The organism is Paraburkholderia metrosideri, assembly GCF_904848625.1.
In the GTDB taxonomy this organism is placed as follows: Bacteria; Pseudomonadota; Gammaproteobacteria; order Burkholderiales; family Burkholderiaceae; genus Paraburkholderia; species Paraburkholderia metrosideri.
Genome location: NZ_CAJHCP010000002.1, coordinates 516,055 through 630,600 on the forward strand (window position 1 = coordinate 516,055; position 114,546 = coordinate 630,600).

A 114,546-nucleotide genomic window follows, 5' to 3' on the forward strand; every position below is an offset into this window, starting at 1 on the left:
CGAGTCCGCCACTGGTGGGCCGTGCGATGCTCGACTTCCTCGCGCAATATCTGGACGCGGCGGTCGCCGCGCTATACGTCCGCGATAAACAGCATGGCACGCTGCGCCGCATTGCCGCGTTCGGCTTTAGCCGCGAAAGCGAACAGGCGGCCGCACGCAGCTTCGAGGACGGCGAAACGCTGGTCGGTCAGGCGGCCGCCGCGCGGCGCGCAATCGTGTTGCGCGACGTGCCGGCAAACTATGTGCAAGTGGTGTCCGCCACGGGCAAAAGCGCGCCGAAGAGCCTCCTCATCATGCCGATCGAAAACGACGGCCAGGTCAACGGCGTGGTCGAATTGGGCTTTATTCGCGACCTGACGCAGCGCGACCAGGAGTTCCTCGAACTGGTCGCGAACAGCATGGGCGATTTCGTCGAGGCGGCGTTGTATCGCGAGCGTCTGCAGGATGCGCTCGCCGAAACCCAGCAGTTGAATGAAGAGCTGCAGGTCCAGCAGGAAGAACTGCGCGTGTCCAACGAAGGACTGGAGGAGCGTGGCCGCGCGTTGATGGAGTCGCAAACGCGGCTCGAGGCGCAGCAGGCCGAACTCGAACAGACCAACGTGCAACTCGAGGAATACGCGCAGCGTCTGGAGCGTCAGAAGTCGGACCTGCTGCGCGCGCAGGACGATCTCGCGGCGAACGCGGCGCGGCTCGAACAGTCGAGCCGCTACAAGTCTGAATTCCTCGCCAACATGTCGCACGAATTGCGCACGCCGCTCAACAGCTCGCTGATCCTCGCGAAACTGCTGCAGCAAAACCGCACCGGCAATCTGAGCGAAGAGCAGGTGCGCTATGCGGAGACCATTCACGCGTCCAATAGCGACCTGCTGGTGCTGATCAATGACATTCTCGATCTGTCGAAGGTCGAGGCCGGTCAGGTCACGGTCGAACTCGAAACCGTGTCGGTCGATGCCACCTTGCAATCGCTCGAAGAAATGTTCAAGCCGCTAGCCGGCGCGAAGCATTTGCGCCTCGCGTTCGACCGCTTGCCGGGTACGCCGGACACCTTTGTCACCGACGGTCAACGTGTCACGCAGATTCTGCGCAACCTGCTGTCCAATGCGGTGAAGTTCACCGAGCATGGCGAGGTCGCACTGGCGGTAGCGCCGGCCGAAGACAATATGCTGCGTATCGACGTGCGCGATTCGGGCATCGGCATCGCAGCGGACAAACTGGACATGATCTTCGAGGCGTTCCAGCAGGCCGATGGGTCGACCAGCCGTCAATATGGCGGCAGTGGTTTGGGATTGTCGATTTCGCGTGAATTCTCACGTTTGCTGGGCGGCCGCATTACGGTCGCGAGCGAGGTGGGCAAGGGCAGCGTGTTTACGCTGTGGCTGCCGCAGGATGGGGAAGCGGCGTTGGCCGCAGCGGGTCAGGGCACCGCCGCGCCCGTGTCCGGTTCAGCGCAGGCGTTCGCGTCGGCCAGGCCGCTCGCGAGCGCGCCCGCCGCCTTCCAGGCGAGCGCAGAACCGCTGCTGACCCACACGCCATCGGCGAGCGTCCAGACTGCGGTGATCACACCTGCCAACGGCCTGACCGCCGGCAACGCGCCCGAGAGCAGCAGCGGCCCGATTGCCGACGACCGCAACAACCGCACGCGCGCCGGCCGCCTGATCGTGGCGGTCGAGGACGACCTCGCGTTCGCCGAAATCCTCCGCGATCTGACGCATGAACTCGACTTCGACTTCGTCCATGCAAGCGACGCGGCCAGCGGTCTCGCGCTGGTGCGCGACATGTACCCGGCCGCCGTGCTGCTCGATGTCGGCTTACCCGACCGTTCGGGCCTGACCGTGCTGGAGTGGCTGAAAAACGATCCGCTGACGCGTCATATCCCGATCCATATCGTCTCGGCGACCGACCACGCCGACAAGGCGCTCCACCTGGGCGCCATCGGCTACACGCTGAAGCCGACCGCGCGCAGCACGATGGAAGCGGCGATCCGCCGTCTCGAAGCGCGTCTGCAACAGCGCCTCAAACGTGTGCTGGTGATCGAGGACGACGGGCCGATGCGCGAAAGCATCCGCGCGTTGCTGCAAAGTGAAAACACCGAGATCGTGGCCGTGGCCACGCTGGCCGAAGCGCTCGAGTATCTGTCGAAATTCTCGTTCGACTGCGTGGTGACCGACCTCGCGCTGCCCGACGGCACCGGCTATGACCTGCTGGAGCGGCTCGCGTCGAATACCGCGCATGCATCGCTGCCCGTGATCGTCTACACCGGCCGCATGTTGTCCGACGACGAAGAACACCGCCTGCGCCGCTATTCGAAGTCGATCATCATCAAGGGCGCGAAGTCGCCCGAACGTCTGCTCGACGAAGTGACACTGTTCCTGCATAGCGTGGAGTCGTCGCTCGCGCCCGAGCAACAGCGCATGCTGCGCACGGTGCGGCAGCGCGACAATGCGTTCGAAGGACGCACGATCCTGCTGGCCGAAGACGACGTTCGCAATATCTTTGCGCTGTCGCATGTGCTGGAGCCGCTTGGCGCGAAGCTGCAGATTGCGCGCAACGGCCGCGAAGCGCTCGACGCGCTCGACAACGGCCCCGAAGTGCATCTGATCCTGATGGACATCATGATGCCGGAGATGGACGGCCTGACCGCGATGGGCGAGATCCGCCGCAATCCGCGCTTTGCGCATCTGCCGATCATTGCGCTGACCGCGAAAGCCATGGCGAACGACCGCACCCGTTGTCTCGAAGCCGGCGCGGACGACTACGTGTCCAAACCGATCGACGTGGACAAGCTGGTCGCGCTGTGCCGCGTATGGCTGCGTCAACGGTAAGCCGTCGTCAACCAACAGGAACAGGCAGCAGGAGCCCAATGAGTCAGTCCGAATTTGATGCGCCGCAACGTATGAGCGATTTCGACATCGAGTTGAAATTGCTGCTGGAGGCGATCTATCTCAAGTATCAGCACGACTTCCGGCACTACGCGATGTCGTCGCTGCGGCGCCGGCTGTCGCAGGCGCTGGAGGAGTTCGGCCTGAAGACGCTGTCGCAGTTGCAGGACCGCATCATGCGCCACGGCGACGAGTTCTCGCGGCTGTTCCAGTACCTCACGGTGCAGGTCAGCGACATGTTCCGCGATCCCGCGTATTTCCTCGCGCTGCGCGAACACGTGTTGCCGCGCCTGCGCACCTATCCGTCGATCAAGGTATGGGTGGCGGGGTGCAGCACGGGTGAAGAACTGTGGTCGCTGAAAATCCTGTTCGACGAGGAAGGGCTTACCGAGCGCACGCTGTTTTACGCAACCGACATCAACCCGGATGCGCTCGCGCGCGCCGAGTCCGGCATCTATGCGCTCGAGCGGATTCAGGGCTTCACGCAGAACTATCTCGCGGCTGGTGGCAAGCGGTCGTTGTCGGATTATTATCATGCTGCGTATGGCGGTGCGCGCTTTGCCGGCTCGCTGAAAGACCGCGTGGTGTTCGCCGATCACAGCCTGTCCACCGACGAAGTCTTTCTCGAAGCGCATCTGGTGTCGTGCCGCAACGTGCTGATCTATTTCGATCGCGGTCTGCAGGATCGCGCGTTGGGTCTGTTCGAAAATGCGCTGGTACGGCGAGGTTTTCTCGGCCTCGGCAGCAAGGAAAGTCTGCGTTTTTCGCGTCATTACGAAGCGTTCGACGAGTTCCGCCCGGGCGAACGCATTTATCAGAAGCGCTAGCACGATCATCATGGCTCGCTCAATGCTCAACCCGTCATCGGTGACATCGCAGCCGCGCGACGCTCAGTCGCGCGCGTACGATCTCGTGGTGATCGGCGGTTCAGCGGGTGGGATCGAGGTGCTGAACGTGCTGCTCGGCGCATTGCCTGCGCGGTTTGCACCGGCGGTGATGATCGTCACGCACCTGCCGCCCGATTCACCCAGCTACCTGGTGCAGGCCTTCGCGCATCGTTGCGCGCTGCCGGTGATGGAGCCCGATGCGGGCGAGCGCATCCTGCCGGGCCGCGTGCACATTGCGCCGCCGGGCTATCACATGCTGGTGGAAGTGGACCGCACCGTGGCGTTGTCGACCGATGCCGCCGTGCGTTTTTCGCGGCCTTCGATCGACGTGTTGTTCGAGTCGGCGGCAGCGGTGTATGGCGAGCGCCTGCTGGCGATCCTGCTGTCCGGCGCCAACGACGACGGCGCTCAGGGCCTCAGACGTGTGCGCGCACAAGGCGGCACTGCCTGGGTGCAGACGCCCGACAGCGCCAGTTCCCCCGAAATGCCGCGCGCCGCGATTGAACGCGGCGCGAGCGACTCGATTTTCAATCCCGAAACTATGGCCAGGCGGCTCGCTGCGTTGCCGGCCCCTCTCTGACCCGATGCCATGACGAATCCACCTGTGAACATCCTGATCGTCGACGACATCGTCCACAACATCACCGCGCTCGAAGCGTTGCTGGCGCGGCCGGACATTGCCGTGCTGGTGGCCGATTCGGGAACCGCTGCGCTCGACCTGCTGCTCAAGCACGAAGTGGCGCTGGCGATTCTCGACGTCAACATGCCCGGCATGAACGGCTTCGAACTGGCCGCGTTGATGCGCGGCAGCCCGCGCACGTCGCATGTGCCGATCATCTTTCTGACGGCGACCGCGCAGGACGCGTCGCGCACGTTTCGCGGTTATGAAGCGGGGGCGGTCGATTTTCTGTACAAGCCGTTCGACCCGCGCATTCTGCAATCGAAGGTCGATGTCTTCGTGCAGCTCGAACAGCAGAAGCGCCAGCTCGCCGCGCAACTCGTGACCACGCGTCAGATGCTCGAAGCCAACGAGATGCTGATGGCCGTGCTGAGCCACGATCTGCGCACGCCGCTCGGCGCCGTGCTGGCATCGGCGGAATATCTGATGCGCACGGCCGCCGACGAACAGTCGGTGACCGTGGCCGCGCGGGTCAAGAACAGTTCGCTGCGCATGGCGCGGATGGTCGATCAGTTGCTGAATCTGGCTCGGCTGCAAGGCGGCCGCCTGCCGTTGCAACCGCGCTCGATCGAACTGGCAACGCTATGCCGCTCGGTGATCGACGAATTCGCATCGCGCGAAAACGGCAAGCAGATCGTGTTTTCCAGCAGCGGCAACACCTCGGGCGCGTGGGATACCGACCTGGTGTGGCAAGCCGTGTCGAATCTGGTTAGCAACGCGCTGCGCCACGGCGCGCCGGGGGGCGATATCGGCGTCGAAGTCGATGGGGATTCGGTCGAATCAGTGCGCCTGAAAGTCTCCAATCGCGGCACGATTCCGTCCGAAGTGTTTCCGCATCTGTTCAAGGCGTTCGGACCGAACACCAACGGCGGGCGTCCGCGCGAAGGGCTCGGGCTGGGCCTGCATATCGTGCAGGAGATTGCGCGTATGCATGGCGGTAATGTCGGCGTCGAGTCCAACGATACGACGGGTACCGTATTCACGATCGAATTGCCGAGAATGGTGACGTTGCAACGTGGATCTTTCACGCGCAAGTAGCACGGTGAGCCGTCGTGGCGGCCACCGGTCTTCGCTGTGCTACGCTTGAAAGAATCCAATCACGCAGCGTGACCCGAATCCCATCATGCGTTCATGGCGCATTGCTCCCCCTGACCGCAGCGCCCAGATCAGCACCTCGCGTGCGACCGATCTCGTCATGTCCATCTCGCACGCCGATGCCGACGCGCTCGCGGCGAGCATGCTGAAAACCGTCGGCGATACGCTGCCCGTTTCGCAGTGCACCGTCTTCGCGTACGAATTCGACGCACGGCCGCGCACCGTGTCGGCGGCAGATCATCGCGGCGGCCGCTTCCTGCGCGATGTCGCCGAGCGTTACGCTACCCACTTTTATGCGCTGGATGGCAATCGCGCGATTATCGGCCGCTCGTCAGGTGCGCATTCCCGCGACGCGCTGGTGTTGCATCAGCAGCACAGCGCGGAGATTGAAAACGCTGCGTATCGCGCGGCCTGTTATGCACAGCCTAACGTGTCGGACCGGCTGTCGTTGCTCGTGCAACCCATGGACGGTGTCTGGCTGTCGATCAACTTCTATCGTGACAGCGCATACGGCAACTTTGCGGCTGGCGAGCTCGAACAGGTTGAAAGTGTCGCGCATCTGTTTGCGCATGCCGCGAAGAGCCACTACGCGCTGAATGGACAGCATCAACAGGGGCCGGCGATCGCGATGCTGGCGCGCGTCAGGCGCGCCTGTCCCGCACTGACGCCGCGTGAACTCGACGTGCTGCGCGGGGTACTCGAAGGCGCAAGCGCGGCAGAAATCGCGCTGCAAATGGGCGTCAAGCCGGCGAGCGTCGTCACGTATCAGAAGCGCGCTTATGCGCGGCTCGGGATTTCGAATCAGCGGCAGTTGTTCGCGCTGTGTTTGATGCCTGAGCGGTCGTGACGTGTGAAAGCGGAGCAGCGCTTTGATTGCGCTGCCGCGCGTCCGCCTGAGTTTCCCGGTCCCAACGCTGTAACCACGGTGCAATGAATTCGGCGAAACCGTCCGCAGGCGGCGACAGCGCGCGTTGTGTCGAGCGATAAACGCAGACTTCGCGAATGGTTTCGGGATCGACAATACGCTTCATCACCAGCCCGAACGTGCGCGCGAGAGGCGCGACATATGCCGGCGCGAGCGTGACGGCCAGTCCTTGCGACGCAAGGCCGAACGCAGTCGTGACGTTGTCGACGACATCCACCGGAATGATGCGGGCCTCCACCGGCAGATTGGCGAGCATTTGCCCAACCGCGCGCTCGTGGTCGCGGCCGGTGGCGACAATCGGCACGTCGCGCAGATGCTGCCATAGCACGCGGCGCCGCGTGCTCAACGGATGTGTCGGCGCGCACCACATCACCCATGGACTGGCGAACGCCGGCTCGCAGCGCACGCGCGTGCCGCTTTGCCGGTCGGGGCCGATCGCGAGATCCACGTCGCCGCTTTCGACTCGCTCCACCAGTTGCTCGACCACCGTGTCGCAAATGCGTACGACTACCTTCGGCTTGTCGCGCGCGTATTCGGCGATCGCCGCTGGCAACGCGGTCGCCGCCAGCACGAGCGGCGCGCCCACCCGCACGATACCGGCGGCACGGTTGCGGATATCGTCGGCGGATTGCGCAGCGGCACGCACATGACGCAACACCGATTCCGCCGACGACAGAAAATCCTGCCCCGCGCTCGACAGATTCACGCGCCGCGTGGTCCGGTCGAACAGCCGGAAGCCGAGTTCCGTTTCGAGTTCGGCCAGCAACTGACTGACCGCCGACGAGGTCAGCCCGAGCCGCTCCGCCGCCGCGCCGATGCTATGCAGATCGACGATGGCGAGGAAGGCTTCGAACTGGCGGAGGGTGACGCGAGTCAGGGGCATCGGGCGATTCTAAAGAAAAACTTACGAATCGTGAAAAATCGATTGATTGTGGGCAGCAGGGCAATGACCGACACTCGTTCAAATCGACGCACACAGCCAAACGCGCTTAGACTTCCACGTTGTGTTGTGCTCTGCGAGCGGGCTCACCGCCGGCTTACGATCAGATCACAGCAAAACCGCTGCGTGACCGCTTCGGCCCGAGGCCGCATTCAAGGACTTGTCATGTTCGACCACATTCCCGTGTACCCAGGCGACCCGATTCTGAGCCTGAACGAAGACTTTCAACTGGACCCCCGGCCCAACAAGGTCAATCTGAGCATCGGCATCTATTTCGACGACGCCGGCAAGCTGCCCGTCATCAACGCCGTGCGCCGTGCGGAGACCGCGCTGCTCGATTCGATCGGCCCGCGTTCGTATCTGCCAATGGCCGGCTTGCCGCTCTATCGCGACACCGCGCAGGCGCTGGTGTTCGGCGAACATAGCGACGCCCGAGCCGCGGGCCGCATCGCCACGCTGCAAACGCTGGGCGGTTCGGGCGCGCTCAAAGTCGGCGCGGACTTCCTGAAGCGCTATTTCCCCGGCTCGCAGATGTGGATCAGCGATCCGAGTTGGGAGAACCATCGCGTCGTATTCGAAGGCGCGGGGCTGACGGTCAATACCTATCCGTACTACGACGAGACAACCGGCGGCCTGCGTTTCGCCGACATGATCGACACGATCGGCCGCTTGCCGGAGAAGGGCGTCGTGCTGCTTCATGCGTGCTGCCACAACCCGACCGGCGTCGACCTGAGTCCGGCGCAGTGGGCGGAACTGGTGCCCGTATTGCAGCGCCGCAAGCTGATCGCGTTCGTCGACATGGCCTACCAGGGTTTCGGCGCGGGTCTCGAAGAAGACGCAGCCTGTGTCCGTTTGCTGGCCGACGCAGGCGTGCCGATGATCGTCGCGAATTCGTTCTCGAAGAATTTCTCGCTCTATGGCGAACGCTGCGGCGCGCTGAGCGTGGTGTGCAAAAGCGCGGAAGAGGCGGGCCGCGTGCTGGGGCAGTTAATGTCGGCGGTACGCGCAAACTACAGCAATCCGCCTACCCATGGCGCACGGCTCGTGGCCAACGTGCTTGCCGATCCGACGCTGCGCGCGTCATGGGAAGCCGAACTCGCTACCATGCGCGAGCGGATCCTCGCGATGCGCGGCACGATCCACGCGGGACTCGCAGGCCGGGTCGATGAAGTGATGCGCGAGCGTTACGTCGCACAGCGCGGCATGTTCACTTACACCGGCTTGAGTGAAGCGCAGGTCGAGCGTTTGCGGAGCGAATACGCGGTGTACGTGCTGCGCTCGGGGCGTATGTGTGTGGCCGGCCTGAATGCGCGTAACGCCGGTTATGTGGCGTCGTCGATAGCGTCGGTGGTGTCGGGCGCATAGACGCACCTTCCCCGGCTGGCAAAGCGATAAACATGGAGACGTGATGAGCACCCTCGAAACGAAACCGGCAAGCCCGCCCACGCACCACGCAATGCATCCGGACGAATGGCACGCGCGCGTGCAACTGGCCGCGTGCTATCGGATCTTCGACATGCTCGGCTGGACCGAGATGATCTATAACCACATCACGTTGCGGGTTCCGCAAAGCGTGAGCGGTAGCGAGCGGCAGTTCCTGATCAATCCGTTCGGGCTGCACTACAGCGAGGTAACGGCGAGCAATCTCGTGAAGATCGACGCGCAGGGAAGTGTGCTCGATGACTCGCCGTATCCGGTGAATCCGGCGGGCTTCGTCGTGCATGCGGCGATTCATGAAGGCTTGCCTGACGCGCATTGCGTGATGCACACGCACACCACGGCGGGCGTGGCGGTCGCGTGTCTGGACGAGGGGTTGCAGCAGACCAACTTCTATAGCGCGCAATTGCATGACCGTATCGCGTATCACGATTTCGAGGGCATCACGGTGCATGCGGAAGAAGGGCCGCGCCTGCTCGAACATATCGGCAACAAACAGGCGGTGATCTTGCGCAATCATGGTCTGCTTGCGTGGGGTCACACGTTGCCGCAAACTTTCGCGGTGCTGTGGACGCTCAACCGCGCGTGCGAAATCCAGCTGGCGACGTTCTCAATGGGCCGCGCGCGGCCGGTGCCGGAACAGGTGGCGATTCGCTGTTCACGCGACGCGTTGCAATTCGATCCGCGTCACGGCGCAGGGCAGGATGTGTTCGACGCGCTGGTGCGGCGCGTGGATCGCGTCGACGCGAGCTACAAGGACTGACGGCGAACAGCGTGAGCGAGACAACCAGGGTAAGGATCGAACGATGAAAGTGGTTATTTATGGCGCGGGCGCGATTGGCGCCTGGATAGGTGTCAGGCTCGCGCAGGCCGGTCATCACGTGGGTGTGGTAGCGAGAGGCGCGACACTCAGCGCGTTGCGACGTGATGGGTTGCGTCTGATCGACGGCGATGTCACGCATGCGGTCAACGTCGAAGCCAGTGAAAACCCGGCGGATCTGGGCGTACAGGATCTCGTCGTGGTTGCGGTCAAAGGACCGGCGATGGCGTCGGTGGCCGCGCAGATCGCGCCGCTGCTCGGTCCGAACACCACCGTGCTGACGGCGATGAACGGCGTGCCGTGGTGGTTCTGTGAAGGGCTTGGGCCGGATTTTGCGGGCCAGAGGCTGAAGTCGATCGATCCCGATGGCGCGATTGCCGCCGCGATTCCCGGTGCGCAGACGGTGGGCTGCGTGGTGCATGCAAGCTGTCTGGTCGAAGCACCCGGCGTGATACGGCATCACCAGGGCAACGGGCTGATTATCGGCGAGGCGTCGGGTCAGCCGAGCGAACGCGTCGAGGCGCTGGCGGCGGCGCTCGTGGCGGCGGGCTTCAACGCATCGAGGTCCGCGCAGATTCAGCGCGATGTCTGGTACAAGCTGTGGGGCAACATGACGATGAACCCGATCAGCGCCATCACCGGTGCGACCACCGACCGGATTCTCAGCGATGAACTGGTGCGCGGTTTTGTCACGAGCATCATGCTGGAGGCCAAAGAGATTGGTGCGCGCTTCGGTATCCCCATCGATCAGAAGCCAGAGGATCGTCACGAAGTCACGCTCAAACTCGGCGCGATGAAAACGTCAATGCTGCAGGACGTGCAAGCAGGTAAAGCGGTCGAACTCGATGCACTAGTCGGTGCGGTTCGCGAACTGGGGCAACTGACGCAAGTACCGACGCCGTTTACGGATGCGCTACTGGGTCTCGCGCGTTTGCATGCGCGGACGTTGGGGTTGTACCCGGCGTAGTGTTGAGCAGCCTTGCAGAAGATCACGAAGCCGCCGTGCAATCGCTGCACGGCGGCTTTTTTCGTTTTATGCACCTATGCGCTTATCGCCGCGACTTCCTTCGACGCGGGCAGCTTCGCCGCTTCAATCAACGACAACGCGCGCTGCGGGTCGTCGAGTTCGGTCATGCAAAGTAGCGCAAGACGGGCGAGATAGAGCGGCGTTTGCGCTTCGCCTTCGCGGGTGAGCGTTTTGCACAACGTCGTATAGACAAGATCGAGATCGCTATCGGTCATGATGTGGGGGCCTTTGTGTATCGTCCGTCATTAGATCTTCAGCGTTGTGGTCAGCGCGCGCAGTATCGTTTGCACATTGCCGTTGCGTGAACGAGCAAGTACGTGACCATCGGGCCGGATCAGATAGACCGTGCCGGGCGTTGCGTCGAACATGTCGTGTAAGCGGCCGGTTTGATCGATTGCATGCAGGCCGGTGGCGTTCGGTGTGTCGCGCTGTGTTCCTGTTGTTTCCTTGGTTCCTTTCGTCAGCGTCACGGTGCGGAACGGCACGCGCTGGTCTGCCAGTGTGCGTTCCAATTGCTGCCATACGTCGTCTTGCGCGGCATCGTCGTGAGAGCCGAAGCGCAACGCGGTAAAGCACGGGCCAAGCAGATCCGTGAGATGAATCGCGACATGCGCGCCGTCATCGGCCCGCTTGAGCAGCCGGCATTCCGGCAGCACCGTGCCCGGCTGCGGGCCACCACTGAATGTGTCTTCTGCGCGTGCATTGAGCGGCGATTCGGCATACGCGATGGCATGCGTTTGCCGCGGATTGATCAGCGGACGCACGGCGGCGTGCTGCCCGGCAAGTCCCAGCACGGCAGTGCGCATCAGATCGAATGCAAACGACGGCGGCGCCATGAACTCCGTGCTCTTCATCCCATAGCTCAGATTTTCACGCGCGGCGAACACGCGCTCGTCGCTATAACTGTCGAGCAGACCGGGCGACGCCGTGCCATTCACCACGCAGCCGAGTTTCCAGCCGAGATTGTCCGCGTCGTCGATACCGGAATTCGCGCCGCGCACGCCGAAGATCGGCACCAGGTGCGCGGCATCGCCCGCGAACAGCACCTGGCCGTGCCGATAGCGTTCGAGCGTCAACGCGTTGGCCTTGTAGACGGTGATCCAGATCGGCGACCATGCGCCGGTTTCGCCCATCGAGTCGAGCACGCTTTGCACGCGCGGCATGACGTTTTCCGGCTTGACAGCGGCGTCGGGGTCTTCGTCGTCGCGAAGCTGGTAGTCGATGCGCCACACGTTGTCCGGTTGCTTGTGAACGAGCACGGTCGAGCCCGGATTGGACGGCGGATCGAAATACGCGAGACGTTCGGTGGCGCGCGCACTGTCCAGTTCGATATCGACGATCACGTAACGGCCTTCGTACGTCGCGCCGGTCAGCTTGAGACCGAGCGCGTCGCGAATCGTGCTGCGTCCGCCGTCGCACGCGACGACCCAGTCGGCGTGCAGGGTCCAGTGGCTGTCCCCGGTCTGTAACGCGAGGCGGGCACCGCCTTCAGGCTTTTGCTCGATGCCTGTCACACGCGTTTGCCAGCAGATATCGATCAGGTCGGCGTGCTGTTCCACCGCGTCGAGTAGCAACTGCTCGATCTGGTATTGCGCGATGTTGATCATCGGCGGCAGCGATTGCTCGTCGTCCTGGTGCATCGCGAAGCGGAACACTTCGGTGTCGCGGTAGAAACTGCGGCCGCCGGTCCACGGCAGGCCTTTTTGCAGGAAGCCGTCGACCACGCCGAGCCGTTTGAATATCTCCAGACTGCGCCGCGAAATGCAGATTGCGCGGCTACCGGTGCAGACGCTGTCGTCGGCTTCGATCAGCACCGAGGGTACGCGCTGGCGGGCCAGCGCGAGCGCGAGCGTCAGACCGACCGGGCCGCCGCCAACAATCGCGACAGGGCGCCTGACAGGATCGTGTCCGTCGACTAGCGGCGGCACCTCGCCGGCATAGTGCCGAGGTGCGAAGGGATAAGGCTTGAAGGGGCGGCTCACCAGTGTCTCCGATGGTTGCTGTGTTCCAAAGCTGAAGATTGCGCGCCGGGGCCGTTTGGCTCTTTCATTGCGGGGCGAATCGTTGGTGAAAGTATGAAGGAGGGGGCGGGACGCTTTGTCCTCATTTTGGGTACAAGCGCAAACGCGTGTGAAACCCGAACCCGCGAACGATAGGCAAAAAAAGCACGCAAAAAAGCCGCGAAGCACCTACCCGCTCGCGGCTTTTCAACATCCTTTAAAGAGCGAAGAAAACGCCCGGCCTCGGCGCTCTAATCCCCACCCGCTGCATGGACCGGCTGACGCCCATGCTGCACGCTCGCCGCCACCTGGCATTCTTCGATCATCGCGCGAAAGCTCGGCGCCGCATGCGACGCGCCGGTCGCGCCCAAGCCGGTGCTGCCTTCAGTCGCACCGCCAACGCCGACCACCAGGGTCGCGAGCGGCCGCCATTCGCGCGTGCGCCGCAGCATGTTGCGCAGATACGGCGGCGATTCAGGCGCGTCGAGCGAGACGATGCAGATAATCGGCGCGTCCTTGAAACTCGGTTCGTCAGCGCGTGCGCTCCGGTAGCCCGAATGCGTGGCCATCATCGGCGTGAGGCCGTGGCGGCCGAGCAATTGCACCGCGATGGCGGTCGTCACTTCGTCGAACGCGCCGCGTCCGGGCACGCACAGCACCGACGTCTTCTCGACTCCCTGGTGTTCGCGCAAACGCGCCGCAATATGGCTATCGTGTTGCTCCGACAGATCGGCCGACGCCGACGCCAGCAGCGCACCGGCGGTATCCACCGGCTCCGTGAGCGTCAACCGGTCAGGCAGGCCGTCGGCGATTTCGAGGTTCTCGACGATATCGACCAGCGCATCGTTGACGCGCTGCAACTGGTCGGGCATCAGCACGCCGCGCATCGCGTCGTTGCGGGCCAGCTTGAGACCTTCGAGCGCGACGTTGTCGTAGTAATCGATCAGCGACATCTCGCGCAACAGCCGCTCGGCCTGCACGATTGCCTCATGCGGGTCGTCTGCCAGCAGGCGTTGATAGAAGTTCTGCGCGGGTGTTAGCGCGGGCTGATCGCCGAGCAGCACCGTGAGAAAGTTCAGCCGGTCGGCATAACGGCCCAGCGTGACGACACACAGCGTCAGCGGCGTGGATAGCACGAGGCCGATCGGCCCCCACAGCCAGCTCCAGAAGATCGCCGCGACGACCACCGCCAGCGGCGACAGTCCCGAGCGATGTCCGTACAGAAGCGGCTCGGCGATCTGCCCGGCGACCACATCGACGACGATGAACAGGATCAGCGTATACACCGCCATGGTCCATTGCGGCTGGATGGCGGCGGCGAGAAAGACCGCGAGAATCGCGGCGATCCAGATGCCGATATACGGCACGAAACGCAGCAGCGCGGCAATCACGCCGAACAGCAGCGCGCCCGGCACGCCGATGATCGCAAGTCCAATCGCAATGATCCCGCCGGCACTCAGATTCACACCGAGTTGCGCGACGAAATAGCGTGAGAGCCGCACAGCGGCGTCGTTGATCGCGGTGGTGGTGCGGTGCAGGTCGCGTGAACCAAACAGACTGATCAGCCGGTCGCGTAGATCCTCGCGTTGCAGAAGAATGAAGATCGTCACGACGAGCACGATGAAGGTGGTCTCGATCGGCGCGATAGCCGGCGACAGCGCACGCTGCGCAAGCTGCAACGGCGTGGGCGCGGGCTCGTGGACTTCGACCGGTTGCGGCACGGCCGGCGCATTACGCGCGGCACGGCCCGTGGGGCGCGGCGGATTGGGCTTGGACGGCGCCACACGTTGCAAGGTGGCGGCCGCGCGGCTCATCAGCGAATCCGCGCGGCCCACGGTCTTTTCCTGAACCGTTTCGATCTTCTGTTCGATCGCCACCTGATACTGCGGCAGGTCGCCCGCCAGTTGCACCAGCTGCGCGCCGATCAGCGCGCCGACCGCGAGCAACGACGCCAGCGCGAACAGCACCGCAATGAAAATGGACGGCAGTTGGCCCATATGAAAGCGCCGCAGCATCTGCACGAGCGGCGCGAGCAGGAAGCTCAGCATCACCGACAGCGTGATCGGAATCAGCACCTCGCGCGCGAAGTAAAGCCCGCACACCACCACCACGCCGGTGATGACCGACGCGAGACCATGCAGGCTGGGGGTGCCCGGCGGGTAGACGCGGTTCGGCCGCCCCTGTGGCGGCGGTAACGATATTTTCATGAACACACTTTCCGAATGAGGAGCGCTGTCGTTCTTTATGCAAACCGCGCACGGATGCAATGGTGTCGTCCGGGCAAGAGCGCCTCAGCAAAACCTATGCCCGAATTGTAGGCGCTTTGGCGCACGCAAGCCCGATGCTTCAGCTGATCGACCCTCGCGTCGCGGCCCAATGTGCAATCAGGCGATGTGCAACCGCAACAGCTCGAACAGTTGCGAGCTTGCATACAGCAGCAAACCGATAAATCCGCCGACGATCGTCCCGTTGATCCGGATGTATTGCAGATCCTTACCAACGTTCAACTCGATCTGCCGTGACATCTCGCGCGAGTCCCAGTTCTTGACCGTATCACTGATATGACGGGTAAGGAATTGGGCAAAGTCCGGCGCCATCGTGCGCGCCGCGTCTTCGAGATGGTCGTTCAGCGATTGACGCAGCGCTGCGTCGTGCGAGAGTTCGCGGCCGACCCATTGGCCCATCGCCATCACACGCGCGTGCAGCGCCGAATCGGCGCTTTGCAGATCGCGCTTGAGCCAGGCGCGCAATTCGCCCCACATATCCTTCACGTACGCGCTGAACGCTTCGCCTTCCACGAGATAGCGCTTCAGTTCCTCGCCCTGTTGCAGGAAGACCGGATCGGTCTTGAGCCTGACGATGAGTGTCTGCGCAGCCTCGTCGAATCTTTGCCGAAGCTGATGGGTCGGGTTTTCGCTGATCTGTTCGAGCATCCGGTTCACCGCATTGGCGATGGCCTCCGCGCCTTTTTCGCCGAGCCACGCGGACGGCAGGATCTTCTCCATCTTCGGGTATTCGCTTTTCACCCAGTCGACGATACGTTCGGCGATGAACTCGCGCGCCGGTGCTTCACGCAGCAGCGCCACGACCTGTTCGATGCCCGCGTCGAGTAACGCCTGATGGCGGCCGTCGCGTGTCAGCGTGTCGAGAATCGCGCCCATCGATTGCGACAGATCCACCTTGCCCAGCACATCGCGCAACGCGTCCTTGATGAACACCTGAATGCGCACGTCGTCAGTCAGTTCGAGAATGCCGCCGGTCAGTTTGACGACATAGTCGCCCAGACGTGCCGTGTTGGCCGGCTCGGTCAGCCAACGGGTGATGCTTTGCGCCGGATCGTGCTTCTGGATCAGGCCAACCAGCGACGGCACGTCGAGAAACTTGTCCTGCACGAACACCGCGAGGTTATCGGCGATCTTGTGCTTGTTCTTCGGAATGATCGCGGTGTGGGCGGCGACGATCGGGATCGGCACGCGGCGGAACAGCGCCGCCACCGCGAACCAGTCGGCTAGCGCGCCGACCATGGCTGCTTCGGCGACTGCCTTGATGCCGTCCACCCAGAAGCCGCGCGGCATGAACGCGGTCACGACGAAAATGCATGCGGCGGCGAGCAACAGCAGCAATGGTGTGCGCTTGGCCTTCTTCAGTTCGAGTGTCTTGTTCATCGGCGGCGGGTTGTGTCGAGTGAAATGACGCTGTTCGTTCGGCGCGCGTGCAGAAAACGCGAGTGTAGCGCCGGTCGTGACGCAGCGTGCCGGGCGCCGGGACTATCTTTGCCGCGCGGGCACGGTAACATCTGCGGTTAGACTGCGAGGCCCGCTGCGGCGCGCAGTTCCCGACACGCATGAAGCGACGACGCAATTGAACAGAATGGAGGCACAGTGATCAGGTTCCTGCACACCGCAGACTGGCAGATCGGCACGCAATTCGGCCAGTTCGAGCCGGATGAAGCGGCCCATCTCGCGCAGGCGCGCTTCGACACCGTGCGCCGTATCGCCGAAGAAGCGGCGGCGCGCAAAGTCGACGCCGTGCTGGTCGCGGGCGACGTGTTCGATCTGCAAACGGTATCGGACACCGTGATCCGCCGTCTGTTCGGCGCGTTGCAGGCGTTTTCCGGGCCGTGGATCATGTTGCCGGGCAACCACGACGCGGCGCTCGTCGAAAGCGTCTGGACCCGCGCGCAGCGGCTCAATTGCGTGAGCCCGAATGTGCGGCTGGTGCTCGACGCGGGCGTGGTGTTGCTGGACGAGTGCCGCTGCGCGTTGCTGTGCGCGCCGCTCACGCAACGCATCACTTACGACGACACCACCGGTTTCTTCGACACTACCGACACCCCCGCTGGTTATCACCGCATCGGCCTGGCGCACGGCAGCGTGAGCGGGATTTTGCAGGAAGGTATCGATTCGTCGAATCCCATCGCGCCGACGCGTGCACTCAGCGCGCGTCTCGACTATCTCGCGCTGGGCGACTGGCATGGCCATTTTCGTGTCGACGAACGCACGTGGTATGCCGGCACGCATGAGCAGGATCGTTTCCGCGCGAACGATCCCGGCTTCATGCTCGATGTCACGCTGAGCGAGCCTGGCGCCGTGCCGCAGGTCGAAGCGGTGCGGGTCGGTCAATATCAGTGGCATCGGTGGGATGAAACGATCTCGGTGTCAACCGATGTGGACGCGCTTAAAGCACGCCTCGCCGCGTTGAGCGGGCACGACGTGCTGCGCCTGAACGTCACCGGCACCACCGCATTGGCCGATGCCGAAGCGATCCACGTCGCGGTGGAAGAGGCCCGTGCGCGGGTGCGGGCGCTGCGCGTCGATCTGAGCGGCTTGCAGGTGCTGCCCACCGCCGACGACCTCGCCGAACTCGGTGCGCAAAGCGGCTACCTCGCGAAAGTGGTGGCGCGTCTGCGCGGCCTGCAGGAAGACCCGCAGTCCGATCCGCAACAGGTCAAGCGCGCGGCCGAGGCATTGCTGCTTCTGGCGCGCTTTCAACGTGAATTGCCGCGCGCTTCGGCGTCCGCGTCCGCATCCGCATGAAGAGGTCTGCATGAAGCTGGAAAGTATCGCGATTCAGGAGTTCAAACAGTTCAGCGGACGGATTGTGATCGACGATCTGCAACCGGGGCTGAATCTTTTCACCGGCCCGAACGAAGCGGGCAAAAGCACGATTGCCGAAGCGGTGCGCGCGGTGTTTCTCGAACGCTACAAGGCCTCGCACCTGAAAGACCTGTTGCCTTGGGGCAAGGCGAGCGGGCAGCCGTCGGTCGAAGTGAATTTCAATCTGGACGGGACGGCATGCAGGCTGTCGAAGCAGTTCGTCACGCGTCAGCGTTGCGAGTTGAAGATCGGCCAGGCCGTGTTCGGCGAAGATGAAGCCGAAGACAAGCTCGCGGCACTGTTAGGCTTTTCGCGCGCGGCGCGGGGTCCGTTGAAGGCGGAAAACGCGGGCGTGCCGGGCTTGCTGTGGGTGCAGCAGGGCGGTACGCAGGAAGTGCGCGATTCGACCGGGCACGCGGCGCAATATCTGCGCGATGCGTTGTCGCAATTGTCCGGCAGCAGTGAAGCGGCGGGTGAAGATGCGTTGATCGCCGTCGTGCAGCGCGAGTTGCGGCAACTGCTGACGGCACGCACGCAAAAGGCGACCGGCCCGCTGGCCGAAGCTGAAACGACGCTGGCCGGATTGATCGAAGAGCGCAACGGGCTTGAGCAGCAGCGTCAACAGTTCGACGAAAACATTGCACGGCTCGCGTCGTTGCAAGAAGCCTTCGACGACACGCAACGCAAGCGCCCGTGGGAGCTTCACGAGCAGAAGGCCGTGCTGGCGCAACAACGCGCCGATGCGGCAGCGGAACTCGAGCGCAGTGTGCAGGGACTCGCGCAGTCGTTGCAGGTGAGCGAGGCCGAACTGGCGCTGTCGTTGCAACAGGAGCAGGGCGCGGCTGAACTGGAAGCGGCGGTTGCGCGTGAACGTCTGCAACTCGACGCGGCGCGGGGCGAGGTGGCCGCTGCGCAGACCGAACACGCACAAGCCGCGAACGGCGTGGCGCAATTCGAGCAGGCGTTTGCGGGCGCCAGTCGGGCGCTGGAACTGGCGAACGCAGCGGTGACAGCCGCCGACTTACGCAGCCAGATCGGTCTTTATCGCACCGAAAGCGAGCGCCTGGACGCATCGATCGCCGCAGCGGGTAAAGCGAATGACGCCGTTCTCGACGCGTCGCGTGACGCGGCAGCACTTGAACTCGACGACGTGAAACTGAAGCGGCTCATCACGCTCGATCGCGAGTTGACCGTGTTGCGGGCCCGCACCGAAGCAGCGATGACGCGTATCGAATACCGGTTGAACGGTGCGTTGACTGTTGACGGCGAACCGGTCACGGGCACCGGCGTGTTGCGTGTCGATGAAGAAAAACTGATCGTCCTCGGCGAACTCGGTGAGTTGCGCGTGATTCCGGGTGTGTCCGATCTGTCCGCGCAACTGTCCGAACTGGCATCGCTCGAAGCCGCGCATGCACAGTTATTGCAGGCGCTCGGCGTCGCGTCGGTGGGCGACGCGCAGGCGCGGCACGAACAGTGGAAAGCGCTGATCGCGCAGCAGAAGAGCCAGGCGAAGATTCTCGACGTGCACGCACCGCAAGGTATCGATGCGCTGCGTGCCGCGCATGCTTCGGCGGCGGCGCGGTGGCAGGCGTCGAATGAACGGCTGGCGGGTTTGCCCGATGTGTCCGCCGCGTTGCCGCTCGACGAAGCACGTCGCAACGCGGAGATTGCACGCGACGCGCTGGAGGCCGCCAGAAAAGTGCTGGCGCACGCGGCTGAGAAACGTTCGACCGGCATCGCCACCGCCGAATCGCTCGCCGCACAATTGCAGCGCAAGGAAGCGCAACTGAGCGACGAAACATATCGCAGCAATCGCACCAGATGGCAGACGAAAATCGTCGAGCAGCGCGTGCAGGTCGACGCATTGAGAAAGCAGCGCGAAGGACGTGAGCGTGAACTGGAGGCCGTGCGTCTCGACGATCCGGCGGCCGAAGCGACGCGCTATCGTGCATCGGCGGAACTCGCGCGCGGCGAGCAACACGAGCGGCAGGTTCGGATCGCGCAGTTGCGCAGTCAACTGGAGACGGTCGGCGCGTCAGGCCTTGGTGAACGTCTGGCAACGCTCGAGGCCAGGGTTGAACAGGCCACGCGTCGCAAGGACGAACTCGGTTTGCGCGCTGGCGCATTGAGTCTGCTGGATCAGGTGCTGGTCGATGAGCGCGACGCCGCCGTCGCGCAATTGCGCGCGCCGTTGACCGAGCGGCTCGGACATTATCTGAAGCGGATTTTCCCGCAATCGAGTCTTGTGCTCGGCGACGATCTGAGTCCGGCAACATTGGATCGCTACGGCCGCGCGGATACGCTCGACGCGTTGAGTTTCGGCACGCGCGAACAGCTGGGCATTCTGACGCGGCTGGCGTACGCCGATCTTTTGAAGGCATCGGGAAGGCCGACGTTGCTGATGCTCGATGATGCGGCCGTGCATACGGATGCCGCACGGCGCGACGCGATCAAGCGCGCGTTGATCGACGCGGCGACCCGGCACCAGATTCTGGTGTTCACGTGCCACCCCGAGTTGTGGGACGACCTCGGGGTCAGGCAGCGCGCAATCGACGATCTGAAGGTGGCGGCTTAAGCGCGGGTGAGCTGGGTGAGCTTGAGCCGGCCTGCGCCGACTCAAGCCGTTTCGCGCCGTTACCCGACTACCTGTACCAGCGTGGCGTGTACACCCATTCGGAACCGTCTTGCGTGCCTTTGCCGAACTTCCGTGTCGTCGACGATCCGACGATCACCATCGTCCGCATATCCACGTCGGACGAACGCAACTCGCCTAGTGTCAGCGTACGCAGCGTGCCGCCGGGTCTGCCGATGTCCCGGCCAAGCACGACCAGCGTGTCCGCCGAACGAACTTCGCGCACCAGGTCCAGCGCCTTGTCCAGTTGCCACGGACGCGCGCGCGAAATCGGGTTGTAGAACGCCATCACCAGATCGGCTTCGGCAGCGTGCCGCAGACGCTTTTCGATGATGCTCCACGGCTTCAGGTTGTCGGACAGCGACAGCATGCAGAAGTCGTGGCCGAGCGGTGCGCCGGCCTGAGCGGCGGCCGCCATGGCCGCCGACACACCCGGCACGATGTTCAGGTCGACGGCGGACCAGGCGGGGTGTTGTGACGCGTCGTCGTCCAGCGCTTCGAGCACCGCTGCGGCCATCGCGAACACGCCTGGATCGCCTGACGACACCATCACCACCGAGCGTCCTTCGCTCGCGAGTTCGAATGCGTGCCGCGCGCGCTGCATTTCCTCGCGATTGTCGGTGCCGTGGACCCGCTGGTCGGCGCGCAACGGGCCGGCCATTTTCACGTAGGTGTCGTAACCGAGGATGTCGGTGGCTTCGTTCAGCGCGGTGCGGGCGGCGGGGACCATCAGCTCGGCGCTGCCGGGGCCGAGACCGATCACGGTCAGCCGGCCGCGCGCGCGGCCAATCGTGTCGGGATCGATCGCCAGTGAAGCGAGGGCCAGTGCGACGCCTTTCTGTGGGTCGTCGTGCAGCGTGTCGTACGGCATGCGCAAAGCGGCATGCAGCAGGCTGGCGGGTGGTGCGCCGTCTTCAGCGCGCGTTTGTGTCAAGCGCAGCGGTACCTTGAGAATCGCGGCGGCTTCAGCGAGAGCGGCGTCCGACGTGTGCGCGGACGAAGCCAGCAACGCCGCGAGTGACAGCGGCGCGAGCCGGTGTGCAGCGAGCGATTCGCGGATGTGAGCCGCGATCTGGGTAGCCTTCGCAGATGGGCTTGACGCATCGGCACCCGCCGCTGCCGTCACCGCCGCCACCACACTGCGCGGGTGAATCACCAATTCATCTTCACGTCCATCCCAGACACACGGTGTGACGCGAATGGCGAGGCGGGCGGATTCCGAGCGCGGCAGTCGCGTATCGTCGAGCCATGGGGCATGCCCTTCGATGCGCGTGCTTTCTCCCGCCAGCAGATCCGACACGAAGCGCTTACCTTGCCCGATATCGGCGAGGGTATAGCCATCAGGCGGATTGAGCACGCAGGTGCCGAAGCGCAGTTCGCCGCTGGTCGTGATCGCGGGCGTGACCGCCAGCGCGGCAGCGATCTCGCGTGCCATCACGTTGACGCCAGCCAGTCCGCCGAGCAGCGGCACGACGGCGCTGCCATCTTCGGCGACGGCCAGCACCGGCGGCTCGACGCCCTTGTTCGACAGCATCGGTGCGAGGCAACGAATCACGATGCCTGCCGCGCACAACGCGATGATCGGCGTGCCGCGCGCGTACAGGTCGCACAGATGGGCGCCGAGTTCCGTATAGGCCACGTCCGCTTCGACGCGGCCTTGCAGCGCGTGGATCTGGCAGGCCGGGGCGGCCGGGTGTTCGGCGCCAGCGGCGCTGTTCTGGACATACACAGACTGAATTCGCCGCGCGGTGTCCAGCGCGCCCGCGCCGAGAATTACAATCGCGGGCGCTGTCGTCAGCCTTGCCATTTTTCCCCCGGCACGACGAGCAGCGAAAAGTACGGCGACGCCATTGGATCCACCTCGGCGAGCGGCACGATGCGTTGATTGCCCATCGTCGCGCGCTCGACGTAAAGCGCGCGTTTTTCCAGCCCGAGTTCGCAGAGCACGCGCCGCACCTTGTCGAAATTGCGGCCGAGTTTCATGACCACGGCGGCGTCGGCATCGGCGAGACGTCGACGTAATTCCTGTTCAGGCAGTACACCCGACAACACCGACAAGCTCTGATTGCGATACACCAGCGGCGCGCCGAGCACCGCTGCACCGCCGAGCATCGAACAGACGCCGGGCACGACTTCACTGTCGTAACGCGCCGCGAGCCGGTCATGCAGATACATATACGAGCCGTAGAAAAACGGATCGCCTTCGCAGATCACGGCAACATCGCGGCCCGCATCGAGATGCGCGGACACGATGCCCGCAGCGCTGTCGTAGAACTCGGCAATGATCGCTTCATACGACAGCGGCGGTTCGAGCGCTTCGGTCGTCACGGGATAAACCAGCGGCAGATGGTGCTGTGTGTCGTGCAAATGCGCTTCGATGATGCTGAACGCGTTGCCCTTTTTGCCCTTCGCGACGAAATACGCGACCACGGGGGCCGCTTTTAGCAAACGCAGCGCTTTTAGCGTGATGAGTTCCGGGTCGCCGGGGCCGACGCCGAGTCCGAGCAAACGTCCTTGCGCCGCCATTTATTCGACCTCCGTGGCCAGCGCATTGACGGCGGCGGCCGCCATCGCGCTGCCGCCGCGCCGGCCATTCACCACGACGTAGGGCACGCCGCGACTGTGCTGCGCGAGCGCCGCTTTCGATTCGGCCGCGCCGATAAAGCCCACCGGAAAGCCGAGGATCAACGCGGGCTTCGGCGCCCCGGCGTCGAGCATGTCGAGCAGATGAAACAGCGCGGTTGGCGCATTGCCGATCACGACGACGCTGCCCGCCAGATGCGGGCGCCACAATTCGAGCGCAGCCGCCGAGCGCGTGTTGCCGAGTTCGCTAGCCAGTGACGGAACGTCCGGATGGGTGAGCGTGCAGATCACTTCGTTCGCAGCGGGCAGGCGTGCGCGCGTGATGCCTTGCGCGACCATGCCGGCGTCGCACAGAATCGGCGCGCCTTGTGCGAGGGCGGTGCGTCCTGCTGTGCCGGCATCGGCGGAAAATTGCAGCGCGTCGATCACGTCGACCATCCCGCACGCGTGGATCACGCGGACGGCGAGTTTTTCGAGGTCGGCGGGAATGCGCGACAGGTCGGCCTCCGCGCGGATCGTCGCGAAGGACTGGCGATAGATCTCCTGACCGTCGCGTAGGTATTCAAGCATCTGTGTCACTCCGGGCCAGGCGGGCGAGGGTGCCGGCGGCCTGTTGGATCGTCAATTGGTGCGCGACGCAGTGGCCGAAACCCGGCTGGCTGTCGTCGCGTCGATAAAGGTCATACGTGCCGGGCGCCACCGCCAGCATCGTGTAGGGCGCGCAATGGGCGGCCGCGCATGAACGCAGGCAGCCGCTCAGGTGCACGTCGACGCCCGCGGGCAGGTGCGCGGCGAGTTGCAGCGCGTCGGCTTTGGTGTCGGCGAAACTTTTGGCGCAACCGCTCGATCCCGCGCATGCGATCAACCGCGTGATGGCTTGTGACGGGTCGCAGGCGAGCCCTGACGCGGTCAGTCCGGCCAGTACGGCGGGCACGGCATCAGACGCGATGTCGGGCAGCAGTACGCTCTGCCACGGTGTCACGTGCAACGTGCCGCTGTTGTGCCGACGCGCGAGCGCCGCGAGCGCGTGCAACGTGTCGGCATCGATACGTCCGAGCGCAGGTTGACCGCCTGCATGCCAGGTCCCTGGCGTGCGTTGAGCGTGTGCGCCGAGTCGGAGCGAGGCGTCGGCTTGCGTGTTGCGTTGCCAGCCGGATAGCGATGCGTCGCGCGACAGCGGAAAGTCGACGTAAGTCTGCGCGTGCTGCAGGACAGCGTCGACGGAATGGGTGGCGAGCAGGTGACGCATGCGGGTGGCGTCGGCGGCGGCCAGATCGATGAAAGTGTGCAGCAGCGCTCGAACGAGAGCGGGGACTTGTGAGGGCAGTACGGCGGCTAATGCGCCTGAACCGTTGCTGGCTTGCAGCGGGCGGGTCGCACGGTGACGCGCGGCTGCTGGCTGAAAAGCCGAAGCGTCAGGTGGACACCCCGCCAGCCCAAACACGAACCGCACACCCTCAGCATCTTGCGACGCCGCGAGCCACACGTCATGCGGATGATCGACCCTCGCCAACCGCTCACCGCCATCCAGCAGCAACGCGAATTTAGGCGACAGTGCCGCAAATCGCGCTTCGCGTTGCAGCAGCGTGAGAAGTTCAGCGCAGAGCGGCGTCGTATCGATCAACGCAGAAGGATCGCGTCCGGCAGCGGGGCTGATCATCACGTTGCGCACATCGTCGGCGGAGCTGGCGAGTGCGGCGTTTGCGGCGCTGGCGGCACTCGCCGCGCCTGTCGCGTCTCCGGCGGGGGCCGAAGACGAAAACGAAGCCGAAGCCGGAGTCGGAGTCGGAGCCGAAGACGAAAACGAAGCCGAAGACGGAGTTGAAGAAGAAGCCGGCCCAAGCCCCGCCTCGACCAGCGCCGCAATCAACGCCGCTTCGTGCCCGCTCTGCACACCGCGCACCTGTAGATTCGCGCGAATCGTCAATTCGATCACACCAGCCGCATACCGCGCGCTCGCGTCGGCAATCGCGTCAGCCTGCGCGGCGCTCAATTCACCGCCGGGCAACTTGATCCGGCAGATCCCGCCGTCGCGCGCGGCGACGATGCGCAGCAGCCCCGGACACGCCGAGGGCCGCAGCGTCGAGGCCACGTGAGGCAAAACGAGGGAGGACGAAGCTTGATTCAAGACGGACACCGGGTTGAGCGTCGCGCGAAGGCCCGAGCAGGCCGCGCGGCGGCTTGCTGCGGCATCGGTACACCCCGCCCGATGTTGGCTGGCACGAACAGGCTTGCCGGCAGGTCTCCTGGCTGGCAGCTCAAGGCCCAGATAAGGGTCCGCCGCGGCCTTCCCGGTCAACCCAGTGGCGCGCAGCGCAGGCGGACTCGCTGCATACAGTTGCGGGGGCAGCCACAGTGGCACTGTGTTCCCTCTTCGGCCCCGAAGGGCACCGGCGGCTGTATTATGCCTTTTTTCGGACAGCGCAACGAGGCTGGACGCTTTGACAGGCGCGGCACAGCGCATTATTTGAAGATACAGAATGAGGATGGATGCATGCCGGCATGGCTGACCGTGGTGGGCATTGGCGACGACGGCTTCGCCGGTTTGGGACGGCCCGCGCGGCGTGCTTTGCTGACGGCGTCGGTGGTGTATGGCGGCGAACGTCATCTGGCGATGCTGCCCGCACGCCTCGCCGCGCGCCGTGCCGCGTGGCCGCGTCCGTTCGATCTCGCGCCGCTGCTGGCCGAGCGCGATCGCGCGGTGTGCGTGCTGGCGAGCGGCGATCCGATGCTGTTCGGCGTCGGGGCGACGCTGGCGCGGCAGTTGCCGGAGGGCGAATTGCGGGTGCTGCCGGCACCGTCGTCGTTGTCGCTGGCGGCGGCGCGGTTGGGCTGGCCGTTGCAGGAGGTCGCGACGGTGTCGGTGGTGGGGCGTCCGCTGGCGACGTTGAACGCGCATCTGCACGACGGCGCGCGCGTGTTCGTGCTGAGCGCGGACGGGCGCACGCCTGCGGCGCTGGCGGCGTTGCTGGACACGCGCGGTTTCGGCGCGACCCGGATGATCGTGCTCGAACATCTGGGTGGCGACCAGGAGCGCCGGATCGACGGCCGTGCGGACCAGTGGCCCGCGGGCGAAGTCGCGGCGCTGAACCTGATCGCGCTCGAATGCCGTGCGGCCGAAGGTGCAGCGCGTCTGCCGCTGACCTGCGGCCTGCCCGACGACGCTTTCCGCCACGACGGACAGCTAACCAAACGCGATGTGCGCGCGATCACGCTCGCCCGTCTCGCGCCGAGCCCCGGCGAATTGCTGTGGGATGTGGGCGCGGGCAGCGGCTCGATCGGTATCGAATGGATGCGCGCGCATCCGGCTTGCCGGGCGATTGCGATTGAAGGGCATCCGGAACGGCAGCACTTCATCGAACATAATCGCGACGCGTTGGGCGTGCCGGGTTTGCAACTGGTCGCGGGCCGCGCGCCTGATGCGCTGCGCGGATTGCCGTCACCGGACGCAGTGTTTATCGGCGGCGGCGTGACGGGGCCGGGCGTGCTGGAGGCGTGCTGGGCAAGTCTGCGCAACGGCGGACGTCTGGTCGCGAACGCGGTGACATTGCAAGGCGAGGCGGTATTGATCGCATGGCGCGAGCGGCATGGCGGTACGCTCACCCGGATCGCGTTGGCCGACGCCCGGCCGCTCGGCGGTTTCGACACATGGCGTCAGGCGTTGCCGATTACGCTGCTGGACGTGACGAAAACGGCAGCAAGCGCACTGGCCGATGTGCGCAGCGCGCCCAACGTTTCCACCGACCATCCGTAATGCGCGAAGAAACACCCGACCACCCCGCACCGCTACGTAGCGGTTACACCACCGGCAGTTGCGCGACCGCGACGTCGCTGGCGGCGGCGCGTCTGCTGCTCGCGGGTGTCGTCAGTGAAAGCGCGGAAATCACGCTGCCGAAAGGCCAGCATGTACCGATGCCGCTGGTGTACTGCCGCCTGCTCGCCAACGGCGCCGACGGTGCCGAAGCCGGCACCGTCAAGGATGCCGGCGACGACCCCGACGTCACGCACGGTGCGATCGTTTTCGCGCGCGTGCGTCTGATCGCCGGACCCGGTGTGATGTTTCGCGCGGGACCCGGCGTGGGCACCGTGACGCGCGCAGGCCTGACGCTGCCGGTCGGCGAGCCCGCGATCAACCCGGTACCGCGAAAAATGATCACGCAGCATCTGACCGAACTCGCCGCCGAGCATGGGTATGGCGGCGGCTTCGAGGTGACGATCGGCGTCGAAGGCGGCGCCGAACTCGCACTGAAAACGATGAACCCGCGCCTGGGTATTGTCGGCGGACTGTCGATTCTCGGCACCACTGGCATCGTGCGGCCGTTCTCGTGTTCGGCGTATATCGCGTCGATTCACCAGGGCATCGACGTCGCGCGCGCGAATGGTTTTATGCATCTCGCGGCCTGCACGGGCAACGCCAGCGAAGACGCGATGCGCGCACATTATGGGCTGCCGGATATTGCGCTGATCGAAATGGGCGACTTCGTCGGTGCAGTGCTCAAGCATATGAAACGCGCACCGGTCGAGCAGCTGAGCATCTGCGGCGGGTTCGGCAAACTCAGCAAACTGGCGGCGGGCCACCTCGATCTGCATAGCCGGAATTCAAGCATCGATCTTGACCGGCTGGCGACATGGGCCGCCGAACACGGCGCCGACGACGCGTTGCAAAGCGCGATCCGCGCGGCCAATACGAGCCAGCAGGCGGTGGCGCTCGCGCGGGCGCAACAGGTGCCGCTCGGCGATATCGTTTGCCGGCATGCGCTCGCCGTCGCCCGCGATATCGTCCCGCCGCAAGTCAACGTCGAGATGTTCGCGATCGACCGTCAGGGCAATCTGATTGGAGTCGCGCAATGACGCCGGTGACGCGGGTTCTATTGCTTGGCGGCACGGGCGACGCGCTGAAAATCGCGCGACAACTCGGCCCCGCCAGCGTGTACAGTCTCGCGGGCCTGGGCAAGGTGCCTGAGGATTTACCGTGTGCAGTGCGGGTCGGTGGCTTCGGCGGCAGTGAAGGATTGGCGCGTTACATCGAAAGTGAACAGATTGGGCGGGTGATCGACGCAACGCACCCGTTCGCCGCGCAGATCAGCGCGAACGCGGTGCGCGCCTGCGCCGCTGCACAGGTGCCGTGCTGGGCGCTGCGGCGTCCGGCCTGGCAAGCGCAAACCGGCGACGACTGGCGGATGGTCGACGACTGGAATGCCGTGATCGCGGCGCTCGCGCCGTTTCGCCGGCCGCTGTTCACGCTGGGACGCGAACCGCTCGCGCATCTCGACGAGATTCCGCCGCATCAATTCTGGACGGTGCGCTGTCTCGAGTCGCATCAGGACCATCCGCGTGCGCGAATTCTGGCGACGCGTGGACCGTTCACGCTCGAAGGCGAGCGTGCGCTGTTCGCGTTGCAGGCGTTCGACGTGGTGGTCAGCAAAAACAGCGGCGGCAGCGCGACCGAAGCGAAACTCGACGTCGCGCGCGAGCGCGGTTTGCCGGTGATCATGTTGCGTCGCCCGGCGCTGCCGGACGCGGATCGCGCATTCGACAACGTGGCGGGTCTGCTGGAAGCGCTGCGTCAGGAATCCGCACTGGGCGCGTGAGTCACGTATGACTTTCACGGCTTCCACGGCTAAACGAAGGCCGGGGAAAACGAATTGCTGGAGTATTGAATGACGGTGTTTTTTATCGGCGCGGGTCCAGGCGACCCGGAACTGATCACGGTAAAAGGGCAGCGCCTCGTGCGCAGTTGTCCGGTGATCCTGTATGCGGGTTCGCTGGTGCCGGCTGCGGTGCTCGAAGGCCATACGGCCGCGCAGGTCGTCAATACCGCTGATCTCGACCTCGATCAGATCATTGCGCTACTCAAGGCCGCGCATGACAACGGGCAGCACGTGGCGCGCGTGCATTCCGGCGATCCGTCGCTGTACGGTGCGATCGGCGAACAGATTCGCCGTTTGCGCGAGCTGACCATTCCGTACGAGATCGTTCCCGGTGTGACCGCCACGGCCGCGTGCGCGGCGGCGCTCGGCTGCGAACTCACGCTGCCCGAGGTGTCGCAGACGTTGATCCTGACGCGTTACGCGAGCAAGACGTCGATGCCCGAAGGCGAGCAGCTCGGCGATCTCGCCGCCCATCGCGCGACGATGGCGATTCACCTCGGCGTGCGGCATCTCGCGCGTATCGTCGATGAACTGCGCCCGCACTACGGCGGCGCATGTCCGGTCGCGGTGATCTATCGCGCGAGCTGGCCCGACGAGGAGAAGATCACCGGCACGCTGGACGACATCGTCGGCAAGGTGCAATCCACTTCGATCGAAAGGACTGCGTTGATTCTGGTCGGAGACGTGCTGGCGGCCGAAGGTTTCGCGGATTCGACGTTGTACGCGAAGGGTGGGTGAATGGCGGTAGCAGAGGTTGGATTTGATCGGGGCTCAGAAGCGCAGGGCGACGACGCGCAGCTTACCTGCGTCACCGACCGGATGATTCGTGTCTACAAGGACTAACCATGTTGCGTCTATGGAGTGTGGTGCTGGCGACCGGGATCGGGTTGTCGACGATGGCTCTGGCCGATCCGGTCGACTGGCACGTAGGTGAAACGGTCCGGGCGTTTCATCCGGCCGTGGCGCGCAATTGGCGCGGTGCGCAGACGCAGGCGCTGGTGACCCGCATCTGGTATCCGGTGGATTCGAGTGTGCCCGAGGCGCCTCACGATATCGGTGCACCCGGTCAACCGATTCTTCACGGCCATCCGGCAGCGGATGGCGCACCGCTTTCGGGCGCGAACAAGCGTTACCCTTTGCTGGTGCTGTCGCACGGCACGGCTGGCAGCGCCGATAGTCTCGACTGGCTGGGCGCCGCGCTCGCCGCGCAGGGCTATATCGTCGCGGGCGTCAATCACCCGGGCAACAACGCGATGGAGCCGCGGACGCTGGACGGTTTCATGCTCTGGTGGGAGCGCGCAACGGATGCGAGCGAAGTGCTCGACGGCGTGCTCGCGGACCCGCAGTTCGGCCCGCATGTCGATCAGGCGCGGATCGGCGCGGTGGGTTTTTCTCTGGGCGGCTACACAGTGCTGGAGCTGGCGGGTGCGCGCACTAATCTGGCGGCGTTCGAGCAGTTCTGCACGTCAGCGGCTGCGGACGCTATCTGCCATCCGCCGGAAATGGCGAAGCTGGGCGAGGATGCCGGTGCAAAGGCGGTGACGCAGGACACGCTCTCGCCGGAGATGAAGGCGTCGCGGGCGCGTTCCGGCGAGTCGTATCGCGACCCGCGCGTCAAGGCGGTGTTTGCGATCGCGCCAGCGTTGGGCGAAGCGTTTGATCAAGATTCGTTCGATGCCGTCACGATCCCCATATCGCTAGTGGCGGGCGAAAACGATGTGACCGCGCCGGTGGACACCAACATCCATCGCATCGCGGGGTTGATGCCGAAGGCCGTCGTGACGATGGTGCCGGGCGCGTCGCACTACACGTTTCTCGACACCTGTCTGCCGGATGCGGTCGAGCGGCTGGCGATGATTTGCAAGGATCATCCCGGTGTCGATCGCGATGCGGTGCATGCGCGCACCGCCGCGCAGGCGATTGAGTTTTTCGCCGGAACCTTGCCCGCGACCCAGCCGTAGCCGCCGCAGCGCGGGTGGTCAATCTTCCAGCGGCGACAGCGCTTCGACCGGCATTTTCTTGCCGGGACCGATGCTGATCGCCGGCACGAATGTCAGCAACGCGACCACGAAAAGCCCGATCACAAAGATCGACACGAACGTCAGGTGCAACGATTGATGCAGCACCTGGCGGATCAGATCGCTGTCGCCGAGACTCGTCACCTGGTTCTGCAGCAGCGCCTTCAACTGGTCCGACGTGACCACCGCCGCGCCCGGCGAATGACTCAGACCGAAATTCAGCACCGCGCCGAACAGCGTCGCCCCCAGCGTGCTGCCGAGATTGCGCGAAAACAGATTCGACGCGGTCGCGCTGCCGCGCTCTTCCACTCTGACGATCTCCTGGATCAGCACCAGCGAACTGACGCTCGACGTGCCCATACCGAAGCCCATGATCAGCGAGCCGAACGCGGCGATCAGCGGCGAGCCGCCCGGCGACAGGAACAGCAGCAACACCGCGCCGAGCGGCACGAACGCGCTGCCGCCGATCAGAATGCGCCGCAGGCCGAGCCGATGGAATGACTTCGCCGCGAGTGTGGCGCCAGTGGGCCAGCCGACCATCATCATGGTCAGCGCGAGGCCGGCGACGACCGGCGAGCGATGCAACACGCCTTGCACGTACATTGGCAGGAAGGTGGTGGCGCCCATCAGGATCATGCCGGACAGCACCGTCGAGCTGTTGCACGCGGCAATCGGCCGGCGGCTCCATAACGCGAACGAGATCATCGGCTCGGCCGCGCGGCGCTCCTGCGTCACGAAGAACAGCAGGCAGACCAGGAACGCGGCGCCTGCGAGCGAGGCTTTCGTGAGGTCGTCGTCGCCGGCGTAGGTCAGCGCCATCATCAATGCGGCGATGGTGGCCATGAAGAGGGCGGCGCCGCCGAAATCGATCGACGGACGCGCGCGCCGCTCCGATTCGCGCAGGAAGACGATGAAGCCCGCCGCGGACGCGAGATCGATCGGCACGTTCATCCAGAAGATCCAGGCCCACGACATGTTATGAATGATGAAGCCGCCGACCATCGGCCCCACGACTGCTGAAATCGCCCACACGCTCGCGAGATAGCCTTGCACCTTGCCGCGCTCGTGAGCCGGGTAGAGATCGGCGACGACCGTCAGCGTGACCGGCTGGATAGCACCCGCGCCGACGCCCTGGATCAGGCGAAACGCGACCATGGCCGGCATCGACCACGCGAAGCCCGCGAGCACCGAGCCGATCAGGAAGATCGCGATGCCTGCGAGGATGACTGGCTTGCGCCCGTACAGGTCGGCGAGCTTGCCGAACACCACGGTCATCGCGGTCTGCGTGAGCAGGAACGACGAGAACACCCAACTGTAGAGATGCAGATCGCCGAGTTGGGCGACGATCTGCGGCATGGCGGTGGAGACGATGGTGGCTTCGATGGCGACCATGGCCATGGAGGCCATGACGGCCGCAATAACGGGGGCGCGCGACGATTGAGGGCTGCGGGACATGGGGCGGGGCGTTAGTATCGGTATGTTGGGCGCGTCGGACGGCTCGAACGGAGCGAGCCGGGACGCATCAGCGCGGCCGTGCGGTACGGCCGACATGGAGTATGCACCTTGCGGAGAATGCGCGCCTCGCGCCTGCCACTCTGGCTTGGCTGCCAGAGCCTGCACGGCGTGGCACAGGGCTTGCGCGTTCAAGGCTTCCTTTCGACACATGGAGGATCATTATGAGGATCGAATTCACCGGACGCCGCGAAGTGGTGGCAGCGGCGCGCGTCGCCTTCGAGGCCAATGTTGATGGGGCCGATGTGTGGTGCAGCGTGTCGCTGGATGCGCTGAACGACCATTTCGGCAACGATGGTCCATCGGCGCACAATCTGGTGGGGACGTTCGAGGCAAACCGCGCGCGGATTGAAAATGCTACGCGGCGGGTCCTTGAAAGAAACGGAGGGAAATCGGTGGAACTCGAGACCGGGGATTTCAACTGACGCCACAGCGCGTTTTGCGGCACTGTTTTGAGGGGTGTGCCGCCCGTCATCACGGGTCTGGCTACCACCTTCTAGCCGCCATCAATTGGCATGTCAGAAAATAGGGGATCTTCACGCAGGTCCGGTCGGCAATACAGTATGGCGGGATTCCATCCTGCCTGACCCGGACCTGCGGTATTTCGACGTAGATCGAGTCTTATTGGCGTCCTGTGCATCGTCGTACACTTCGCTCTTTTCGCGTTTTCCCCCTGCAAGCACGAGTACCGTGATCGTTTCATCTTCCACCCGGTAGATGAGCCGATAACCTTGGGCCCGGAGCTTGATCCTGTAGCAATCGTTCATCTTTCGCAGCGCATCATGCGGAACTCGTGGGTTCTCGAGCCGGTCCTCCAGCTTCTTCGCAAACCTTCTTTTCAGATCTGAATCAAGCTTTGCCCATTCCTTCGCTGCGCTTTCGACGAAGTCAAGGCTATAGGGCATGAATGTCCACCTTCACACGACGCTCGTTCTCCCGGGCTTTAACGACCTCGATCAGCCGCAGTTCGTCAAGCTCGTCGAGAATCTGCTCATACTGCTCGGGCGAGATGATGTAGGCCACGGGTTTGTTCCGGTTCAGCAACGCGACCGGTTGGCCTCCAGCGGCTTCAATCACGGCGTTGGGGTTGGCCTTCAGTTCGGAAATGCCGACCGACTGGCGCGCAAGGATGACTTCCATGATGGCTCCTTATAAGACCGCATAATAGACCTCATATTAGACCTGTTAAATAGTCTCCTCAATTGGCGGCGATTGGCGTTTACCGCTGATCGACCCGCTTGTGATGGCGCGAGTAAAGGGCAGGGTTTCGCTGCGTTTCGTGCGGTGTATAAACTCCTTGAACCCGGCCGTCACCCCTTGCTCGCGCACCCCGATACCTGACGTTTCCAAGTCATATATTCCTCGCCGCCACGCGCCACGTTCCACCGATTTCTCCAGATCCAACAACAATCCCTTCGACGCGCAGCCATTATTTTATGGAGAATCGGCGCCTATATTCCCTCCAGCGGTCCCGTTGAAAGTCATTCGAAGGCCACCTTCGAAGCGCCGCCAACCATTAATCACTGGAGCTTGTTTTCATCATGAAGTCGTTGATCAAGGGTGTTGTCATTGTCGCGTCGCTGGCTGCTTCGGCCACGGTTTTTGCTCAATCGAATACCCGCATTACCCGCGAGCAGGTGCGCGCGGAACTGGTTCAGCTCGAACAGGCCGGCTATCGCGTCGGTGACGGCGACCAGGCTCACTATCCCGCTGCGATTCAGGCTGCCGAGGCGCGCGTTGCCGCGCAACAGAACATCGGCACGAGCGCGTATGGCGGCAGCGCGGCAGGCTCGTCGGAAAGCGGCAGCGCCCACCCGGCGGTGTCTAAAGCCGACTGGAACGCCATGTACAGCCGTTGATGCGACGGTTTTTCATGCACCAAATACGTTGAATGCGGATGGGCAGGAAAGAGGTTCGTTGCGCGTCGTGGTGTTGCGCTTATGCGTGTCCAGTAGTCGGATTGGCTGCTTCCAGTCGTTAATCGCTGGCTGCTATCACGCGCATTAGCGCAACACTAACGCCCCGTTTCAAGATTCGAACCGGGTTGCAAAGCACTCTTCCAGAGTCGGATATATATCCGCTTCATCGACGTGATTAAAGTAGCACCGCACGCACGGTTTCCGGTGTGCGAGCGAGAGAGTTGGCCCCGGCTGGAAACAGCCGGGGTTTTTTCTTTCGACACGGCGAATCGGTGAGAATGCATGGCGGGGCGCCGATGACGCGATTTCGGGCTCGCGTCAGGCCAATGTAAATTGACTCGCGGCTACGGTATAGTCGCTCCAAACGGGAGCAGGCATGCCGTGGAATACCCTCGCATGCGCTGTGAACCCAGTCATTGAATGTCTGGAGAACATCGTGCAGGAAATCATCGAAGGTTTTATCCGTTTTCAACGCGAGGTCTTTCCGCAGCAGATCGCGTTGTTCAAACGCCTCTCGACGGCGCAAAGTCCCAGCACCCTTTTCGTGACCTGTTCCGACAGCCGCGTCGTGCCGGAATTGCTGACCCAGGTCGAGCCGGGCGCGCTGTTCGTGATCCGCAATGCGGGCAATATCGTGCCGTCTTATGGACCGGAGCCGGGCGGCGTGTCGGCCACCGTCGAATATGCGGTGTCGGTGCTGGGCGTGCACGATATCGTGATCTGCGGCCACTCCAACTGCGGCGCGATGACGGCGATCTCGACCTGCATGAATCTCGATCATCTGCCTGCGGTGGCGGGCTGGTTGCGTCACGCGGATGCAGCCAAGGCAATCAACGCTTCACGTACTTACCATTCGGATGCGGAACGTCTGGACGCGCTGGTCAAGGACAACGTGATCGCGCAGCTCGGTAATATCCGGACGCATCCGTCGGTGGCAGTGGGGTTGGCTAACAAGAAGCTCCAGTTGCATGGCTGGATCTTCAATATCGAAAGCGGTGTGATGCTCGCGCTCGATGGACAGACCGGCGAGTTCCTGCCGCTGGTGGATAACCCGGAAATCTACGCTGTCTAGGATGACGGGCGGTGGTGTCGCCGGTGTAGCCGTAGTTATTGTGCAAACGCCGCGCGGCAAACTTCTATTCGCGCTCAGCCTTGAAAACACCGGAACGCGAGACTGATTCGCGCTCCGGTCACGTCAGCCACCTTCGGAATGCCATGCTCATGCGTGAATTGCGACGCATAGCTCATCACCAGGCAACTTCCCGCTTGCAGTTCGATATGCATGGCACGGCCGCCGCCTTTGGGCCGGATCGACATGCGCCGGCTCGCGCCGAGCGAGACGATGGCAATGGGCTGGCCGGCGATCAGTTTGTCGGTTTTGTCGCTGTGCGCCGCGACGCTGTCGCTTCCGTCCCGATACAGGTTCAGTCCGACGCGATTGAACGGCGCGCCGATCAGCGGCCGAACTGTTTCGAACGCATGCTGTAACGACTCGGGGAGGTCGCCGGATTCGCGCGCGAACGTGGCCAGCAGGCGCGGGACCGCCACTTCGCGGTCATACATCATGCGTTGCTGACTGAGCCAGCCAATATGGTGAAGCGCGTGATCGAACCACCGTTGCGCGATGCCGGCGGGGATGGCTTCAGGCAGGTAGCGGATGCCGCCTTCTGCGTCAGAGACAAGCGACACCGGTTCTGCGGCAAAGAGGGCTTGCTGGGAGAACATGATCCGGACCTGTGAACAAAGTTTGCTCGCCCCTGAAGCGGATACGATGGTGGCGTCCGATCATTATACTGTGTTTTTATACAGTGGTTTGGGTTGGGATCGGGCCGGTTTGCCGTTTCGCGCAGTAAACGAACTCAGCCGGCAGTCGCTCTTCCGACCGCCGGCTGACTCAACTCACTGCGTCAGTCAGTTCGACGCCACCAGCGAATCCGACGGCACGATCTTCAGCACGCCCGGGTTATCCGCAGCCGGGTTCGACCACAGCAGGTGCATGCTGGCCGGGCCCGTGCCATGCACATATTCGACCTTGATCGACGCGCGTTGCTTCGCGGCCAGCCAGGTCTTGCCGCTCACCGTGCCTTGCGACGCGCTCTTCTTGTCGATGACCTTCACGCCGTTGATCCACAGTCGCGCCACGTTATCGCTATTGATCGAGAACGTGTATGTGCCATCCTGCGTCGCCTTGATCGCACCGGTCCAGCGCACGCCGTAACCGGTCGCGTTGACACCGGCTGACGCATCGGGTGAATCGGTGCCGCGCTCGGTGTTCAGGTCGAAATCGATCATCGGCGTAATCGACGTCTTCACGGGCGCGCTGTTGAAGGTCGGATCGTTGTAGTAACCGACCTGCAGCACCGGCAGTTTCACGCTGAAGCCGCCGGTCAACGCCTGGGTTTCAGACGTCTGCCACGGATGGCCGTCCGGATAGATCGTTCCCTGGAACGGGGTAGCCGGCTCGACGGTCGCGGGTGCGCTCGGCACCTGTCCCCAGTGGAAGCGGGTATTGGTGCGCCCAATCATCAATTCCCACACGATAAAGCCCGTCGACCCGCCGTAGTTTGCAACGATCCCCGGCATGGTCTGTCCGGCCGTACCCGTAAACCCGCGCTGCAGGGTTTCGGAGTTCAGCGCGCTGACATTGCTGCCGTTCGCCGGTCCCGTGTACGGGTTGCCGTACGGATGGAACGCGTAGAAGTCGGAGAAGTAGGTGCCTTCGTCTTCCTGCACCTGCGGTGCATTGATCGGCTGCGTGGCGCCCGCATTCAGGATCGCGATGCGCGCGTCGTTCATCAGCACCGCGCGCGTTTCCTGCAATGCGCCGTTGCCGCTGCAACCCGGTTCGTTCATCGTCTCCCAGAAAATAATGCGCGGATCGTTGCGGTGCGGTGCGACGAAATCGGTGATATAGCTTGCAAGACTCTGCTTGTACGTCACCGCGGAATTCGACGCGCTCGGCTGGAAATAAGCCTGCTCGACCGGCGTGCCCGGCGACTGCACCCACTGGCTGTTATGCACACCCCAGACCGGCGCCGGTTGCGGGCCGTATTGCGGCGTCGCGTTCCAGCAATCGTCATAGAAGATCGGCGAAACCTTGATGCCGTGGCGTGCGGCGATCTTCAGCAGGTTCTCGAACTTGCTCAGGAATGCCACGCGATCGTTGGCCCACACCAGGTAATGCAGATACACGGCAATCGTGTTCATGCCGTACGTCTGCGCGTAAGTCAATTCGCGATTGATGAGTTCGGGGTCGTAGTTATCCCAGAAGTCGATCGCGTTGACCGCGTTGGACGGCGTATAAACCGCGCCGACGACCTTCGAGAAATCGAAACTCGGCGACGTCACGGTCGGGTACGTCTGAATCTTGATGTTGCTGAACGTCGCACCGACACCGAAGCGCCGCAGCCCGAAGCTGCCCGACTGGAACGCGGCCGGCAGCGCGTTGGTCGCGTCGTTCACGCTGATGACGCGCTGCTGATCGACATCGACGGTAATCGCGGTGCCGATCGTCGTGACCTTCAGATGGTGCGTGCTGCCGCCGACAATCGTGCTGACCGGGTACGAGATGAAGTTCGTCCAGTTGTTGTTTTCCCGACCCACCACGACCGAATGCGTGCCCGTATCGAAGCCGATGAAATAACCGGTCAGGCTGTCGGGTCCGCCCGCTGTCGGGTTGGTCGTGCGGACGATAAAGCCCGCATTCGCCGCGCCGGTGCCGACTGGCGCGGTGACCGTCACGTCCGCCTCGTAAGACGCCGTGGCGTAGGTGGTAGCGAGCGCGACGGTTTTGTCGCCCGCGCCGGTGCCGTTGGTCGCCGGCGCGGGAATCGTGATGGACGAGGCGCTGGTACCGGGCGCCCAGCCTTGCGTCGAACCCGGCGCGAGGAAATTGGTGAAGTCGCCGAACGAGAGGGTGGTCGTCGACACCGGCGTGGGTGCAGCGGGCGGCGTGTAAGCCGCAAGGTCCAGCGTGGGGTCGGCGATCACGAGCGGCGGGGTCGTGGTTTTCATCCCCAGCGGAATCGTCTTCGCGGCTTTGAATTCGCTCTGCACATTGGCCGCGTCGGCGGCTGATGCAGCAGCGGCGGCCGACGCGGCAGAGGCTGCCGACGCATCGACCGAATTGACCTGCTTGTCTGCGGACGCGGACGGATTGGACGAACCATCATTGCCACCGCATGCACTGAGCATGGCGAGCGTGGCCAGCACAAAGTAATTGCGCACCTTCATCTCCAGATGTACCCGCTTAGTAGATGGTCATAATTATTATTAGATACGCATACAGTCAAAGAACATGCGCCTCTGCTGTAAGGTTGTGGAAATCGATATGAATAATATTATTAGTTCTGCGGACCTGTATCGGGACATACCCGCAATTGCAGGATGCGTGGCGGCGGGTTACTCGCGAGGGCAATCGGTATGCGCAAAATGCAGAATGGATCGACCGGTAACGCGTGGTCGATTGTTCAGAAGGTAGCGGGCATAATCCGCTTTCCAATTGCGCGATCGCGCAATCGCGCTTGCCGTGCAAGGTCACGCGCACCCACGTCGGCCCGCTGTCGCGTTGCGACGCGCGCTCCCAGGAAAACTCATGTCGCCTATCGTCGCTGTTCGTCACAACGCTGTGCCGCTGCGCAGCGTCGCGCTGATTCTTCTGTCGATGTTCTGTTTTGCGGTCGTCGACGCGCTGGCCAAATCCGTGGCGCTCATCTATCCGGCCAACGAAGTCACGTTCTTCCGCATGCTGTTCGGGCTGATTCCGGCGATTGCGATCTGCCTGCGCGGCAAGCCGCTCGCCACCCGCCTCAAACAGATGGACGTGCGCGGGCAGACGCTTCGCGCACTGACGCTGCTCGGCGCGTCCGCGTTGTTTTTCGCCGGTTTGCCGTATATGCCGCTCAGCGAAGCGGTGGCAATCGTCTATTCGGAGACGTTGCTCGTGATCGTACTGGCGCCGCTGCTGTTGAAGGAAACGCTGAAGCCGCGCGATGCGCTGGCGGCTGCGGTGGGTTTCATCGGCGTGCTTTTCGTGGTGCGCCCGGACGGATCGCATTCGAACTGGCTCGGTCCGGTTCTGCTGATATCGAGCGCGTTTTTCGGCTCGCTGTCGATCATCCAGATCAAACGGATTCGCGCTACCGACGATTCCGGCACCACGGTGCTGTACTTCACCGTGGTCGGCACGATCGTCACGGGCGTGTCGCTGTTTTTTGCGTGGCGCACGCCTTCCTTCGACGCGCTGGCGCTGATGGCGTTGCTCGGCGGATTCGCCACGGCCGGCCAGTTGCTGATGACGATGGCGTTCCGTCAGGCCGACGCGGGCGCGCTTGCGCCGTATAACTACACAAGCATCGTGTGGGCCGCGTTATTTGGCTATGTGGTGTGGGGCGAGACCATCGGGGCGATGTCGCTGCTGGGTATCGCACTGATTGTAGGCAGTTCGATTGTGGTCGCCGTGCGGCGCAAGCCGCAGGAGGGTCCGCATGTTTAGGCATGGGCTTTGCGTGATCAGCGGGACGTACCGGTTGCGTGACACTACGATGATTGATTCGTAGTTCCAGGCGTCCCTTTTAATTGTCGTAACGTAGCTGGCGTTTTCGGACAAGCAGTCTGCGCAATCCGACGTTTCGACCTCTGCGGGTGAAGAATGCAGGATGGAACGCATCCAGTTCGCTCACACTTTCGTACGTGAATTACCGGCCTGTAGGCGCGGCCGTGCAGCGGAATCGACCGATCCCTGCTAACCCTCTGATGAAATCGGAGCACGTTTGCGTCGTTTCAGACGTGCACGTCAACTATTGGAAGGGGGACACGTTTTGTATAGCGAACCCAGAAAGATAGTCTTCACAGGTCTTGTCGTTGGTGCAGTGGCTATTGGCGTTGGAGCCTACGTATCGCAGTCCGGCGAAGAATGGCTGCCGTCGGATGATCTCGGTGTCACGCATAGCGGAGGTCGAGGCGATGGGACGAACGGCAGCACGATGAGCGGCGCGGTCAAGTCCAGTCCGATCGACGGGCGGAGCGACTCCGCAGCGGCGCGAGCCAGCAGTCTGAAGGCGGCGCGCAATAGTTTGCTGCGCGACGATGTGGCGGCGGCACGCGCCCAGTTGAACGCAATCAACCCTGCGCATAGGGATGATCAGCAGGTCCTCGCACTGCAGAAAGAAATTCAGGCGCGCGTTGAGCAGGAGCAACGCGCGGCGGCGCAGGCGCAGGTGAGCAAGCTGCCTGAGCCGACTCAGAAGCTTGCGCCGAACCCGGCGCCGTCGGCAACCAGAGTCGCTCATTCGCGCGACACGCAACTCGCGTCTCGCGAGTATTCGAATCACGCGTCGGGTTACGCGAGGAACCGGCGCAACGCTGGGACGGTGGTGGCGAAGTCGGGGCCGGCTAGCGCGTCCGGTGCCACGGTTGCGGCGGTGGGGTCGGCGCCTATGGCGAGTCAGTCCGCGTATGTGCCGCCGGCCGCGACGGAAGCGCGCGCACCTGACGCACCCGTGACGGTGAATTCGTTGCCGTTGCTGCAACAACCTGCGACGGCTTCCGCGCAATCATCGACGCAACACACGGCCGCACTGCCGGCGCAAACCGTGCAATCAGCGGCACCGGCAGCGTCACCCCAGAGCGAGATAACCGCGCAAGCCGGATTGCCGCCGTCGGTTGGTCAAAGTTCGGTGCCCAGCGCGCCATTGCTCAAGTCGGATGGTCCGAAAACCCGTGCCCAGGTTCGCGCGGAAATCGTTCGCGCGCGCGAGGACGGCAGCCTTCCCGCGTTCGGCAATCCGGACCCGGCAGGCCCGGGTGGGGCGCCTAGTTTGACGATCGCGCCGCGTCCGTGACGCGGCCGGACCGTCGGCGCAGGGGGGGCGGATTCGCGATCACCTCGGCGCGTCCGGGTTTGCGTCTCTGGCGGTCGTTCGACAGTCCGTTATCGGACGCGCCATCGGACTGTCACCGGTCGCTTAGACGAACGTCAGCGCAACGACGCCGCGAGCCGCGCGAAGGTCGGCTCGTCGGTACGATCGAACGCGAGCGGCGTCACCGACACGCGCCCCGACGCCACCACCGCGGTCTCACTATCCGGGTCGTTCGCGCGCTTGCCGCGTTGAAAGCGCAGCCAGTGATAGGCGATGCCGCGCGGGTCCACTTGCGGCAGCACGTCGATATCTTCGACGAGACCCACACCTTGCCGCGTCGGCGTGAGCGGACCTGCGAGCGCTGCATCCACATCGGGAAAATTGATATTCAGGCAGGTCGGCGCCGCGTGCCCGACAGCCAGCAACTGACGGATCACGCCCGGCGCGAGCGCGCGGGCGGTATCCCAGCGCACGTTGTCGCGGTTGCTGAAGGTCTGGCTCAACGCGAACGACGGCAGCCCGAGCAGCAGCCCCGTCATCGCCGCGCCGACCGTGCCCGAAAACATCGTCTCGACGCCGAGATTGCCACCCCGGTTGATGCCGGAAAGAATCAGCGTGGGCGGCGTATCGCGCATCAGGTGACGCACACCCATCACGACGCAATCGCCCGGTGTGCCTGCCACGCCGAAGCGGCGTTCGCCCTGGCGGCTTACGCGCAGCGGTGCATGCAGGCTGATGGAGTGGGACGTTCCGCTTTGATCGTGTTCAGGTGCGACGACCCAGACCTCGTGCGCGATTTCAGCGGCGACGGCTTCGAGCACGGCGAGGCCGGGCGCGTCGATACCGTCGTCGTTCGTTAGCAGCACGCGCGGCACTTTGGATTCATAGGCGGACATCTCGGCAATCTCCTCTCGGTGGATAACGGAATGGAACAGGCATTATCCGGTGAATGGCGAGCGTGTGGCGTCAGGCGGGCAGGTGACGTAGTCGTTTCGGTTTTTTAACGTCGTACGGGCGCTTGATTGGTGAGTTTTAGATGTTACTAAATTGAGATTAGGTGACTGGGAAAATTCCAATAAGAGATATGAATTTTCTGAAGATCTGTTTTCTCCGGCTGGTGCGTGTATCAGATTGATTCTTATATTGATAATTTTCGGTTTGTGGCGAGGGCGGGGTGCAGGGATGTATTTTATCTCGGTATATATATTGCATATAAATCAATTACTTAATAATTTTACTCCATGCAAACCCAATAGCTTGTCTCGAATTAATTAATTCGACTTTCTTCGAATTTTGTGAAAATGTTTGAAATGTAAAAATTCGACAACGTCGCAAAATCACAACGTCATAAATAACTGAAAAAAAGTCCTTCATGTTGTGCGATATTCTCCGGCGCTCGATGGCATGTGCTATTCGATTCACGGAGATAAACCAATGAAAAAATTTGTACTATCGAGCCTCTCGCTCGCACTTATCAGTGCCGCTGGTGCCGCTCACGCACAAAGCTCGGTCACGCTGTATGGCCTGATCGACACCGGTCTGACCTTCAGCAATAACGCCGGCGGCGAGCGCAGCTACCAGCAGGCCAGCGGCGTAGTGAACGGCAGCCGTTGGGGCCTGCGCGGCTCGGAAGATCTGGGCAACGGCCTGAAGGCGATCTTCGTACTCGAGAACGGATTCGACCTGTCCACCGGCCGGTCGGGTCAGAACAACCGTATGTTCGGGCGCCAGGCATTCGTCGGCGTGTCGGGCGATCAGGTCGGCGCGGTCACGCTCGGCCGGCAGTACGACAGCGTGGTCGATTACCTCGGCCCGCTCGCGCTGAACGGCACGCAATACGGCGGTACGCTCGCGTCACATCCGTTCGATAACGACAACCTGAACAACTCGGTGCGCATCAACAACGCCGTCAAGTTCGCGAGCGCCGACTTTGGCGGCTTCAAGTTCGGCGGTCTGTATGGCTTCTCGAATGCGGCTGGCAGCTTTGCCGACAGCCGCGCCTACAGCGCAGGCGCGTCGTACACGTTCGGCGGCCTGACGGCAGCGGCTGCCTACCTGCAACTGAATGGCGGCGGCTCGGTGTCGAACCCGGCCGGCGCCGTTGCATCGGGCGATTCCACGTTCAACGCCGCGCGCCAGCGCACTTATGGCGGTGGCCTCAACTATGCGTTCGGCGGCGGGAATGTTGGCTTTGTGTTCACGCAAACGCAATTGAACAACGCAAGCTCGATCGGCTCGGCAGCATCGGGTATCGCCGACGGATTTGCGCTCAATGGCGAAAGCGCCCGTTTCACGAACTACGAAGTGAACGGCCGTTACTCGCTGACGCCGGCATGGACGGTGGCGGGCGCATACACGTTCACCGACGCACGTCTGAACGGCGCCAGCCCGAAGTACAACCAGTTCACGCTGCAAACAGACTATGCGTTGTCCAAGCGCACCGACGTGTATGCGGAAGCGGCCTATCAGCATGTTCATAACACGGGTAACTCGGGCATCACGGCCGATATCGTCGGCATGAGCGCTTCGTCGACTGATACGCAGGTGGTGGGTACGGTGGGTATCCGTCACCGCTTCTAAGCGGGCTCTTGAGGCGAGCAGTTCGAGTTGTGTGCGGCTTGGAAAGCTCGCCGTTAGCGATAGTGCCGTTCAGTCCAGAACTGAGCGGCATTTTTTTTGATGAGCCAGTTATCTGCGTGCTGCGCGCGCGGTGGCGTTCAGCGCGATTCCGACGCATCGGGTCGGCGATTTCAATTGCGATTGCTACGACATCAACTACAGGGGGCGGGCAAAAGGCCTGTTGCCGCAGATACCGGAAGTCTCGCTGACGCGGCAAGCGAACACAGGGCGCCGCGTCTGGACGGCTTGGCATAACGCGTCGCTGAGTGCCGCGGCGGAACTGGAAAAAAGGACACGCACGAAGGCGTAAGCCCGGCGCCAGAAATGAAAAAGACCCGCTAGCGCGAGCCTTGATTCGGGAGATTTTGACCATCCCCATAGAGGCCTCTATTAGCATAATCCGGCGAAGGTCAATTTTTGACAAAGCCACCCCATGCGCGTTGATTCACGATTATTGTTCAGACTTATCCGGTCGTGTGCTGAAGAGGATTGAAGATCAGGTGGTGATGGGGCCACGCTTTTGTTTACGCCGCCGCTAGCTTTGCCCGCAACGCGTAGTGGGCGATTTTTGCGTTGCAGAGCACTGGAAATCAGAAACGTCAAAGCCCCCACGAAACAACGTCCGGTCAAGCGGCAGACACATGCCGCTTTCATTGCATCACTTTTCCAGAAGGACGTATCGCAGATGAAGGACGCAGTAACAGGACGTGAAGCAGCTCGCCTTGGTGATACCACGGATCACGGTGGCAAGGTGATAGAGGCCGCCGACAATCTCTCGCACATGGGGATTCGAGTGGCACTCGACGGCCATCTGGTTGAGTGTCCGAAGTGCGGCGGCACGTATTCGATCATCGCGAGAGGCAGGCGCACGCATCGCGGCGTGCGTGTCGCGTATCTTGGCGATACCACCGCCTGCGGCGCGATCCTCATTGCCGCGTGAGGTGTCCATGACCTGGAATATGCAGACACGCAGCATGACGTTCAGCGGTCCCAGGCTTCCGCAGATTGTCGGCGTCATGCGGACGGGCGAGAAAATCAGCGAGCCGATGCTGACTGTGCGTAGCGTCAGAGGCCGTGAAGCGGTTGGCGAACTGTTCGAATACGTGATTCTCGCGGCGGTCGAAAATCCCGACTTCCTGCAAAACCCCGCCGACGCCGCGCAGATTGACCTTGAAGAAATCATTGGCACGAGGGGAACCGTTGCGATCCAGATAACGGGTATAGGCACGTATAAGGTGGGCCAGCAAGGCGCTACCGCGCGCGTCAACGTTGGAGCCGATACGCGCTATATCAGCGGCAACATTGCATCGGCAGAAATCCACTGTATGGAAGACCGCGCGGCGGTCTACCGGTTTGTACTGCGGCCCTTCGTTTGGCGTGCCACGCTGAACCGTGATTCCCGCATTCTCAGCGGTTCCGTTATTGACGTTTTGCATGAGGTCTTCGGGAAATACGTTGGCACCGTGGAGTGGCGTATCGCCGGGCCGGGCGGCGGCAAGGGCTACTATCCGCCGCGCGACATGATCCGGCAGGCGTGGGAGTCCGACTGGACCTTTGCGCATCGATTAATGGAGGAATGGGGGCTGGTGTACTGGTTCGAACACCGGGACGGCTTCCATTCGCTTGTTGTCTCCGACACCCTGGGCGGCCACCACCGTCACGGCGCGGCTTATGAAACGCTGCGTTATCACACGGGAAGCCGGATCGATGAGGAGCATATCGGCGAACTGTCAGTCAGCTACTCGGTCACGCCGGATACGGTCACGGTCAACGATCACGACTACATGGGGCCGCGCCTGCGCAACAGCCTGGTGCCGCTACGCGAGGAATACACGGGCGTGAACCGCCCAGCAGGCCGGAACATTGAAATCTACGCGACCGCCGAGTTCGCGCAGCCGCTCGCGCGCAAGACATTTTCCGATGCGAACGATGCGCGCGAGGAAGGCAGACACCTGGCGCGCGTCAAGCTTGAGGCCGAGCGTTGCAAAGCGTTGCGCGCGAAAGGCCGGGGCAACCTGCGGGGGCTTCAGCCGGGCCGCACCTTTGGCCTCACGGATTATCCACAGGACAAGGCAAACCGCGAATACATCGTACTTGCGTGCGACCTGGAGATTGCCGAAGTTGCCACATCTTCGGGCGCATGGCGCACCTACACGGTAAATACGGCGTTTGAGTTACAGCCTTCCAGCGTGCATTACCGGCTGGCTCAGGTGACTCCCCGTCCGCGCATCGATGGCCTTGAATTTGCCGTAATCGTGGCACCGCAGGATAACGAAATATGGATCGACAACCATAACCGGCTTTTAGTGCAATTCGACTGGGACCGCCAGGCGCGGTTCGATGGTGCAACGTCGATATGGGTGCGCGTGATATCGCAATGGCAGGGCGGTGAGATGGGTGTAGTCACGCCAGGTCGTGCCGGGCAGATGGTGATGGTCTCGCACGTTCACGGCGACCCGGACCGGCCCATTGTCGCCGGGTTCGTGGTGGACAAGTTCAATCCGCCGCCGTGGGCGTTGCCCGACAACATGGCTTTAAGCGGGATGCGCAGCAGGAGCCTGGACCACGGCTTTACGTCGAACCATCTGGCGCTGGACGATACGCCCGGCAAGCAGCAGGCGCAACTTGCGAGCGATCACGGCAAATCGAGTCTCACGGTCGGTTACAACACGCGTATCGATGGCAACAAGGGGCGGCAGGACGCCCGCGGCGAGGGCTTTGAGTTACGTACTGACCTGTGGGGTGTAGTGCGCGCGGCAAGGGGACTTCTTATTTCGAGTCATGGGCGAGAGAGTGCAGCGGGCAACGCCAAGGATATGGATGAAACGGTCGCTCGTCTTACGCAAGCGCGCGACTTGCACGAAACCCTAACCGGCTTCGCGCAGCAGCACGAAGCGCAGCAGGAAAGCAAAGATCAGAGCGACGTAACCCGAAACATCAAACAGCAGAATGAGGAACTGCGTGGCACGCCGTCCACCAGCCCGAGCAAATTTCGCGAGTTCACCGAGCCACATTTGACACTTGCGAGTCCTGCCGGCATTGAGACTACCACTGCGGGTAGCACGCATATCCAGAGCGATCAGGACCTTGCACTTACCACGGGTCGCCATGTCGCCATTGCGGCGGGTAAATCCTTGTACGCATCGGTGCTCGAATCCGTGGCCCTGTTTGTGCGCAATGCGGGAATGAAACTCATCGCGGCAGCGGGCAAGATTCACATAGAAGCGCAAACGGATAGCGTCGAGGTCATCGCGCGAAAAGCGCTCGAACTGATAAGCGCGTCTGACTGGATCAACCTGAAAGCAAATCAGGGCGTGCGTATCAACGGCGGCGGTTCGATACTGGAAATCAGCGCGGACGGCATCGTGGGATACACCAGCGGGAAGTACTTGATTCATGCGGCCGACCACGCGACTGCCGATCCAAAGCCCCGAGTGGGCCTGACGGCCCCCGTCCTTGTTCCCGATTCCTGTGTCTGCCCGAAGTGTCTGCATCTGGCGGCTGACCTTGGCATGGCGACCCTTACACGAACATGATTCACGAAGAAGTCAACCACCGTCTGCGTATGCACTCAACCCGCTATAACGGACTGCGTTTCCATGTGCTTGTCGATGGCATCCAGTATGAGCGTCACACGGGGCAACCCATGGTGGCGCGTTCCGGAGCGGTTGTATCCCTGTTCGCAGGAACAGACGACGAACCCATGGCCCGGGCCGGCCCGTGGCTGGTCGATCCATCACAAGCGCCGGAATTGACCGTCCAACTGGCGGCGATGGAGCCACAGCGTCCCGGCGTCATATGGCTGATTGTCTGGAATGAACTTGAAGCCCAGGCGGGGATGCTGCGCAAGATGATAAATGCGACCGGTCCAGACGGACGCCAGATCATGCTGCGATTCTGGGATCCGCGCGCGCTTGCGAACCTGCACCGCGCTCTTGGCGAGCGGGCATGGAATGATCATTTTCGCGGCGTGCTTGAGTGGAATTTCATTGAAAACGGAACTCGACTGAAGATCATCACCGATGCTTGAAATTAGCGAAAAAGAATGGGCGACGCTGCGCGTCGCTGACAACACAAATTATGTGGCGAGCGTTCGCGCGGATATCGTGCGTGAGTATCCGGTACTCGCCGACGATGCCACATTGTCGGATCGTCTGAATACGGCTTATGCAAAAGCCCGAGAACTCGGTTTCGTCCACGCTGGACCGATACACGATTTTCTTGAACTGGAAGCAAACGCACCAGGCTTCTATGACAAACCCGCTGTCAGCGCATTGCTCCATCAGAAGAACGTTTCCGCTGAGGGTGCATTCGAAATGATGCTGAACGTTATGCGCTGGCAGCGCCGACAAACCGGAGGAAAAAACTAATGGCTGGCTTTCTTGCACCTTTGCTTGAGCTTGCGGGCCTGCAAGTAGGAATAGGTAGCGGCGTGCGCGTACCAGGTCCCGTGCCCGTTCCAGTTCCGGGGGCGCCGTCATCGAGTGGCGCATCGGCCGACGAGATCGGTTCGGGCACGAGCGAACTTTCGAAGGACCGCTCGCGAGAGCGTGTTCATGAGCGCGACTGCAAATGTGCACCCGACAAGGGCGCACCGGTTATCCGCAACTGGAATATGTCCGCAATCTCGCGGGCGTATCAGGATTACGTCACGGGTGTTTATATCAACAGTACGGAGCCCATGCCGGCGGGGACGGAATGGTCCTTCGCCGGTCGGGACTTTGATGGGTTTCGATCTACGCTTTGCCAGCTGGAAGAAGCGAAGGCGAAGTACGATCAATTTTTTAAGCCGAACGGCACGCCCAAGCGTTTTTTTGACGCTTTCAGCTCTTCGAAGATCATTACCCAAGCCCGAGCGCACAATGTAATCGCCGCTGCGAACACCCCGGCAAAAATAAGATGGTTCTTTATGCAACCGAAGAGCTACCGCTATTTCTCAATGCAGTTTCGCACCAAGGCCCCGTTAGTGGCAACTGAATATAAACCTATGCTTCTGGATTAAAGGGTAGGCAATGAATTTCGAAGTTCTTTTTCATGTGAAAGAAAGGCAACTTCCTTCATTGGAGGCTCAATTTTATGATCTTTGGAAGTTTGCGAAAGAATTAGGAAATGTAGGCTTAGGTCTGGACAAATGGTACGCCGTCGCGCCCACCGAGAAAGAATCTCTTGCTCACAAGGCGTTTAATTCGGCCGGCCCAACAGGTGAGGCTATTAGGCTCGCGCATTCGAATAATCGAGGCGAACCGGACTTTCCGAGCGTGGGTGTTTGGAACGGCATAGAGGATAACGGCGGGGCAGTATTGAAAAGCTCGCTCATATTAAACGGAATATGCAGTGTTGAATTCAACTCGGACGGAATACTAGAACATCGCGGCTACAACGTCGTTGCCGATATGGTTGAACAGGCGATTAAGTTATGGCCCGCGACCTGTGTAAAAGTAGGGCCATTCAATTATTACCTTGACGAAATGCAGGTGTTCCCTGAACGTCCCGGCGTCGGCTGGATGCTCTACCTGCCGCATGAAATCGCGCATAACCAGGTGCCCGAAGCGCAGATGCTGCGATACGTAACCGATGTGAACGGGCACAAGGGCACCATCGTTATCAGTGAAATCGACGGGATTTTCGATGCGGATAACCCCGCTCATGTCCACACGGCGAACAAGATCGAAATACGCCTGGCGGATCGCGGCCTGTTGCCGAAGTACGCTGACCTTTGACAATACAGCGGCCCCGGTTCGGCGGTTTTTTATTCGAGCGTTTTCTGACAGTATATCCACCACATTTCCCGGCTACTCACTTTACGGGCCATACGTAGTAGAGCAATGGCCCGCGATAGCATTCAACGTACTGCCACACAACCGGAATTGAAATCGGTCGAACAGCACCATGCGCGGACAATTCGGCCTGCCGCACGCACCACTTATACGTGAGGCACGCCCCGGCGAAGTGTGTCCCGAGAGTGGCGAGTGGTTCGCGCCGCACCTGAACAACAAGAACCTCAGAATGACCGCAGGCGAAATCATGCAGGGACCGGAGCTTGGGCCAACGGGCGCCGTAATCTGGTATCTGAAACCGCGCCCGCAGACGCGAGGTGCTGATTGACTTTCGGCGCCGTGACGAAATCGGCCCCGCTTTAGCGGTAATGCTGTGCAGCTAACCATTGACCGGCATGACAGCCATTAGCAGCGCTCTCCTGTTTGCCCTGTTCCCGCGCAACGCACAGTACGTGCGACGCGCGTACCATGCCAATTGCCGCACGTGTAGGCGCTGGGCGGATTGCCGTCGTGATCAACTGCCCGCAAACACCACACGCCCACATGCCATTTCCTCCCCGCAATCCGGATCCCCCCGCCATGCAGATCGAACCGTTTCAGATTGCCATTCCCGACCACGACATCGACGACTTGCGTCAGCGTATTCGCGCGTCACGCTGGGCACCGGCCACGCCGTCTCCCGCATGGCAGCAGGGCGCGGACCCCGCATGGTTGCGTGAACTCGCCGACTATTGGGCCACCCATTTCGATTGGCGCGCGGCTGAGCGCAAGCTGAATCAGCAACCCCAATTCCTCGCCGATGTCGACGGCCAGCGTGTGCACTTCGTCCATCGACGTGGCAACGGACTGTCGCCTTATCCGCTGGTTGTCACGCATGGCTGGCCTGGCTCGTTCTTCGAGTTCCATCTGCTGCTCGATCAACTCTGCGACCCAGGTTCGTTCGGAGCCGATCCCGCCGATGCGTTCGATGTCGTCGTCCCCTCACTACCAGGTTTCGCTTTTTCGGCTGCGCCCGCGCAAGGCGGCACCTCGTCGTTTCAGGTAGCGGACCTGTGGGTCTCGCTGATGCGAGGCCTCGGCTACGAGCGGTTCGGCGCCCAGGGCGGCGATATTGGCGCGGGTGTGTCGGTCGCACTGGCGGCGCGGCATCCGCAAGCGGTTGAAGGCATTCATCTGAACTTCCTGCCTTCGTCGTATGAGCCCGCGATCGGCGCGGCGCAACAACCGCTCACCGCCGCGGAAGAAAATTTTCTGCGGGAGAAGGCCGAATGGGCTCTGCTGGAAGGCGGCTATGCGCATATGCATAGCACCAAGCCGCAAACCTTGGCCGCGTCGCTGAACGATTCGCCGATAGGACTGGCCGCGTGGATCGCCGAAAAGTTTCGCGCATGGAGCGATTGCGACGGCGAGATCGAACGGGTGTTTTCCAAAGACGATCTGCTGACCAACATCTCGCTCTACTGGCACACGCAAACCATTGGCACGTCGATGCAGATGTATTGGGAAAACCGCTTGCAGCCCATGCGTTTTGCGGGCGCGCCCCGTGTCGTGCCGCCCGTTGGTTTCGCGCATTTCCCGAAGGAGCTGAGTCATCCGCCGCGTAGCTGGATCGAGAGAACCTTCGATGTCGTTCAATGGACCGACATGCCGGGCGGCGGACACTTCGCCGCGATGGAAAAACCCGGCTTGCTCGCCACCGAGATTCGCCGGTTTTTCAGGCCGCTGCGTGCGCAGAAAAGTTAGCCGCGACCGGTGCCGGTTACTTCGACACGAGTTCGACAGCGCGTGCCGTCTCGGTTGGCAGAATCAGATGAGCGGGCGCTTCGCGGCCCTTGCGGCGCGCGATGACGTAATACAGCACGGCAGGTACGATCAATCCGACGATCCACGAGATGTCGGTACCGTCGAGCATATCGACCAGCGGACCCGTGTAGAACGCGCTGGAAATGAACGGTAACTGCACCAGCACGCCGATCATGTACACGAGGATGCCGGTTACGTTCCAGCGTCCATAGCGGCCGTCGGGATCGTAGAGTGCAGGCACGTCGTAGCGGTCGCGGGTGATGAAGTAATAGTCGACCAGGTTGATCGCGCTCCACGGCGTGAAGAACGCCAGCAGGAACAGGATGAACGACGAGAACTCTTTCAGGAACGCATGACGCCCGGCGAGTGCGAGCCACATTGCGATGCCCACCATCCCGAGAATGTACGCAAGCCGGCTGCGCGCGGACAGTTTCTGGTCGCCGCGAAAGCCGCTTATCACGGTCGCGATCGACATCACGCTGCCATACGCATTGAGTGTCGTGATGGTGATCTTGCCGAACGCGATCGCGAAGTAGAGCAGGGCGGCAATCGTGCCGGTCGCGCCAAGGCCCACGACGAACGACACCTCGTGCCCGGAGAACTGCTTGCCGGCAAGCGCGGCGGCGAAGACGCCGAAGACCATCGACACCTGCGCGCCGATCACCGCGCCCGCGGCGATCGCCCAGAAGGTTTTACGCGGCGACGTGCTGCGCGGCAGATAGCGCGAATAGTCAGCCACATAGGGACCGAAGGCGATCTGCCATGACGCGGAAAGCGACATGGCCAGCAGGAAACTGCTGACGGTGAAATGACGGTTCGCGAGCAATGCCGAAATGTCATGACCGATCAGCAACTGCGCGAACATGTAGACGAACGCGATGACGCCGATCACGCTGGCCACGCGTCCCACCAGATGAATCACGCGATAGCCGATCACGGTGAACACCACGATCACCGCAGTAAACGCGACGATGCCAACGGCATCGCTCACGTGCAGCAGTTGCGAGACCGCCTGTCCCGCGAGCACCGAGCCGCTCGCGGAGAAGCCGACGTACATCAGACACACGAGCACGATGGGGATCACCGCGCCGTACACGCCGAACTGCACGCGGCTCGAAATCATCTGCGGCAGGCCGAGTTGCGGACCTTGTGCGCCGTGCAGCGCCATGACGCCGCCGCCGATCAACTGGCCGAGCAGCAAGCCGACCAGCGACCAGAACACATCGCCGCCGAGCACCACCGCGAGCGCGCCGGTGACAATCGCGGTGATCTGCAGGTTGGCCGCGAGCCATAGCGTGAACTGGCTGAAGACGCTGCCGTGCCGTTCGGCGTCGGGAATGTAATCGATGGTGCGACGCTCGGCGATGACGCGCTGGCGCGTGCCGCCCTGGGATGCAGACATGAAAATCCTCTTGGCCCGGCGCACGGTGTCGGGCGCCGTCAGATCCAGATAAACGACCGGCGAACTACGCCAGTCTCCCGCGACCGGAGCCGTGCATACCGAGGCTCTCGATTCAATATGACTTTAAGTCAGCCAAAATGTCTATACAAGTTAACTTTTTTAGTTGTTTACCCGATGTCGCGCCGTCTTGGTCAGCCGATTATCTGCTTTCGAAGCTTACACTTACAGAGATTTGTGAGGTTCTCCGCCACCCGATAACAAACCAGGATGCGTAAAAAACCAACCATATTTGTCTAGACAAGATCGATTTGGCAGCCAGTCAATGTGTGGCCGATGATGTCACGATCACATGACTCATGCAGCCCCGCTCAATAATGCCCGGGCAACTATTGCGAGAAGCAACAGCACGCGACGTCGGCCAAAAAAACAATCAAAAGGGCCACGTTATGACTCGCTGAGTTTTGGCGGAAACGCAATAAAAGGACGTGAAACGATCATCCATACCTGATGCTGCGCGCCCGGATCATCCGACTCCATCGCCGCAGATCAGCGCATCCGCCAGTCGAGCGTGGCGCCATGAAGGCGCGTATCGCGCGGCGCTGACGATGCGCGTTACGCGGGCTTCTGATTACACCGCGAAGGACCGCTCGATCAACTGTTTGACCGTCACGGCAGCGCTGGAAAAGCGAACCGTCGCTCACGCGTGGTGAGGAGCAACGTGAATCTTTTTCCTTGCACTCTGGTATATGTCGACGTCGACGCGAATCCGGGGCCTAATTCGACCAACCGCGATCCGTTGTCTTATGTGAGTCAGGCGGTCTGCCTGAATAACAGCTTGCGGCAATTGGGCATGCCGACGTTGACCATCATGACCAACGCTCCGGCCCTGGTCGCACAGCGGCTCGCGAAGATGCTGCCGCAGAACCGCCCGGCGGTCGCGACGCTTACCGCGACGATCGAATTGCCGAAGAACACGCCTTTCTACGCCGCCCATTTCAAACTCGACCTGATGGACCAGATGGCGGGCAGCCTGCCCGTCGACAGCATGCTGCTTCTACTCGATGCCGACATGGTCGCGCTGCTGCCACTCGACAGCGAGTTGATCGAGCGATGTGCCGAAGCGGGTCTCGGTGTATTCGATATTTCCGACCAGGTTTTCCCCGCGTATGGCAGCGAGCGCGTGGTCGCGGATCTGGAGATCGTCGCAGACCGGCGGCTCAGGAATCCACGTTGGTATGGTGGCGAGTTTCTACTCGCCACGCCGGATTCGTTGCGGACCCTGGTGCCGCGCGCGCGAGCGAGTTACGCGCGCTATCTCAGCGAGAGCGAACGGCTGAAACATCATGGCGACGAGGCATTTATTTCAGCCGCGCTCAATTCGCTTGCCGACGAAGGGCAGGTGCTGATCGAGGTCGGCGCTTATCAGGCGGTCGGCCGTCATTGGGCGGGCAACAACTATCGCGACTTGCGGTGGTTCCGCTGCTGTTCGTTTGTCCACTTGCCGGGCAGCAAGGCGCTGCTGGAAAAAGAGGCGCGTTTCGTCGAATTTGTGCCGGACCGCTTCTGGCGACATATGCGCGTCGCCCATCTGCGCGGGCGTATGCGTCATGCGGCGAAACGGATTGTCCGGATGTTGAGCGGCGCGCGCCTCGCCATGCTTTCCGCCCACGCGTTGCGCGGTTTGAAGGGTTAGACAGGGTTGCAATGCGCGCGGCATGCTTCGCGCTCTTGCCGATGCATTCAGCCACCTCGTTGGGTCGGCCGGCTAATCGCGTTGCAACGTGGCGCAAAGAATTTTTTTGTCGAATGGCACCGGCGATATGTCGGGGCACACAATGATCGGCACACCATTCGACACGAGGCCGACAGCATGACTGCACCCATCAGGCTGGTTCTGTTCGATATGGAAGGCGTTCTCTCGCACTACGACCGCACCGCACGGGTCGAGCATCTGGCCGCGACCTCGGGACAGACCGAAGACACCGTCCGTTACGCGATCTGGGGTTCGGGCCTCGAAGCACGCGCCGACGCTGGCCAGATCAGCGACGACGACTATCTGAGCGAACTGGGCGCGCTACTGAACTACCCGATCAATCGCACTGAATGGCTGGCCGCGCGTCACGCGTCGATCACGCCGAACGAACCGGTGCTCGCGCTAGCCAGCCAAGTCGCCGAGCGTGGGGAGATCGCGGTGCTGACCAATAACTGCCGCCTGTTCACCGACCACGTCGACTATCTGAATCCGCCCGTGGCACGCTTGTTCGGCTCGCGTGTTTATTCGTCGGCGTCGTTCGGCGCGGCGAAGCCGGCGGCGCAAACTTATCTTGGCTGCGTCGAACAGATCGGCGTGCCGGCAGCCGAAACACTTTTTATCGACGATACCGAGGCCAATGTGACCGGAGCGATCAACGCAGGTCTGCGCGGGCACAGGTTTATCGACGCTGCGGGGCTGGCAGAAGCACTGTGGCGGCACGCCTTGCTGTAGTCCAAAAAGGCTTGACCTCGCTGGTTGAGCGCCATATAGTTCACCACATGGTGAAGTCTCCAGTCAGTCAACTCGATCGTACCTTTTCCGCCCTCGTGGACCCTACGCGGCGGGCTATCCTTGCGCGGCTCGAGCGCGAGCCGGGCCTGTCGGTGACGGAAATCGCGCGGCCGCTGCCGCTCAAGCTGCCTGCGGTCATGAAGCATCTCGACGTGCTGGACGACGCCGGTCTGATCGCGCGAACCAAGAGCGGCCGAACCGTGTCGGTCGAACTGGTCGCCGGGCCGATGGAAGAAGCGCTGGCATGGTTGAAACGCTATGAGCGCTTCTGGTCCGCGAGTCTTGACCGGCTTGCCGATTTTGTCGAAAAGGAACCGGAGTGATCATGGAGCAACCCAGCCTGACTATCGTGCGACGCTTCAAGGCGTCTCCGGCCAGAGTCTACGCAGCGTGGACGCAACCGGAATTGATCGCGCGGTGGTGGGGTCCAGATGGCGGCCCGGTGCTTGACGCGGAAGCCGACCTGCGCGTAGGCGGTCGTTTTCGCGTGGTGCTCCAGACACTGGATGGCGAAATGCACGAGTGTCGTGGCGAATATCGTGAAGTCGAGGTGGACCGCAAGCTCGTGTTCACCTGGCACTGGGTCACGCTGCCTGAGCGGCGCTCGCTAGTGACGATCCGTTTTCGTCCGGTCGAAGAGGGCACCGAGATGAGTTTCACGCACGCGCAATTTTTCGATGAAGCGACTCGCGACGACCATCAGAAGGGTTGGGGCGGGGCATTCGAAAAGCTGGAAGGTCTGTTCGCCGAAACGGAAAGTGCCGGCGAGTAAAGCGTCATCCCTGCGTTTGAACAGGTCCACCCGTCCCCCGTCGATCGAGGTCCGTTATGAAACTTTACTATGCCGAAACTGTGTCGCCCCGCAAGGTATGCGTGGCTTCCAGATACTTAGGGTTGCCAATCGACTATGTGTTCGTCGATCTGCGCAAAGGCGAGCAGACCCGTGCGGATTATCTGGCGATCAATCCCAATGGCAAGGTGCCGTGTCTGGTCGACGGCGAGCGCAGTCTGTGGGAAGCGGATGCAATCCTCTGCCATCTCGCGCAGCGCGCGGAATCGGGCTTGTGGCCGCGCAACGCGCAACAGCAGATCGATGTGGTGCGCTGGATGAGCTGGAACAGTCAGCATTTTTCCCGACATGCAGGCTCGCTTTACTTCGAGCACATCATCAAACCATGGGTTGGAATGGGTGCGCCAGATCAGCCTAAGGTAGCCGAAGCGCAGGGGTTCTTTCGCAAGCATGCGAGCGTGCTCGATCAACATCTCGAGGGGCGCAAATGGTTGCTTGGCGATCAGATGTCGGTGGCCGATTTCTCTGTGGCGATCATGCTGCCGTACGCGAAAGACGCGGCGATGCCGGTCGGCGAGTTTGCGCAAATGCAGCGTTGGCACGATCAGTTGAATGCGCTCGACGCATGGCGCAATCCGTTTCCCGCGCGGCCTTCGAACGCTGCAATCAATGCGTGAGAGGCCGCTCATGTGCTGTGCAATCGTGGCACTCACGATGACGTTGCTAGCCAGCTGGAGAAGTGTGTCGAGCACGGTCGGCGCTCGTGTAGGGTGGTTGCGGCGGATGGCGATTGTGGTCATCGCGATGGCTACGGCCGCCGGCTCCGCGATAGCGGCGGACCAGTTCGCAGCGGGCGGGCGGGGTGGATCGCTTGCCAATATCACGCAATCCGGCAGCTTGCCGTTATGCGGGCATTTCTTCAGATAGGGGACTTGCTTCAATTGCTTTGCGTGACGCGTGACCCGTGACCGGTGCACTCTCCGACGCGCTGCATGGAATTGCCGTATCGTACAGAGTCACTGTACCTCTCGCGAATCGAGGGCACGTTATGGCATTTTTGTCGAAGAGCGCTACACCGCGTCTCACCCGGCGCCGCTTTCTACGCACAACAGGAAGCGCAGCTATTAGCTTGCCGGTCTCGCTCGCTTTACCTGCGTGGGCATCCGCGCAAGCTGAAGATCCGGCTTCTTCGCAATCGCAAGTTGAAACCTCCGCACCGCCTCGCATGCAGCGACGAGTGATCCCGTCGACCGGCGAACGCTTGCCCGTCGTCGGTTGCGGTACCTGGCGTACGTTCGATGTCGGCAACGATCCCAGCGCGCGGGCACAACTCGTCGAGGTGCTGCGGATTCTGTTCGAAGCAGGCGGCTCGGTGATCGATTCGTCGCCGATGTACGGTTCGTCGGAAGAAGTCGCCGGCGCATTGCTCACGCAACTCGACGCGCACAGCAAAGCCTTCATTGCCACCAAGGTCTGGACCGATGGACACGACGCAGGCATTGCCCAGATGGAACAATCATTTCGCCGCTTCCAGCAGTCGCGTATCGATCTGATGCAGGTTCACAATCTGCTCGACTGGCGCACGCAACTCGCCACCTTGCGCGAATGGAAAGCGCAGGGGCGTATCCGCTATATCGGCATAACGCACTACACGTCGAGCGCGTTCGATGAAGTCGCGGCCGTGATGCGCAGCGAAAAGCCCGACTTCGTGCAGATCAACTATGCGGCGGACGATCGCGCCGCCGAACAGCGGATCTTGCCGCTTGCCGCCGAACTTGGGATAGGCGTGGTGATCAATCAGCCCTTCGGCGGCGGCGGTTTGCTCGCGCGAGTCGGCAGAACGCCGCTGCCTGCATGGGCCGCGGAAATCGGCTGCACGAGTTGGGCACAGATCCTTCTGAAATTCGTGCTGGCGCAATCGGCGGTGACGGTCGTGATTCCCGGCACCGGACGTCCGCAGTATATGGCCGACAATGTGCGCGCCGGATCGGGTCCGCTACCCGATGCGGCGATACGTGCGCGAATCGTAGCGGCGGTGAACGGGTAGACGCGCTTTGCGTGGTTTCCGCGCGATGGGGTGACCTGCCCGCACGCTCACGCCGGTGATCCCGGCGCGAACCGGCTTGACGAAAGACGGCTCGGCTCGTGCACGGGAAGCCCATCCATGCCGCGGGACTGCCGGCACGATCTGCGGATCAACCCGCCGTCTTGCCACCATCGACGCTAACGATCTGACCTGTCACGAACGACGCCGCGTCCGACGCCAGAAACACCACTGCGCGAGCCACTTCGTCCGGCTTGCCGATACGGCCGAGCGGCACTTTCGCGGCGAGCGCAGCCTTGTTCTCCGGCGTCGCGGTGAAGCGGTCGAGCATGCCGGTGTCGGTCGGTCCTGGGGCCACGGCATTGACTCGCACGCCGCTGGATGCCACCTCCAGTGCCGCCGATTTGGTCATCCCTTCCACCGCGTGTTTGCTGCCTGCATACACGGAAGCGAACGCCGCGCCTTCATGGCCGTAGGTCGACGAAATGTTGACCACGCTGCCGCTCTTTTGCGCCGACATCACGCGCAATTCGTGTTTCATGCTGAGCAGCGTGCCGAGCACGTTGGTATCGAAGGTCGCGCGATAGCTTTCGGCGGTCTGGTTCGTGATCGCACCGGGCTGGCCTTCGGTGCCCGCATTGTTGACCGCGGCGTCGATGCGGCCAAAGCGGGCCACGGTCTGATCGACGAGATTCGCGACCTCTTCATCGCGGCGTACGTCGGCCTGAATGAAGTGGGCGTCCGCGCCGAGTTCGCGCAGTTCTTTTTCGAGTGTCCTGCCTTCGGCTTCGCGGCGTCCGGAGACGACGAGGCGTGCGCCGCTTTCCGCGAAAGCGAAGGCGGTAGCGCGACCGATGCCGGTGAGCGCGCCGGTAATCAGGATGACGGGATGGTTCATTTTCAACTCCTCGCGAGGTATGTGTCTACGGTATGGGCAAAGCAAACCGCAATAAAGGTGAGCGTCTGCGATCTGCTTTGATTTCGTTGCCTTGAGTGCACTGTAGGGGTTGCGTCGCGGGAATAAAAAGACTTTATAAGCGGGTGGGCATGCCTTCCAGGCATCCTCGCAAGGCACCCGGCCCGCTCCGGCCGACGCAGCCGACTGCCGTAACAAGCCAGACGGTCCCCACGTTGGCGGCAAGCCGATCGCGCGCAAAAACCCAGGAATAAAACCAGCAACACGACAGTCATGCCTCGTGAACCGAGTCGCAACGGGCGCCGGACTCATCCACAGCCGGGCCTGCGAGTCTTCATTCCGAGGTCAACATGTCGTCACATCATTCATTCGATCCGTCGCGCCGAGGCGCGCTGAAGTGCCTGGCGTTCGGTGGTCTGGGCACCGTGTTCGTTCTCGCCGGTGGGGTGCTTACACCGGTCGAGCTGGCGCTTGCGGCTGACACGGAGTCGTCGGCAGCAAGCACGGGCGTACCGCTCTTTCTTCAGATCAGCGACTCGCATATCGGCTTTAACAAGGAGGCCAACCCGGACGTGGCAGGCACGTTGAAGCAGACCATCGAGATCGTCAACGCGATGCCGGTCAAGCCTGCACTGACCATTCATACCGGCGATATCACGCACCTGTCCAAAGCATCCGAGTTCGATCTCGCGGCGCAATTGATGTCAGGTCTGAAGATCACCGAACTGCACACCGTGCCGGGCGAACATGACGTGACGGACGGCCCCGGCACCGAGTATTTCAAACGCTTTGGGCAGGCGTCCGACAACCGGGGCTATTACAGCTTCGATCATCAGGGTGTGCATTTTGTCGGTCTCGTCAACGTGATGCACTTCAAGCCGAACGGCCTGGGCGGTCTTGGTGACGAACAACTGGCGTGGCTTGAAAACGATCTCAAAGGGCGCTCGTCGAGCACGCCGATCGTCGTCTTTGCGCACATGCCGATGTGGACGATCTACGAGCCGTGGGGATGGGGCACCGGCGATGCGGGCCAGGCGATGAGCTATCTGAAGCGTTTCGGTTCGGTGACGGTACTGAACGGCCACATTCATCAGATCGTGTCGAAGGTGGAGGGCAACATCACGTTCCACACCGCGCGCTCCACTGCCTATCCGCAGCCGACTGCCGGCAATGGCAGCGGCCCTGGACCGCTCACCGTGGCCAGCGATCAGCTGCCGAAAATGCTCGGCGTAACCCGTATCAGCATCGCCGAGCATCCGCTGAAGGCGACGCTCGCCGATACGACGCTAGTTTGAAATTCGCACCATCCGTTAAAAATGGAGATCAGTCATGCCAACTAATTTCATCCGTCTTTCGAAAATCAGGCTGCTGGGCGGCGCAGCGTCCATCGTGATGTCGATCGCGGCGACCGTCGCATGTTCCATCGCGCATGCGGAAACGCCTGGCGCAGTCGTCATCAAGAACTTCATGTTTTCGCCGATGGCGCTCACGGTCAAAGCCGGGTCGACGGTGACCTGGAAGAATCTGGATGGCGAACCGCATACGGTTGTCAACGATGCCGGCATGTTCCGCTCCGCCGCGCTCGATCAGAACGATTCGTACCAGTTCAAATTCGACAAGCCGGGCGTCTACAAGGTGTTCTGCGGCATCCACCCGAACATGAAGGAAACGATCACCGTGCAGTGAACGTGGCGCGTCAGATCACGCGGGGGACTCATGCGTCCGCTCAGGCGGTATGCAGTTCGCTGAGACGGCATAAGAGAATGCCGTAGCCCGACAGATGGCCGAGGTACACGCTGGTGAATACATTGGTGACGGGAAGATCCTGGATCAGATGACTCAACTCTTCCATCTGCAACGGCGGCGCCGGCAGCGGTGGACGTTCCACCCGCAGGTCCGCCGTCTCGGCCAGTTGCCGGTGCGCCGCCACGAGCCTGGCGAGCCGCGCGAGGAAGGCTTCGCGCCATGGCGCATCGAGCGCGGCGAACTGGTCGTGGAAGGTGTCCATGGTTTCGAGGAAATTGACCAGCGAATCGAAGGTCTCCTGGTAGCACGCAAACAGCGGCCCCCGCACCCGGTTGCGCTTGAGGTGGGGCGATACCCATGCCTGCTCGATATCGGTCTTCAGCAGCGTATGCGCCTGCTTGAGATTGGTGCTGAGCACACGCAATCTGCCGGTGGCCGGTTTGATCTGCGCGCGTTCGAGCTCGCCCGCAGCGAGTTGCGCCAGCGTCCCGGTCGCCTCGTCGTTGCCGTCATTGACCAGCGTGTTGGCCCAGAAGCCGTGATCGGGCGGGAACACAACCTGCTGGATGATAAAGCCGAGCAACATGCCCAGCACGACACCGATCAGCCGCTGTTCGAGCAGTGACACGTGCTCGCCTGTGTAGAGCACGAGCGTCATCGGCACGGTAACGCTGGTCATCTGGAACACCGAGGGCCGCAAACCGACGATCGCGAAGATCACGAACGGCAGCAGCAGCGCGCCGAGCCAGAGATGCGGCGCGGTGGCCCAGATCAGCAGCGTGCCCAGCGGCATCGCCACGACATTGGACAACACCCGCTTGTGGAAATAGCTTCGAGCCGCCGAAATCGAGCTCCCCAGCGCGAGCGTCAGCATTGCCGATCCGGCGAGCGACACGGCGGCTTCGGGAAACCCGAGCAACGACGGAATGGCAAAACCGATCCACAGACCCAGCGCGAGCTTCGTGTATTTCGCCGGTTCGGAAAGAGAAAAGCGCGCAAGTGCGCGGCGAAACGGCGTGAGGGGTTTGTGGTGGTAGACGTTCGACATGGTTATAGGCAGACGCTGACTTCGGGGCCAGACGCGATTGCAGGCCGGCGTGGTGCTTCCGCCACGCGCGCACTAGTGCGGAAATCCTGAACAGTACAGGTTCCGCGGACGATTCGCGAGGGGCCACGGCGTTTAAAGCGGCGTGAGGGAGAGCGCGTGCGGGCGCGCGGCAAAGGTCGCGGTAGCGGACGGGCAGGCGCTGCGGCGGCAAATTTTGCTGCGTCCCATGGCAAAAGAGCCAGCCCCCGTCGGCTCTCAAAGCCTGTCGCGTTACGTCGCATTTTTTACCGGTTTTCGCCAATATCGACCGGCGTCGCGCCGGAGCGTTTAAAGCAGTGCAAAGTCCGTGTTGTCGGCAGTCAGTATGCGAGTTACATTCTTTTAGCAACGCTGCATCGACCGTGCGAATCGTGTGATGAAAGTCTGATGGGCCGTCAGACGGCTGTATTCCGGAGCGTATTGCGATGTTTAACGACAACCATTTGCCGCAATCCGAGGGGAACGGTGCTCACGCCGAACCGCCGGCCGAGGGTCCGCGTGACGCAAGCGCTTACGCGCCGCGCGTCAGTCGTCTGGCGTTATGTGTGACGGCGGCCAGCGCGCTCGCGTTGGGCGTGGTCGGAACCGTCGCCTATGGGGTGTGGTTCAACCACGATCAGCAAGCGTATGTCGAGGCCATCGCGAATGCGCGGCAGTCGCTCGGTATGCGGGCCGGCGTGAGCGGTTTGCCGGCCAGCCAGGTTGTTTCGGCTGAAGCGGCAACTTCCACCGTGCCTGGCAGCGCGTCAACGACCGACTCAGAGCGCGCGTCGTCCAATAGCGACCCGACTCAACAGGTCGAGCAACAGGAAGAGGGCAACAAGCAGGCAGTCTGGTCAGGGCAGGTTGCGCCAGCCTGGGCCACGGCCAATCCGCCAGCCGGTCTGGCGGTCGCCAGACTCGCTGCACCTGGCGCGACATCCGCTAGCCCGGCGACCTCCGGCGCACCCGCCTCAAACGCGGCTTCGCTTCATTCGAGCCGGCATGCTACCGGCTCATCGGATTCCACCGCGCCGCAGTCCGCTGCCAGCCGCAGCGTGAAAGACACGCGGGCTCAGCAGGAACGTCGCATCGCGGCGGCAAACGCACGGCAGAGTGCGCGACAGAATGCCCGCCATCCGCCTAATCTGTTCGCGCGAATGGGGCAATTCTTCCGGCGCGTCAGCTATCGGCAGCACGGTGGCGGAAACCAGCAACAACAAGATCTCTACTCCCATCCGTGAGCGCGCTCGCCCGTTCCGCAGCGCGAATCGCGTCACCGCCCCGGCGATGCGTTTCCGGCCCAGCCCCGCGACGGTAGCCGTCGCCTCGCTGTTGTGTCTGCTGGTCGGCCTCGTGTATCTGGCGATGCAGATCAGAACGGTCTTTTCCGATCAGTTGAAGCAGGAATATGCGGGCCTCGTTCTTGAAACGGTCGAACGTGCGGAAAGTGCGCGCGATCAGGTTCGTGTCTGGCAGCAACTCCCCGTCGATCATCCCGCTGACGCATCAGGCTACCGGACTGCGCGCGCGGAACTGGCGCGCCGTCTTGCGTCGCTGGACGCGCTGATGAATGCGAGTCCGTCCGCCGTACCGCAGGTCATGTCGTCCGCGTTGTCCGCCGACGCGAATCTCACCGACACGGATAACCTGCTCAGCAATGCATCGTCTTACTGGCGCGCGCAGCGCGACGCCAATAGCGCCGACGTGCGCGTGCGGACCATCCATATTGCACGCACGCTGATCGCGCTGGCGGCATTACTGTTCTGCATGCTGGTGACGGCGGTCGGCATGTACGCGAAACGCAACCGGCTGCTCGCCGGCCAATCGTTCGAATTCGAGCGTGCGTCGCTGCATGATCCGATGACCGGCTTGCCGAATCGCCGCAAGCTGCTGGCCGCACTCGAAGAGGCCGCCGCGACGCCGGCACACCAGGCGTCGATTCAAAAAATCGCGGTGCTGTATATCGATCTGGATGGGTTCAAGCAGGTCAACGATTCGCTCGGGCACCGGGCCGGCGACGAATTTCTGATCGCGGTGTCCGTGCGTTTTCGCGAGTCGGTCCGTAAGGCGGACGTGGTCGCGCGAATTGGCGGCGACGAATTCGCGGTGCTGATCCGCACGTTCTCGACCGAAGAGGAACTCGCCGACATTGCCCGCCGGCTAATTGCGTGCGTGGCTAACACCGATGCGCAGATGGGTATCGGTCATGTGCGCGCGAGCATTGGCATTGCGAGTTTTCCCGATCTGGTCGACGACTATCGCCGCCTCGTCGCTGCCGCCGACGACGCGATGTATCACGTCAAACGCAGCGGCAAGAATGGCTATGCATTCGTGACCGCAGCGGGGCGCTCCGCAGTGTCATGACGCAGAGGCCGAGGAGGCTGCCGAGGAGGGCGGCGTTGCCGCGCGACCGGCGCAGGCGTCGATGATCTGCTGACGCCGTTCGTCTTCGGCGCCTTTCCATTCGCGAATTTCGTCGCGCGTACGCAGACAGCCGATGCAGAAACCCGATGTGCCGTCGATTTTGCAGATGTCGATGCACGGTGATTGAATTGCCATGTTCAGATAATCGCTTCTGTGGGATGGACTTCGACAGCTACGTGCGAGAGTCCGTTGAATCGCTTGAAAACTTTTGAGTCGCGCATGATAACAGCGCCCGGCCTGACGCCGGCACATACGCGTTGCCGTGTTTCGTGTTAAAAAACCGAAGCTCGCCGACCTGACATGCAGTTAGCCGGAAGGGCACATGCAGGTCGCATTCACAGGCAACGGAAGGGGTCATGTTCAGATATTCGTCGACGCGCGCCGCTGGGCGCATAAGCGGGTTCGCGTGGGTCGTGACCGTCGCGGCAGCCATGTTGACCGCCTGCGCACCCATGCCCCCGGCTGCGGGCGACGCGCACACTGCGAGTCCACTTGCGGCGCAACCGTCGCAGAGCACGACGCACTCCGCCGATGGGCCGTTGCCGGTCCCCGTCAACCTCATTGCACTCACGCAGCCTGCGGGCCAGCGGCGCCTGATGTCGTCGGCGTACAACCAGTCGTACTGGCCGCTGTCGCAGTACTTCGAAACGCAGCGCAATGAAGCGTATTGTTCGGTGGCGACCTCGGTGATGGCGTTGAATGCGCTGGGCATTCGTCGCCCCGAGTCGAGCCTTTATCCGGACTTTCCGTTCTTCTCGCAGCAGGACTTCTTTCGCGCGATCGACCCGCAAGTCGCCAACGCCGCGAAGGTATCCAGAGAGGGCATGACGCTCGATCAACTCAGCGCGGCGCTGGGTACGTTCCCTGTCGATGTCAAAAAATTCCACGCAAGCGATCTGACGCTCGATCAATTCCGCAATCTGGTGCGTGACACGACCGCCCGTCATGACCGCTTTGCGTTGCTCAATTTCAGGCGCGTGGAGATTGGCGAAACCGGCGGTGGCCATTGGTCACCGCTTGCCGCTTACGACACCGCGAGCGACAGCGCGTTACTGCTCGATGTCGCGAGGTACAAGTATCCCGCCGTGTGGGTGCCGGTCGCGCAGCTGTATGCAGCGGCGCAAGCGGTCGATAGCGTAAGCGGATTGTCGCGAGGGCTGGTGATCGTCAGCAACGCTGCGAATTGATGTGACGGGTCCGGCCGACGACTCGTGAATGTCGTCGGCGTTCGTCGGCATTACGGTCAGTAGCGAAACGTCAGGCGCTTCGCGCCATCTCTCCCGCGCCAGGACCAAAGCTGTCCTCGGCACGACGCGTCCCACGCGTTCCCGTCGAAGCAGCCGCCTGCCGCGCACGAACCGGCGTCTTGCGAACACGTGCATCGCGCAGTGCCGGACGCGCATCGACCAGATCCGCATACAGCGCGAGATAGTTCGAGGTCGACGTATTCCAGCCCGAATCACGGCTCATTGCGTTGCGTTGCAACGCGTGCCACGCCGACGGTTGCGCGAATGCCGCCAGCGCGCGCCCGAGCGCATGCGTGACGTCGTCCGTCGTTTCGCCGTCGAACAGGAAGCCGGTCGCACAATCTTCGCCGCGGCCATCGGCGGTGGAATAGTCGAGGATCGTATCCGCCAGACCGCCCACCCGCGAGGCCACGGGAATCGTGCCATAGCGCATCGCATACAACTGCGTCAGTCCGCAGGGCTCGAAGCGGCTGCCATGCAGCAGAATATCGGCGCCGGCATGCAGCCTGTGCGCGCGGGTCTCGTCGTAACCAATCTGTACGCCAACGCGCCCCGGCCATGCCGCGGCCTGTTCGTGCAATGCGTGTTCGAGATGGCGTTCACCCTGACCCAGAATGGCGAATTGCAAACGCGGGTGCTGTTCAAGCAGCGAGGGCAGCGCACGCACGACGACGTCCGCGAGTTTCTGCTCCGTCAGACGGCTGCCGATCGCCACCAGCGGCGCGAACGGATCGCGCGTCAAGCCGAAGGCCTGCTGCAATTCCCGCTTGCAGGCCTGCTTGCCGGCGGTGTCGTCAACGGAAAAGGGGCGGGCGATGAATTCGTCGGTGGCCGGATTCCAGCTTGCCATATCAATGCCGTTGACAATGCCGGACAGCTTATCGGCCTGCGCCTGCAGCACACCCTCCATGCCATGGCCGAAGTGCGGCGTCAGGATCTCGCGCGAATAGCGCTCGCTGACGGTCGTCACCCGATCCGCGTGGACGATGCCGGCCTTCATCATGCTCAGCAGCCCGTAAAATTCGATGCTGCGCTCGTCGGACAGCGCGGGCGCCAGCAGTTCGGGCGGCACGCCGATCCAGCCGCCCATCGCCAGCGGATGGTTGCCCTGGAACGCGAGATTGTGAATCGTGAATACGCTTTTTGCGGCGACACCCGCCAGGCGCATGTACAGCGGCGTGAGGCCTGCATGCCAATCGTGCGCGTGCACGATGTCGGGGCGCTTCACGTTGCGCACGCCGCGCGCGATCCTGACAGCGGCCGCCGACAGCGATGCGAAGCGGGTGAGGTTGTCCAGATAATCACGCCCTTGCGGATCGCGATACAGGCCTTCACGGGCAAACAGGTGATCCATCTGCAATAGCAGCACGGGCACGCCGGTGTCGGGCATCAGCCCGCGCAGCAGCTTCGCATCGCCGCCGGGCAGGCCAGTCATGCGAGCCACGTGAGTGACGTCGACGGCGCTGTCGAGCGCGGACGGATAAGCGGGCATCAGGATCGAGACATCGACGCCGGCATCGCGCAAGGCGGCGGCATAGGCACTGACCATGTCGCCGAGGCCGCCGGATTTGGCGAGCGGCAAGGCTTCCGAAGCGACAAGAAGAACGTTGAGCGACAAAGTGGCCCCCAAGGACGGGATTTTTTTGCACTTGCACAGTGCGACGGATTCGCTAGCGCAAAGAAACAGCAAAGGGTGTGCCTGCATTAGAGTTTTTATTCTGGTGCACGGGGCGGGTTTGTGTTGCGGTGCGGCGCGCGGAAAAGCGGGCTTAAAACACCTGGTCGGACCCAGGCGTTTTTTCATTCGTGTGTAGATTTGACTGTGGAATGCGAGAGAGTTTTAGCTCGCCACGGAAAGCGGGGTGAACACGAGCCATGTGTCGATGCGCAACGCGGGTCGGTGCGCACCAAATGAAAAAGGGGCCGTCGCCTGAAGCGAACAGCCCCTTGGGGCGTCAGGTGACGCGCAACACAGTTAATGCACCGGTGCGTGCGTCTGCTCCACCGGATGCGGTTGCGTCACCGCGCTCACCACCACGAACACGATCACATTCACGGCCAACGCGAGAAAGCCGATATTGACGTCCTTCAACGTATCGGGCAGGAACGGCATGAGTTGCCCGACACTCAGTTTCATCGAGGTCGTGAGCGCCACGACTGCGACACCGGCGAGGATGCCGCAGAACGCGCCTTGTTTCGTCGCACGGTTATGCGGAAACAGGCTGCAGATCACAGCCGGGAAAAGCTGCGTGACGAAGCTGTAGCCCATCAGCAGCAACGCGACGATGGTTTCGCCGCCGTGCAGCGTGAAGCCGACTGCGACGAGCGCCACCACCGGCACCAGCAGCCGCGCGAGCAGTGCGACGCTGGCGTCGGTCGCGCTGCGGTTCACCATGCCGCGATAGACGTCGTTGGCGAGCAGCGTCGACGCGGAGGTCAGGATCATCGAGCCGGGCACCAGCGCGGTCAGAATGCCGGCGGCACCGATGACGCCGACGAACCACGGGTCGAACGTCTGCAACGACAGGCGGAACAGCGACAGGTCGATGTCGCCGCCCTTCAGCCCCGGCACCCGCAGCGTGGCCGCAAAGCCGACGAAGAACACGAACAGCAGGATCAACTGATACAGCGGCAGCACCATCGCGTTGCGGCGGAAAATGCGTTCGTCCTTCGCGGTGAAGATCGAGCCGAACGTATGCGGCCACATGAAGAAGCCGAGCGCCGTCAGCAGCACGGTGGACTGGAACCACATCACGCTCGAACCGCGTGCCGGGAAGGTCAGAAAGTCGGGGCGGGCGGTATTGATGGCGCGGAACATCTCGCCGATGCCGCCGTAATAGTGCATGGGCAGATAAATGCCGAGGAACAGCACGATTGCCAGAATCAGCAGATCCTTCACCACCGAATTCCACGCAGAACCGCGCACGCCGGAGACGATCACGTAGGCGGTCACCACACACGCGCCGATCCAGACGGCCGCCGTCGACGAAATCGCACCATACGAAGCGGTGGCGACGATAATGCCGAGCCCTTTCAGTTGCAGCACCAGGTACGGGATCAGCGCCGCCACGCCGACCAGCGCGACCAGCGTGCCCAGCGCGGGGCTTTCATATTTGCGCGTGAAGAAATGCGGCTGCGACACCAGCCGGTGCTGTTTCGCATAACGCCAGATGGGCGGCAGCATCCAGTACGACAGGATGTAGGCGAGCGTGCCGTAAGCGAGAATGTAATAGACCGGCGCGCCTTTGCCATAAGCGAAGCCACTGCCGCCGAGGAACGTGAAGGTCGTGTAGATTTCACCTGCCATCAGCAGGAACACGAACGCGGTGCCGAAGCTGCGGCCGCCCACGCTCCACTGTTCGAGGCTCATGTCGTGACCGCGCCTCGCGCGCACGCCGAGGTACAGCGCAAACAGGGTGACGGCCGCGATGATGACGAGTGCGCTCATGGTCGGACCTCCTCGGCGTCGACGGCAAGCTCGCGATTGGTCGGGTCCAGACGGTAGACGATCGCCATGATGACCGAACTCAGTACCACCCACATGACGATCCAGGCCAGCACGAACGGCATGCCGAGCACCAGCGGCTCGACGCGATTGACAAACGGGACGCCAAGCAGAATGCCGATGAAAGGCAGTGCGGCAAGGACACGAAGCAACATGGGGCAACTCCTCGAACCAGTGAGTCAGTCTTGTTGAAAGTGCGGCTTCGCTGAGCACTTTATTCCGGATACTTCGGTTCCGTAAAGTCAGCCAAAAAAGTGTAGGCTTTCTGAAAGTTGCAGGTGCATCTTTCTGCGCCGCGTTGTTGCACCGCAAGGCGGCGCGCGGGGCGCAGCGGGCCACAATGTGTACGTCGAGGTCCGGCTTTTTGCGACTTTGGCTGGCGCGGCGCGATATCATCTGGCCACGCAGCGCGAGCATTGCCCGGATTGCGTCAAGCGGTCTGGTTCATCAACATGGCGTGGCGTCCCGGGTGCATGGGCAGACCCAGCGAAACACCTGGACCGTCGCTCGACACGGAAAACGCATATGGTCGCAAGTCTGATCGCGGACATTCTGTTTGGCTTTACCGGGTTGATCAGCATCATCAACCCTATTGGCATCGCTTTCGTCTTCCTCGATCGAACTGCGTCGCTGACTACCGAGGAGCGCAGCGCGCTTGCCCGGCAAATCGCGATCAACGCAATGATCGTCTTGCTGGTGGCGTTTTTTATCGGCACGCCCATTCTGCATTTCTTCGGCATTTCAATGGAAGCACTGCGCATAGGCGGCGGGCTGGCGGTGGCGGTCGGCGGCTGGCAGATGCTGAACGCGCCCGATACGCAGCCCATCGATCAGTCGAACGTCAAGCGCGTCGATGCGGAAAGCGCGCGCTCCAAGGCGTTCTTCCCGTTCACCATTCCACTGACCACCGGGCCTGGGTCGATTGCCACTGCGGTGGCGCTGACGGCGAACCGCACACACAAGCTCTCGGAGTTCGTCACGTCGAGTATTGCATCGGTGGTGATCTCAATGCTGGTGGCGGTCTCGGTCTACCTGGTCTATAGCCGCGCGGCGGTTTTCGCCAAATACCTCGGCGTCGAAGGAACCAAGGTAGCGATGCGCGTATCCTCTTTTCTGCTGTTGTGTATCGGCGTGCAGATTATCCTGACCGGCGTGTCCGAATTCCTGATCCCCATCGCGACGATGCCACCGGCGCTCAAATAGCCGGCGCGGCACGCCCTCTCTATGCTCTATGTGAAAGTAAGTAAGGAGACGCATCATGTGCCGCTGGCTAGCTTATACCGGCAACCCGATTCAGCTCGAAACCGTGCTGTTCAATGCCAAACATTCGCTGATCGATCAGAGCCTGCATTCGCGGCTCGGCCATACCACCACGAACGGCGATGGGTTCGGCATCGGCTGGTACGGCCATCCGACCGACATTCCGTTCCGCTACCGCTGCATTCAGCCGGCCTGGAGCGACCGCAATCTGCGTGAAGCCGCGCGGGCGATCCGCGCGCCGCTGTTCGTCGCGCATATCCGTGCGGCAACCGATACACCGTCGCAGGAAACCAACTGTCATCCGTTCCGCCACGGGCGCTGGCTGTTTGCGCACAACGGGCTGGTGCGCAACTATCCCGCGGTGCGGCGCGATCTGATGGTCGCGATTAACCCCGATCTGTTCCCCTCCATTGAAGGGTCAACCGACTCCGAAGTACTGTTTCTTCTCGCGCTGACCTTTGGCCTGGAATTGGCGCCGGTCACCGCCCTCGAACGGATGGTGGCGTTCGTCGAGGAAACCGGGCGCAAGCATGGTGTAGACGAGCCGCTGAACATGACCGTGTGCGCGACCGACGGCGAACAGATCGTTGCCGTGCGTTATTCGAGCGAAGGGCAGTCGCGCTCGCTGTTTCATAGCACGTCGTTTCGTCATCTGAACGAGTTGTATCCTGACGATCCGCGCATTGTGGCGGCGGGCGAGAATGCGTTTCTGGTGCTGTCGGAGCCGCTCGCCGATTTGCCGGGCTTCTGGGAAGAGATTCCGGAATGCACGGTGGTGGTCGCGCGCGGCGGTGAAATCGAGCGATATCCGTTCAGGCCGCAAAGCGCTTAATGGGCATAACGGGCATGTGCAAAGTACCGCTATATCTTGTTGGAACTAACGAGTCAGCAGCATCGAACTCAATACCGAGAACACCGTGGACGGTAATTCGGCGAGGCGGCTGACCACTACGTTATGCGGATAGAAGTCCTCGACCGCATCGGTCAGCACGCCGATTCCGACCAGTTCGATGCCGCGTTTGCCGATTGCCGCCACGCGCTCGCGCAGGTCGTGGCGCAGGACTTGCGGATCGCCGTCGCCGGTGGAAGGGTAGCCGTCGGACAACACCATCAGGATGCGGCGCTCCGCCTGATGATCGGCGAGCCGCGTCGCGGCCCAGGCAAGTGCTTCCCCATCGGGATTCTCGTGACCGCAGTCGATCTGCGCGATCCCGCTCAGATCGGGCGCGCCGAAACGTTTATAGATTGTCAGATCGAGCCGCTCGACAAAGCGGTTATAGCGGCGTAGATCCGCGCCACCGGCAAGCTGGCGTTCATACAGTTGTTTCATCGGCGCCGATTCAACCGAACAGTAGCCGAGCACTTCGCAATCGAACGATAACTGGGTGAGTGCATCGCACAATGCGGTTGCGCACAGGCGTGCGAGTTCGATCTTGCGGCCGGCCATCGAACCACTGCGGTCGATCAGAAGCGTCACCGCAACATCGCGTCCCTTGGCGGCACGCTGCGTGCGAAACGGCGTGCGGTAACCCGGCGAGGTGACGAGCCGGGCCAGCGCGGTGCGGTCGATCTCGCCGCGTTCCTGCTCACGACGCCAGCGGATGCGCTCATCGGCGCTCAGCGCGCGTTCGAGTTTCTGTTTGAGCGGCGCGGTGTCCGCGCGGGCTTCGGCTCGCAACGCTCGCCATGTGGCGCTGTCGCCCTGGCCGGTGAGGTCCGTCACGACGTCGAATTCGGTAGCGAGCGGAATGGACAGCCGCGCGCGCGTGGAGCCCGTCGGGATCGAACCGGCTTCACCCGCGGAGGGCGACGACGGCGCTTGCGCGTCGGCAAGCGTCTGCCCCATGCCGACTGCGTTGTCCGCCTGCGCGCCGCCGCTGCGATCGGACGGCGGCGCGGCGGCACTGGCCTGATCGGGCAATGGGGTGTCGTCGTCGTTAAAGAGCGACAGCGACGCCGCCGTTTCGGTGTCGATATCTTCAACGGGATCGGCGGTGAAACTCATGCTATTCACGTTGCCCGCCGACAACGCCCGCACGCGTGCCACCAGCGCCCGCGCCGTCGCGATGCTCTGTGCGGTCGAGCGACTATTGCGTGCGTCACTCAGCAGATCCTGCGACGCCTGCAACGCGGCCAGCAGCGAATGGATCGCTTCGGTACGGCTCGGCGCTTCGTCCCACAGCGTGCGCTCGACCAGCCAGATCAGACGGTCACGCCAATGCAGCGTCGGCCAGCGCGCCTGCACGCGTTTCGCCGCATGCTCGCGCAGTCTGCCGATAAACCAGCGCGCGCCCGGATACTCGTCGAGCAGTTGCCCGCACACACGACGGTCGTCGATCACCTGTGCGAGGGTCGCCGCGATGCCCGAAGGGAGCGCGTCGAGTTCGGCAAGCGCCGCATGCCTGGCGCGCGCGACCAGCAGGTCCAGATAGCCGATCAGCACATCGCGTTCGACGCCGTCGGCCAGTTCGTTATCGGGAATCACAATACGGCCGGGTTCGACACGCGGGCCATCCGGACTGAATACGACGGTCACGCCGTATTGTCCCGTGAGTACGCGAGCGATCTTGCTGAGCGCCGATTCGAACGCGAAGCCTCGTGTGTCACGCGTGTCGCGTATGTTGCGCCTGTCGCGCCTGTCGCGTGCCTCGTGCGTGGCCGGCATCTTCGCAGTCACTCTGAGCCCGCAGGCGCAATGTGGTGGCGAATGATGCCGCGAATCAACGCCGCATCTTCGGGACTGACTTTGGCATAAATGGCGGGCCCGGCGGCACGTTCGGGGTCGCCGCTGCGCATCATCAATTCGGCCCAGTCGAGCAGACGGCGGGTCGAAAACGCGCTCGACAGATCCTCGCGGGCGAAGGCCGCGCGGCAGTCGGCGGCGATGGCGGCGAGCGTCGTGGCCAGCGGACGCGTCATATTCGGCGCTAGCGTTCGCAGCAACACGTCGGCTTCTTCGGCGGGCGTCAGATAGTCGAGCAGATACACACGCCAGCGGTCCAGAAACGCGTCGTTCATCAGATTGGCGCCCTGATAAAGATGCCGGAACTGGCTCATTGCACCCACCGCATTGGCCGTCGCGAAGAGCCTGAACGACGGATGCGGCGCCACGATCTCGTTGCCTTTCTCTTTCAGCACGAGGCGTCCATGCGGTTCGAGCACGGCAGTGAGCGCGGCGAGAATGGACGGTTCGGCGAAATCGATTTCATCGACGATCAGCCAGAGGCCTTCGCGCATCGCGGTAGGCAGTACGCCGTCGACCCATAACGTCTCCCCACCCTTGACGGTCCAGAAGCCGACAAAATCGCCGACCGTGGTCTGGCCGTTCATGTTCGAACGCAAGACACCGTGACGGGAGCGGGCCGCGACCTGTTCGATCAGACTGGTTTTGCCCGCACCGGTGTGCCCGATCAACATCACGCGGCGGTTCTCGACAATATCTTCGACGATGTCGTTAAAGCGCGGCGAGAACAGATACGCCGGATTGACGCGCGGCACGAGCGGGCCATCTTCGCCGCACGGCACATCGAGAAAGCCGATTCGTACTATTCCGTGATGAGCTTCGGTCTGCTTCTGCTCATGCTTCCGCTTCGCCGCTGAAGCCTGCGCCGCGACCCGCTGCAACTCTGGCATGAATGCGATGCGACCCGCTGCTGCGTCCGGTTCGCTTTCAAGATTGTCAGCGTCGATGGCGAAACCTTCGCGACGCCATTTCTTCAACTTCGCGCGCAGATTTTCCGCATCGACCACGAGATCGATATCAACCGATCCACGTCCGCTGGCGGTGTCGATACCGTGCTCAAGGCGATAGTTTTCCGGGCGGTCCGCCACCGTCACGCGCCACCATTCCGCGCCATTCTCTGTCGCCCGTTGATAAAGGCCAAGGTTCTCGTCTTCGGTCAATTCGGGCGCGGTCATGGCAGCAACGTGAGTCGTCAAAAGAGTGAGTGGCATGCAACGGCAATTCGATTTGGCTGATGCCAAATGACCGACTATCTTATCTTCAGTAGCATCCCTTCTTCTCCAGCATGTCTGTCGAGGCACGCGGATTGCGTCCCGCCGTTTCGTTGTCGAGCGTACTGCCCGCAAAAGTTTATTGCGCCAAACGGATAGGTTATCAAACATGTATCCCCTATAGTTCGACCGCCTGGCGTGTGTAGTTTTACAACATTGCGACTGCGAACGGGATGGCAATACGGCTCCGGGCTGGACGGATACAAGGTCAATTCCGGCATGAATCAGGCGTCATTCAATACGAAAATTCAGCATGTGTTCGACTCGTCGACGGTGTTGGCGCGGCCGGTTTCGATGCGTTCCGCCAGCCTTCGGTTTGCAGTCTGCGGCATGAATTCGTGTTGAGCGCGTCAGGTAGTCTGGTTTCATCAGCAGTCTGCTTTGCCTCACATTGCGACAGAAAAACTCCCGGCAAAACAATGCGACTATCTAAAAAATTAATGGCAACCCTGGCGGTGGCGAGTCCTTTGGCCTATGGTCAAACCAGCGTGAGCTTATATGGCCGGCTGGACGCAGGCGTGGAATACCTGAATCACATCAACGATGGTGCAGGCGGCAGTGCAAGCCGCTGGAGCGCGGAAGGCGGCGACTGGGGCACCAGTATGCTGGGCCTCAAAGGCAATGAAGATCTCGGCGGCGGTCTCAATGCAATCTTCAACCTCGAAACCGGTTTGCAGGTGATGAACGGCACCACCAGCGGCGGACGGCTCTGGTCACGGCGTGCCTTCGTCGGCTTGAAGAGCGAGCAATGGGGCACGTTGCAGGCTGGCCGTAATCTTTTTATCGACAGCGACGGTGTGTGGGAATTCGACCCGTTCGTGCAGCAGGCTTTCTCGTCGGCGTCGCTCGTACGGGGACGCAACTGGCAGCAAACCAGCAATAACGTTGAATACAAAAGCCCGGTGTTCTGGGGCTTCGACGTGCAGGGGCAGTACTCTTTCGGCAACCAGCCGGGATCGTTCAATAGCGGTGCGCCAGGCGAGTTCGGCCGTTCAAACGGCATCATGCTGAGCTATCACTCGCCGCTGTTCGACGCGCGCGGCATCTACGACGAACTGCGCGACAGCAATGGCCGCTTCAGCAATATCTTCCAGGCATCGCGCGAATACTTCGTCGCGGGGAAGGCGCATTTCGACTCGTGGATTATCCAGGGCGCTTATACGCATTACTCGGCGCCCGACTCGCCGGCGGGTGTCGCCGATACCGCCGATCACTACTGGCTCGGCGCCACCTATAACTTCCCGCAACGCTGGGCAGTGACGGCGGGCGGCTACTACATTCACGTCGGCGAAGGCGAAGGCGACGTCGCGCACGATCCGGCCGGCCACGCGATGATGTACGTGCTCGGCACCACCTACAACATCACCAAGCGCACGTTCCTGTATGGCACGGTCGGTTACGTGCGCAATGGCAGCAATTCGAATTTCTCGCTCGAAGCATCGCCGCGCGATTCGACGAGCAATACGAGTCCGCTGGTTGGCGAATCGCAAACCGGCGCGTATGTCGGGATGTTGCATCAGTTCTGACGCATCGTGGCGCGCGGTACGGCTGGCAGCTGACGCCGCTAAACAGCGCAACACAGTAAAGCGGGCAGTGCAGGCCAGCAGCAACAACAGGATCACAAGTCATGCGTCGTTGCTGCTGTATTGCCTGTCTTCTCTACCCGCAGCAAGCATTGAAAAACGCCTCACAAGGGAATAAAAAAATTGACTCCACAAGACTCTCACGGCGAGTCCCCACTGGGGATGTCGTCAGGGACGCTCGCCACGACCGGTGAAGCGTCGTCCATCAGCCGCCGCCGCTGGCTGCAGGGCGCACTCGCACTGAGCGTGGCTGGCCTGACCGGCTCGCTCACGCTCAGAGCGCTCGCCGACGATGCGTCCGCGCCGCCGCTCGACGCGTTCATGACCTTGTCGCAATCGCTGACCGCGAAGAGCGGTCTCGATCGCGACGTCGGCACGCGCCTGCTGGCCGCCTTGCAGAAGTCCACGCCCGATCTTGCGCAGCAGTTGCCGAAGCTCGCCAGCGCGCTGGCCGCTGGTTCGACCGATGATGCGCAGCAGGCGCTGCTGTTGAAGATCATGGAAGCCTGGTATCTCGGCACGGTCGACAACGCCGTGATCACCTACGAACAGGCGCTGATGTACACCGTGGTCTCCGACACGCTCGTGATCCGCTCGTATTGCGCCAATCAGCCCGGCTACTGGGCCCAGAAACCCGTCGAGAGGCAAGACTAAATGGCCGACGCACAAAAAACCGAACAGGCCGATATCGTCGTAGTCGGATCGGGCGTCGCCGGTGCGATCGTCGCGCATCAGATGGCGCTTGCGGGCAAGTCCGTGATCCTGCTCGAAGCCGGGCCGCGTATGCCGCGCTGGGAAACAGTGGAGCGCTTTCGCAACCAGTTCGACAAGTCGGACAACTCCGCGCCGTATCCGTCCACTGCGTGGGCGCCGCATCCCGAATACGGTCCGGCCAATAACTATCTGATCCTGAAGGGCGAGCACAAATTCAACTCGCAGTACATTCGCGCAGTGGGCGGCACGACGTGGCACTGGGCGGCCTCCGCGTGGCGCTTCATGCCGAACGACTTCAAGATGAAGACCGTCTACGGCGTGGGCCGCGACTGGCCGATGGAGTATGAAGAACTCGAGGCGTACTATCAGCGCGCCGAAGAAGAGCTGGGCGTGTGGGGGCCGTCCGACGAACAGCTCGGTTCGCCGCGCAGCCAGCCTTATCCGATGGCGCCGCTGCCGCTTTCGTACAACGAGCAGGTGATCAAAAGCAAGCTCAACGCGTACGATTCGCACTTCAACGTCGTGACCGAGCCGGTCGCGCGCAACAGCCGTCCGTACGATGGCCGCCCGACCTGTTGCGGGAATAACAACTGCATGCCGATCTGCCCGATCGGTGCGATGTACAACGGCATCGTGCACGTCGAAAAAGCCGAAGCAGCGGGCGCAAAACTGATCGAAAACGCGGTCGTGTTCAAGCTCGAAGTCGGTCCTGACAAACGCATTACCGCTGCGTTGTACAAGGACCCGCAAGGCAACGAGCATCGCGTGGAAGCCAGGTACTTCGTGCTGGCCGCGAACGGCATCGAGACGCCGAAGATCATGCTGATGTCGACCAGTGCCGACTTCCCGCACGGCGTGGGCAATAGCTCCGACATGGTGGGCCGCAATCTGATGGATCACCCCGGCACCGGCGTCACGTTCTATGCGGACGAAAAACTGTGGCCTGGCCGTGGCCCACAGGAAATGACGTCATTGATCGGCTTTCGCGACGGCCCGTTCCGCGCGACGGAAGCCGCTAAAAAGATTCACCTGTCGAACATGTCGCGCATCGATACGGAAACGGCGAAGATTTTCAAGCAGGGCAAGCTGATCAAGCCAGCCGATCTGGACGCGCAGATTCGCGACCGCTCCGCGCGTTTCGTCGAGTTCGACTGCTTCCACGAGATTCTGCCGCAACCGGTCAACCGCATCGTGCCCAGCACGACGGAGAAAGACGCGATCGGTATTCCGCGTCCGGAGATCACTTATCAGATCGACGACTACGTGAAGCGGGGAGCCGTGCATACCCGCGAGGTCTATGCAACCGCAGCGCAGGTTCTCGGCGGCACCGAAATCGAGTATCAGGACGAATTCGCGCCGAACAATCACATCACCGGCGCGACGATCATGGGCAGCGATCCGCGCGACTCGGTGGTCGACAAGCATTGCCGTACGTTCGATCACCCGAACCTGTTCATCTCCAGCAGCGCAACCATGCCGACCGTGGGCACCGTCAACGTGACGCTGACCATCGCCGCGCTCGCGCTTCGTATGGCCGACCAGTTGAAGAAGGAGGTCTGACCATGCTGAAGATGAAGAAAACTCTCTATGGCGTGCTGGCCGCTGCGTTGGCGCTGCCTTCTTTGGCGCACGCGGATGCTTCTGTCAGCAGCAACGACACCGCATTGATCAAACGCGGCGAATACCTCGCCACAGCCGGTGACTGTATGGCCTGTCATACAGTCGCTGGAGGACGGCCATTTGCCGGTGGTTTGCCGCTGAAGGTGCCGATGCTCGGCACGATCTATTCGAGCAACATCACGCCGGATCCGCAAACGGGGATCGGCACATGGACGCTCGAAGAGTTCGATCGCGCGCTTCGTAAAGGCGTGTCGAAGGACGGCCACAATCTGTATCCGGCGATGCCGTACGTGTCGTACGCGAAGATCAGCGACGACGACGTGCGGGCACTATTCGCGTATTTCCGTTACGGCGTGGCGCCCGTGAAAGAGGCCACGCGTCAAAGCGATATTCCATGGCCGCTGAACATGCGCTGGCCGCTGAAAGCATGGAACGCGGTGTTCCTGAAGAGCGGGCCGTATCAGGACAAGTCGGGCCAGAGCGTGGAATGGAATCGCGGTGCGTATCTCGTGCAAGGTCTCGCGCATTGCAGCACGTGCCACACGCCGCGCGGCTTCGCGATGCAGGAGGTCGCGCTCGACGAAACCGGCGGCGGCTTCCTGAGCGGCTCGGTGCTGGCGGGCTGGGAAGGTTACAACATCACTTCGTCGGCGAATAGCGGGATCGGTACGTGGACCCCCGAGCAACTCAAGCAGTATCTGCAAACCGGCCACGTGCAAGGTCTGGGTGGCGCGGCGGGACCCATGGGCGAGGCGGTCGAGCATAGCTTCTCGAAGATGACCGACGCCGACGTTGCCGCGATCACCACCTACGTGCACACGGTGCCTGCGGTGGAAGACGGCAGCAAGCAGCCGCGCGGCTCGTGGGGCAAGCCGGCGACAGACGTGACGCGCCTGCGTGGCGTGGCGATGAGCGAGGGCACGATCGACCCTGCGCGGCTGTTCCTCGGCAATTGCGCGAGTTGTCACCAGGCACCCGGCAAGGGCACGCCGGATGGCTACTATCCGCCGCTGATGCACAACACGACAGTGGGCGCATCGAATCCGAATAACCTGATGCAGGTGATCTTGCATGGGGTGCATCGGACAACCTCGAATAGCGATGTCGGCATGCCGGGCTTTGCTGTGCAATTGAGCAATGACCAGATCGCTGCGCTGACGAATTACGTGACGACGCAGTTCGGCAATCCCGCGTCCTCGCGGGTGAGTGCGCAGGACGTCGCGAAGTTGCGGTGAAGTCGAGGTGATTTGACTGGAGCGGTCAGGGAGCGATATTCCTGACCGCTTTTTTTCTGCTTCTGACGGTTTAGCCCCGTTCGCCTCAGGGAGAACGCTGAGGCCGCAGCCGGATTCAATCTCGTCATTCTCCCGCCAGCATTACCACTGGGGGTTCCGCAACACGGCAGCGCAAAGCCGCCAGATCGCCCTGATTCAACCTCCATCCCCCGGTTTTCGTCCGCGAAACGCTAGCGCTGCGCGTGGAACGCGTATTGCTCGATTCCGTTAAACGCGTGATGTCATTGCCGACGCACGCGTCGCAGGATCACATCGAACACAGCGCATTGGCGTACTAACCAGTGCGGGAAAAGAGAACAGGGAAAGGGAACATGGCGCGACATAAGTCCGACGTTGCTGACGATGACTTCGAAATTTACGCCAGCTACCACGGCACAGGCGATGGCCGTTACGTGGGTGGGCTGAAAGTCATCAGAAAAGCGGACAGGAGGATTCTCTTTCCGTTTGACGGCGCACCCGAGATCGGCCCGTATGCGACGGCGGACGAGGCCCGGCGCGCGGCGGTCGATTATGGCCGCGAGATTATCGCGGCCGATCGCGCTTCGCCAGAGAAGTGACAGACGAAAAACCCGCGCGGCGTGCTTCACACGTCGCGCGACCTTGCTTCATTCACCTCGTCGATTCAAGTCAATCGACATCGCACCTTGCGTAACGACGCCTCTTTCCAGTCAGGGCATCCCGCCTAACGAAGGCGAAATCGTGCTGCCCCGGCCCGGATCGTCGGGATGTTCGTCGGGCACAGTTGGTTTCGCCGACAGCGGCGGATGGCTTCGATAGCAGCTATCGATCGATGTATCGACCAGGCAGCGCTGGAATGAATCGGCATCGTCTTTTTTGGCGAAGGTGTACAGGGTCCGCTCGACCTGCACTTCCGTATCGGATACGCGAATCGTGGTCATTGTCATGGCGCTCTCCTTTTTACAAAAAAATGGTCCAAACCGTGAGCCATGAGTCCGCAACGGCCGTGCCCAGTGCGCCTCAACGCTGGCTCCCCGCTGAAAAGTGCGCAATCTGGCAGAGAGGGACCGGATGTTGCTGCATCGATAAAGTGATGATTAACAGGAGAGCGTCATGCAGGACGACACACCGCGCAAAAATCTCGACGCGCAAAACGTTTCGGATGAAGTCAAGGCGCGTAACAAGCCCAGCGGAACGCATTACGTTGAACCCAGCCCGCTCGGTATCGAACCGGTCGAGCAAACCGGCGTCGACAAGGCAACCAATCCGCCGCGTTCGAGTGAGCACCCGGTGCATAGCGCCGAAGTGCCGCTTGGCACGGGCGAGCACGCCGAGCCGCCGGGAGGCGGCGGCCGCGAATCGCAACGCAAGGACTGACGGCGTGCGAATGGCGTGCGAGCGCAGCGGGCGCGCTTTATGCAGCCCCGGGTTTATGCAGTGAACTACGCCATGAAGAAGTTAGCGCAGCAAAGGAACAGGAGCCAGATATGTACAACGATTCGAAACACGGATTCGAAGCGGCTCAGACCCAGTACGAAGTATTTATGTTGCCACCGCATGACTGGGTGCCCAATAACCGTAAATTGCCGGTAGCGATTTATCGACGGGCACTTGAGCCCGATTCCGGTGATCTCGCGGCTGCTTTTGAACTGTTGTTCGAGCAGAACCAGTGGCCTCCGCAATGGCGCGACGGCATTTTCGACTACCACCATTTTCACGCCAGCGCGCACGAAGTGCTGGGCGTCACGGACGGTTCCGCGCAAGTGATCGTTGGTGGTCCGGGCGGTCGGGTGGTCACGATCAATGCGGGTGACGTGTTGCTGCTGCCTGCCGGAACTGGCCATTGCCTGCAGTCGTTCGCGCGGCATTTTCAGGTGGTGGCGGGATATCCGGAAGGACAGCAGTGGGATATCCGCCGCGAAGCGCTGACCCCCGAAGAACAGGCGCTCATGGAAGCTTTGCCGTTTCCCCCGACAGATCCCGTCGATGGCGATCGTGGCCCGGTTGTCGAACATTGGCTGAAGGCAGTTTGAACCTGAGGCTGGAGGCAGCTTGCACCGGCGCCCGGTATCCGCGCCGGTTTTTCTGTTTAGGCCAGCCATATTTTGCCCATGAACATCGGCACTTTCGCAAGCTTCATGAAAGTTTGACCGTCAATCCCGACCCGCGCGACGCATTCCGCGATGCCAGATGTAAAGCGCAGTGCAGGTTTGCGCGCATCGGCGCATCATCGGTGAAGTCTCGCTGTGGTCTCTCATGCGTTGTTGCACGTCAACACGGTTTGCCGGGTTTGCTCACGCCGCTGCTTAGCCCAACATCACGCACTGCGATGGCGTGCGAGGCGCCGCATTCCCGGCCATTCTCCCAACCGCCGAACAAGGAGTGTTTCCATGCAAAACGATCCCGCCCTCGATCAGCTGTGCATCAATACGATTCGCACGCTGTCGATGGACGCTGTGCAAAAGGCCAATTCCGGACACCCTGGTACGCCAATGGCCCTGGCACCGGTCGCCTATCATCTGTGGCAGAACCATTTGCGCTACGACCCGGACGAGCCGTTGTGGCCGAACCGTGATCGCTTCGTGTTGTCAGTCGGACATGCTTCGATGCTGCTTTATTCGCTGCTGCATCTGGCGAACGTCAAAGCCGTCGATGAGCATAGCAAGCCGACCGGCGGCCCCGCCGTATCGCTCGACGATATAGAACATTTCCGCCAGATCGGTAGCAAGACACCGGGCCACCCGGAATACCGGATGACCACCGGCGTCGAAACCACGACTGGCCCGCTCGGCCAGGGGTTAGGTAATAGCGTCGGCATGGCGATGGCGGCGCGCTGGTATGAAAGCCATTTCAATCAGCCCGATACTGCGTTGTTCGACTATCGCGTGTATGCGCTGTGTGGCGACGGCGACATGATGGAAGGTATCTCGCACGAAGCAGCGTCGCTGGCCGGCCATCTGAAACTGTCGAACCTGATCTGGATTTACGACAGTAACCGCGTGACGATTGAAGGCCACACCGACCTTGCGTATAGCGACGACGTGGAAACGCGCTTTCGCGGCTACCACTGGCACACGTTGCATGTCGACGACGCGAACGACGCCGCCGCGCTGGAAAAAGCCTTTGTCGAAGCGAAAAGCGTCACCGACAAGCCGACGCTGATCGTCGTCCATAGCATTATTGGCTGGGGCGCCCCGCATAAACAGGATACGTCGGGTGCGCATGGCGAACCCCTCGGCGTGGAAGAAGTGGCACTGGCGAAGAAATTCTACGGCTGGCCCGAAGACAAATTCTTCTACGTGCCGGACGGGGTGCATGAACGCTTCGCGCAAGGCATCGGCGCACGAGGCAAAGCGGCGCGCGCTGAATGGCAGTCGAAGCTCGACGCGTACAGCAAGCAACACCCGGAACTCGCACGCGAATTCGAGCAGATCGAAGCGCACGAATTGCCTGAGGGATGGGACAGCGACATTCCGACATTCGACGCGGACCCGAAGGGCGTCGCGTCACGCGAGTCGTCGGGCAAGGTGCTCAATGCGATTGCCGCGCGTGTTCCATGGATGATCGGCGGTGCAGCGGATCTGTCGCCGTCGACGAAAACCAATCTGAAATTCGAAGGCGCTGGCAGTTTTGAAGCAGATAACTATGGCGGCCGCAATCTGCATTTCGGGATTCGCGAACACGTGATGGGCGCAGCAGTGAACGGACTTGCATTGTCGAATCTGCGGCCTTACGGTTCGACGTTCCTGATTTTCAGCGACTATATGAAGCCGCCAATCCGCTTGTCGGCGATCATGGAGGTGCCTGCCATTTACGTGTTCACGCACGATTCGATCGGTGTCGGTGAAGATGGTCCGACCCATCAGCCGATCGAACAATTGGCGTCGCTGCGCGGCGTGCCGGGTCTGACCGTGTTGCGTCCGGGCGATGCCAACGAAGTCGCCGAAGCATGGCGAGTGGCGATGTCGCAACCGCAACGGCCCTCGTGCATCGTCGTGTCGCGCCAGGCTTTGCCGACCCTCGACCGCAGCCGCTATGCCGCGGCTAGCGGCGTGCAGAAGGGCGCCTATGTGCTCGCCGACGCAGCGGACGGCAAGAAGCCGCAAGTGATCCTGATGGCCACCGGCAGCGAACTGTCGGTCTGTGTCGACGTATACGAGAAGCTCAAAGGCGAGGGCATTGCAGCGCGAGTCGTGTCGATGCCGTCATGGGATATCTTCGAGCGTCAGGACGACGCCTATCAGGACTCGGTGCTGCCGCCCGACGTCAATGCGCGCGTCGCCGTGGAACAGGCCGCTACGCTTGGCTGGGACCGCTACGTGGGGAGGCACGGCGCGCAGGTGGTGATGCATACGTTCGGTGCGTCCGCGCCGCTGCCCGAGTTGAAGAAGAAATTCGGTTTCACGCCGGAGCATATCTATGAAGCGGCGAAGGAGCAGATCGCGCGCGTTAAGTCGCAGGCGAACGGCGGTTCGGAGTGATGTCAGGTTAAGCGCCTGAATTAAGGCGTGATGTGAAAACCCGGCGGCTTGAGCTTTCGAAAGCCGCCGGGTTCTGGTCTCACTTCAATTGGCTGGAATCGTCACCACCGGCGCTTTGCTACTAGTATCGGCTTCCCCTAGCGCCATCAGATTCTGCACGACGGTGAACGCATATTTCGAATCGAAGTCGTTGCGCTCCACCCAATACATCGACGACCCGTAAGCAATCGATACATATGCATTGTCCGGCGCGGTTTTTCCCGAATGCACGATGATCGTCGGCCGGGTTTCTCCGCCGATCAAACCAACCGTCGGCTTAGTCGAACCGTCGGCGATGCGTTCCACGGGCACCTGCACCTGCGCGCCGAGGTCGGTCAGAATGCCGAGCACCGAGCGCGTCACCATCGGAATCTTGTCGCCCTTTCGGGAGGTCGACGAAGGCCCATAAACCAGCTCGTAGGTCCGCGTATTCGACGACAGACGCAGCAGCTTGCGCACTTGCGCGAGGTCGGCGGCCGTTTGCGACGACTCGCCGCTGGTGGTCGCGCCCATCACCAGAAAGACGCCCATCGGGGCGTTCTTACCGTCGCCCTGACGTGACTCGACGTTTAATTCACCAGCCAGTTGCAGTCGTCGCAATGCCTGCAGTAATTCGAAGAAGCCTGGCGCTCCGGCGCTGTTCTCGCCGCCGAGCGCATTGCCGTTCTGCAACCCGCCAACCGATTGCGCGGTGATCCGCAACAGCAGATCGATCGGAATACCGCCTTCGGCAAGCGGCAACACGAGCGACGGCGCGAGCGGCCGGATATACGCAGAGGCGAACGCCTCGCCGGTGGTCGGCGTGAACGTGAAGGTCGGATGATTCGAGTAAGACACGCTGCCGGTCGCGGTCGCGTAATTCGGCATGCTGCCGGAGCCAGCGTTGGCTGTTGCTCCGGCAGTCGTGTCGAATGTGTAGGCGGCGATGATGTTGCTGACGGTCAGGAACGCCGGTGCATCGCCGTAGCGCAGTCCGATCACGGCGGCGAGAATTTCACGTTTCTTCGCGTCGCCCAATGCCCGTGCGTAGTCGACCTGGTCGGCCTTGAGCCGGGCCGGACCGATATGCACGCATGCGGAAGTGACGCACGCCGCGCACAGCGCCGCGGCAACAGAAGCTGTTCTGATCATGGCAACGATGAAAGCGGACGGTAATCCGCTGATGAATGGGCCCGCAACGGCGGTAGCAGGGCGCATTCCCGCGCGGCTCGCGCGGCTCGTCGAGGTCTTCTTTCTGCTTATGAATAGGGCTTTGCGCGTGGCGCGCTGCGTTTTGAGCGCCACGCAGGATTTGCCGTTGCATTGCAAGATTTGCACGAGAGGCGGCACTCGTCGCGCCGGTCCGGAAGATCGGCAATCAGGCGGGCAGGTTCGAAACGTCGCCTACGTCGTCGAGCGTGCTGCGATAGGCACGCGATTGCATTTCAGCGAGCCGGCTCAAGGTCCTCGACAGATCATGCGCGCCTTCCAGGCCGTTGAGCGCGGCCGCGATTGGCTGATCGGACGCAATGAACAGCGCGCGTTTGCGGTCGTAGAGGATATCGATCAACCAGATCAAACGTTGTAACGCATGCGGCTTCGTCAACCATTCAGCTCGAAGGTTATCGACGATCAACCCATGCCATTGCTCGGCGAGATCCAGATAGTCGAGGTGCGAACGGCTCGCCATGCACAGCGTATCGAAATCGGCCCACAGCATGGAGGAGCCTGCCGCTCGGGCGGTAAGCGGTCGTCCCGCCGCTGTTATCGTGACCGGCTCCACGCGCTGGTCACCTTCATGCAGCGCAAAAACCTGCAGCAGTGCGTCGTGGCTCGACGGATCGAGCGGCGAGAAAAAACGCGGTACCTGTGCCTGTTCGCCACCAAAGCGGTAATCGCGTGCACCATCGAAATGGATCACGGTGAAGCAGCGTTTGATCTGCGCGATGGTCGGCAGAAAACGTTCGTGAAACTCCGGGTCTGGCAGTAACGCGTCCGGCGCGTAGTTGGAAGTCAGCACGATGCGCGTGCGTTGACTGATCGCGGTATCGAGAAACCGGCCCATCAGAAACGCATCGGCGATATCGTGCACGTGGAACTCGTCGAAGCACAGCAACTCGATACCGTCGAGCCACTGGCGCGACACCGACCCCAGGCGGCCGTCGCCGCGCGGCTCATTCACGAGCCGCTGGTTCATCTCGCGCAGGAATTCGTGAAAGTGCAAACGCCGTTTGCGACAGGTTGCCAATCCGAACGCGGTATCGACGACAAGACTTTTGCCACGCCCCGGCAGTCCGTGACAATACACCCCTTGGTATGCGAGCGAGGCGCGGGACCTGGCGTGATGACGGGCACCCTCGGCGCCCACCAGCGTGACGAGCGCGTTGATGGCCTCACGCTGGCGAGGGTCGGGCGTGATGCCTCGCGCGGCCAGCGTGCTGGTGATCTGAGCTTCGTCAAACATGAGCGGCGAAGCCTGTGCGCGACGCGATAGCGCAGCGACTGGAAGCGGTGACGTTGAGCATGACGTGATGACTGGCGGATATCGCGCCATTTTAACAGCGGGCTGACAGGCTCAAACCCGCTGCCGGATCAGCACCTTCTGCAATTCGCGTGGATCGACCGGCTTGGTGAAATGATGATCGAAGCCCGCGGCCACCGCGGTCTCCTTGTCCTGCTGCTGCCCCCATCCGGTGACGGCGATCAGCAGCATCCCGGCGTCGCGATGATCGACACGGATGCGCCGCGCGACTTCATAACCGTTCAGCAACGGCAAGCCGATATCGAGAATCACCGCCTGTGGCGCAAATTCGCCGATCAAGGCCAACCCGGCGATGCCGTCGCCCGCCGTGCGCACTTCATGGCCTTCGAGTTCGAGCACCATCGCGAGGCTGTCGGCGGCGTCCGCATTGTCGTCGACGATCACAACGCGCAAACCGTTCGCGTGCGTCGACTCGGGCGCGGCGTTATCGACTGGTGCAGCGGCTGTGCGCGACACGGGCAGCCGAATCACGAATTCACTGCCGGTACCGGCACCGCCGCTGAATGCGGCCACCGTGCCGCCATGCAATTCCGCCAGTCCGCGCACCAGCGCGAGACCAATGCCGAGACCTCCCTGCGAGCGATCCAGCGCGGGGGCGAGTTGCGAGAACATTTCGAATACGCTGTCCAGGTGCTCGCGCGGAATGCCAATACCCGAATCGCGCACGACGATCACCGCTTCGTCACCTTCGCGCTCCGCTGCCAGAGAGATATTGCCGCCAGCCGGCGTGTACTTCGCTGCGTTATTCAACAGATTCAGGATCATCTGCGATAACCGCGTCGGGTCGGCGTCGAGATACAGCGGCTCACGCGGCAGCGTCACGCTCAGATGATGTGCCGAGGCCTGCACACTCGGCCGTGCAGCCTCCATGGCGGACTGCATTGCGCGTGCGAGTTCGAGCCGTTGCTTGCGCAACTCGAGCTTGCCCTGGGTGATGCGCGACACTTCCAGCAGATCGTCGACCAGGTGGGTCATGTGTTGCAGTTGCCGGTCGAACACATCGCGTGACCAGTTCAATTGCGGATCGGCGAATTCTTTCAGACGCAGAATCTCCAGCACGTTACGCATCGGCGCGAGCGGATTGCGCAGCTCGTGCGCCAGCGTGGCGAGGAATTCGTCTTTGCGTCGATCGGCCTTCGAGAGTTCGAGGTTGAGCCGCTGCAATTGCTGCTCGGCGCGCCGGCGTTCGGTAATGTCGCGATTCACGCAGACCGCGCCGTAGATATCGCCACGTGCATTCGCCAGCGGTTTGACGACAGTTTCGCAGACCCCACGCGAGCCGTTGCGCCGTACGAAGGTCAACTCGCTGCGCCAGGTGCCGTGCGTGGCGAGCGCGGCAAACGCTTCGCGGCGAACGCGCAGGGCGTCTTCCGGCGGATGAAAGATCGACACCGGCCGACCCAGAATTTCCCGCGTGCGGTAACCGAGCATGCGCTCGCCGCCAACGTTGAAGTCGGTGATATTGCCGCGCAGATCGGTGATCACGATCGCGTCGCTCAAGTGCTCGAAAATTGCCGCCTGGCGCAGCAGCACGGTCTGCGCTTCCTTGCGCTCGGTGATGTCGATACCGAGTCCGTAGATGGTGGACGGCTCGCCCTGACGGTCGTAGGTCGCGCGGCCCCGGCCTTCCATCCAGCACCAGTCGCCGCTGGCATGCATGAAGCGGAATTCGGCGACGTAGTCGTCGCCGCTCGCCACCGCATGATCGACCGCCTCGTTGAGCGCGATCAGATCGCCCGGATGAATCAGTTCGAAAAAGCCACCAGGTGTGGTCGTGAAGCGGCCTTCGGCGTAGCCCGCGAGCGCTTCGAGTTCGCGACTCCACCAGAATTTGCCTGACTTCGGCTCATGCGACCAGGCGCCCATTCGAGCGCCGCGCATGGCCAGACTGAGCACGTCGCGGCTTTCCTGCAGCTCTTTTTGCGCCAGTTGATGGGCGGCCACCGACGCCTCGGCGTTACGTCGCGCCAGCAGCAGTTCCTGCTCGTAGCGATGCCGGTCGGCGACGATCAGCACGGCGATTTCGACGTAAGTCTGGTCGCCGTGCCGGCGGCGTACCGCGTTGAGCAGCATCGGCACCATATGGCCGTCGCGATGGATCAGGTTCAGCTTGACCTCGGCCACCGACCCCTGCATCTGGAGAAGCGGCGCCCAGTGCGTCTGGTAGAAAACCTTGCCGCCCGCGCTGAGAAGATCCTGAATCAGCCTGGCGCCGACGAGTTCGTGGGCGCTGTAGCCAAGCCAGCCGCAGAGCGTGGCATTGACGCGCTCGATCCGGCCGTTGGCATCGGCCACGAGCAGGCCGCAGGCCGCGTGCTCGTACAGTGCGTCGGCAGATAGCGGAGAAGGGTCCGTGCTATGCATCGCGTGACAGGCTCATCGGCGCAAGAAAAGCGAACATCGCGGCCGAGCAGGCGTCCGGCGAGCTGAGGTGCGGGCAATGACCGATATTGTCGATCACGTGCAGTGTGCTGCCGGGCATCATCCGGTGCATGTACTCGCCGGCCGCGCGCGGCGCGATGATGTCGTCACTGCATTGCAGGATCAGCGTAGGCGTGGCGCTGCGCGCCAGTATCGCGCGATGGTCGGACAGAAAGGTCACGCGGGCGAATTGCCGGGCGATTTCCGGATCGGTGCGGCAAAAGCTGTTGGTGAGTTCGATGCCGAGTTCCGGTTGCTCCGGTGCACCCATGATGGCCGGCGCCATGTTGCTCGACCAGCCGAGGTAGTTACCTTCGAGCGTATGCAGCAGGTCGTCGATATCGTCGCGCGAGAAGCCGCCTATATAGTCGCCGTCGTTCACATAGCACGGCGACGGGCCCACCATCACATGAGCCGCGAACAGGTGGGGCGCCTTGAGACTCGCGATCAGCCCGATCATTGCGCTAACCGAATGACCGACGAATACCACCGGCTCGCCGCCCACCTCGCGGATGATCTCGATCAGATCGTCGGCATAGCCTTCGAGCGAATTGTATTTCTGGGTGTCGTAGGCGGACAGGTCAGACGAACCGCTGCCGACATGATCGAATAGCACCGTCCGGTAGTCGTCGTGAAACGACGGTATCAGGTAACGCCACATGCTCTGGTCGCAGCCGAAGCCATGTGCCAGCACCATCGTCCGTTTGCCGTTGCCGGAAACCCGCACGCTATTGCGCTGCGTGATACTCGTGATGCTCATCGTTGGATCCTGAGTTCTGCGCCTACAGGAATGTTACAGCAGGCGCGAACATAACCGTGAACTCGAGCCGGTACTCAACCGGTTTTAATCTCCGGTTGCGCCGCCTCAATGGGTTCATGCCCGAACCGTTCGTATTGCGAGATCACCTGTGCGCCGAATAGCAGCAAGGTGGCCAGCCATTCGAGGCTGAGCAGGATGACAATGGCCATCGTCAACGATCCATACACGACGCTGACTTGCGACAAGGTGGCGAAGTACCACACCAGCACATGCCGGGTGATCTCCCACAACACGGCGGCGACGATGCCGCCAAACAGCGCCCGTTTGATCGTCGGGCGACCGACCGGCATCACCAGATAGACCGACGTCAACACGAAAATCTCGCCAGCCAGCCCCAGCAGATAGAGCACGACGCGCGACAGTCCTTCCAATGAAACATGCAGACCGAATAACTCAAGGCCTTGGGCGCCAATGGTTTCGAGCGCATTCGACACGCACGTGACGATCAGCAGACCGACGCCGAGAAAGAGAATGTAGCAATACGGAAGCAGCGCCGACAGCACGAAGTGGCGTCGGCGAACCGCCACGCGATGCACGAAAATCAACGACATCGCATTCTCCAGCACGGTGAAGGCGAGCGAGCTGAAGAAGATCATGGTCAGCAGCAGCACCCAGCCGATTACCGCGCGATGATCGAGAAAATGAGTCAGTTCCTGCACCAGCGCGTTCGATTGTCCGGGCACGAGCCATCGCAGCAAATGCGCGAGCGCGGCGAGCAACACATGTTGCGGGACGACGCGAGACAACGCGATCACGATCAGAATCAACAGCGGCACGATAGACAGCAACGCGTAATAAGCGACCGCGCCGGCAAGCAGTAACCCCTGGTTGGCACGAAATGCCTTCAGCGTTTGCAGCAGAAACCGACCGGGATGTTTCGCGACATATAACGCGTGCTGATCGAGGATGATTTGCATGGAGCCTCGCGGAGCGAGTCGGGACTTGCCGGATGGCAGCCGTATCGACGCGCCTGTCTGCTTTATACCGCAAGCACGAACGCGGCCACATACAGCCTGAAGGATTTTGGGCGCTTTTCCTGTGGCAGCCGTGGCGGGAATGCTGTTTGCTTCGACTGGGCGTCAGCCTGGGGACGCTCGTGCGAACGTCCGTTCACTCCGGCTCAACCGTCGACAGGCGCCGTGCGGCCGACTTATGGAACTCGCCGATGGACCCATCGGAATACCCGTTGAACATCGAGCCGGACCAATCGGACCTCAGTGCGGACCTCGTCGTTGCGCGCGCCGAGGGGCTGTATTGCCCACCGGGCGACTTCTATATCGACCCATGGCGTCCGGTCGAGCGCGCCGTCATTACGCATGCTCATTCCGATCATGCACGGTTTGGGCATCAGCATTATCTTGCTTCGCAGGCAGGGGCGAACGTGCTGCTGTCGCGTCTGCCGGGCATAACGCTGCAAACGCTCGCATACGGCGAGCGGCTCGCGATCAATGACACGGTCGTCTCATTGCATCCCGCCGGGCACGTGCTGGGTTCGTCACAAATACGGATCGAACACCGGGGGCGCGTATGGGTGGCGTCGGGCGACTACAAACTCGATTCCGATCCGACTTGCGATCCGTTCGAACCCGTGCGCTGCGACACGTTTATCACCGAATCGACCTTCGGCCTGCCTATCTATCGATGGGACGCGCCGCAAGCCGTGTTCGACGGTATCGATTCATGGTGGCGTCACAACGCATCCGAAGGACGCGCGTCCGTGCTGTTCTGCTATTCGTTCGGCAAGGCGCAGCGGGTTCTGGCGAGCGTCGACGCGGCGATTGGACCGATTTTTTGCCACGGCGCCGTGGAACCGCTGAATCGCGCGTATCGGGAGGCGGGCGTGCGCTTGCCGCCGGTCGGTCTGGTCAGTGAAATCGCCGCGAAAGACAAGGCCGTCTTCAAACAGGCGCTGATCGTCGCGCCGCCCTCCGCGCAAGGCAGCGCGTGGCTCAAGCGCTTTGGCGACTATAGTGACGCCTTTGCATCGGGCTGGATGCGCCTTCGCGGCGCGCGGCGCAGGCGCGGTGTCGACCGGGGCTTCGTTCTGTCGGATCACGCGGACTGGCCCAGTCTGCAAAACGCGATTCAGGCGACGAATGCGCAACGCGTCATTGTCACCCATGGCTCGGTCGAACCGATGGTGCGATGGCTACGCGAACAGGGGCTGCAGGCGGGCGCTTTTGAAACGCAATACGGGGATGACACGGTTGAAGCCGATGCAGCAGGGGCCGACGAAACACCCATCCCGGCTCACACGTCAACTAGCGCGACGAGCGCCGACAGCCCTATAGCGAATAACTCATGAAGCGCTTCGCCGCCCTTTACACCGCGCTCGACGCCACCACGTCCACCCACGACAAACTGGAAGCGCTCACGAGTTACTTCGCGGTAGCCGAACCGGAAGACGCGGCGTGGGCGTCGTACTTCCTTGCGGGTGGCAAACCGCGTCAATCGGTGCCGACCCGCTTGCTGAGCGAAATCGCCTGTGAGCGGGCGGGTTTGCCACCGTGGCTATTCGAGGAGTCTTATCACGCGGTCGGCGATCTCGCGGAAACCATCGCCCATATCTTGCCGCCAGCGCAACGTAGTTCGGAGTTGGGCCTTACGCAATGGATCGAACAACGCGTGCTGACATTGCGTGGCGTCGCACCCGAAGAATTACGTACGCGTTTGCTCAGCTATTGGGACGAACTCGACTGGGGCGGCCGTTTCCTGCTGACAAAACTGATAGGCGGCGGCTTTCGGGTTGGCGTTGCGCGGCAACTCGTGGTGAGGGCGCTGGCGGAGGTGGCCGGCGTCGATCACAAGCGGATTGCGCAACGCATGGTGGGGTGGACCGATTCGCGACAGACGCCTAGTGCTGCGCGTTATTTGCGTTTGATTGCACCGGACCCTACCGCTGATGACACGCAAGCCGGCGCGCCAATCCATGACAGCGATATGGGCTTGCCGTATCCGTTCTTTCTTGCGCATCCGTTGCAGGCGGATCCGGCGACGCTTGGCGATCCGGCGCACTGGCAGATCGAATGGAAGTGGGACGGCATTCGCGCGCAACTCGTCAAGCGAGGGGGACGTGTATGGCTGTGGTCGCGCGGTGAAGATCTGATCACCGACCGTTTTCCCGAAGTGGCTGCGTTAGGCGAGGCATTGCCGGACGGCTACGTGATCGACGGAGAAATTCTCGCGTGGGAGCCTGGCGCGGCCACGCCGTTGCCGTTCGCGCGCTTGCAACCGCGCATTGCCCGTAAAACGCTGACGAAAAAAATTCTCGCCGATTCACCCGCCGCGCTACTCGCTTACGATCTGCTCGAAGCACGCGGTGACGATCTGCGGATGACGCCGCTCGCCGAACGCCGCGCGAAGCTGGATGAGTTGGCCGCCTCTCTCGACGGAACCTTGGCGCACGATCTGTTACGCGTGTCGCCATTGATTCACGCGTCCGATTGGCAGGCACTCGCGGCGCTGCGTGAAGAAAGCCGCACACGCGGGGTGGAAGGGCTGATGGTGAAGGAGCGCGAATCGATGTACGGGGTAGGCCGCACCAAAGCCTCGGGAACGTGGTGGAAATGGAAGATCGATCCTTATGCGATAGACGCCGTGCTTGTTTACGCACAGCGCGGTCATGGCCGGCGCGCGAGTCTCTATACGGATTTCACCTTTGCCGTGTGGGACGAAGCGAATGGGTTGCGTACGCTCGTGCCGTTTGCGAAAGCTTATTCGGGATTGACTGACGAAGAGATGCGGCAGGTCGATGCGATCGTGCGAAAAACGACGATCGAAAAGTTTGGTCCAGTGCGCAGTGTTACGCCTACCCTCGTGTTTGAAATCGGCTTCGAGGGGATTCAGTCAAGCCCGCGTCACAAGTCGGGCGTCGCGGTGCGTTTTCCGCGCATGCTGCGTTGGCGGACCGATAAACAGATTGACGATGCCGATACGCTCGCCATGTTAAAAGGCTTTATTGACGATCGTGCGGGATAACCCGCTGAGCGCAAACCCCTAAAGCGTTGCTGGTTTTAACGCGCGATTCCTCGCTTATCCTTCAGTATGGTTCTCGCCGATGTTGGCGGCTTAAGTTAGCCGTAAAGGTTTGCAAACCTTTTTTCGACTGACATCAATTAATGTGTATAGCCGAATAAATCAACACTAACGTCATGTGCCGGATGATGCACGGAGCATGGGCGACGTGCACGAGTGAAGTGCCTTTGATCATGGCTATGCACAAGCCATTCGCCAAAGGCGTCCGCCGGTCTACAGATCGATGCAACAGGATCTACGTTTCACCGTGACTCACGACGGCGACGTCAAGCCGTTGCAGTGGCGCTTTGGCTGCATGGGCAATCGAGTTGAAGCATGCGTGTGGCAACTAGTGAATGTGGTCTATGCAGTAGGAGCGAATCTTGCGCGCGTGTTCCGAGGTGCCCGTCAGCGGCGTCAGTAAATCCAGGGAGAAGATGGTGACGTTCGACGACAAAGTAGACAGTGCCGACGCCAGTGACGACGTCGTGGTGTGGCGGCCCATCAAGTATGCGATGGTCTCGCATCGTCGCGTGCTGGTGGTGGACGACTATCGTGAGGCCGCGGAAGCATTACAGATGCTGCTGACAGCCGACGGCTTCGAGTGCCGGGCACTCGAAGATCCACTGGCCGTGTGTGAACTCGCTTGCGAATGGCAGCCGTTTGCGGTGGTGCTGGACATCAAGATGCCAGGACTCGACGGGCTGGAACTCGCGCGCCGTTTGCGCGCTCATCCGGCGACATCGCACATGCTGCTGGTCGCGTGCACCGCATTTGCTTCGCGCGATGATCGGGTGCGGGCGAAAGCCGCGGGTTTTGACGCCCACTGCGCGAAGCCATTGACGCCCGAGCGTCTGTTGCGCGTGCTCGAATCGGCAGCCGCGGTTCATGTGGCCGGTCCACCTTGAAGCCGCTAGTCATCTGAAATGCCTGATGTTTATATCAGCGCTAGCTGTCGCGGTAAGCGTTCTAGTTTCGGGTTCATGGTTTTCTGGCGAAATACCTGGCGTGTGTGGCAATCGGCGCGGGTTACTTCTGCCAACTGTCTGTTGAAAGTCCATCGTTTCAATTTTCGTTCGCAGCGTATTCAGCGGTTGCATGGCGATATCACGTACTCGTCGTTAGCCATCTGGATTTAACATTTTGACGTCACGGGCGATTCGAACGGCGTTTGATTAATTAGGCATATTGACAATATTTTTGGCTTTCACTAATCGAACATTTAATCCCCCACTCGTCTTCGACTAACGCAGTTTCCACGCCTCCACGGGAAGCTCCGTTTTCTCTCCGCCACACATGGGCTGACACCCATCCTCCGCGCGTCAGGTCTAGAATTTGCTATCTCACCTCGCTGGCTGTTCTAAACATGCGCGCGAGCGCTTCTTGCATCCACAGGAATCTCTATGCCATCCCAGACCAACTACTCGACACGCATCGCGGAAGGCACGCCTTTTCCACTCGGTGCAACATGGAACGGAAACGGGGTGAACTTCGCGCTGTTTTCGGCGAACGCCACCAAGGTCGAACTGTGTCTGTTTGATGAATCCGGTCAGAAAGAACTCGAACGCATCGAGTTGCCCGAATATACCGACGAGGTCTGGCACGTGTTCGTGCCCAACCTCAAGCCCGGCGCGGTATACGGCTATCGCGTGCATGGCCCGTACGAGCCGGAAAACGGACATCGTTTTAATCCGAACAAACTGCTGCTCGATCCCTACGCGAAGGCGCACATCGGCGAACTGAAATGGGCGCCGGAAATATTCGGCTACACGCTCGACTCGGAAGAGGGCGACCTGTCATTCGACGAGCGCGATAGCGCGCCCTTTGTGCCCAAATGCAAGGTCGTCGATGCCAATTTCTCCTGGACTCACCCCGAACGCAATGCGTTGCCGTGGGATCGTGTGATCTTTTACGAAACCCATGTGCGCGGGTTTACGAAACGGCATCCCGGCGTGCCTGAGAATTTGCGCGGTACCTTCGCCGGACTTGGGCAACAGGTCGTTCTCGACTACATCAAGAACCTCGGCGTGACCTCAGTCGAATTGATGCCGGTCCAGACCTTCGTCAACGACAGTTATCTGCTCGATAAAGGCCTCACCAACTACTGGGGTTACAACACGATTGGTTTCTTCGCGGCGGACCCGCGCTTCTTCGCTTCGTCGACGGACTCCGTGGCCGAATTCAAGGAAATGGTGGACCGTTTCCATCAGGCCGATCTCGAAGTCATTCTCGACGTGGTCTACAACCACACGGCCGAAGGCAACGAACGTGGCCCCACGATCTCGTTCAAAGGGATCGACAACGCGTCTTACTATCGCCTGATGCCCGATGAAAAGCGCTACTACATCAACGACACCGGTACCGGCAACACGCTGAATCTGTCGCATCCGCGCGTGCTGCAAATGGTGACCGACAGCCTGCGCTACTGGGTGACGGAAATGAAGGTCGACGGCTTTCGTTTCGATCTCGCGACGATTCTGGGCCGCGAAACGCATGGCTTCGACGAAGGCGGCGGTTTTCTCGACAGTTGCCGCCAGGACCCGGTGCTCTCCAGCGTGCGGCTGATTGCCGAACCGTGGGACTGCGGCCCGGGCGGTTATCAGGTGGGCGGTTTTCCGCCGGGCTGGGCCGAATGGAATGACCGCTTCCGCGACACCGTGCGCGAATACTGGAAGGGCGACGAAGGCAAGGTCGCCGACTTTGCCACCCGGCTGACCGGTTCGGGCGACAAGTTCAATCATCGCGGACGGCGCCCGTGGGCCAGCGTGAATTTCATCGCTGCGCACGACGGCTTCACGCTGAACGATCTCGTGTCATACAACGACAAGCACAACGACGCCAACGGAGAAGACAACAAGGACGGCCACTCCGACAACAAGTCGTGGAACATGGGCGCCGAAGGTCCGACCGACGACGCGGATATCCGTCAGCAACGCGAGCGCCAGAAACGCAATCTTCTGGCCACGCTGCTGCTGTCACAAGGCACGCCGATGCTTCTCGCGGGCGACGAATTCGGCCGTACGCAGAAAGGCAATAACAACGCGTATTGCCAGGACAACGAGATTAGCTGGGTCGATTGGGAAGGCGTCGACGACGATGGCCGTGCGCTCACCGAGTTCGTCAGGAATCTGGCTACATTGCGCAGCCGTTTGCCGGTGTTGCGTCGCAGCCGCTTTCTCACCGGCGAATATAACGAGGCACTCGATGTAACGGATGCGCGCTGGCTTTCACCTGACGGCACCGATCTCTCGCAGGAACAATGGGACGATCCGTCGATGCGCTGCTTTGGCCTCGTGATCGACGGACGCGCGCAGGCCAGCGGAATTCGCCGCGTCGCGTCCGATGCCACGTTGTTGCTGGTGTTCAACGCGCATCACGATGTTGTCAATTTCACGCTGCCGGATATACCGGAGGGTGACAAGTGGACGTGCCTGCTCGACACCAATATGCCCGTGCGCGCCGAGTTGCCGCAATTCAGCGCGGGCGACGCGTATCAGGTGACGGGCCGTTCGCTGTTGCTGTTCGCGCTCGAAGCGCCGAGCCGCGCGACGCAGCGTGTGTTCGATCGACTGGAAGAGCAACTGACCACTGACGACAGCGAGCCGGCCGCCGCTTCCTGACGACCGCGGGCCAGAAATGGCATACGCGCGCAGGTGGCCACGTAGCGTCCAGCACGCGGTTCACCAGCGCGCCGATTTCCCCAGGTACAGGGCTTGCTCGATTGCCAATGACTGCGCGCCGCTTGCCAAGGCAACGTGGCGCGGAGCATGGCCAATTTCGGTCTTTGCCACGTCTTAACCAGGGTGATCAAATGGAACAGGAACAGGGCACACAAGAGGAACAGGTTCGCACGCGCGCCTACTACCTGTGGCAGCAGGCCACGGATCCTAAAGGCACCCCGGACGAGTACTGGGAGCAGGCTCGCGCTGAGATCGAGAAGGAAGCGCCGCCCGTAGAAAGTGGGCCGATTGCGGACGAGCCCGCGAAAGAGCCTTCCAAATAAGTAAAAAGCGCTGCGCAGCGACTGGCGACGCCGATGCCGTCACCGCGGAATCAGGTCCGCGACGCCATCGGCGTTTGCAATTCGAGCGAGCTTTCGCAGCCACCTAAACCACCTCGTGTCATTGCAACCGCATCCATCGAACCCATGAAGGACTCAACCGACCCACGCGCCGCGCGGCCTGCCGCGCGCATTCAGGCGCCACCCGCTGCGTTCGGCGTCGACGGGCTGGTGGCGCTGGGTGTCGGCGTCACGGCAGTGGCCTGCCTGTACTTCGCCAGCGCCGTTCTGATTCCGATCACGCTGGCCATTTTGCTGAGCTTTCTCGTTGCGCCGCTGGTCGACTCGCTGGCGCGACTCAGGCTCGGGCACGTTGCGTCGGTGTTCGCCGCCATGCTGATTTCGATGTCGGTGATTGGCTTACTCGGCGCGCTCATCGCCACGCAATTGACCGATCTCGCCGCCGGCATGCCGCGTTATCAGGTGACCATCGAACAAAAGATGGATACCGTCCACACTCTGACGATAGGCAGGTTGAACCGCTTTGCCAGCGCCGCCGGTCAGGCGTTGCAACGCGCGACGATCGAACCTGCGCCGCCGCCCGAAACCACGCAAAGCGCGACGTCGCCTGCCAGTTCGCGGCCCACGTCAGCCGTGCCCGTCGAAGTGCGCGAGCCGGTGCCCACGCCGTTCGAACTGGCGAGGCGGGTGTTGTCGCCGGCTATCAGCCCGCTAGAAACCGCGTTTATCGTGTTCGTCGTCATGATCGTGATCCTGTTGCAACGCGACGATTTGCGGGACCGTGCGATTCGACTGTTCGGCTCGCGCGATCTGCATCGCACGACGACTGTCATGGACGAAGCGGCCAGGCGTCTGAGCCGCTACTTCGTGTCGCAACTCGGGCTGAATGCAGGGGTGGGCCTCGTGATCGGCGCGGGACTGTTTCTGATCGGCGTGCCGAGTCCGATTCTATGGGGCATTCTTGCCGCGTTGCTGCGGCTCGTGCCTTACGTTGGCATCTGGATATCGGCGACGCTCGCCACCGCGCTGGCCGCCGCGGTGAGTCCCGGGTGGGCGATGGCGATCTGGTCGCTGACCTTGTTTGTCACCGTGGAGTTGCTGGTGGGGCAGGTGGTCGAGCCATTGCTATACGGACGCAGCACCGGGCTCTCGCCGTTTTCGGTCGTCGTTGCCGCGATTTTCTGGAGCTGGATCTGGGGGCCGATAGGCCTGATCCTGTCGACACCGCTCACACTGTGTCTGCTGGTGCTGGGGCGACATGTGCGCCGGCTGGAATTTCTCGACGTGTTGCTCGGCGATCAGCCCGCACTCACGCCTGTCGAAAATTTTTATCAAAGGGCGCTGGCGGGCGATCCGGATGAAGCGATCGAGCAGGCCGAAGGATTGTTGCGCGAGCGTTCGCTGTCCGCGTATTACGACGAAGTGGCGATCAAGGGATTGCAGCTTGCGACCATCGATGTGGTGCGCGGCAGCGTCACCACCGCGCAACTCGCGCGAATCGAGGCGACCACCAACGATCTGGTGGATGGCCTCGACAGTTATGACGATATCGAACCAGCACCGCCGGTGGTAGAGGAAAACTGGAGTGCGGTGGGGCCGTCGGCAGAGACACGGGACGAGACCTGCGATACGCGCGTGGTGGCGACTGTCGAGACTACGCAGCACAGCGCGGCGCATTACACGGCCGACGCCGCGCGTCCGTTGGCCAACTCGCGCGTATTGTGCATCCCCGGGCGCGGTCCGCTCGACGCCCTCGCGACGACCATCCTGTTGCAGTTGCTCGGCAAGCACGGCTTTGCCGCACGCTCGTTACCGCACGAAGCCGTGTCGCGTGCTTCGATCGACCGTCTCGAAGCGGACGATGTAGGGATTGTCTGCATTCTCTATTTACAGATCGACGGCATCCCTTCGCATTTGCGCTATCTGGTCAGGCGGATCCGCGCGCGGCTGCCGAAGGTGTCGATCGTGGTGGGGCTGTGGGTGCAGGAAGATACACAGAAGTGGAGCGCGGATCTGCAAAGCGCAATGGGCGCGGAGTGTTATGCCACGTCGCTGCGAGAGATCGTGGCGGCTTGCCGGCGGGTCGAGCAGGGGCCGCAGCAGGTTGAGCAGGAGACGCTAGTCGTGGTGGATGTCTAGCGGGCGTGTTCACTCCCGCCTTCGGTAGCGCCCACCTGGCTCATGCAGCGCGACTATCCGCCGCTCTGCTGCGCTGGCGCCATGGTTGAAGACGAAGCGTGCGTGTCGTCCTGCCAACCCCCACCCAACGCTTTATACAGAGAGACCAGATCGGTGCTCACCTGCATCGTGCCCTGCGCATATTGCTGACGCGCTTCAGCCAATTGCCGTTCCGCATCGAGCACATTGATAAAACTGGTAATGCCTTTGCGATAGCTGTCGCGTGCCAGGTCGAACGATGCCTGCTGCGCCGCTACGCTATCGCCGAGCGAATCGCGCCGCGTCTGATCCGTGCGATACACGACGAGAGCGTTATCCACATCGCGCAGCGCCATCAGTACCGTCTTACGATAATCGAGCGCCGCTTCGGCTTGCTGCGCCTTCGACATCTGCAAATTGGACACCAGTGCGCCGCCCTGGAAAATCGGCAGCGAGATACTCGGTCCAAACGAGTAGAACAGAGACGACCACCTGGAGAGATAGCTCGCACTGGTCGCGCGTGTTCCCACCTGGCCCGTCAGCGACACGTCGGGATAGAACTGCGCAACTGCGACGCCGACATTGGCCGTAGCCGCATGCAGACTGGCCTCCGCACGCCGGATGTCCGGACGGCGGCGCGCCAGGGTGGATGGCAAACCCACCGGCACGGTGGGCGGCACCGGCGGCACCGCAGCGGGTGTGCCGAGTTGCGCCTCCAGTGCGCCGGGCGGCTCGCCGACCAGATAAGCAAGACCGTTCAGCGCCTGCGCAATCTGTTGCTCATATTGCGGCAATTGCGCCTGCGTCTGCGCCAGTTGCGCGGTGGCACTCTTCACATCGAGTTCACTGGCAAGCCCGACCTTCGCCTGACTCTGTGTCAACTCGACGATCTCGCGTTGCTGGTCGACGAGACTGACGGCAATGTCGTGCAACGCCTGCGCGCCGCGTAGTTGCATGTACGTCTGTGCGACCTCGGCTTCGAGCGACAGCAGTGCGTCGTTACGGCTTTCAATTGCCTCGCTGGTTTGCGCATTGGCAGCTTCGACCGAGCGGCGTACGCGCCCGAACAGATCCAGTTCCCACGATGCATCGAAGCCGACTTGCCACAGGTTGATCGGCGCCGTCAGCTGATTCAGCACGTTGTTTGCGCCGTTTTGCAACGTGGCGCCTGCGCCTGGCGCGATCGCGTTGACGGGCGAATTCGGCGCGCCGAGTTGATTGACCTTGTCGTACACGCCGCCTGATTCAAGAAAGCCTTTTACGCCGAGCTGTTCACGCTGGTAGCTGCCGGTGGCACGCACGTCCGGCAATCCCTGCGCCGCGGCACTCTGAACCTGCGTACGCGCCTCGGCAATACGCAATACCGCTTCCTGCAGGTCCAGATTGCTGCGGGCGGCGCGCTCGATCAGCGCGTCGAGCGTAGGGTCGCTGAAGTTGCGCCACCAGTGCGGATCAGGATCGGTGTCGAGCGTGGGAACCGACGCCACGCTGGCCTCGGACGCGCCCGTGGCGCTCGCCGCTGTGCGCTGCGGATCATGCCATTGCGCCGGTACGTCGGCGTTCGGCGCATGGAAATCAGGACCGACCGTGCAACCGGCCAGCAGCAGGGCGAGCGTCACGGACGTCAGCCGGAAATTGAACCTCGCGCGCGTCATCTCAATGTCCTCCAGCGCCGCCGGCCGCCTTCGCCGGAGAAAAGAAGAACGTCATCGGAATGCAGAGCGCACAAAAAATGGCGAGGATCGCGAAGACGTCGATATAAGCGAGAATGGTCGATTGGGAAATGAACTCGTTGTACATGTGGCCAGTGGCAGTTTGGGTGGCCTGCGAAAACGGCACGCCGGTCATCTCGGCGATGGTCTGCGCGTTGCGTTGAATGGCGTCGTTGTAGTTCTGCGAAAACTGGGACATGTGACCGGACAAGTGAGCCATGCGAGCCTGGGAGCGCTCGCGGATCAGCGCGGTCGACAGCGAAATGCCGATCGACCCCGCCACGTTGCGAAACATCGTGAATAGCGCCGACGCGTCGTCGTTCAGGCGCGGCGGCACGGTCAGATAGGCGAGTGTCGTAATCGGCACGAACAGGAAACCGATGGCGAGCGATTGCGCGCTACGCATTTTCACCAGCGTTGCATAGTCGATGTTCGGCACGAGCCGGTGCGAATACATCAACGAGGCAGCGAGTAACGCAAAGCCGGTGGCGACCAGAAAGCGCGTCTGCACATAAGGCATCAGCTTGCTGATGATTGGAATTTCCAGCACGATCAACACAGCGCCCGGCGACAGCACGAGCCCAGCGAGCATCGCCGTATAACCGAGTTGCTGTTGGGCGAGTTGCGGCACCAGCACCGCACTGCCGTACAGAATCGTCGCGAATGCGCCGATCGTCGCACAGCCGAGCGCGAAGTTACGATCCTTCAGACAGCGCAGGTCGACCACCGGCTTCTTCGTATAAAGCAGCCAGACTATGGCGCCGGTAATCCCTGCCACCGCGAGCACCGCGAACGTGCGAATAAAGTTCGACGAGAACCAGTCCGCATCTTCGCCGCGATCGAGCATCACTTGCAGACAGCCAAGCCCGATCGCGATCAGCGTAATGCCGATGTAATCGACCGATACTTTCGAGTCGCCTTTCTTTTTCCACGGCGGATCTTCGACCAGTTGAAACACCGCGAGCGTGGTGATCACACCCACCGGTACGTTGAGTAGAAACACCCAGCGCCACGAGAAGTTATCGGTGATCCAGCCGCCAAGCGTGGGCCCCAGTACCGGCGCAACCACGATCGCCACCGCCGAAATCGAAAACGCGCGGCCGCGTTGTTCTGGCGGGAAGGTGTCGAGAATGATCGACTGCTGGTTCGGTTGAAGACCGCCGCCAAAAAAGCCCTGCAAAATACGGAAGACAATCAGTTGCCACAAGTCAGTGGCAATGCCGCAGAGAAACGAGCAGATTGTGAACGCGATAATGCAGACGAGAAAATAGCGTTTGCGGCCGAGTAGTCGTCCGAGAAAGCCGGAGATGGGCAGCACGATGCCATTGGCAACGAGATACGACGTCAGTGTCCACGTCGCTTCGTCATAACTGGCCGACATGGTGCCGGCAATATGCGGCAATGCGACGTTGACGATCGTCGTGTCGAGTACTTCCATGAATGCCGCAAGCGTCACGACAATCGCGATGAGCCACGGGTTAGCCGCCGGTTTCCAGTTCGATTGACTGCTGGCGGATGCGTCGGCTGAACTCATGCGCACCTCGCGTCAAAAGGGTGGCGCGAGGCGCGACAAGCTCTTGCGGCAACTCTGCGATAGCGGTTTATTGCGTAGTTTGCGCGCCTTGCGGAGGCTGGGTCGCGCCCGTTGCGCCGTTCGCTTTCTTCTCCGCATTCTGGACGTCCTGCGGATACTGCTGATCGGTCGCACTCGGCTGATATCCGTTCTGTTCGAGCTTCTTCAATTCCGCCTTCTTGGCACTGCGGGTGGTCGTACTGTTTTGCGAGGTCGCGGCAGGCTGCTGCGCCTGCACGAGATGCGCGCTCGCCACGGTCAGCACCGATGCAGCGACGACGCGGGCAAAGGTGCGACTGGCTTGACGTCCGAGGAACGGGTTCATGATGGGCTCCCTCAATGTGGCTTTCATGAAGCTCTTTCCAGCATGAAGCGTGCCTTGACGGGCGTTGAAGCTGAAGCGTGTGCAGTCGACGCCGCCACGCCGGCGAAAAAATCGTACGCGCAATGAGCGGCATCATTTCAGAAACACCTTTGGCGTCACCGACAAGCCGAGTGCGAGTGGATGATCGTGCGGCACGCCGTCGTCGATGACGATCTTCACCGGCACCCGCTGCACGATCTTCACGAAGTTGCCGGTGGCATTTTCAGCGGGAAACGCCGAGAAGCGCGAACCGGTGCCGAGCTGCACGCTATCGATGTGACCGTGCAAATGCAGTTGCGGAAACGCGTCGACGCCGACGGTGACCTTGTCTCCCGGACGCATCCGTTCAAGCTGGGACTCCTTGAAATTCGCCGTGACCCAGACCTCAGGCGTCACGATCGAGAAAAGCGCTACGCCCGCTTGCAGAAAGGTGCCCAGTTGCACATTGCGTCGTGTAATCCAGCCATCGGACGGCGAGCGCACTTCGCAATAAGACAGATTCAATTGCGCCTGCTCGAGTTGGGCTTCGGCTTGCTGAACCTGCTGACGGCGCTCTTCGACGGTTGCTTCAGTCTGACGGATCTGCTGCGGCACGAGGCTCGCGGTCTGTTGCTGCGCGCGCGCCTGCTCGACGCTGGCGCTGGCTGATTGCCGCTGCGCGTCGGCGGTATCGACGTTCTGTTGCGAGGTGGCACGCTGATCGACCGCATGCTGACGCACGTATTGCGCTTGCGCCTGGCGGAAATTCGCCTCAGCCGACGAGGTCTGCGCTTTAGCCTGACGGAACTGTGCCGGATATTGCACCCGCGCGATGTCGAGTTGGACTTCGGCCGCATGCAATTGCGCCTTTGCAAGGCCGACCTGCGCCTGCGCTTCGTCGACCTTCGCCTGATAGTCGCGCTTGTCGATGACGACCAGCAGATCGCCGCGGTGCACGTAGACGTTATCGTTGACGGCCAGATTCACCACATAGCCCGAGACTTTCGGCGCCATGGTGATTGCATTGCCGTCGGTGTACGCGTCGTCGGTGGTGATCTGGTTACGGGTGGCGAACCACCAGACAAACGCAACGATCGCCAGAATAATCACCACGATGGCAAGAATGATCAGCGGCTTTTTGCCGGGCTTCTTGCGTTTGCCTTCATCGCCGTCGTCGCCATTTTTGCCGTTGCTTTTCTTGTTGCCGTCATCGTCTTCGCTGTCATCGCGACGTTGGCCGTCGTCTTTTTTCTCAGCAGATTTTCCGTCGTGTGCAGCTTGATTTTCTTGCTTATCCTGCTCGTCGTGAGCGGAGCCGGTCTCGTCTGACATGGCGATGCGTCCCGTCGTTTCAGAGGGTTGATAAAAGCGGGGCTAAGAAAACCGCCCGTCGATGCGTCGACGCATCGGGGCGGTTCTGGTCCAATTGAGGTGATAACGCAGAACGCCGCTTGACTAGCGGTGACTCAGCGCGCATCCGGTTTGTCGGCGGATGGCTTGTGCTTCGAGGGGGCGTCCTCATTCGGCACAATCTTCGTGGCGCCGCCCGTGGAGGGCGGATCGCTGGCGGGAAAGCTGTCTTCGACCTCTTTGTCGATCTGCTTTTCGCTCTTGTCGGCGTGCGGGTGCTTTTCCTTATGTGTTGTCATAGCGACTTCTCCTTCCGATTCCTTCAGGTAACCCATCAAGCGCGCGATGTCACGATTAATGACGGTGCGCGATTCACAAGATGATCTCCAGCGCATGCGCGCGCGAAAGCCCACCACCCATCGCGTCGATCAAACGCGCGGTGTGTGCTTCGCGTTCGCAGGCCAGCACGGCGACCACGTTGCCGTCTTTCACATACAGCGCGACGAATTGCTGCTGTTCCAGTTCGCCGTCGACCACGATTTCGTCCCACTCGTTCGCATGGCCGAGATATTCGAAGCGCTTGCCGAAGTGATAAGTCCAGAAGTACGGCACACCCATGTAGTGATTTCGCGCACCGCACATGTTTTCCGCTGCGATTCGTGCATGTTGTTGCGCGACGCGCCAGTGTTCGACACGCAACGGTTCCTGGTTTTCGTGCAGCGAGAACACCGCGATATCGCCTGCCGCGTAGAGACCCGGCGCAGCCTGCATGCCCGCATTGACGATCACGCCGCCGTCCTTCTGCAACGGCAATCCTTCGACAAACCCGGTTGCAGGAGCAACGCCCGTGCCTAACAGCACGACGTCGGCGGCAATGTGTTCGCCGCCTTCGAGCATCACCTCGTGCACATTGCCTTCTTCGCCTTCGAGCGATGCCACCTTCGCGCCGAGATGAAACACCACACCATTGCGTTCATGCAACGCGCGGAACATCTGGCCCGCACGTTCGCCGAACTGCTTTTCAAACGGGATGGTCTCGGGGGAAATCACGCTGACCGGCGTGCCGCGCTTGCGCAGTGCAGACGCTGTTTCCAGACCGATAAAGCTGCTGCCGAGAATCGCCACCCGCACCTGTTGGGCGTTTTCGCCGAGCGCGTCGACTAGCGCGCCGGCATCGTCGAGATTGCGTAACACGTGTACGCCGCCTAGCTCCCGGCCGGGGAGGTGGGGGATCTTCGGCACGCTGCCGGTGGCGAGCAGGGCCGTGTCGTAAGTCAGCGTGCCGCCGGTGTCGAAATGCAGCGTCCGGGCGGGCACATCCAGGCGCACGACTTTGGTCACGATTCGCTCGACGTCATGCAATTCGAGCCAGCCGGCGGCGAGCAGCGGCGGTACATCTGCGGTCGCCATCTCCATTGACGGGACGAATTTGCTCAATGCAGTGCGATCGTAAGGTGCGTGCGGTTCGTCGCCGACCAGCGTGATGCGGCCGCCAAAGCCGCATTCACGCAACGCCGCGCACGCGGCCGCGCCAGCCGCTCCTGCGCCGATCACAACGTAATGGGGATTTCGTTCGATGGCCCGCTGCACCGGTTGACGCAATTTCTCCGGCGTGACCATCACGTCGTCGCCGCTCACGACGACCGGATAGCGCGCGAGCGCCACGAGTGCGGGCGGTTCGAGAACGTTGCCGGTGGCGACGTCGAAGGCCGCCTTGTGCCACGGACAAATAATCCGGCCATGACAGATTGCCCCTTTCTCCAGCGGGCCACCCGCATGCGGACAGTCGGCCGCGTACGCATGCACCGTGTCGCCGTCGCGGACCAGCAGGATCTGTTCGTCGCCCACAACGACGCGCTCAGCGCAATCCGGTCGCAATTGCGACAACTGCGCAACGCGTTGTGCATTCGTGGGCATGATCGGTTCCTCGCGAAGTGTGCGGGTCAGGATTGACGCAAAAGCCGTGCGGCGCTTGTGCGTCAGCAATCCCTATGCCCGGAAAAATCCTCATGAAAATGGGTGGTTTCCAGGCTGAACATACTTTGGAGAACCGCCGAAGTGCGGTAAATTCAGGGAAAAGGAAATAGCGCGCGAACACCGGCGCGGCAATCCGGTACCTGACATCCCACCAACAACTTTTCATGGAGATCGTGACCGTGCAGCGTGCGGAACGTGTCGCAGTCGATTTCCCCATGCCGTCGCGTAATTTCGCGGCGACGCGGCGCATGTTGTTGATCGTGCTTGCCGTTTCGATCGTGTTTCCGCTGGCCTGCCTCGCGGGCTATGGCTATTTCGATTACCAGCGTCGCATTGCTGATTCAAACGACATGATCGATCGGCTCGCGCGCGTCAGCGAAGAGCAGGCTGTCAAGGTGCTGGACCTGAATCAGCAGATGGCCTCGCGGGTCGTCGAGTTACTCGGCAATTCAGACGAGGCGCAGATTCGCGCACGCCAGCAGGAACTGCACGATCGCCTGCTGCAGATTGGCGGCGACTTTCCGCAGGTGTCGTCCATTTACGTGCTTGGCGCGACTGGCGACCTGCTCGTGTCGAGCCTCGCCTATCCCGCGCCGTCCATGTCGATCGAACAGCGCGAGGACTTCCGGGCGGCGAAAGCGATGCGGCCGCAGCCGTATTTCTCGCTGCCCATGTACGGCACGGTGTCGAAAAACCATGTATTCACTACCGCCACCGGTCGCTCGGGCGCCGACGGCCAGTTCCTCGGCGTGGTGGCGGTCGCGCTGCGCAACGAGTACTTCGCTCGGTTTTACGAAGAGCTGACCAACGGCGACTCTTCGCTGGCGCTCGCGCTATACCGGCAGGACGGCAATCTGCTGGTGCGCTATCCGCCATGGGCGAACGGCGCGAAGCCCACCACACAAAGTGCTTTCACGCAGGTCATGCGCGACCGGCAACTGTTCGGACATATCCGCCTGAAGTCGACCGTAGACGGCGTCGAGCGGCTGGTCGCGTTTCGCCGCGTAGGCGACTATCCGCTTTACGTCATGAGCGCTTATGCGATCTCGTCGATTGCCGCAGCGTGGCGGCAGCATTTCATCCTGATGGCCGCGCTCACGGCGGTGCCCTGCATCGCGATCTGGCTGCTGGTGTTCTATTCGCTGCGTCAACTGGAAGGCGAGCGCCGCGCGTGGGAGCGCTGGCAGGGCGAGGTGGCCATGCGGCTGTCGGCCGAAGCATCGAGCCGTCAGTTGCAACGAATGGGCGCACTCGGCAATCTGGTCGCCAACGTCGCGCACGACTTCAATAACCTGCTGATGGTGGTCTCGGCCAACACCGAACTCGCGCGGATCAAGAACTACAACAACCTCGAGAAAGAAGTCCTCGCGGTGGAACGCGCGACCGCTACCGCCGAATCGCTGACACGCCGGCTTTTGAGTGTGGCGCGCAAACAGCCGCTCAAACAGGAACAGGTCGAGCTCGCGCGCTGGCTGCCCGCCGCCGCGCCGCTAATCGACGCCGCGCTCGGCGACACCGTCGAACTGGCGTTGAACATGGTCGATAACGTGTGGCCGGTGCTGGCCGATCCAACCGACCTCGAATTCGCGATCATGAACCTCGCCGTCAACGCGCGCGATGCAATGCCGCGCGGCGGGCGCTTCGTGATTCGCTGCCAGAACAATCGTCTGGTGGGCAGCGACACCTTGTTGCCCGACGGCGAATACGTGCTGATTGCCTGCTCCGACGACGGCGAAGGGATGCCCGAGGCAGTCGCGCGGCGCGCGTTCGAGCCGTTGTTCACCACCAAGTTGCGCGGTTCCGGCACCGGCTTGGGTCTCGCCCAGGTGCTGTCGATGTGCGAGCAGGCTGGCGGTACGGCCAAGATCGACAGCGTGCCGGGCAGTGGCACGACGGTGCGGCTGTATTTGCCGCGTCACCGCGAGCGTACGGCCACCGCGAGTGCCGAGGCCACGCAGCAGTCGGTAGCCGGTCCGCTGGGCGTCGTTCTGCTGGTGGAAGACAACGAAGACGTCGCCGCTGGTGTGGCGGCCGTGCTGGAAACGTTCGGCTGCGAAGTGCGCCACGAACCGAGCGCCGATCAGGCGCTCGACGTACTGACCGGCGGCGCACGCTTCGAACTCGTGCTATCCGATATCCAGATGCCAGGCAAACTCAATGGCATCGACCTCGCGGAAAAAGTCCGCAGCGCGTGGCCGTCGCAGAAAATCGCCTTGATGACGGGCTACGCCGACGAACTCGACCGCGCGCGGCGCCTCGGCGTGGCGATTCTGGCAAAGCCGTTCAATATCGACGATCTGCACGCGCTGGTCGCTTGCGAACCGTAAAGTCCGTCAGCCATTACACGCCGAATGCTGTGCATCGCTCGCAAGCCTGCGTGTTTAAAACGTTTGACGCGTCGCGGCACATCCCTTGCTGAAACGATGGTGAGGCTTGCGATTCCGGCTGGACCAGCCGGCGCAACCCACACTTCTTTTCGCACAGGAGAATCGTCATGAAGCTCAGCAGAAAGATCACTCAGGCATTGCTCGTTTCGTCGTTGCTCGCGGCTTCGTCCGTCGCGATGGCACAAGGTGCAGGCGGGGGTGGCGGCGGCCCAGCCGGTAATGACCCGAGTGGCGGCACCAATGCGGGCACCACGCGCGAGGGCGGCGACATGCAGGCATCGGGCGCCAAAGCGCATTCGAGCAAGCATCATATGAAGGGGTCGAAGAAGACGACGAAGCCCATGAACGACACTACCAACACGCCCGGAGCCGACGCGAGCAGCGACACGAAGGGACATTGAACCGGAGGCCGTCATCGCCGCGCTGTTGCTGAAATGAGTCTGAACGTTTGACGGCCTATCGACAGGAATGGTGCTTGCTCGACCGAACGGTGTGCGTGGCCGTCCGGCGTGAAGTTTGAAAACCTCCGGTGGACTCATGCGTTCATCCATCAGGAGCTCTTCCCATGACACTCAGCGACACCATCAAAGGCATGGTCGGCCTGGACCCCACGGGCCATGCCGATCCCGACATGAAGGCGGTCCTCGACGCGCTCAAAAGTCTCAACCCGAAACCGATAGAAGATTGCACCGTCGACGAAGCAAGACGGCAGCCGACTCCTGCCGACGCGGTCAAAACGCTGATGAACAACCCCGCGTTCAGCGCGCGGCCGTCGCCGGAACTGGAAGCGGTGCGCACCGAAGATATCGTGATTCCGGGCGCACTTGGCAGTAATCCGGCGCGGGTCTACAGGCCGCAAGGTGAGGGGCCGTTTCCGCTAATTCTGTATTTTCATGGCGGCGGCTGGGTGATCGCCGATCTCGATACTTACGACGCCACGCCGCGGTCCATCGCTGCGCAGAGCAATGCGATCGTGGTGTCCGCGCATTACCGGCAGGCTCCCGAGCATCGCTTGCCGGCCGCGCACGACGACGCTTTCGCCGCGTGGCGCTGGCTGGTCGACAGTGCGGCGAGCCTGGGCGGCGACCCGCAGAAAATTGCAGTAATGGGCGAAAGCGCGGGCGGCAATCTGGCAATCAACGTGTCGATTCGTGCTCGAGACATGGGTAGAGAGGCGAACACACCGATGCCGATTCACCAGGCGCTGATCTACCCGGTGGCGAGCAACAACATCGTGTCGGTCTCCTACGAGGAGAACCGCAACGCGCGCCCGTTGAGCAAGCCGATGATGCTGTGGTTCGTGCATAACGTGATCAATAGCGAGAGCGATCTGACGAGTCCGTTGATCGATGTGGTCAGCGCCGATCTGTCAGGCCTGCCGCCGACCGCAATCGTGACCGCCGGCATCGATCCGCTGCGTTCAGACGGCGAAAAGCTCGCGCAAAAACTGCAAAGCGCCGGTGTGGCAGTCGAGCATCGCAATTATCGCGGCGCGACGCATGAGTTCTTTGGGATGGCGGCAGTGGTGCAGGCCGCGCGCGATGCGCAGACTTTTGTTTCGCTGGCGCAGCGACAGGCGTTTGGCGGCGTTCCGCTGGAGAGCGTTTGAATAGCGTGTGCGTCGTTGTTTCAGCTTGCGTGAGAAGAGAGCGGTGCGAGAGCTCAGCCGCTCTTTATACCGTGCGCGTTGTTATGGCTCACTCGCCGATCAGATGCAACACGATGTCGCGATGCTGCGTATGACGGCGATGTTCAAACAGATATAAGCCTTGCCAGGTGCCGAGCACCATCTGCCCATGTTCGACCGGCACCGATAATTGAACCTGAGTGAGCGCGGTGCGCAGATGGGCTGGCATGTCGTCCGGTCCTTCGGCGTCGTGTTCGTAACGTTCGGCGTCCTCCGGCGCGAGGCTCGCGAAATAGCGCTCGAGATCGCGCTGCACCGAAGGGTCGGCGTTTTCCTGGATCAGCAGCGACGCGGACGTGTGACGGCAAAACAGCGTGAGCAGGCCGATGCGGATCGCTTCGCCGGTGACGAAGCGGCGCACTTCGTCGGTGAATTCGACGAGGCCGCGGCTGCGGGCTTTGACACTAAGGTGGTGGATAGCTTGTCGCATGGTAGAGGGTCGATATGGCTGGCTTGCGGTGCACCTTCAGGCGGCGTCCGCTCAAAGCGCCGCAAACGCGTCCGCAATCTCCTCCGCACTCCGCGGACGAACCACACGCGCGAGTTCGGCGCCATCCCGCATGAACACGAGTGTCGGCCACAGCTTGACCTTGAATGAGCGCCCCAGCGGCCGGCCCGGCCCATCTTCGATTTTCAGATGCCTGACGTCGGCATGCGGTCCGAAAGCCTCGACAATCGACGCTTGCGCCCCTTGGCAATAGCCGCACCAGTCTGTGCCGAATTCGATGACGGTCACGCCGGGCAGCGCGTCGACATCAGCGCGCGACGGGGCGTGTGAGGAATAGGCTGTCTGGGTTGCCATGCGTGCTCCGGTGCGGTTTGGTCTTTGCAATATTCACGGTCTTCACGGGCAGGGCGACCCGCCAATCCGGGCTGACCCGGCATTGCCTGCGTGTGAATCCGTCAAGATTAGCAGCTATGCTGCGGATCGTCAGCGAGGCGCGCTTTCAGCGATGCATCAGGAACAGCGTGCCGCCGATTTCGCGAATCGTGTGCAAACTCTCATGGTTGACGCCGCGGCGTGTTAAACATCGTTCCGTGCCGTCACTGGATGACGGGTGTATCGCGTTTAGGCAAATTCAGGAACGTTTGGGAAAAGAAATGGGAGAGAGGATCTACCTGCAATACCCCGGCAACGGCGAACCGGTCGCGGTCGCGACGGGCTTCAGTTGGGGCGCCTGCCTGCTCGGATTTTTCTGGGCGTTATCGAAGAAAATGTGGTTTGCCGCTTTTGTCATGCTGTCGGTCAGCATCATCCTGCTCAGCATGGGACTGTGGGGCGAGACCGCCGATCTGATCGGAACGGTTCTATCGATTCTGTTTGCCGTCGGCTGCGGTATCTATGGCAACCAGTGGCACCGATGGACACTCGAAAAGCGTGGCTACGTCGTGCTGTAGTGGACACGCGGCGGCGCTCTGCCGGCTGGCTCACCACCGCATCATTTCTTGCATTAACGCGTGACGCCCACCGGTATCGATACATGTCACGCGCTGTGTGTCGCTGCAAGCAACTCTGCTCAACTCGTCACGGAGGCATTTCATGCGCAATGCATTGGCGGTCGTTCCAGGTCCGAACCGCACCGATTCACGCACCGACTCCCGCACGCTGTTCCGTCGCGCTGTGTTTGGCGCGGCACTGGTTATCTCGTCAGCGGTTGCGCCGCTCACTTACGGCGCCGACGCGACCGTCACGCCGGGCGCGACCAGTGCTTCCACCGCATCCACTGCGCCCGCTGCCCAACCCGGCACGGCAACCCCCGCGCCCGACGACACCTTCCTGCTCACCATCTTCCTGCGCCACGACGAATCCAAACCGTTACCGAAGATCAACGACCAGTTGGCCGCACAAGGCTTCTTCAAAACGTTCCCGCCGCCGGGCATCGAGGTCGTGTCGTGGTACGTGATGATGGGCATCGGCCAGGTCGTCACGTTGCGCGTGCCGGCGAGCCGGCTGCGTGAAGTGAACCGCGCGATCGAGACGACCGCGTGGGGCGGCTATCGAACCGAGTTTTATCCGACCTACGATTACAAAGCTCAAGCCCAGCAAATGCGTGCAACAGATGGTAAGTAGCACGCAGCATGCAGCCAGTTTGCCGGCAACGTGATGCAACCTAAATCTGGGACGAATGTGGGACGAAACGGCGCGGGTTTACGCGCCCGCAAGCTAGGTCGATAATGCCCCAGTTGTGCCGGCCACGAATCTCCCGGCGTGCATTTCGCACACCAGTTTCGCTCCAACTGACCCACCGTCCCCGTGTTGAAGACCTCACGTTTTTTCGACCTGCTTCGCATCCCTGGCTTCAAGCCGCTGGCCGCCGCCACCCTCATGCTGGGTGTGGCGATGTCATTCACCGCTCCCTATCTGTCGTTGTTCGGCGTCGAGCGCGCCGGCATGACGCCGCTCAGGCTCGGCATCTTCATGACGCTGATCGCCGCGAGCGGGGTGCTTGCCAGTACGCTCGCGGGTCGATGGAGCGACGCTAGCGGCCGGCATCGGCCGTTACTGCTGGCGGCGCTGATTGCCGCGGCGCTCGGCTATTTATGTTTATGCGTGGTGCGTGATTACCGGTTGTTGCTGGTGGTCGGCATCGTTTTTATCGGCGCGGGCGGCTCGGCCATTTCGATGGTGTTCTCTTTCAGCCGCGCCGCGTTACCGGTACCAGACCCGCAGGAACGCGTGTTCGCCAGTGCGACGTTGCGGACCATTCTGTCGGCGGCGTGGGTGTTCGGGCCGTCGGTCGGTGCGCTGGTGCTGGCGGCGACCAGCTTCTACGGGCTGTTCCTGTTTGCGGCGGCGAGCTTTGCGACCTGCGGGTTCATCGTCTGGAAAATGCAGGAGCCGCAGGGTCATCTCGGCGATCACACGGTGGAGGACACCGCGTCGGAGCCATCGGCGTCGATCACCGTGCCGCCGCTGACCGCGCCGGGTGACGAAGCGCATGAAGACCTGCCAGGTGTCGCGTCGGCGAACGATATCGGCCGCGCGGTGGCCGCGCTGACGCTGCTCGGGCTGGCCGCGAACGCGACCATGATCGTGTTGCCGCTATACATCGTGCACGGGTTGAACGGCACGCATCTGGACGTCTCGGTGATGCTCGGTCTCGGCGCCCTGATGGAGATTCCGATGATGCTCGCGCTCGGCGCGAAGTCGTCCACGCTGCACAAGCCGAACTGGCTGGCCGCATGTGCGGCGGTGCACGCGGTGTATTTCGTCGGCATGTCGCTGGCGGGCACAGTCCATGTGCTGATCCCGATGCAGATGCTCAATGCGTTTGTCGTCGCCGTCACGTCGTGTCTCGGCATGACCTATGTGCAGGATCTGATGCCGCATGCGCCAGGCAGGGCGACCGCACTGTTCTTCAACGCCGCGCGGGTCGGCTCGATTCTGTCGGGCGTGTTGTCGGGCTTGCTGGTGCAGGCGTTCAGCTATCGCGGCACGTTTCTGTTCTGCGGCTTACTGGCGTTGTGCGCGCTGGTGCTGTTCGCAGTGCCGGGTTATCGCTATCCGTTGATGTGGCGCGCGGTGAAGCGGTTTGCCGTCGAACAGTATGCGAAGACCCAGGCAAGGCGCAGTTAGTTCGAGTGCCCATGCGCGAGCGAATGCGGTTAGCTGGGTGGCCATGCGAACGCGCGTGTGCTCGCGCGTTCGCAGCGGATAACGCCGCTGCGCAACCTCGTATGTAAGCTGATAGTCAGCCGGTTGAAACTGGCGCGAAGCAACTGCACGATCCGTTCGAAAGAAACTGAAGCAC

100 protein-coding genes and 1 riboswitch (1 of these 101 only partly in view) are annotated in these 114,546 nt (G+C 62.0%); of the genes, 62 read left to right on the top strand and 38 right to left on the bottom strand.

Annotated elements, in window-relative coordinates; translation table 11 throughout:
• From LMG28727_RS05110 to LMG28727_RS05130, 5 genes are all read left to right on the top strand, one after another.
• Positions 1-2,822 carry the 3' portion of a response regulator gene (locus LMG28727_RS05110; RefSeq protein WP_201641208.1) on the top strand. It extends 754 nt beyond the left edge of the window, so 2,822 of the gene's 3,576 nt are visible here — the last part of the coding sequence; its start codon lies off the left edge, out of view; its stop codon occupies positions 2,820-2,822.
• Between the two features lie 38 nt (positions 2,823-2,860).
• Complete coding sequence (locus tag LMG28727_RS05115; RefSeq protein WP_201641209.1) at positions 2,861-3,706, top strand: CheR family methyltransferase; 846 nt, start codon at positions 2,861-2,863, stop codon at positions 3,704-3,706.
• Positions 3,707-3,716: 10 nt separating this feature from the next.
• The gene (locus LMG28727_RS05120) at positions 3,717-4,346 is read left to right on the top strand and encodes a chemotaxis protein CheB (RefSeq protein ID WP_201641210.1); all 630 of its coding nucleotides are present in this window, start codon (positions 3,717-3,719) and stop codon (positions 4,344-4,346) included.
• A gap of 9 nt (positions 4,347-4,355) precedes the next feature.
• Positions 4,356-5,483 carry a hybrid sensor histidine kinase/response regulator gene (locus LMG28727_RS05125; RefSeq protein WP_201641211.1) on the top strand — a complete coding sequence of 376 codons (1,128 nt, stop codon included), beginning with the start codon at positions 4,356-4,358 and terminating at the stop codon, positions 5,481-5,483.
• 85 nt (positions 5,484-5,568) lie between these two features.
• Positions 5,569-6,387: a helix-turn-helix transcriptional regulator gene (locus tag LMG28727_RS05130; RefSeq protein WP_201641212.1), complete on the top strand. Its 819-nt coding sequence runs from the start codon at positions 5,569-5,571 to the stop codon at positions 6,385-6,387.
• Here LMG28727_RS05130 and LMG28727_RS05135 read toward each other — a convergent pair.
• The gene (locus tag LMG28727_RS05135) at positions 6,299-7,348 is read right to left on the bottom strand and encodes a LysR family transcriptional regulator (RefSeq protein ID WP_236591609.1); all 1,050 of its coding nucleotides are present in this window, start codon (positions 7,346-7,348) and stop codon (positions 6,299-6,301) included. The two genes, LMG28727_RS05130 and LMG28727_RS05135, sit on opposite strands and share 89 nt — an antisense overlap.
• 222 nt (positions 7,349-7,570) lie before the next feature.
• Here LMG28727_RS05135 and LMG28727_RS05140 point away from each other — a divergent pair, with 222 nt between their 5' ends.
• From LMG28727_RS05140 to LMG28727_RS05150, 3 genes are read left to right on the top strand one after another with little or no spacing between them, the layout of a single operon-like run.
• Positions 7,571-8,770: an amino acid aminotransferase gene (locus LMG28727_RS05140; RefSeq protein WP_201641213.1), complete on the top strand. Its 1,200-nt coding sequence runs from the start codon at positions 7,571-7,573 to the stop codon at positions 8,768-8,770.
• A 43-nt stretch (positions 8,771-8,813) separates the two neighbouring features.
• Positions 8,814-9,605 carry a class II aldolase/adducin family protein gene (locus LMG28727_RS05145; RefSeq protein WP_201641214.1) on the top strand — a complete coding sequence of 264 codons (792 nt, stop codon included), beginning with the start codon at positions 8,814-8,816 and terminating at the stop codon, positions 9,603-9,605.
• Between the two features lie 43 nt (positions 9,606-9,648).
• On the top strand, positions 9,649-10,629 hold the full coding sequence (locus tag LMG28727_RS05150) for a 2-dehydropantoate 2-reductase (RefSeq protein ID WP_201641215.1): 981 nt from the start codon (positions 9,649-9,651) through the stop codon (positions 10,627-10,629).
• A 74-nt stretch (positions 10,630-10,703) separates the two neighbouring features.
• On the opposite strand, the gene LMG28727_RS05155 is transcribed toward LMG28727_RS05150, so the two are convergent.
• The 4 genes from LMG28727_RS05155 to LMG28727_RS05170 form a co-directional block, all read right to left on the bottom strand.
• Positions 10,704-10,904, bottom strand: a complete 201-nt coding sequence (locus LMG28727_RS05155; protein WP_201641216.1) for a hypothetical protein — start codon at positions 10,902-10,904, stop codon at positions 10,704-10,706.
• Positions 10,905-10,934: 30 nt separating this feature from the next.
• Entirely contained in the window at positions 10,935-12,671 is a 1,737-nt protein-coding gene (locus LMG28727_RS05160) for an FAD-dependent oxidoreductase (RefSeq protein ID WP_201641217.1), read from the bottom strand.
• A 269-nt stretch (positions 12,672-12,940) separates the two neighbouring features.
• Positions 12,941-14,896, bottom strand: coding sequence for an AI-2E family transporter (locus tag LMG28727_RS05165; protein WP_201641218.1), 1,956 nt, complete (start codon positions 14,894-14,896; stop codon positions 12,941-12,943).
• A gap of 177 nt (positions 14,897-15,073) precedes the next feature.
• Positions 15,074-16,354 carry a DUF445 domain-containing protein gene (locus tag LMG28727_RS05170; protein ID WP_201641219.1) on the bottom strand — a complete coding sequence of 427 codons (1,281 nt, stop codon included), beginning with the start codon at positions 16,352-16,354 and terminating at the stop codon, positions 15,074-15,076.
• Between the two features lie 216 nt (positions 16,355-16,570).
• Here LMG28727_RS05170 and LMG28727_RS05175 point away from each other — a divergent pair, with 216 nt between their 5' ends.
• Together LMG28727_RS05175 and LMG28727_RS05180 are read left to right on the top strand one after the other, a co-directional pair.
• On the top strand, positions 16,571-17,725 hold the full coding sequence (locus LMG28727_RS05175) for a metallophosphoesterase family protein (protein ID WP_201641220.1): 1,155 nt from the start codon (positions 16,571-16,573) through the stop codon (positions 17,723-17,725).
• A gap of 10 nt (positions 17,726-17,735) precedes the next feature.
• Complete coding sequence (locus LMG28727_RS05180; RefSeq protein ID WP_201641221.1) at positions 17,736-20,360, top strand: AAA family ATPase; 2,625 nt, start codon at positions 17,736-17,738, stop codon at positions 20,358-20,360.
• 67 nt (positions 20,361-20,427) lie between these two features.
• Here LMG28727_RS05180 and cobJ read toward each other — a convergent pair whose 3' ends face one another.
• Genes cobJ through cobG form a run of 4 tightly spaced genes read right to left on the bottom strand, consistent with a single transcriptional unit; the run spans position 20,428 to position 25,128 of the window.
• Positions 20,428-22,224: a precorrin-3B C(17)-methyltransferase gene (cobJ, locus tag LMG28727_RS05185; RefSeq protein ID WP_201641222.1), complete on the bottom strand. Its 1,797-nt coding sequence runs from the start codon at positions 22,222-22,224 to the stop codon at positions 20,428-20,430.
• The gene (locus tag LMG28727_RS05190; protein WP_201641223.1) at positions 22,212-22,943 is read right to left on the bottom strand and encodes a precorrin-2 C(20)-methyltransferase; all 732 of its coding nucleotides are present in this window, start codon (positions 22,941-22,943) and stop codon (positions 22,212-22,214) included. Before LMG28727_RS05190 ends, cobJ begins: the two co-directional genes overlap by 13 nt.
• Positions 22,944-23,570 (bottom strand): precorrin-8X methylmutase, encoded by a 627-nt coding sequence (locus LMG28727_RS05195; protein ID WP_201641224.1) that lies wholly within the window; start codon positions 23,568-23,570, stop codon positions 22,944-22,946. It abuts the gene before it with no gap.
• Positions 23,563-25,128 carry a precorrin-3B synthase gene (gene cobG, locus LMG28727_RS05200; RefSeq protein ID WP_328810190.1) on the bottom strand — a complete coding sequence of 522 codons (1,566 nt, stop codon included), beginning with the start codon at positions 25,126-25,128 and terminating at the stop codon, positions 23,563-23,565. Before cobG ends, LMG28727_RS05195 begins: the two co-directional genes overlap by 8 nt.
• A gap of 91 nt (positions 25,129-25,219) precedes the next feature.
• Positions 25,220-25,410, bottom strand: a riboswitch (cobalamin riboswitch).
• Positions 25,411-25,494: 84 nt separating this feature from the next.
• Between cobG and cbiE the strand changes: the two genes are divergently transcribed.
• The 5 genes from cbiE (at position 25,495) to LMG28727_RS05225 (ending at position 30,612) form a co-directional block, all read left to right on the top strand.
• Positions 25,495-26,754: a precorrin-6y C5,15-methyltransferase (decarboxylating) subunit CbiE gene (gene cbiE / locus LMG28727_RS05205; RefSeq protein ID WP_201641226.1), complete on the top strand. Its 1,260-nt coding sequence runs from the start codon at positions 25,495-25,497 to the stop codon at positions 26,752-26,754.
• On the top strand, positions 26,754-27,851 hold the full coding sequence (locus LMG28727_RS05210) for a cobalt-precorrin-5B (C(1))-methyltransferase (protein ID WP_201641227.1): 1,098 nt from the start codon (positions 26,754-26,756) through the stop codon (positions 27,849-27,851). Before cbiE ends, LMG28727_RS05210 begins: the two co-directional genes overlap by 1 nt.
• 5 nt (positions 27,852-27,856) lie before the next feature.
• Entirely contained in the window at positions 27,857-28,591 is a 735-nt protein-coding gene (locus LMG28727_RS05215; RefSeq protein WP_201641373.1) for a cobalt-precorrin-6A reductase, read from the top strand.
• Between the two features lie 69 nt (positions 28,592-28,660).
• The gene (gene cobM, locus LMG28727_RS05220) at positions 28,661-29,389 is read left to right on the top strand and encodes a precorrin-4 C(11)-methyltransferase (protein WP_201641228.1); all 729 of its coding nucleotides are present in this window, start codon (positions 28,661-28,663) and stop codon (positions 29,387-29,389) included.
• A gap of 107 nt (positions 29,390-29,496) precedes the next feature.
• The gene (locus LMG28727_RS05225; RefSeq protein WP_201641229.1) at positions 29,497-30,612 is read left to right on the top strand and encodes an alpha/beta hydrolase family protein; all 1,116 of its coding nucleotides are present in this window, start codon (positions 29,497-29,499) and stop codon (positions 30,610-30,612) included.
• Positions 30,613-30,630: 18 nt separating this feature from the next.
• Here LMG28727_RS05225 and LMG28727_RS05230 read toward each other — a convergent pair whose 3' ends face one another.
• Positions 30,631-32,124, bottom strand: a complete 1,494-nt coding sequence (locus LMG28727_RS05230) for an MDR family MFS transporter (protein WP_201641230.1) — start codon at positions 32,122-32,124, stop codon at positions 30,631-30,633.
• 221 nt (positions 32,125-32,345) lie between these two features.
• On the opposite strand from LMG28727_RS05230, the gene LMG28727_RS05235 reads away from it, so the two are divergent.
• A complete protein-coding gene (locus tag LMG28727_RS05235; RefSeq protein ID WP_201641231.1) occupies positions 32,346-32,606 on the top strand; it encodes a DUF1488 family protein in 261 nt (86 codons plus the stop codon).
• Between the two features lie 111 nt (positions 32,607-32,717).
• Here LMG28727_RS05235 and LMG28727_RS05240 read toward each other — a convergent pair whose 3' ends face one another.
• Together LMG28727_RS05240 and LMG28727_RS05245 are read right to left on the bottom strand one after the other, a co-directional pair.
• Positions 32,718-33,086, bottom strand: coding sequence for a type II toxin-antitoxin system RelE family toxin (locus tag LMG28727_RS05240; protein WP_201641232.1), 369 nt, complete (start codon positions 33,084-33,086; stop codon positions 32,718-32,720).
• Positions 33,076-33,321: a type II toxin-antitoxin system Phd/YefM family antitoxin gene (locus tag LMG28727_RS05245; protein WP_201641233.1), complete on the bottom strand. Its 246-nt coding sequence runs from the start codon at positions 33,319-33,321 to the stop codon at positions 33,076-33,078. The genes LMG28727_RS05240 and LMG28727_RS05245 overlap by 11 nt, the downstream gene beginning before the upstream one ends.
• 401 nt (positions 33,322-33,722) lie before the next feature.
• Here LMG28727_RS05245 and LMG28727_RS05250 point away from each other — a divergent pair, with 401 nt between their 5' ends.
• Together LMG28727_RS05250 and LMG28727_RS05255 are read left to right on the top strand one after the other, a co-directional pair.
• Positions 33,723-34,040 (top strand): DUF4148 domain-containing protein, encoded by a 318-nt coding sequence (locus LMG28727_RS05250; RefSeq protein WP_201641234.1) that lies wholly within the window; start codon positions 33,723-33,725, stop codon positions 34,038-34,040.
• A gap of 496 nt (positions 34,041-34,536) precedes the next feature.
• Positions 34,537-35,172, top strand: a complete 636-nt coding sequence (locus LMG28727_RS05255) for a carbonic anhydrase (RefSeq protein WP_201641374.1) — start codon at positions 34,537-34,539, stop codon at positions 35,170-35,172.
• A gap of 74 nt (positions 35,173-35,246) precedes the next feature.
• Here the strand turns inward: LMG28727_RS05255 and LMG28727_RS05260 are convergent, their stop codons facing one another.
• A complete protein-coding gene (locus tag LMG28727_RS05260; protein ID WP_201641235.1) occupies positions 35,247-35,825 on the bottom strand; it encodes an alpha-ketoglutarate-dependent dioxygenase AlkB in 579 nt (192 codons plus the stop codon).
• Between the two features lie 186 nt (positions 35,826-36,011).
• Positions 36,012-38,327, bottom strand: coding sequence for a PA14 domain-containing protein (locus tag LMG28727_RS05265; protein ID WP_236591610.1), 2,316 nt, complete (start codon positions 38,325-38,327; stop codon positions 36,012-36,014).
• Positions 38,328-38,694: 367 nt separating this feature from the next.
• On the opposite strand from LMG28727_RS05265, the gene LMG28727_RS05270 reads away from it, so the two are divergent.
• Both LMG28727_RS05270 and LMG28727_RS05275 read left to right on the top strand, forming a co-directional pair.
• Positions 38,695-39,594: a DMT family transporter gene (locus tag LMG28727_RS05270; protein ID WP_201641237.1), complete on the top strand. Its 900-nt coding sequence runs from the start codon at positions 38,695-38,697 to the stop codon at positions 39,592-39,594.
• A 376-nt stretch (positions 39,595-39,970) separates the two neighbouring features.
• The gene (locus tag LMG28727_RS05275) at positions 39,971-40,942 is read left to right on the top strand and encodes a hypothetical protein (RefSeq protein WP_201641238.1); all 972 of its coding nucleotides are present in this window, start codon (positions 39,971-39,973) and stop codon (positions 40,940-40,942) included.
• Positions 40,943-41,076: 134 nt separating this feature from the next.
• On the opposite strand, the gene surE is transcribed toward LMG28727_RS05275, so the two are convergent.
• Positions 41,077-41,856: a 5'/3'-nucleotidase SurE gene (gene surE, locus LMG28727_RS05280; RefSeq protein ID WP_201641239.1), complete on the bottom strand. Its 780-nt coding sequence runs from the start codon at positions 41,854-41,856 to the stop codon at positions 41,077-41,079.
• 538 nt (positions 41,857-42,394) lie between these two features.
• On the opposite strand from surE, the gene LMG28727_RS05285 reads away from it, so the two are divergent.
• The 8 genes from LMG28727_RS05285 (at position 42,395) to LMG28727_RS05320 (ending at position 51,099) form a co-directional block, all read left to right on the top strand.
• Complete coding sequence (locus LMG28727_RS05285) at positions 42,395-43,540, top strand: porin (RefSeq protein WP_201641240.1); 1,146 nt, start codon at positions 42,395-42,397, stop codon at positions 43,538-43,540.
• Positions 43,541-44,264: 724 nt separating this feature from the next.
• Entirely contained in the window at positions 44,265-44,519 is a 255-nt protein-coding gene (locus LMG28727_RS05290) for a PAAR domain-containing protein (protein ID WP_201641241.1), read from the top strand.
• Positions 44,509-47,115 (top strand): type VI secretion system Vgr family protein, encoded by a 2,607-nt coding sequence (locus tag LMG28727_RS05295; RefSeq protein ID WP_236591611.1) that lies wholly within the window; start codon positions 44,509-44,511, stop codon positions 47,113-47,115. The genes LMG28727_RS05290 and LMG28727_RS05295 overlap by 11 nt, the downstream gene beginning before the upstream one ends.
• Positions 47,112-47,609 (top strand): DUF4123 domain-containing protein, encoded by a 498-nt coding sequence (locus LMG28727_RS05300; RefSeq protein WP_201641242.1) that lies wholly within the window; start codon positions 47,112-47,114, stop codon positions 47,607-47,609. Before LMG28727_RS05295 ends, LMG28727_RS05300 begins: the two co-directional genes overlap by 4 nt.
• Complete coding sequence (locus LMG28727_RS05305) at positions 47,602-47,949, top strand: hypothetical protein (protein ID WP_201641243.1); 348 nt, start codon at positions 47,602-47,604, stop codon at positions 47,947-47,949. The genes LMG28727_RS05300 and LMG28727_RS05305 overlap by 8 nt, the downstream gene beginning before the upstream one ends.
• Positions 47,949-48,581 (top strand): restriction endonuclease fold toxin 5 domain-containing protein, encoded by a 633-nt coding sequence (locus LMG28727_RS05310; RefSeq protein ID WP_201641244.1) that lies wholly within the window; start codon positions 47,949-47,951, stop codon positions 48,579-48,581. The genes LMG28727_RS05305 and LMG28727_RS05310 overlap by 1 nt, the downstream gene beginning before the upstream one ends.
• A 10-nt stretch (positions 48,582-48,591) precedes the next feature.
• Positions 48,592-49,299 (top strand): Imm52 family immunity protein, encoded by a 708-nt coding sequence (locus LMG28727_RS05315; protein WP_201641245.1) that lies wholly within the window; start codon positions 48,592-48,594, stop codon positions 49,297-49,299.
• A gap of 636 nt (positions 49,300-49,935) precedes the next feature.
• On the top strand, positions 49,936-51,099 hold the full coding sequence (locus LMG28727_RS05320) for an epoxide hydrolase family protein (RefSeq protein WP_201641246.1): 1,164 nt from the start codon (positions 49,936-49,938) through the stop codon (positions 51,097-51,099).
• 16 nt (positions 51,100-51,115) lie between these two features.
• Here LMG28727_RS05320 and LMG28727_RS05325 read toward each other — a convergent pair whose 3' ends face one another.
• Complete coding sequence (locus LMG28727_RS05325; RefSeq protein WP_201641247.1) at positions 51,116-52,561, bottom strand: purine-cytosine permease family protein; 1,446 nt, start codon at positions 52,559-52,561, stop codon at positions 51,116-51,118.
• 485 nt (positions 52,562-53,046) lie between these two features.
• On the opposite strand from LMG28727_RS05325, the gene LMG28727_RS05330 reads away from it, so the two are divergent.
• The 7 genes from LMG28727_RS05330 (at position 53,047) to LMG28727_RS05360 (ending at position 57,943) form a co-directional block, all read left to right on the top strand.
• Positions 53,047-53,271 (top strand): hypothetical protein, encoded by a 225-nt coding sequence (locus LMG28727_RS05330; protein ID WP_201641248.1) that lies wholly within the window; start codon positions 53,047-53,049, stop codon positions 53,269-53,271.
• An 8-nt stretch (positions 53,272-53,279) separates the two neighbouring features.
• A complete protein-coding gene (locus tag LMG28727_RS05335; RefSeq protein ID WP_201641249.1) occupies positions 53,280-54,254 on the top strand; it encodes a hypothetical protein in 975 nt (324 codons plus the stop codon).
• A gap of 177 nt (positions 54,255-54,431) precedes the next feature.
• Entirely contained in the window at positions 54,432-55,046 is a 615-nt protein-coding gene (locus tag LMG28727_RS05340) for an HAD family hydrolase (RefSeq protein ID WP_201641250.1), read from the top strand.
• 47 nt (positions 55,047-55,093) lie between these two features.
• Positions 55,094-55,429, top strand: a complete 336-nt coding sequence (locus tag LMG28727_RS05345; protein WP_201641251.1) for an ArsR/SmtB family transcription factor — start codon at positions 55,094-55,096, stop codon at positions 55,427-55,429.
• Positions 55,430-55,431: 2 nt separating this feature from the next.
• Positions 55,432-55,878 carry an SRPBCC family protein gene (locus LMG28727_RS05350; RefSeq protein ID WP_201641252.1) on the top strand — a complete coding sequence of 149 codons (447 nt, stop codon included), beginning with the start codon at positions 55,432-55,434 and terminating at the stop codon, positions 55,876-55,878.
• A gap of 56 nt (positions 55,879-55,934) precedes the next feature.
• Entirely contained in the window at positions 55,935-56,573 is a 639-nt protein-coding gene (locus LMG28727_RS05355; protein WP_201641253.1) for a glutathione S-transferase family protein, read from the top strand.
• Positions 56,574-56,944: 371 nt separating this feature from the next.
• On the top strand, positions 56,945-57,943 hold the full coding sequence (locus LMG28727_RS05360) for an aldo/keto reductase (RefSeq protein WP_201641254.1): 999 nt from the start codon (positions 56,945-56,947) through the stop codon (positions 57,941-57,943).
• Positions 57,944-58,091: 148 nt separating this feature from the next.
• Here the strand turns inward: LMG28727_RS05360 and LMG28727_RS05365 are convergent, their stop codons facing one another.
• The gene (locus tag LMG28727_RS05365; protein ID WP_201641255.1) at positions 58,092-58,838 is read right to left on the bottom strand and encodes an SDR family NAD(P)-dependent oxidoreductase; all 747 of its coding nucleotides are present in this window, start codon (positions 58,836-58,838) and stop codon (positions 58,092-58,094) included.
• 368 nt (positions 58,839-59,206) lie between these two features.
• Here LMG28727_RS05365 and LMG28727_RS05370 point away from each other — a divergent pair, with 368 nt between their 5' ends.
• Together LMG28727_RS05370 and LMG28727_RS05375 are read left to right on the top strand one after the other, a co-directional pair.
• Positions 59,207-60,151: a metallophosphoesterase family protein gene (locus tag LMG28727_RS05370; protein WP_201641256.1), complete on the top strand. Its 945-nt coding sequence runs from the start codon at positions 59,207-59,209 to the stop codon at positions 60,149-60,151.
• A gap of 97 nt (positions 60,152-60,248) precedes the next feature.
• On the top strand, positions 60,249-60,542 hold the full coding sequence (locus LMG28727_RS05375) for a cupredoxin domain-containing protein (RefSeq protein WP_407945829.1): 294 nt from the start codon (positions 60,249-60,251) through the stop codon (positions 60,540-60,542).
• Between the two features lie 40 nt (positions 60,543-60,582).
• On the opposite strand, the gene LMG28727_RS05380 is transcribed toward LMG28727_RS05375, so the two are convergent.
• Positions 60,583-61,650, bottom strand: coding sequence for an aromatic acid exporter family protein (locus LMG28727_RS05380; protein WP_201641258.1), 1,068 nt, complete (start codon positions 61,648-61,650; stop codon positions 60,583-60,585).
• Positions 61,651-62,114: 464 nt separating this feature from the next.
• Between LMG28727_RS05380 and LMG28727_RS05385 the strand changes: the two genes are divergently transcribed.
• Both LMG28727_RS05385 and LMG28727_RS05390 read left to right on the top strand, forming a co-directional pair.
• Positions 62,115-62,912, top strand: a complete 798-nt coding sequence (locus LMG28727_RS05385) for a RodZ family helix-turn-helix domain-containing protein (RefSeq protein WP_201641259.1) — start codon at positions 62,115-62,117, stop codon at positions 62,910-62,912.
• Positions 62,869-64,035, top strand: coding sequence for a GGDEF domain-containing protein (locus tag LMG28727_RS05390; protein WP_407945826.1), 1,167 nt, complete (start codon positions 62,869-62,871; stop codon positions 64,033-64,035). Before LMG28727_RS05385 ends, LMG28727_RS05390 begins: the two co-directional genes overlap by 44 nt.
• Here the strand turns inward: LMG28727_RS05390 and LMG28727_RS05395 are convergent.
• The gene (locus LMG28727_RS05395; RefSeq protein ID WP_201641260.1) at positions 64,030-64,230 is read right to left on the bottom strand and encodes a DUF1289 domain-containing protein; all 201 of its coding nucleotides are present in this window, start codon (positions 64,228-64,230) and stop codon (positions 64,030-64,032) included. The two genes, LMG28727_RS05390 and LMG28727_RS05395, sit on opposite strands and share 6 nt — an antisense overlap.
• A gap of 221 nt (positions 64,231-64,451) precedes the next feature.
• On the opposite strand from LMG28727_RS05395, the gene LMG28727_RS05400 reads away from it, so the two are divergent.
• A complete protein-coding gene (locus tag LMG28727_RS05400; protein ID WP_201641261.1) occupies positions 64,452-65,282 on the top strand; it encodes a phytochelatin synthase family protein in 831 nt (276 codons plus the stop codon).
• Between the two features lie 70 nt (positions 65,283-65,352).
• Here the strand turns inward: LMG28727_RS05400 and glgA are convergent, their stop codons facing one another.
• From glgA to LMG28727_RS05415, 3 genes are all read right to left on the bottom strand, one after another.
• Entirely contained in the window at positions 65,353-66,960 is a 1,608-nt protein-coding gene (gene glgA, locus LMG28727_RS05405; protein WP_201641262.1) for a glycogen synthase GlgA, read from the bottom strand.
• 357 nt (positions 66,961-67,317) lie between these two features.
• The gene (locus LMG28727_RS05410) at positions 67,318-68,790 is read right to left on the bottom strand and encodes a sodium:solute symporter family protein (protein WP_201641263.1); all 1,473 of its coding nucleotides are present in this window, start codon (positions 68,788-68,790) and stop codon (positions 67,318-67,320) included.
• Complete coding sequence (locus LMG28727_RS05415) at positions 68,787-69,002, bottom strand: DUF3311 domain-containing protein (RefSeq protein ID WP_201641264.1); 216 nt, start codon at positions 69,000-69,002, stop codon at positions 68,787-68,789. Before LMG28727_RS05415 ends, LMG28727_RS05410 begins: the two co-directional genes overlap by 4 nt.
• A gap of 370 nt (positions 69,003-69,372) precedes the next feature.
• Here LMG28727_RS05415 and LMG28727_RS05420 point away from each other — a divergent pair, with 370 nt between their 5' ends.
• Together LMG28727_RS05420 and LMG28727_RS05425 are read left to right on the top strand one after the other, a co-directional pair.
• Positions 69,373-70,050 carry a MarC family protein gene (locus LMG28727_RS05420; RefSeq protein WP_201641265.1) on the top strand — a complete coding sequence of 226 codons (678 nt, stop codon included), beginning with the start codon at positions 69,373-69,375 and terminating at the stop codon, positions 70,048-70,050.
• 55 nt (positions 70,051-70,105) lie between these two features.
• Positions 70,106-70,939 carry a class II glutamine amidotransferase gene (locus tag LMG28727_RS05425; RefSeq protein WP_201641266.1) on the top strand — a complete coding sequence of 278 codons (834 nt, stop codon included), beginning with the start codon at positions 70,106-70,108 and terminating at the stop codon, positions 70,937-70,939.
• A 45-nt stretch (positions 70,940-70,984) separates the two neighbouring features.
• On the opposite strand, the gene LMG28727_RS05430 is transcribed toward LMG28727_RS05425, so the two are convergent.
• Positions 70,985-72,772 carry a cobaltochelatase CobT-related protein gene (locus LMG28727_RS05430; RefSeq protein ID WP_201641377.1) on the bottom strand — a complete coding sequence of 596 codons (1,788 nt, stop codon included), beginning with the start codon at positions 72,770-72,772 and terminating at the stop codon, positions 70,985-70,987.
• An 8-nt stretch (positions 72,773-72,780) separates the two neighbouring features.
• Positions 72,781-74,025 carry an AAA family ATPase gene (locus LMG28727_RS05435; protein ID WP_201641378.1) on the bottom strand — a complete coding sequence of 415 codons (1,245 nt, stop codon included), beginning with the start codon at positions 74,023-74,025 and terminating at the stop codon, positions 72,781-72,783.
• A gap of 536 nt (positions 74,026-74,561) precedes the next feature.
• On the opposite strand from LMG28727_RS05435, the gene LMG28727_RS05440 reads away from it, so the two are divergent.
• The 5 genes from LMG28727_RS05440 to LMG28727_RS05460 all read left to right on the top strand — a co-directional run bounded on the left by LMG28727_RS05440 (position 74,562) and on the right by LMG28727_RS05460 (position 79,890).
• The gene (locus LMG28727_RS05440) at positions 74,562-75,647 is read left to right on the top strand and encodes a porin (protein ID WP_201641379.1); all 1,086 of its coding nucleotides are present in this window, start codon (positions 74,562-74,564) and stop codon (positions 75,645-75,647) included.
• Positions 75,648-75,866: 219 nt separating this feature from the next.
• Positions 75,867-76,358 carry a sugar dehydrogenase complex small subunit gene (locus LMG28727_RS05445; RefSeq protein WP_201641267.1) on the top strand — a complete coding sequence of 164 codons (492 nt, stop codon included), beginning with the start codon at positions 75,867-75,869 and terminating at the stop codon, positions 76,356-76,358.
• A complete protein-coding gene (locus LMG28727_RS05450; RefSeq protein ID WP_201641268.1) occupies positions 76,359-77,978 on the top strand; it encodes a GMC family oxidoreductase in 1,620 nt (539 codons plus the stop codon).
• Between the two features lie 2 nt (positions 77,979-77,980).
• Positions 77,981-79,273, top strand: coding sequence for a cytochrome c (locus LMG28727_RS05455; RefSeq protein ID WP_201641269.1), 1,293 nt, complete (start codon positions 77,981-77,983; stop codon positions 79,271-79,273).
• A gap of 371 nt (positions 79,274-79,644) precedes the next feature.
• Complete coding sequence (locus LMG28727_RS05460; protein WP_201641270.1) at positions 79,645-79,890, top strand: DUF6723 family protein; 246 nt, start codon at positions 79,645-79,647, stop codon at positions 79,888-79,890.
• A 111-nt stretch (positions 79,891-80,001) separates the two neighbouring features.
• Here the strand turns inward: LMG28727_RS05460 and LMG28727_RS05465 are convergent, their stop codons facing one another.
• Positions 80,002-80,238, bottom strand: coding sequence for a hypothetical protein (locus LMG28727_RS05465; RefSeq protein WP_201641271.1), 237 nt, complete (start codon positions 80,236-80,238; stop codon positions 80,002-80,004).
• Between the two features lie 166 nt (positions 80,239-80,404).
• On the opposite strand from LMG28727_RS05465, the gene LMG28727_RS05470 reads away from it, so the two are divergent.
• The 3 genes from LMG28727_RS05470 (at position 80,405) to tkt (ending at position 83,772) form a co-directional block, all read left to right on the top strand.
• A complete protein-coding gene (locus tag LMG28727_RS05470) occupies positions 80,405-80,668 on the top strand; it encodes a hypothetical protein (protein WP_201641272.1) in 264 nt (87 codons plus the stop codon).
• 110 nt (positions 80,669-80,778) lie between these two features.
• Positions 80,779-81,324, top strand: a complete 546-nt coding sequence (locus LMG28727_RS05475) for a cupin domain-containing protein (protein ID WP_201641273.1) — start codon at positions 80,779-80,781, stop codon at positions 81,322-81,324.
• 357 nt (positions 81,325-81,681) lie between these two features.
• Positions 81,682-83,772: a transketolase gene (gene tkt, locus LMG28727_RS05480; protein WP_201641274.1), complete on the top strand. Its 2,091-nt coding sequence runs from the start codon at positions 81,682-81,684 to the stop codon at positions 83,770-83,772.
• A gap of 84 nt (positions 83,773-83,856) precedes the next feature.
• On the opposite strand, the gene LMG28727_RS05485 is transcribed toward tkt, so the two are convergent.
• The 5 genes from LMG28727_RS05485 to LMG28727_RS05505 form a co-directional block, all read right to left on the bottom strand.
• Positions 83,857-84,942, bottom strand: a complete 1,086-nt coding sequence (locus LMG28727_RS05485; RefSeq protein WP_201641275.1) for a hypothetical protein — start codon at positions 84,940-84,942, stop codon at positions 83,857-83,859.
• Between the two features lie 226 nt (positions 84,943-85,168).
• Positions 85,169-86,254: a cell division protein ZapE gene (gene zapE, locus LMG28727_RS05490; protein WP_201641276.1), complete on the bottom strand. Its 1,086-nt coding sequence runs from the start codon at positions 86,252-86,254 to the stop codon at positions 85,169-85,171.
• A gap of 111 nt (positions 86,255-86,365) precedes the next feature.
• The gene (locus tag LMG28727_RS05495; protein WP_201641277.1) at positions 86,366-88,696 is read right to left on the bottom strand and encodes a PAS domain S-box protein; all 2,331 of its coding nucleotides are present in this window, start codon (positions 88,694-88,696) and stop codon (positions 86,366-86,368) included.
• Positions 88,689-89,513: an alpha/beta fold hydrolase gene (locus LMG28727_RS05500; protein ID WP_201641278.1), complete on the bottom strand. Its 825-nt coding sequence runs from the start codon at positions 89,511-89,513 to the stop codon at positions 88,689-88,691. The genes LMG28727_RS05495 and LMG28727_RS05500 overlap by 8 nt, the downstream gene beginning before the upstream one ends.
• 74 nt (positions 89,514-89,587) lie before the next feature.
• The gene (locus LMG28727_RS05505; RefSeq protein WP_201641279.1) at positions 89,588-90,490 is read right to left on the bottom strand and encodes a YihY/virulence factor BrkB family protein; all 903 of its coding nucleotides are present in this window, start codon (positions 90,488-90,490) and stop codon (positions 89,588-89,590) included.
• 248 nt (positions 90,491-90,738) lie between these two features.
• Here LMG28727_RS05505 and LMG28727_RS05510 point away from each other — a divergent pair, with 248 nt between their 5' ends.
• From LMG28727_RS05510 to LMG28727_RS05535, 6 genes are all read left to right on the top strand, one after another.
• On the top strand, positions 90,739-91,878 hold the full coding sequence (locus LMG28727_RS05510; protein ID WP_201641280.1) for a ligase-associated DNA damage response exonuclease: 1,140 nt from the start codon (positions 90,739-90,741) through the stop codon (positions 91,876-91,878).
• Positions 91,875-93,551, top strand: a complete 1,677-nt coding sequence (locus tag LMG28727_RS05515; protein ID WP_201641281.1) for an ATP-dependent DNA ligase — start codon at positions 91,875-91,877, stop codon at positions 93,549-93,551. Before LMG28727_RS05510 ends, LMG28727_RS05515 begins: the two co-directional genes overlap by 4 nt.
• Positions 93,552-94,024: 473 nt before the next feature.
• A complete protein-coding gene (locus LMG28727_RS05520) occupies positions 94,025-94,495 on the top strand; it encodes a response regulator (protein ID WP_201641380.1) in 471 nt (156 codons plus the stop codon).
• A gap of 495 nt (positions 94,496-94,990) precedes the next feature.
• Entirely contained in the window at positions 94,991-97,207 is a 2,217-nt protein-coding gene (gene glgX, locus LMG28727_RS05525; protein WP_201641282.1) for a glycogen debranching protein GlgX, read from the top strand.
• A 191-nt stretch (positions 97,208-97,398) separates the two neighbouring features.
• Complete coding sequence (locus tag LMG28727_RS05530; RefSeq protein WP_201641283.1) at positions 97,399-97,590, top strand: DUF2934 domain-containing protein; 192 nt, start codon at positions 97,399-97,401, stop codon at positions 97,588-97,590.
• A 144-nt stretch (positions 97,591-97,734) separates the two neighbouring features.
• Positions 97,735-99,747, top strand: coding sequence for an AI-2E family transporter (locus LMG28727_RS05535; RefSeq protein WP_201641284.1), 2,013 nt, complete (start codon positions 97,735-97,737; stop codon positions 99,745-99,747).
• A gap of 53 nt (positions 99,748-99,800) precedes the next feature.
• Here the strand turns inward: LMG28727_RS05535 and LMG28727_RS05540 are convergent, their stop codons facing one another.
• From LMG28727_RS05540 to LMG28727_RS05565, 6 genes are all read right to left on the bottom strand, one after another.
• Positions 99,801-101,420: an efflux transporter outer membrane subunit gene (locus LMG28727_RS05540; protein ID WP_201641285.1), complete on the bottom strand. Its 1,620-nt coding sequence runs from the start codon at positions 101,418-101,420 to the stop codon at positions 99,801-99,803.
• A 1-nt stretch (position 101,421) separates the two neighbouring features.
• Positions 101,422-103,011, bottom strand: coding sequence for a DHA2 family efflux MFS transporter permease subunit (locus tag LMG28727_RS05545; protein WP_201641286.1), 1,590 nt, complete (start codon positions 103,009-103,011; stop codon positions 101,422-101,424).
• 67 nt (positions 103,012-103,078) lie between these two features.
• Positions 103,079-103,375, bottom strand: coding sequence for a DUF4148 domain-containing protein (locus LMG28727_RS05550; RefSeq protein ID WP_236591613.1), 297 nt, complete (start codon positions 103,373-103,375; stop codon positions 103,079-103,081).
• 132 nt (positions 103,376-103,507) lie between these two features.
• Positions 103,508-104,725, bottom strand: coding sequence for an HlyD family secretion protein (locus LMG28727_RS05555; protein WP_201641288.1), 1,218 nt, complete (start codon positions 104,723-104,725; stop codon positions 103,508-103,510).
• Between the two features lie 134 nt (positions 104,726-104,859).
• The gene (locus LMG28727_RS05560) at positions 104,860-105,042 is read right to left on the bottom strand and encodes a hypothetical protein (RefSeq protein ID WP_201641289.1); all 183 of its coding nucleotides are present in this window, start codon (positions 105,040-105,042) and stop codon (positions 104,860-104,862) included.
• Between the two features lie 73 nt (positions 105,043-105,115).
• Positions 105,116-106,660, bottom strand: coding sequence for an FAD-dependent oxidoreductase (locus LMG28727_RS05565; RefSeq protein WP_201641290.1), 1,545 nt, complete (start codon positions 106,658-106,660; stop codon positions 105,116-105,118).
• Positions 106,661-106,884: 224 nt separating this feature from the next.
• Here LMG28727_RS05565 and LMG28727_RS05570 point away from each other — a divergent pair, with 224 nt between their 5' ends.
• The 3 genes from LMG28727_RS05570 (at position 106,885) to LMG28727_RS05580 (ending at position 110,716) form a co-directional block, all read left to right on the top strand.
• Complete coding sequence (locus LMG28727_RS05570; protein ID WP_236591614.1) at positions 106,885-109,047, top strand: hybrid sensor histidine kinase/response regulator; 2,163 nt, start codon at positions 106,885-106,887, stop codon at positions 109,045-109,047.
• 167 nt (positions 109,048-109,214) lie between these two features.
• A complete protein-coding gene (locus LMG28727_RS05575) occupies positions 109,215-109,508 on the top strand; it encodes a hypothetical protein (RefSeq protein ID WP_201641291.1) in 294 nt (97 codons plus the stop codon).
• A 164-nt stretch (positions 109,509-109,672) separates the two neighbouring features.
• A complete protein-coding gene (locus tag LMG28727_RS05580) occupies positions 109,673-110,716 on the top strand; it encodes an alpha/beta hydrolase (RefSeq protein ID WP_201641292.1) in 1,044 nt (347 codons plus the stop codon).
• 88 nt (positions 110,717-110,804) lie between these two features.
• Here the strand turns inward: LMG28727_RS05580 and LMG28727_RS05585 are convergent, their stop codons facing one another.
• Positions 110,805-111,224, bottom strand: a complete 420-nt coding sequence (locus LMG28727_RS05585; protein ID WP_201641293.1) for a secondary thiamine-phosphate synthase enzyme YjbQ — start codon at positions 111,222-111,224, stop codon at positions 110,805-110,807.
• Between the two features lie 51 nt (positions 111,225-111,275).
• Positions 111,276-111,596, bottom strand: coding sequence for a thioredoxin family protein (locus tag LMG28727_RS05590; RefSeq protein ID WP_201641294.1), 321 nt, complete (start codon positions 111,594-111,596; stop codon positions 111,276-111,278).
• A 116-nt stretch (positions 111,597-111,712) separates the two neighbouring features.
• Between LMG28727_RS05590 and LMG28727_RS34025 the strand changes: the two genes are divergently transcribed.
• The 3 genes from LMG28727_RS34025 to LMG28727_RS05605 all read left to right on the top strand — a co-directional run bounded on the left by LMG28727_RS34025 (position 111,713) and on the right by LMG28727_RS05605 (position 114,371).
• Positions 111,713-112,192, top strand: coding sequence for a DUF2628 domain-containing protein (locus LMG28727_RS34025; RefSeq protein ID WP_236591615.1), 480 nt, complete (start codon positions 111,713-111,715; stop codon positions 112,190-112,192).
• Positions 112,193-112,430: 238 nt separating this feature from the next.
• Entirely contained in the window at positions 112,431-112,865 is a 435-nt protein-coding gene (locus tag LMG28727_RS05600) for a hypothetical protein (RefSeq protein ID WP_407945830.1), read from the top strand.
• 183 nt (positions 112,866-113,048) lie between these two features.
• Complete coding sequence (locus LMG28727_RS05605; RefSeq protein ID WP_201641295.1) at positions 113,049-114,371, top strand: sugar efflux transporter; 1,323 nt, start codon at positions 113,049-113,051, stop codon at positions 114,369-114,371.
• The last annotated feature ends 175 nt before the right edge of the window (positions 114,372-114,546 follow it).

What these genes read in the sequence shown, in the direction of transcription:
- LMG28727_RS05115 (WP_201641209.1), top strand. Translation starts at nt 2,861, where the DNA reads ATGAGTCAGTCCGAATTTGATGCGCCGCAACGTATGAGCGATTTCGAC.
- LMG28727_RS05120 (WP_201641210.1), top strand. Translation starts at nt 3,717, where the DNA reads ATGGCTCGCTCAATGCTCAACCCGTCATCGGTGACATCGCAGCCGCGC.
- LMG28727_RS05125 (WP_201641211.1), top strand. Translation starts at nt 4,356, where the DNA reads ATGACGAATCCACCTGTGAACATCCTGATCGTCGACGACATCGTCCAC.
- LMG28727_RS05130 (WP_201641212.1), top strand. Translation starts at nt 5,569, where the DNA reads ATGCGTTCATGGCGCATTGCTCCCCCTGACCGCAGCGCCCAGATCAGC.
- LMG28727_RS05135 (WP_236591609.1), bottom strand. Translation starts at nt 7,348, where the DNA reads ATGCCCCTGACTCGCGTCACCCTCCGCCAGTTCGAAGCCTTCCTCGCC.
- LMG28727_RS05140 (WP_201641213.1), top strand. Translation starts at nt 7,571, where the DNA reads ATGTTCGACCACATTCCCGTGTACCCAGGCGACCCGATTCTGAGCCTG.
- LMG28727_RS05145 (WP_201641214.1), top strand. Translation starts at nt 8,814, where the DNA reads ATGAGCACCCTCGAAACGAAACCGGCAAGCCCGCCCACGCACCACGCA.
- LMG28727_RS05150 (WP_201641215.1), top strand. Translation starts at nt 9,649, where the DNA reads ATGAAAGTGGTTATTTATGGCGCGGGCGCGATTGGCGCCTGGATAGGT.
- LMG28727_RS05155 (WP_201641216.1), bottom strand. Translation starts at nt 10,904, where the DNA reads ATGACCGATAGCGATCTCGATCTTGTCTATACGACGTTGTGCAAAACG.
- LMG28727_RS05165 (WP_201641218.1), bottom strand. Translation starts at nt 14,896, where the DNA reads ATGAAAATATCGTTACCGCCGCCACAGGGGCGGCCGAACCGCGTCTAC.
- LMG28727_RS05170 (WP_201641219.1), bottom strand. Translation starts at nt 16,354, where the DNA reads ATGAACAAGACACTCGAACTGAAGAAGGCCAAGCGCACACCATTGCTG.
- LMG28727_RS05180 (WP_201641221.1), top strand. Translation starts at nt 17,736, where the DNA reads ATGAAGCTGGAAAGTATCGCGATTCAGGAGTTCAAACAGTTCAGCGGA.
- cobJ (WP_201641222.1), bottom strand. Translation starts at nt 22,224, where the DNA reads ATGGCAAGGCTGACGACAGCGCCCGCGATTGTAATTCTCGGCGCGGGC.
- LMG28727_RS05190 (WP_201641223.1), bottom strand. Translation starts at nt 22,943, where the DNA reads ATGGCGGCGCAAGGACGTTTGCTCGGACTCGGCGTCGGCCCCGGCGAC.
- LMG28727_RS05195 (WP_201641224.1), bottom strand. Translation starts at nt 23,570, where the DNA reads ATGCTTGAATACCTACGCGACGGTCAGGAGATCTATCGCCAGTCCTTC.
- cbiE (WP_201641226.1), top strand. Translation starts at nt 25,495, where the DNA reads ATGCCGGCATGGCTGACCGTGGTGGGCATTGGCGACGACGGCTTCGCC.
- LMG28727_RS05210 (WP_201641227.1), top strand. Translation starts at nt 26,754, where the DNA reads ATGCGCGAAGAAACACCCGACCACCCCGCACCGCTACGTAGCGGTTAC.
- cobM (WP_201641228.1), top strand. Translation starts at nt 28,661, where the DNA reads ATGACGGTGTTTTTTATCGGCGCGGGTCCAGGCGACCCGGAACTGATC.
- LMG28727_RS05225 (WP_201641229.1), top strand. Translation starts at nt 29,497, where the DNA reads ATGTTGCGTCTATGGAGTGTGGTGCTGGCGACCGGGATCGGGTTGTCG.
- LMG28727_RS05230 (WP_201641230.1), bottom strand. Translation starts at nt 32,124, where the DNA reads ATGTCCCGCAGCCCTCAATCGTCGCGCGCCCCCGTTATTGCGGCCGTC.
- LMG28727_RS05235 (WP_201641231.1), top strand. Translation starts at nt 32,346, where the DNA reads ATGAGGATCGAATTCACCGGACGCCGCGAAGTGGTGGCAGCGGCGCGC.
- LMG28727_RS05240 (WP_201641232.1), bottom strand. Translation starts at nt 33,086, where the DNA reads ATGCCCTATAGCCTTGACTTCGTCGAAAGCGCAGCGAAGGAATGGGCA.
- LMG28727_RS05245 (WP_201641233.1), bottom strand. Translation starts at nt 33,321, where the DNA reads ATGGAAGTCATCCTTGCGCGCCAGTCGGTCGGCATTTCCGAACTGAAG.
- LMG28727_RS05250 (WP_201641234.1), top strand. Translation starts at nt 33,723, where the DNA reads ATGAAGTCGTTGATCAAGGGTGTTGTCATTGTCGCGTCGCTGGCTGCT.
- LMG28727_RS05260 (WP_201641235.1), bottom strand. Translation starts at nt 35,825, where the DNA reads ATGTTCTCCCAGCAAGCCCTCTTTGCCGCAGAACCGGTGTCGCTTGTC.
- LMG28727_RS05270 (WP_201641237.1), top strand. Translation starts at nt 38,695, where the DNA reads ATGTCGCCTATCGTCGCTGTTCGTCACAACGCTGTGCCGCTGCGCAGC.
- surE (WP_201641239.1), bottom strand. Translation starts at nt 41,856, where the DNA reads ATGTCCGCCTATGAATCCAAAGTGCCGCGCGTGCTGCTAACGAACGAC.
- LMG28727_RS05285 (WP_201641240.1), top strand. Translation starts at nt 42,395, where the DNA reads ATGAAAAAATTTGTACTATCGAGCCTCTCGCTCGCACTTATCAGTGCC.
- LMG28727_RS05290 (WP_201641241.1), top strand. Translation starts at nt 44,265, where the DNA reads ATGAAGGACGCAGTAACAGGACGTGAAGCAGCTCGCCTTGGTGATACC.
- LMG28727_RS05300 (WP_201641242.1), top strand. Translation starts at nt 47,112, where the DNA reads ATGATTCACGAAGAAGTCAACCACCGTCTGCGTATGCACTCAACCCGC.
- LMG28727_RS05305 (WP_201641243.1), top strand. Translation starts at nt 47,602, where the DNA reads ATGCTTGAAATTAGCGAAAAAGAATGGGCGACGCTGCGCGTCGCTGAC.
- LMG28727_RS05310 (WP_201641244.1), top strand. Translation starts at nt 47,949, where the DNA reads ATGGCTGGCTTTCTTGCACCTTTGCTTGAGCTTGCGGGCCTGCAAGTA.
- LMG28727_RS05315 (WP_201641245.1), top strand. Translation starts at nt 48,592, where the DNA reads ATGAATTTCGAAGTTCTTTTTCATGTGAAAGAAAGGCAACTTCCTTCA.
- LMG28727_RS05320 (WP_201641246.1), top strand. Translation starts at nt 49,936, where the DNA reads ATGCAGATCGAACCGTTTCAGATTGCCATTCCCGACCACGACATCGAC.
- LMG28727_RS05325 (WP_201641247.1), bottom strand. Translation starts at nt 52,561, where the DNA reads ATGTCTGCATCCCAGGGCGGCACGCGCCAGCGCGTCATCGCCGAGCGT.
- LMG28727_RS05340 (WP_201641250.1), top strand. Translation starts at nt 54,432, where the DNA reads ATGACTGCACCCATCAGGCTGGTTCTGTTCGATATGGAAGGCGTTCTC.
- LMG28727_RS05345 (WP_201641251.1), top strand. Translation starts at nt 55,094, where the DNA reads ATGGTGAAGTCTCCAGTCAGTCAACTCGATCGTACCTTTTCCGCCCTC.
- LMG28727_RS05350 (WP_201641252.1), top strand. Translation starts at nt 55,432, where the DNA reads ATGGAGCAACCCAGCCTGACTATCGTGCGACGCTTCAAGGCGTCTCCG.
- LMG28727_RS05355 (WP_201641253.1), top strand. Translation starts at nt 55,935, where the DNA reads ATGAAACTTTACTATGCCGAAACTGTGTCGCCCCGCAAGGTATGCGTG.
- LMG28727_RS05360 (WP_201641254.1), top strand. Translation starts at nt 56,945, where the DNA reads ATGGCATTTTTGTCGAAGAGCGCTACACCGCGTCTCACCCGGCGCCGC.
- LMG28727_RS05365 (WP_201641255.1), bottom strand. Translation starts at nt 58,838, where the DNA reads ATGAACCATCCCGTCATCCTGATTACCGGCGCGCTCACCGGCATCGGT.
- LMG28727_RS05370 (WP_201641256.1), top strand. Translation starts at nt 59,207, where the DNA reads ATGTCGTCACATCATTCATTCGATCCGTCGCGCCGAGGCGCGCTGAAG.
- LMG28727_RS05375 (WP_407945829.1), top strand. Translation starts at nt 60,249, where the DNA reads ATGTCGATCGCGGCGACCGTCGCATGTTCCATCGCGCATGCGGAAACG.
- LMG28727_RS05380 (WP_201641258.1), bottom strand. Translation starts at nt 61,650, where the DNA reads ATGTCGAACGTCTACCACCACAAACCCCTCACGCCGTTTCGCCGCGCA.
- LMG28727_RS05385 (WP_201641259.1), top strand. Translation starts at nt 62,115, where the DNA reads ATGTTTAACGACAACCATTTGCCGCAATCCGAGGGGAACGGTGCTCAC.
- LMG28727_RS05395 (WP_201641260.1), bottom strand. Translation starts at nt 64,230, where the DNA reads ATGGCAATTCAATCACCGTGCATCGACATCTGCAAAATCGACGGCACA.
- LMG28727_RS05400 (WP_201641261.1), top strand. Translation starts at nt 64,452, where the DNA reads ATGTTCAGATATTCGTCGACGCGCGCCGCTGGGCGCATAAGCGGGTTC.
- LMG28727_RS05410 (WP_201641263.1), bottom strand. Translation starts at nt 68,790, where the DNA reads ATGAGCGCACTCGTCATCATCGCGGCCGTCACCCTGTTTGCGCTGTAC.
- LMG28727_RS05415 (WP_201641264.1), bottom strand. Translation starts at nt 69,002, where the DNA reads ATGTTGCTTCGTGTCCTTGCCGCACTGCCTTTCATCGGCATTCTGCTT.
- LMG28727_RS05420 (WP_201641265.1), top strand. Translation starts at nt 69,373, where the DNA reads ATGGTCGCAAGTCTGATCGCGGACATTCTGTTTGGCTTTACCGGGTTG.
- LMG28727_RS05425 (WP_201641266.1), top strand. Translation starts at nt 70,106, where the DNA reads ATGTGCCGCTGGCTAGCTTATACCGGCAACCCGATTCAGCTCGAAACC.
- LMG28727_RS05430 (WP_201641377.1), bottom strand. Translation starts at nt 72,772, where the DNA reads ATGCCGGCCACGCACGAGGCACGCGACAGGCGCGACAGGCGCAACATA.
- LMG28727_RS05435 (WP_201641378.1), bottom strand. Translation starts at nt 74,025, where the DNA reads ATGACCGCGCCCGAATTGACCGAAGACGAGAACCTTGGCCTTTATCAA.
- LMG28727_RS05440 (WP_201641379.1), top strand. Translation starts at nt 74,562, where the DNA reads ATGGCAACCCTGGCGGTGGCGAGTCCTTTGGCCTATGGTCAAACCAGC.
- LMG28727_RS05445 (WP_201641267.1), top strand. Translation starts at nt 75,867, where the DNA reads ATGTCGTCAGGGACGCTCGCCACGACCGGTGAAGCGTCGTCCATCAGC.
- LMG28727_RS05450 (WP_201641268.1), top strand. Translation starts at nt 76,359, where the DNA reads ATGGCCGACGCACAAAAAACCGAACAGGCCGATATCGTCGTAGTCGGA.
- LMG28727_RS05455 (WP_201641269.1), top strand. Translation starts at nt 77,981, where the DNA reads ATGCTGAAGATGAAGAAAACTCTCTATGGCGTGCTGGCCGCTGCGTTG.
- LMG28727_RS05460 (WP_201641270.1), top strand. Translation starts at nt 79,645, where the DNA reads ATGGCGCGACATAAGTCCGACGTTGCTGACGATGACTTCGAAATTTAC.
- LMG28727_RS05465 (WP_201641271.1), bottom strand. Translation starts at nt 80,238, where the DNA reads ATGACAATGACCACGATTCGCGTATCCGATACGGAAGTGCAGGTCGAG.
- LMG28727_RS05470 (WP_201641272.1), top strand. Translation starts at nt 80,405, where the DNA reads ATGCAGGACGACACACCGCGCAAAAATCTCGACGCGCAAAACGTTTCG.
- LMG28727_RS05475 (WP_201641273.1), top strand. Translation starts at nt 80,779, where the DNA reads ATGTACAACGATTCGAAACACGGATTCGAAGCGGCTCAGACCCAGTAC.
- tkt (WP_201641274.1), top strand. Translation starts at nt 81,682, where the DNA reads ATGCAAAACGATCCCGCCCTCGATCAGCTGTGCATCAATACGATTCGC.
- LMG28727_RS05485 (WP_201641275.1), bottom strand. Translation starts at nt 84,942, where the DNA reads ATGATCAGAACAGCTTCTGTTGCCGCGGCGCTGTGCGCGGCGTGCGTC.
- zapE (WP_201641276.1), bottom strand. Translation starts at nt 86,254, where the DNA reads ATGTTTGACGAAGCTCAGATCACCAGCACGCTGGCCGCGCGAGGCATC.
- LMG28727_RS05495 (WP_201641277.1), bottom strand. Translation starts at nt 88,696, where the DNA reads ATGCATAGCACGGACCCTTCTCCGCTATCTGCCGACGCACTGTACGAG.
- LMG28727_RS05500 (WP_201641278.1), bottom strand. Translation starts at nt 89,513, where the DNA reads ATGAGCATCACGAGTATCACGCAGCGCAATAGCGTGCGGGTTTCCGGC.
- LMG28727_RS05505 (WP_201641279.1), bottom strand. Translation starts at nt 90,490, where the DNA reads ATGCAAATCATCCTCGATCAGCACGCGTTATATGTCGCGAAACATCCC.
- LMG28727_RS05510 (WP_201641280.1), top strand. Translation starts at nt 90,739, where the DNA reads ATGGACCCATCGGAATACCCGTTGAACATCGAGCCGGACCAATCGGAC.
- LMG28727_RS05515 (WP_201641281.1), top strand. Translation starts at nt 91,875, where the DNA reads ATGAAGCGCTTCGCCGCCCTTTACACCGCGCTCGACGCCACCACGTCC.
- LMG28727_RS05520 (WP_201641380.1), top strand. Translation starts at nt 94,025, where the DNA reads ATGGTGACGTTCGACGACAAAGTAGACAGTGCCGACGCCAGTGACGAC.
- glgX (WP_201641282.1), top strand. Translation starts at nt 94,991, where the DNA reads ATGCCATCCCAGACCAACTACTCGACACGCATCGCGGAAGGCACGCCT.
- LMG28727_RS05530 (WP_201641283.1), top strand. Translation starts at nt 97,399, where the DNA reads ATGGAACAGGAACAGGGCACACAAGAGGAACAGGTTCGCACGCGCGCC.
- LMG28727_RS05535 (WP_201641284.1), top strand. Translation starts at nt 97,735, where the DNA reads ATGAAGGACTCAACCGACCCACGCGCCGCGCGGCCTGCCGCGCGCATT.
- LMG28727_RS05540 (WP_201641285.1), bottom strand. Translation starts at nt 101,420, where the DNA reads ATGACGCGCGCGAGGTTCAATTTCCGGCTGACGTCCGTGACGCTCGCC.
- LMG28727_RS05545 (WP_201641286.1), bottom strand. Translation starts at nt 103,011, where the DNA reads ATGAGTTCAGCCGACGCATCCGCCAGCAGTCAATCGAACTGGAAACCG.
- LMG28727_RS05550 (WP_236591613.1), bottom strand. Translation starts at nt 103,375, where the DNA reads ATGAACCCGTTCCTCGGACGTCAAGCCAGTCGCACCTTTGCCCGCGTC.
- LMG28727_RS05555 (WP_201641288.1), bottom strand. Translation starts at nt 104,725, where the DNA reads ATGTCAGACGAGACCGGCTCCGCTCACGACGAGCAGGATAAGCAAGAA.
- LMG28727_RS05560 (WP_201641289.1), bottom strand. Translation starts at nt 105,042, where the DNA reads ATGACAACACATAAGGAAAAGCACCCGCACGCCGACAAGAGCGAAAAG.
- LMG28727_RS05565 (WP_201641290.1), bottom strand. Translation starts at nt 106,660, where the DNA reads ATGCCCACGAATGCACAACGCGTTGCGCAGTTGTCGCAATTGCGACCG.
- LMG28727_RS05570 (WP_236591614.1), top strand. Translation starts at nt 106,885, where the DNA reads ATGGAGATCGTGACCGTGCAGCGTGCGGAACGTGTCGCAGTCGATTTC.
- LMG28727_RS05575 (WP_201641291.1), top strand. Translation starts at nt 109,215, where the DNA reads ATGAAGCTCAGCAGAAAGATCACTCAGGCATTGCTCGTTTCGTCGTTG.
- LMG28727_RS05580 (WP_201641292.1), top strand. Translation starts at nt 109,673, where the DNA reads ATGACACTCAGCGACACCATCAAAGGCATGGTCGGCCTGGACCCCACG.
- LMG28727_RS05585 (WP_201641293.1), bottom strand. Translation starts at nt 111,224, where the DNA reads ATGCGACAAGCTATCCACCACCTTAGTGTCAAAGCCCGCAGCCGCGGC.
- LMG28727_RS05590 (WP_201641294.1), bottom strand. Translation starts at nt 111,596, where the DNA reads ATGGCAACCCAGACAGCCTATTCCTCACACGCCCCGTCGCGCGCTGAT.
- LMG28727_RS34025 (WP_236591615.1), top strand. Translation starts at nt 111,713, where the DNA reads ATGCTGCGGATCGTCAGCGAGGCGCGCTTTCAGCGATGCATCAGGAAC.